105 protein-coding genes, 1 tRNA gene and 5 pseudogenes (1 of these 111 only partly in view) are annotated in these 115,343 nt (G+C 33.4%); 72 read left to right on the forward strand and 39 right to left on the reverse strand.

The genetic code is table 11. The features are described 5' to 3' along the window. Both gltX and abc-f read right to left on the reverse strand, forming a co-directional pair. Positions 1–1,150, reverse strand: the 5' portion of a protein-coding gene (gltX, locus tag N3Z16_RS08320) for a glutamate--tRNA ligase (protein WP_282486138.1). Its footprint begins 182 nt before the window's first position; only the first 1,150 of its 1,332 coding nucleotides appear in the window; it begins with the start codon at positions 1,148–1,150; the stop codon falls past the left edge of the window. Between the two features lie 186 nt (positions 1,151–1,336). Beyond that, positions 1,337–3,136: a ribosomal protection-like ABC-F family protein gene (gene abc-f / locus N3Z16_RS08325; protein WP_282486139.1), complete on the reverse strand. Its 1,800-nt coding sequence runs from the start codon at positions 3,134–3,136 to the stop codon at positions 1,337–1,339. Between the two features lie 223 nt (positions 3,137–3,359). Here abc-f and N3Z16_RS08330 point away from each other — a divergent pair, with 223 nt between their 5' ends. The 3 genes from N3Z16_RS08330 to N3Z16_RS08340 are packed head-to-tail and all read left to right on the forward strand — an operon-like array spanning position 3,360 to position 6,015. Beyond that, a complete protein-coding gene (locus tag N3Z16_RS08330; RefSeq protein WP_282486985.1) occupies positions 3,360–4,355 on the forward strand; it encodes an NAD(P)/FAD-dependent oxidoreductase in 996 nt (331 codons plus the stop codon). Next, the gene (locus N3Z16_RS08335) at positions 4,356–5,240 is read left to right on the forward strand and encodes a bifunctional 5,10-methylenetetrahydrofolate dehydrogenase/5,10-methenyltetrahydrofolate cyclohydrolase (protein WP_282486140.1); all 885 of its coding nucleotides are present in this window, start codon (positions 4,356–4,358) and stop codon (positions 5,238–5,240) included. A 7-nt stretch (positions 5,241–5,247) separates the two neighbouring features. Then, positions 5,248–6,015 carry a 3'(2'),5'-bisphosphate nucleotidase CysQ family protein gene (locus N3Z16_RS08340; RefSeq protein ID WP_282486141.1) on the forward strand — a complete coding sequence of 256 codons (768 nt, stop codon included), beginning with the start codon at positions 5,248–5,250 and terminating at the stop codon, positions 6,013–6,015. A gap of 112 nt (positions 6,016–6,127) precedes the next feature. On the opposite strand, the gene N3Z16_RS08345 is transcribed toward N3Z16_RS08340, so the two are convergent. Then, a complete protein-coding gene (locus N3Z16_RS08345) occupies positions 6,128–6,817 on the reverse strand; it encodes a hypothetical protein (RefSeq protein ID WP_282486142.1) in 690 nt (229 codons plus the stop codon). Between the two features lie 306 nt (positions 6,818–7,123). On the opposite strand from N3Z16_RS08345, the gene N3Z16_RS08350 reads away from it, so the two are divergent. The 6 genes from N3Z16_RS08350 (at position 7,124) to N3Z16_RS08375 (ending at position 12,208) form a co-directional block, all read left to right on the forward strand. Beyond that, positions 7,124–8,329, forward strand: a complete 1,206-nt coding sequence (locus N3Z16_RS08350; protein WP_282486143.1) for a CCA tRNA nucleotidyltransferase — start codon at positions 7,124–7,126, stop codon at positions 8,327–8,329. Beyond that, positions 8,326–9,165 (forward strand): metal ABC transporter substrate-binding protein, encoded by an 840-nt coding sequence (locus N3Z16_RS08355; protein ID WP_282486145.1) that lies wholly within the window; start codon positions 8,326–8,328, stop codon positions 9,163–9,165. Before N3Z16_RS08350 ends, N3Z16_RS08355 begins: the two co-directional genes overlap by 4 nt. 249 nt (positions 9,166–9,414) lie before the next feature. Beyond that, the gene (locus tag N3Z16_RS08360; RefSeq protein WP_282486147.1) at positions 9,415–10,221 is read left to right on the forward strand and encodes a hypothetical protein; all 807 of its coding nucleotides are present in this window, start codon (positions 9,415–9,417) and stop codon (positions 10,219–10,221) included. 166 nt (positions 10,222–10,387) lie between these two features. Then, positions 10,388–11,737: a signal recognition particle protein gene (ffh, locus tag N3Z16_RS08365; RefSeq protein WP_282486148.1), complete on the forward strand. Its 1,350-nt coding sequence runs from the start codon at positions 10,388–10,390 to the stop codon at positions 11,735–11,737. A gap of 71 nt (positions 11,738–11,808) precedes the next feature. After that, entirely contained in the window at positions 11,809–12,024 is a 216-nt protein-coding gene (locus N3Z16_RS08370) for a hypothetical protein (protein ID WP_282486149.1), read from the forward strand. A 16-nt stretch (positions 12,025–12,040) separates the two neighbouring features. After that, positions 12,041–12,208 carry a Trm112 family protein gene (locus tag N3Z16_RS08375; protein ID WP_282486150.1) on the forward strand — a complete coding sequence of 56 codons (168 nt, stop codon included), beginning with the start codon at positions 12,041–12,043 and terminating at the stop codon, positions 12,206–12,208. A gap of 97 nt (positions 12,209–12,305) precedes the next feature. On the opposite strand, the gene N3Z16_RS08380 is transcribed toward N3Z16_RS08375, so the two are convergent. Then, positions 12,306–13,595 carry a hypothetical protein gene (locus N3Z16_RS08380; protein WP_282486151.1) on the reverse strand — a complete coding sequence of 430 codons (1,290 nt, stop codon included), beginning with the start codon at positions 13,593–13,595 and terminating at the stop codon, positions 12,306–12,308. 200 nt (positions 13,596–13,795) lie between these two features. Between N3Z16_RS08380 and N3Z16_RS08385 the strand changes: the two genes are divergently transcribed. The 6 genes from N3Z16_RS08385 to murA all read left to right on the forward strand — a co-directional run bounded on the left by N3Z16_RS08385 (position 13,796) and on the right by murA (position 21,495). Beyond that, positions 13,796–15,058, forward strand: coding sequence for an MFS transporter (locus N3Z16_RS08385; protein ID WP_223939412.1), 1,263 nt, complete (start codon positions 13,796–13,798; stop codon positions 15,056–15,058). Beyond that, positions 15,051–15,716, forward strand: a complete 666-nt coding sequence (locus N3Z16_RS08390) for an epoxyqueuosine reductase QueH (protein WP_223939411.1) — start codon at positions 15,051–15,053, stop codon at positions 15,714–15,716. Before N3Z16_RS08385 ends, N3Z16_RS08390 begins: the two co-directional genes overlap by 8 nt. Before the next feature lie 195 nt (positions 15,717–15,911). Continuing rightward, a complete protein-coding gene (locus N3Z16_RS08395; RefSeq protein ID WP_223939410.1) occupies positions 15,912–17,423 on the forward strand; it encodes an Npt1/Npt2 family nucleotide transporter in 1,512 nt (503 codons plus the stop codon). Continuing rightward, on the forward strand, positions 17,420–19,153 hold the full coding sequence (locus tag N3Z16_RS08400) for a hypothetical protein (protein ID WP_282486152.1): 1,734 nt from the start codon (positions 17,420–17,422) through the stop codon (positions 19,151–19,153). Before N3Z16_RS08395 ends, N3Z16_RS08400 begins: the two co-directional genes overlap by 4 nt. Positions 19,154–19,257: 104 nt before the next feature. Continuing rightward, positions 19,258–20,190, forward strand: coding sequence for a polyprenyl synthetase family protein (locus N3Z16_RS08405; RefSeq protein ID WP_282486153.1), 933 nt, complete (start codon positions 19,258–19,260; stop codon positions 20,188–20,190). Between the two features lie 24 nt (positions 20,191–20,214). Further along, positions 20,215–21,495, forward strand: coding sequence for a UDP-N-acetylglucosamine 1-carboxyvinyltransferase (gene murA / locus N3Z16_RS08410; protein WP_282486154.1), 1,281 nt, complete (start codon positions 20,215–20,217; stop codon positions 21,493–21,495). Positions 21,496–21,572: 77 nt separating this feature from the next. Here murA and nth read toward each other — a convergent pair whose 3' ends face one another. Further along, positions 21,573–22,205 (reverse strand): endonuclease III, encoded by a 633-nt coding sequence (nth, locus tag N3Z16_RS08415; RefSeq protein WP_282486155.1) that lies wholly within the window; start codon positions 22,203–22,205, stop codon positions 21,573–21,575. A gap of 48 nt (positions 22,206–22,253) precedes the next feature. Here nth and grxD point away from each other — a divergent pair, with 48 nt between their 5' ends. The 12 genes from grxD (at position 22,254) to N3Z16_RS08465 (ending at position 33,871) form a co-directional block, all read left to right on the forward strand. Beyond that, positions 22,254–22,643, forward strand: coding sequence for a Grx4 family monothiol glutaredoxin (grxD, locus tag N3Z16_RS08420; RefSeq protein WP_223939405.1), 390 nt, complete (start codon positions 22,254–22,256; stop codon positions 22,641–22,643). A 25-nt stretch (positions 22,644–22,668) separates the two neighbouring features. After that, on the forward strand, positions 22,669–23,604 hold the full coding sequence (locus N3Z16_RS08425; protein WP_223939404.1) for an ABC transporter ATP-binding protein: 936 nt from the start codon (positions 22,669–22,671) through the stop codon (positions 23,602–23,604). Between the two features lie 15 nt (positions 23,605–23,619). Further along, positions 23,620–24,444, forward strand: coding sequence for a CAF17-like 4Fe-4S cluster assembly/insertion protein YgfZ (gene ygfZ, locus N3Z16_RS08430; RefSeq protein ID WP_223939403.1), 825 nt, complete (start codon positions 23,620–23,622; stop codon positions 24,442–24,444). A 292-nt stretch (positions 24,445–24,736) separates the two neighbouring features. Next, positions 24,737–25,120, forward strand: coding sequence for a hypothetical protein (locus tag N3Z16_RS08435; protein ID WP_223939402.1), 384 nt, complete (start codon positions 24,737–24,739; stop codon positions 25,118–25,120). A gap of 338 nt (positions 25,121–25,458) precedes the next feature. After that, positions 25,459–26,007, forward strand: coding sequence for a hypothetical protein (locus tag N3Z16_RS08440; RefSeq protein WP_282486156.1), 549 nt, complete (start codon positions 25,459–25,461; stop codon positions 26,005–26,007). Between the two features lie 390 nt (positions 26,008–26,397). Continuing rightward, on the forward strand, positions 26,398–27,819 hold the full coding sequence (locus N3Z16_RS08445) for a leucine-rich repeat domain-containing protein (protein ID WP_282486157.1): 1,422 nt from the start codon (positions 26,398–26,400) through the stop codon (positions 27,817–27,819). Beyond that, positions 27,800–28,171, forward strand: coding sequence for a DUF805 domain-containing protein (locus N3Z16_RS11120; RefSeq protein ID WP_410519645.1), 372 nt, complete (start codon positions 27,800–27,802; stop codon positions 28,169–28,171). The genes N3Z16_RS08445 and N3Z16_RS11120 overlap by 20 nt, the downstream gene beginning before the upstream one ends. Positions 28,172–28,199: 28 nt before the next feature. Next, positions 28,200–28,589 (forward strand): DUF805 domain-containing protein, encoded by a 390-nt coding sequence (locus N3Z16_RS11125; RefSeq protein ID WP_410519615.1) that lies wholly within the window; start codon positions 28,200–28,202, stop codon positions 28,587–28,589. A gap of 62 nt (positions 28,590–28,651) precedes the next feature. Further along, the gene (locus N3Z16_RS08450; protein ID WP_282485609.1) at positions 28,652–29,689 is read left to right on the forward strand and encodes an IS630 family transposase; all 1,038 of its coding nucleotides are present in this window, start codon (positions 28,652–28,654) and stop codon (positions 29,687–29,689) included. A gap of 216 nt (positions 29,690–29,905) precedes the next feature. Next, positions 29,906–30,868: a retroviral-like aspartic protease family protein gene (locus N3Z16_RS08455; protein ID WP_282486158.1), complete on the forward strand. Its 963-nt coding sequence runs from the start codon at positions 29,906–29,908 to the stop codon at positions 30,866–30,868. Between the two features lie 352 nt (positions 30,869–31,220). Beyond that, entirely contained in the window at positions 31,221–32,483 is a 1,263-nt protein-coding gene (locus N3Z16_RS08460) for an AmpG family muropeptide MFS transporter (protein WP_282486159.1), read from the forward strand. A gap of 5 nt (positions 32,484–32,488) precedes the next feature. Beyond that, positions 32,489–33,871, forward strand: coding sequence for a sodium:solute symporter family protein (locus tag N3Z16_RS08465; protein WP_410519616.1), 1,383 nt, complete (start codon positions 32,489–32,491; stop codon positions 33,869–33,871). Between the two features lie 69 nt (positions 33,872–33,940). Here N3Z16_RS08465 and prfA read toward each other — a convergent pair whose 3' ends face one another. From prfA to N3Z16_RS08485, 4 genes are all read right to left on the reverse strand, one after another. Next, a complete protein-coding gene (prfA, locus tag N3Z16_RS08470) occupies positions 33,941–35,014 on the reverse strand; it encodes a peptide chain release factor 1 (protein WP_223939338.1) in 1,074 nt (357 codons plus the stop codon). A gap of 254 nt (positions 35,015–35,268) precedes the next feature. Next, positions 35,269–36,318, reverse strand: coding sequence for an HlyD family secretion protein (locus tag N3Z16_RS08475; RefSeq protein WP_223939337.1), 1,050 nt, complete (start codon positions 36,316–36,318; stop codon positions 35,269–35,271). Continuing rightward, complete coding sequence (locus N3Z16_RS08480; RefSeq protein ID WP_223939336.1) at positions 36,315–37,082, reverse strand: CDP-alcohol phosphatidyltransferase family protein; 768 nt, start codon at positions 37,080–37,082, stop codon at positions 36,315–36,317. The genes N3Z16_RS08475 and N3Z16_RS08480 overlap by 4 nt, the downstream gene beginning before the upstream one ends. A 28-nt stretch (positions 37,083–37,110) precedes the next feature. Continuing rightward, positions 37,111–37,806, reverse strand: a complete 696-nt coding sequence (locus tag N3Z16_RS08485) for a phosphatidylserine decarboxylase (protein WP_282486160.1) — start codon at positions 37,804–37,806, stop codon at positions 37,111–37,113. 171 nt (positions 37,807–37,977) lie between these two features. Here N3Z16_RS08485 and ykgO point away from each other — a divergent pair, with 171 nt between their 5' ends. Then, on the forward strand, positions 37,978–38,103 hold the full coding sequence (gene ykgO / locus N3Z16_RS08490; protein WP_223939334.1) for a type B 50S ribosomal protein L36: 126 nt from the start codon (positions 37,978–37,980) through the stop codon (positions 38,101–38,103). Positions 38,104–38,616: 513 nt separating this feature from the next. Here ykgO and N3Z16_RS08495 read toward each other — a convergent pair. Both N3Z16_RS08495 and N3Z16_RS08500 read right to left on the reverse strand, forming a co-directional pair. Continuing rightward, complete coding sequence (locus N3Z16_RS08495; protein ID WP_282486161.1) at positions 38,617–40,737, reverse strand: DUF4114 domain-containing protein; 2,121 nt, start codon at positions 40,735–40,737, stop codon at positions 38,617–38,619. Between the two features lie 144 nt (positions 40,738–40,881). Further along, positions 40,882–41,760, reverse strand: coding sequence for a DUF1189 family protein (locus tag N3Z16_RS08500; RefSeq protein WP_282486162.1), 879 nt, complete (start codon positions 41,758–41,760; stop codon positions 40,882–40,884). Positions 41,761–41,823: 63 nt separating this feature from the next. Between N3Z16_RS08500 and tkt the strand changes: the two genes are divergently transcribed. Continuing rightward, positions 41,824–43,812: a transketolase gene (tkt, locus tag N3Z16_RS08505; RefSeq protein ID WP_282486163.1), complete on the forward strand. Its 1,989-nt coding sequence runs from the start codon at positions 41,824–41,826 to the stop codon at positions 43,810–43,812. A gap of 489 nt (positions 43,813–44,301) precedes the next feature. On the opposite strand, the gene N3Z16_RS08510 is transcribed toward tkt, so the two are convergent. The 4 genes from N3Z16_RS08510 to N3Z16_RS08525 form a co-directional block, all read right to left on the reverse strand. Next, positions 44,302–45,258 carry a peptidoglycan recognition protein family protein gene (locus N3Z16_RS08510; protein ID WP_282486164.1) on the reverse strand — a complete coding sequence of 319 codons (957 nt, stop codon included), beginning with the start codon at positions 45,256–45,258 and terminating at the stop codon, positions 44,302–44,304. A gap of 292 nt (positions 45,259–45,550) precedes the next feature. Continuing rightward, a complete protein-coding gene (locus tag N3Z16_RS08515; protein WP_282486165.1) occupies positions 45,551–46,396 on the reverse strand; it encodes a hypothetical protein in 846 nt (281 codons plus the stop codon). An 88-nt stretch (positions 46,397–46,484) separates the two neighbouring features. After that, complete coding sequence (locus N3Z16_RS08520) at positions 46,485–48,308, reverse strand: heme lyase CcmF/NrfE family subunit (RefSeq protein WP_282486166.1); 1,824 nt, start codon at positions 48,306–48,308, stop codon at positions 46,485–46,487. Between the two features lie 22 nt (positions 48,309–48,330). After that, positions 48,331–49,602, reverse strand: coding sequence for an HlyC/CorC family transporter (locus tag N3Z16_RS08525; RefSeq protein WP_223938430.1), 1,272 nt, complete (start codon positions 49,600–49,602; stop codon positions 48,331–48,333). Positions 49,603–49,805: 203 nt separating this feature from the next. On the opposite strand from N3Z16_RS08525, the gene thyX reads away from it, so the two are divergent. The 10 genes and pseudogenes from thyX to N3Z16_RS08575 all read left to right on the forward strand — a co-directional run bounded on the left by thyX (position 49,806) and on the right by N3Z16_RS08575 (position 59,001). After that, positions 49,806–50,690 carry an FAD-dependent thymidylate synthase gene (gene thyX / locus N3Z16_RS08530; RefSeq protein ID WP_223938437.1) on the forward strand — a complete coding sequence of 295 codons (885 nt, stop codon included), beginning with the start codon at positions 49,806–49,808 and terminating at the stop codon, positions 50,688–50,690. A gap of 162 nt (positions 50,691–50,852) precedes the next feature. After that, positions 50,853–52,283: a UDP-N-acetylmuramate--L-alanine ligase gene (murC, locus tag N3Z16_RS08535; protein ID WP_282486168.1), complete on the forward strand. Its 1,431-nt coding sequence runs from the start codon at positions 50,853–50,855 to the stop codon at positions 52,281–52,283. A 4-nt stretch (positions 52,284–52,287) separates the two neighbouring features. Continuing rightward, on the forward strand, positions 52,288–53,175 hold the full coding sequence (murB, locus tag N3Z16_RS08540) for a UDP-N-acetylmuramate dehydrogenase (RefSeq protein ID WP_282486170.1): 888 nt from the start codon (positions 52,288–52,290) through the stop codon (positions 53,173–53,175). Positions 53,176–53,295: 120 nt separating this feature from the next. Next, positions 53,296–54,465 (forward strand): ELM1/GtrOC1 family putative glycosyltransferase, encoded by a 1,170-nt coding sequence (locus N3Z16_RS08545; protein WP_282486171.1) that lies wholly within the window; start codon positions 53,296–53,298, stop codon positions 54,463–54,465. 1 nt (position 54,466) lies between these two features. After that, positions 54,467–55,525 carry a D-alanine--D-alanine ligase gene (locus N3Z16_RS08550; RefSeq protein ID WP_282486172.1) on the forward strand — a complete coding sequence of 353 codons (1,059 nt, stop codon included), beginning with the start codon at positions 54,467–54,469 and terminating at the stop codon, positions 55,523–55,525. After that, positions 55,525–56,337, forward strand: a complete 813-nt coding sequence (locus N3Z16_RS08555) for a cell division protein FtsQ/DivIB (RefSeq protein ID WP_282486173.1) — start codon at positions 55,525–55,527, stop codon at positions 56,335–56,337. The genes N3Z16_RS08550 and N3Z16_RS08555 overlap by 1 nt, the downstream gene beginning before the upstream one ends. A 121-nt stretch (positions 56,338–56,458) precedes the next feature. Further along, positions 56,459–56,713 (forward strand): hypothetical protein, encoded by a 255-nt coding sequence (locus tag N3Z16_RS08560; protein ID WP_282485543.1) that lies wholly within the window; start codon positions 56,459–56,461, stop codon positions 56,711–56,713. A gap of 73 nt (positions 56,714–56,786) precedes the next feature. Further along, a complete protein-coding gene (locus N3Z16_RS08565; RefSeq protein ID WP_282486174.1) occupies positions 56,787–56,933 on the forward strand; it encodes a transposase zinc-binding domain-containing protein in 147 nt (48 codons plus the stop codon). Further along, positions 56,927–57,915, forward strand: a pseudogene (locus N3Z16_RS11130) (IS91 family transposase). The gene N3Z16_RS08565 and the pseudogene N3Z16_RS11130 overlap by 7 nt, the downstream one beginning before the upstream one ends. A gap of 342 nt (positions 57,916–58,257) precedes the next feature. Further along, entirely contained in the window at positions 58,258–59,001 is a 744-nt protein-coding gene (locus N3Z16_RS08575) for a lysophospholipid acyltransferase family protein (RefSeq protein ID WP_223938424.1), read from the forward strand. A 295-nt stretch (positions 59,002–59,296) separates the two neighbouring features. On the opposite strand, the gene N3Z16_RS08580 is transcribed toward N3Z16_RS08575, so the two are convergent. The 3 genes from N3Z16_RS08580 to N3Z16_RS08590 form a co-directional block, all read right to left on the reverse strand. Further along, the gene (locus N3Z16_RS08580) at positions 59,297–60,175 is read right to left on the reverse strand and encodes a transposase (RefSeq protein WP_282485553.1); all 879 of its coding nucleotides are present in this window, start codon (positions 60,173–60,175) and stop codon (positions 59,297–59,299) included. After that, positions 60,157–60,609, reverse strand: a complete 453-nt coding sequence (locus tag N3Z16_RS08585; RefSeq protein WP_282485554.1) for a transposase — start codon at positions 60,607–60,609, stop codon at positions 60,157–60,159. The genes N3Z16_RS08580 and N3Z16_RS08585 overlap by 19 nt, the downstream gene beginning before the upstream one ends. 117 nt (positions 60,610–60,726) lie before the next feature. Further along, positions 60,727–61,452 (reverse strand): 3-oxoacyl-ACP reductase, encoded by a 726-nt coding sequence (locus N3Z16_RS08590; RefSeq protein ID WP_282486180.1) that lies wholly within the window; start codon positions 61,450–61,452, stop codon positions 60,727–60,729. A 168-nt stretch (positions 61,453–61,620) separates the two neighbouring features. Here N3Z16_RS08590 and N3Z16_RS08595 point away from each other — a divergent pair, with 168 nt between their 5' ends. Both N3Z16_RS08595 and N3Z16_RS08600 read left to right on the forward strand, forming a co-directional pair. Beyond that, positions 61,621–62,550, forward strand: a complete 930-nt coding sequence (locus N3Z16_RS08595) for a M48 family metallopeptidase (protein ID WP_282486181.1) — start codon at positions 61,621–61,623, stop codon at positions 62,548–62,550. A gap of 181 nt (positions 62,551–62,731) precedes the next feature. After that, positions 62,732–63,682, forward strand: a complete 951-nt coding sequence (locus tag N3Z16_RS08600) for a DsbA family protein (protein ID WP_282486182.1) — start codon at positions 62,732–62,734, stop codon at positions 63,680–63,682. 50 nt (positions 63,683–63,732) lie between these two features. Here the strand turns inward: N3Z16_RS08600 and N3Z16_RS08605 are convergent, their stop codons facing one another. Further along, on the reverse strand, positions 63,733–64,593 hold the full coding sequence (locus tag N3Z16_RS08605; protein ID WP_282486183.1) for a M23 family metallopeptidase: 861 nt from the start codon (positions 64,591–64,593) through the stop codon (positions 63,733–63,735). Between the two features lie 52 nt (positions 64,594–64,645). Continuing rightward, positions 64,646–65,323 (reverse strand): potassium-transporting ATPase subunit KdpA, encoded by a 678-nt coding sequence (locus tag N3Z16_RS08610; protein ID WP_282486184.1) that lies wholly within the window; start codon positions 65,321–65,323, stop codon positions 64,646–64,648. An 87-nt stretch (positions 65,324–65,410) separates the two neighbouring features. Here N3Z16_RS08610 and N3Z16_RS08615 point away from each other — a divergent pair, with 87 nt between their 5' ends. Further along, positions 65,411–66,448, forward strand: a complete 1,038-nt coding sequence (locus N3Z16_RS08615; protein WP_282485609.1) for an IS630 family transposase — start codon at positions 65,411–65,413, stop codon at positions 66,446–66,448. 21 nt (positions 66,449–66,469) lie between these two features. On the opposite strand, the gene N3Z16_RS08620 is transcribed toward N3Z16_RS08615, so the two are convergent. Next, entirely contained in the window at positions 66,470–67,429 is a 960-nt protein-coding gene (locus tag N3Z16_RS08620) for a potassium-transporting ATPase subunit KdpA (protein WP_282486185.1), read from the reverse strand. A 187-nt stretch (positions 67,430–67,616) separates the two neighbouring features. On the opposite strand from N3Z16_RS08620, the gene N3Z16_RS08625 reads away from it, so the two are divergent. After that, positions 67,617–68,360 (forward strand): TlpA disulfide reductase family protein, encoded by a 744-nt coding sequence (locus N3Z16_RS08625; protein WP_282486186.1) that lies wholly within the window; start codon positions 67,617–67,619, stop codon positions 68,358–68,360. Next, the gene (locus tag N3Z16_RS08630) at positions 68,338–68,604 is read left to right on the forward strand and encodes a hypothetical protein (RefSeq protein ID WP_282486187.1); all 267 of its coding nucleotides are present in this window, start codon (positions 68,338–68,340) and stop codon (positions 68,602–68,604) included. The genes N3Z16_RS08625 and N3Z16_RS08630 overlap by 23 nt, the downstream gene beginning before the upstream one ends. 141 nt (positions 68,605–68,745) lie before the next feature. On the opposite strand, the gene ltrA is transcribed toward N3Z16_RS08630, so the two are convergent. Further along, positions 68,746–70,047 (reverse strand): group II intron reverse transcriptase/maturase, encoded by a 1,302-nt coding sequence (gene ltrA / locus N3Z16_RS08635; protein ID WP_282485624.1) that lies wholly within the window; start codon positions 70,045–70,047, stop codon positions 68,746–68,748. 3 nt (positions 70,048–70,050) lie between these two features. Then, entirely contained in the window at positions 70,051–70,263 is a 213-nt protein-coding gene (locus tag N3Z16_RS08640; RefSeq protein ID WP_282485625.1) for a hypothetical protein, read from the reverse strand. A 270-nt stretch (positions 70,264–70,533) separates the two neighbouring features. On the opposite strand from N3Z16_RS08640, the gene N3Z16_RS08645 reads away from it, so the two are divergent. From N3Z16_RS08645 to N3Z16_RS08655, 3 genes are all read left to right on the forward strand, one after another. After that, the gene (locus tag N3Z16_RS08645; protein ID WP_410519617.1) at positions 70,534–71,202 is read left to right on the forward strand and encodes a S49 family peptidase; all 669 of its coding nucleotides are present in this window, start codon (positions 70,534–70,536) and stop codon (positions 71,200–71,202) included. A gap of 24 nt (positions 71,203–71,226) precedes the next feature. Next, positions 71,227–71,808 carry a DUF2155 domain-containing protein gene (locus tag N3Z16_RS08650; protein ID WP_282486188.1) on the forward strand — a complete coding sequence of 194 codons (582 nt, stop codon included), beginning with the start codon at positions 71,227–71,229 and terminating at the stop codon, positions 71,806–71,808. A gap of 129 nt (positions 71,809–71,937) precedes the next feature. Then, a complete protein-coding gene (locus tag N3Z16_RS08655; protein WP_282485577.1) occupies positions 71,938–72,990 on the forward strand; it encodes an IS110 family RNA-guided transposase in 1,053 nt (350 codons plus the stop codon). 323 nt (positions 72,991–73,313) lie between these two features. Here N3Z16_RS08655 and N3Z16_RS08660 read toward each other — a convergent pair whose 3' ends face one another. Both N3Z16_RS08660 and N3Z16_RS08665 read right to left on the reverse strand, forming a co-directional pair. Beyond that, a complete protein-coding gene (locus N3Z16_RS08660) occupies positions 73,314–73,613 on the reverse strand; it encodes a hypothetical protein (RefSeq protein WP_282486189.1) in 300 nt (99 codons plus the stop codon). A gap of 233 nt (positions 73,614–73,846) precedes the next feature. Next, a tRNA-Phe gene (locus N3Z16_RS08665) sits at positions 73,847–73,922 on the reverse strand. 272 nt (positions 73,923–74,194) lie between these two features. Here N3Z16_RS08665 and sdhC point away from each other — a divergent pair. The 3 genes from sdhC to sdhA are packed head-to-tail and all read left to right on the forward strand — an operon-like array spanning position 74,195 to position 76,797. Next, positions 74,195–74,584: a succinate dehydrogenase, cytochrome b556 subunit gene (gene sdhC / locus N3Z16_RS08670; RefSeq protein ID WP_223938414.1), complete on the forward strand. Its 390-nt coding sequence runs from the start codon at positions 74,195–74,197 to the stop codon at positions 74,582–74,584. A gap of 28 nt (positions 74,585–74,612) precedes the next feature. Continuing rightward, on the forward strand, positions 74,613–74,996 hold the full coding sequence (gene sdhD / locus N3Z16_RS08675) for a succinate dehydrogenase, hydrophobic membrane anchor protein (protein WP_282486190.1): 384 nt from the start codon (positions 74,613–74,615) through the stop codon (positions 74,994–74,996). A gap of 13 nt (positions 74,997–75,009) precedes the next feature. Next, positions 75,010–76,797 carry a succinate dehydrogenase flavoprotein subunit gene (gene sdhA / locus N3Z16_RS08680; RefSeq protein ID WP_282486191.1) on the forward strand — a complete coding sequence of 596 codons (1,788 nt, stop codon included), beginning with the start codon at positions 75,010–75,012 and terminating at the stop codon, positions 76,795–76,797. A 63-nt stretch (positions 76,798–76,860) separates the two neighbouring features. Here the strand turns inward: sdhA and N3Z16_RS08685 are convergent, their stop codons facing one another. After that, complete coding sequence (locus tag N3Z16_RS08685; RefSeq protein ID WP_282486192.1) at positions 76,861–77,157, reverse strand: hypothetical protein; 297 nt, start codon at positions 77,155–77,157, stop codon at positions 76,861–76,863. Positions 77,158–77,220: 63 nt separating this feature from the next. Here N3Z16_RS08685 and N3Z16_RS08690 point away from each other — a divergent pair. The 4 genes and pseudogenes from N3Z16_RS08690 to N3Z16_RS08705 form a co-directional block, all read left to right on the forward strand. After that, a pseudogene (locus N3Z16_RS08690) lies at positions 77,221–77,406 on the forward strand (IS982 family transposase); the annotation flags it as partial. Positions 77,407–77,545: 139 nt separating this feature from the next. Continuing rightward, positions 77,546–77,800, forward strand: coding sequence for a hypothetical protein (locus tag N3Z16_RS08695; protein WP_282485543.1), 255 nt, complete (start codon positions 77,546–77,548; stop codon positions 77,798–77,800). A gap of 73 nt (positions 77,801–77,873) precedes the next feature. Beyond that, positions 77,874–79,003, forward strand: a pseudogene (locus N3Z16_RS08700) (IS91 family transposase). A 205-nt stretch (positions 79,004–79,208) separates the two neighbouring features. Then, positions 79,209–79,925, forward strand: a pseudogene (locus tag N3Z16_RS08705) (IS982 family transposase); the annotation flags it as partial. Between the two features lie 2 nt (positions 79,926–79,927). Here the strand turns inward: N3Z16_RS08705 and N3Z16_RS08710 are convergent. Both N3Z16_RS08710 and N3Z16_RS08715 read right to left on the reverse strand, forming a co-directional pair. Further along, positions 79,928–80,656 (reverse strand): hypothetical protein, encoded by a 729-nt coding sequence (locus tag N3Z16_RS08710; RefSeq protein WP_282486194.1) that lies wholly within the window; start codon positions 80,654–80,656, stop codon positions 79,928–79,930. Between the two features lie 31 nt (positions 80,657–80,687). Continuing rightward, positions 80,688–81,779 carry a hypothetical protein gene (locus N3Z16_RS08715; protein ID WP_282486195.1) on the reverse strand — a complete coding sequence of 364 codons (1,092 nt, stop codon included), beginning with the start codon at positions 81,777–81,779 and terminating at the stop codon, positions 80,688–80,690. Positions 81,780–82,056: 277 nt separating this feature from the next. On the opposite strand from N3Z16_RS08715, the gene N3Z16_RS08720 reads away from it, so the two are divergent. Then, on the forward strand, positions 82,057–82,197 hold the full coding sequence (locus N3Z16_RS08720; RefSeq protein ID WP_223938410.1) for a hypothetical protein: 141 nt from the start codon (positions 82,057–82,059) through the stop codon (positions 82,195–82,197). On the opposite strand, the pseudogene N3Z16_RS08725 reads toward N3Z16_RS08720, so the two are convergent. Together N3Z16_RS08725 and N3Z16_RS08730 are read right to left on the reverse strand one after the other, a co-directional pair. Then, positions 82,184–82,766, reverse strand: a pseudogene (locus N3Z16_RS08725) (UbiX family flavin prenyltransferase). The gene N3Z16_RS08720 and the pseudogene N3Z16_RS08725 sit on opposite strands and share 14 nt — an antisense overlap. A gap of 292 nt (positions 82,767–83,058) precedes the next feature. After that, on the reverse strand, positions 83,059–83,454 hold the full coding sequence (locus N3Z16_RS08730; RefSeq protein ID WP_282486196.1) for a hypothetical protein: 396 nt from the start codon (positions 83,452–83,454) through the stop codon (positions 83,059–83,061). A gap of 264 nt (positions 83,455–83,718) precedes the next feature. Between N3Z16_RS08730 and N3Z16_RS08735 the strand changes: the two genes are divergently transcribed. Together N3Z16_RS08735 and N3Z16_RS08740 are read left to right on the forward strand one after the other, a co-directional pair. Further along, positions 83,719–84,018, forward strand: coding sequence for a transposase (locus N3Z16_RS08735; RefSeq protein ID WP_282485684.1), 300 nt, complete (start codon positions 83,719–83,721; stop codon positions 84,016–84,018). Between the two features lie 7 nt (positions 84,019–84,025). Then, positions 84,026–84,844 carry an IS3 family transposase gene (locus tag N3Z16_RS08740; RefSeq protein ID WP_282485683.1) on the forward strand — a complete coding sequence of 273 codons (819 nt, stop codon included), beginning with the start codon at positions 84,026–84,028 and terminating at the stop codon, positions 84,842–84,844. A 14-nt stretch (positions 84,845–84,858) separates the two neighbouring features. On the opposite strand, the gene N3Z16_RS08745 is transcribed toward N3Z16_RS08740, so the two are convergent. Beyond that, positions 84,859–86,409: a hypothetical protein gene (locus N3Z16_RS08745; RefSeq protein WP_282486197.1), complete on the reverse strand. Its 1,551-nt coding sequence runs from the start codon at positions 86,407–86,409 to the stop codon at positions 84,859–84,861. 9,002 nt (positions 86,410–95,411) lie between these two features. After that, positions 95,412–95,666, reverse strand: coding sequence for a hypothetical protein (locus N3Z16_RS08820; RefSeq protein ID WP_282485543.1), 255 nt, complete (start codon positions 95,664–95,666; stop codon positions 95,412–95,414). 149 nt (positions 95,667–95,815) lie between these two features. On the opposite strand from N3Z16_RS08820, the gene N3Z16_RS08825 reads away from it, so the two are divergent. After that, the gene (locus tag N3Z16_RS08825; RefSeq protein WP_282486202.1) at positions 95,816–96,736 is read left to right on the forward strand and encodes a sodium:solute symporter family protein; all 921 of its coding nucleotides are present in this window, start codon (positions 95,816–95,818) and stop codon (positions 96,734–96,736) included. A gap of 42 nt (positions 96,737–96,778) precedes the next feature. Here the strand turns inward: N3Z16_RS08825 and ruvB are convergent, their stop codons facing one another. Together ruvB and ruvA are read right to left on the reverse strand one after the other, a co-directional pair. After that, positions 96,779–97,813 carry a Holliday junction branch migration DNA helicase RuvB gene (ruvB, locus tag N3Z16_RS08830; protein WP_223938960.1) on the reverse strand — a complete coding sequence of 345 codons (1,035 nt, stop codon included), beginning with the start codon at positions 97,811–97,813 and terminating at the stop codon, positions 96,779–96,781. A 15-nt stretch (positions 97,814–97,828) separates the two neighbouring features. Further along, on the reverse strand, positions 97,829–98,425 hold the full coding sequence (ruvA, locus tag N3Z16_RS08835; protein WP_282486203.1) for a Holliday junction branch migration protein RuvA: 597 nt from the start codon (positions 98,423–98,425) through the stop codon (positions 97,829–97,831). A gap of 86 nt (positions 98,426–98,511) precedes the next feature. Here ruvA and N3Z16_RS08840 point away from each other — a divergent pair, with 86 nt between their 5' ends. The 9 genes from N3Z16_RS08840 (at position 98,512) to N3Z16_RS08880 (ending at position 107,015) form a co-directional block, all read left to right on the forward strand. Beyond that, entirely contained in the window at positions 98,512–99,771 is a 1,260-nt protein-coding gene (locus N3Z16_RS08840) for an MFS transporter (RefSeq protein ID WP_282486204.1), read from the forward strand. Between the two features lie 130 nt (positions 99,772–99,901). Further along, positions 99,902–100,450, forward strand: a complete 549-nt coding sequence (gene atpH / locus N3Z16_RS08845; RefSeq protein WP_223938957.1) for an ATP synthase F1 subunit delta — start codon at positions 99,902–99,904, stop codon at positions 100,448–100,450. A 54-nt stretch (positions 100,451–100,504) separates the two neighbouring features. Further along, positions 100,505–102,043 carry a F0F1 ATP synthase subunit alpha gene (gene atpA / locus N3Z16_RS08850; RefSeq protein ID WP_282486206.1) on the forward strand — a complete coding sequence of 513 codons (1,539 nt, stop codon included), beginning with the start codon at positions 100,505–100,507 and terminating at the stop codon, positions 102,041–102,043. 11 nt (positions 102,044–102,054) lie between these two features. After that, a complete protein-coding gene (atpG, locus tag N3Z16_RS08855; protein WP_282486207.1) occupies positions 102,055–102,942 on the forward strand; it encodes an ATP synthase F1 subunit gamma in 888 nt (295 codons plus the stop codon). Positions 102,943–102,998: 56 nt separating this feature from the next. After that, positions 102,999–104,435: a F0F1 ATP synthase subunit beta gene (atpD, locus tag N3Z16_RS08860; RefSeq protein WP_282486988.1), complete on the forward strand. Its 1,437-nt coding sequence runs from the start codon at positions 102,999–103,001 to the stop codon at positions 104,433–104,435. A 112-nt stretch (positions 104,436–104,547) separates the two neighbouring features. Further along, positions 104,548–104,952 (forward strand): ATP synthase F1 subunit epsilon, encoded by a 405-nt coding sequence (atpC, locus tag N3Z16_RS08865; protein WP_223938954.1) that lies wholly within the window; start codon positions 104,548–104,550, stop codon positions 104,950–104,952. Positions 104,953–104,955: 3 nt separating this feature from the next. After that, complete coding sequence (locus N3Z16_RS08870) at positions 104,956–105,375, forward strand: 6-pyruvoyl trahydropterin synthase family protein (protein WP_282486209.1); 420 nt, start codon at positions 104,956–104,958, stop codon at positions 105,373–105,375. Further along, positions 105,372–105,692: a divalent-cation tolerance protein CutA gene (cutA, locus tag N3Z16_RS08875; RefSeq protein WP_282486210.1), complete on the forward strand. Its 321-nt coding sequence runs from the start codon at positions 105,372–105,374 to the stop codon at positions 105,690–105,692. The genes N3Z16_RS08870 and cutA overlap by 4 nt, the downstream gene beginning before the upstream one ends. A 108-nt stretch (positions 105,693–105,800) precedes the next feature. Further along, positions 105,801–107,015 carry a dicarboxylate/amino acid:cation symporter gene (locus N3Z16_RS08880; RefSeq protein ID WP_282486211.1) on the forward strand — a complete coding sequence of 405 codons (1,215 nt, stop codon included), beginning with the start codon at positions 105,801–105,803 and terminating at the stop codon, positions 107,013–107,015. Positions 107,016–107,183: 168 nt separating this feature from the next. On the opposite strand, the gene tnpA is transcribed toward N3Z16_RS08880, so the two are convergent. Beyond that, positions 107,184–107,621 (reverse strand): IS200/IS605 family transposase, encoded by a 438-nt coding sequence (gene tnpA, locus N3Z16_RS08885; protein WP_282485546.1) that lies wholly within the window; start codon positions 107,619–107,621, stop codon positions 107,184–107,186. 6 nt (positions 107,622–107,627) lie between these two features. Between tnpA and N3Z16_RS08890 the strand changes: the two genes are divergently transcribed. Together N3Z16_RS08890 and N3Z16_RS08895 are read left to right on the forward strand one after the other, a co-directional pair. Beyond that, positions 107,628–108,560, forward strand: coding sequence for a TAXI family TRAP transporter solute-binding subunit (locus N3Z16_RS08890; protein ID WP_282486212.1), 933 nt, complete (start codon positions 107,628–107,630; stop codon positions 108,558–108,560). Positions 108,561–108,579: 19 nt separating this feature from the next. Next, positions 108,580–109,011: a universal stress protein gene (locus tag N3Z16_RS08895; RefSeq protein WP_223938950.1), complete on the forward strand. Its 432-nt coding sequence runs from the start codon at positions 108,580–108,582 to the stop codon at positions 109,009–109,011. 55 nt (positions 109,012–109,066) lie between these two features. On the opposite strand, the gene rpe is transcribed toward N3Z16_RS08895, so the two are convergent. Next, positions 109,067–109,702: a ribulose-phosphate 3-epimerase gene (gene rpe / locus N3Z16_RS08900; RefSeq protein ID WP_223938949.1), complete on the reverse strand. Its 636-nt coding sequence runs from the start codon at positions 109,700–109,702 to the stop codon at positions 109,067–109,069. Between the two features lie 193 nt (positions 109,703–109,895). Here rpe and ybeY point away from each other — a divergent pair, with 193 nt between their 5' ends. From ybeY to N3Z16_RS08915, 3 genes are all read left to right on the forward strand, one after another. Continuing rightward, positions 109,896–110,396 carry an rRNA maturation RNase YbeY gene (gene ybeY / locus N3Z16_RS08905; RefSeq protein WP_282486214.1) on the forward strand — a complete coding sequence of 167 codons (501 nt, stop codon included), beginning with the start codon at positions 109,896–109,898 and terminating at the stop codon, positions 110,394–110,396. Between the two features lie 25 nt (positions 110,397–110,421). Beyond that, positions 110,422–111,261, forward strand: a complete 840-nt coding sequence (locus N3Z16_RS08910) for a hemolysin family protein (RefSeq protein ID WP_282486215.1) — start codon at positions 110,422–110,424, stop codon at positions 111,259–111,261. A gap of 70 nt (positions 111,262–111,331) precedes the next feature. Further along, positions 111,332–111,859 carry a hypothetical protein gene (locus N3Z16_RS08915; RefSeq protein ID WP_282486216.1) on the forward strand — a complete coding sequence of 176 codons (528 nt, stop codon included), beginning with the start codon at positions 111,332–111,334 and terminating at the stop codon, positions 111,857–111,859. A 322-nt stretch (positions 111,860–112,181) separates the two neighbouring features. Here the strand turns inward: N3Z16_RS08915 and N3Z16_RS08920 are convergent, their stop codons facing one another. From N3Z16_RS08920 to N3Z16_RS08930, 3 genes are read right to left on the reverse strand one after another with little or no spacing between them, the layout of a single operon-like run. Next, positions 112,182–112,988, reverse strand: a complete 807-nt coding sequence (locus N3Z16_RS08920; RefSeq protein WP_282486217.1) for a glycosyltransferase family 2 protein — start codon at positions 112,986–112,988, stop codon at positions 112,182–112,184. Next, the gene (locus N3Z16_RS08925; protein ID WP_282486218.1) at positions 112,985–114,289 is read right to left on the reverse strand and encodes an O-antigen ligase family protein; all 1,305 of its coding nucleotides are present in this window, start codon (positions 114,287–114,289) and stop codon (positions 112,985–112,987) included. The genes N3Z16_RS08920 and N3Z16_RS08925 overlap by 4 nt, the downstream gene beginning before the upstream one ends. Next, positions 114,270–115,190, reverse strand: a complete 921-nt coding sequence (locus N3Z16_RS08930) for a glycosyltransferase family 2 protein (RefSeq protein WP_282486219.1) — start codon at positions 115,188–115,190, stop codon at positions 114,270–114,272. Before N3Z16_RS08930 ends, N3Z16_RS08925 begins: the two co-directional genes overlap by 20 nt. Positions 115,191–115,343: the final 153 nt, after the last annotated feature.

Consider the following 115,343-nt stretch of genomic DNA (forward strand, 5'->3'; position numbering starts at 1 on the left):
TTTCTGGTAAAGTTTCCGCAGCGATAATCAAAATATTGTGATCTGTAACTTCCACTTTTTTAGGATTTGTATAAATTTCCCACCAATCCTTAATATCGGATATTTTTTGTAAATTTGGCCTCACGGCACACCAGAATTTTTCATCTACCTGATCAAGATCTAGTTGATGAAGTCTTTCTTTAACATCTTGATATTCACAGTGAATAACTAATTTATGATTAAGAATTTCTAGCTCTTCAGGTAAATATGTTGTAGGGCTTTTTGAGTAAGTTGAAATATCAAATTTATCTAATAACTGTTGTAGGTTGTAGTTTGGTACTACATTGTTTGAAGAGCCAACTAATGCAAAAAAGCTATTTATAGCCATTGCTTCTAACCCTTTATTATCCCGAAGGTTTGCAATATCGAAACCTCCTTCCCGTTTTGAGATTTTATCATCTTTAGCTTTAACCAGGCTTAAATGCCCGAAATCCGGAGCTTTTGTTCCAAAAGCTTCGAACATTTGAATTTGAATAGCCGTATTACTGACATGATCTTCACCACGGATAATATGGGATATTTTATAATCAATATCGTCGATAGTAGAACACAACATATAAGTCATAGTACCATCGCCGCGGATGATAATAGGATCACTTAGGTTACTTCCCTGATAGTTTATGATTCCTTTTACCATATCGTGCCATTTTATCTCAGAATCCTGAACCATAAATCTATAATGTGGTTTTCTACCCATTTTTTCATAAGCGGCTATTTGATCCCGAGTCAGCTTTAAAGATGCCCTATCATATATAGGAGGTAACCCGCGAGATAACTGAAGTTTTCTTTTTATAGCTAATTCTTCGGGAGTTTCATAACATGGGTATAGCCTTCCGCTATGTAAGAGCTTTTCTTTAGCAATTAGATAATTATTTAACCTGCTATTCTGGTTAAAGCTTTCGTCCCATTCTAGGCCCAGCCATTTTAGGTCTCTAATAATTGCATTTTTATATTCTTCAGTACTTCTTGTAATATCGGTATCGTCGATTCGGAGGATAAATTTGCCATTATATTTGCGGGCATATAACCAGTTAATAAGAGCAGTACGTGCATTTCCTATATGTAAAAACCCAGTAGGGGAAGGGGCAAATCTAGTAATAACTTTTTTCATATAAAAATGGTTTTTTATTTATCCTTAATAATTTTAGCTGCTCTTAACCAGCGCCTTTTAAGTTGCTATATAGAAAAAGTGATAAAAATCTTAACTGTGCAGGCATCGTAATCTAGTTATATTACAACTGTCAATAAATAAATTTGATGCCTATTTTTATTTATCCTTTTACTAAAACCTATTACGTTATTCCATATTTTCAATTTCTAGCCACTGGCGCATTCTGTTATCAAGGAGCTTCTTGTTTTCTTCGAGTTTTTTAGAATATTCGTAAAAAATTTCAGGGTTTTTGAGATATAAATCACCGTCCATTAATTTGGTTTCAAAGTCTGCAATATTATTTTCTATTTCTTCGATTTCTTTCGGTAAAACTTCCAGTAACCTTTGGTACTTGTAACTTAATTTTGTACTTTTTTTTGAACTTTCCAAAGCAGGGATGTCGATTTTCTTTTTTTCTTTATTATCGGTTTTTAAATTAGGGTTATTAACTTTTTTATAAAATTTTAAATAATCTTCATATCCTCCATAAAGGTCTACAATTGTATCTCCTGTAAAAACTAGACTTCTCGTAACTAATCTTTCTAGAAAATCCCGATCATGGCTGACAATCATTAAAGTACCGTCATACTCGGCAAGTATTTCAAGTAACATCTCTAGACTATCTGTATCTAGATCGTTAGTTGGTTCATCTAGAATTAAAAAGTTGCCTGGAGAAATCAATGCTTTGGCAAGGAGTAATCTATTTGATTCTCCTCCGGATAAAGTAGACACTTTGTCATTGATAATTCGTGGATCAAACATGAAATTTTTTAAATAGGCGGCCACGTGCATGGTTTGATTTTTTAAAAATACTTGATCGCCGCCGTTAGGGCAAAGGGTCAGTTTAATGGAATGTTCTTTATTTAGCTCTGTTCTATATTGATCAAAATAAGTTATTTCGAGATTAGTTCCATGTTTAACTTTTCCTTCTATGGGAGTCAATTCTTTGGTAAGGATTTTTATTAATGTCGATTTCCCTGAACCGTTTGGCCCAATAACTCCAATTTTTTCTCCTTTCTTTACTTTAAAGCTAAAATTATGAAAAATGTTTTTCGATTCGTAATTAAAAGAAATATTCTCAGTTTCTATAATAAATTGAGCCTTTTTGGCTTCCTGATTAAGTTCAATCTGTAATTTTGCCTTAGCATCTCTTAGCTTTACCTGGTGGGTTCTTAAACTGTCTCGTAACCTATGTAAATTTGCTAATCTTTTTTGATTTCTTTTTCTTCTTGCGGTAACTCCCGTATTGAGCCAGTCTTTTTCCATTTCCAATTTACGGGTCATCTTCCGAAGAGAAGCTTCCTCTTCTGCTATAATTTCCTCTCGCCACTGATCATAATGCTTAAATCCCTTGTTTGATTTTCTAAGCTCCGCTCTATCTATCCACCACACTTTATTAGTTGTATTTTTCTGGAAAGCACGGTCATGGCTGATACAAACAATCGCTCCGGCATATGATTTTACATATTCTTCCAGCCATTCAATTGCAGTAATGTCTAAATGGTTAGTTGGTTCATCTAGCAAAAGAATATCAGGCTGGTCTACAAGAGTTTTTGCTAAAAATGCTCTGCGAATTTGACCGCCAGAACAATTCTTTAATTTTAAATTTCCATTAATTTGTAATTTGTTCAGAATAATATCTGCAAGATATCTGTTTTCTTCTGGCTTTTTTACTCCCTCTAAAACAAATTCGTATATACTGTAATTAGTTTCAGTAATAACATCTTGTTTTAAATAACCAATATCAGTTACTGGATTCTTAAATAATTCGCCGCTATCAAGTTCGTATTCTCCTGCAATTACCTTCATTAGGCTGGATTTTCCTGAGCCATTTCTTCCCACTAAACAAATTTTATCCCCTGGATATACATATAAGTCTAAGGAAGAAAGGACAGTTTTATCGGCAAAACTTAAATTACCGTCTTTAATATAAAAAATAGGTGTCATAGTATAAACATTTGGTATAAAATTAGCAGAGCTACTTAGCTATAATAAGGCAAGTTATATCGAAAACTACTTTTTATAATAATGAATAAATAGACTCAAAAATTTTTGCACAAAGGATTTAAAATATTTTTTTGTTAATAGCTGCTGCGCTATCTACTTGCATTCTTATTTTAATTTTATATTTTGTAAAAATAAATAAAAAATTTATCTGTAATAAATGACTATGCAGTTTGATGTTGTAATAATAGGGGCAGGACCTTCCGGTTTATTTAGTGCTTTTCAAGCTGGTATGCTTGGAATGAAATCAGCAATAATTGACTCCTTAGAAGCTGTTGGTGGGCAATGTTCTGCTCTTTATCCGGAAAAACCAATTTATGATATTCCGGCCTATCCGGAAATTATTTCACAAAATCTTGTAGATAAATTGTATCAGCAAGCAGCACCTTTTTCACCACAATATTTCCTATCACAACAGGTAGTTGAATTAGAAAGTTGCAGTGATTTTTTTAAACTTAAGACTTCCGCCCAAAACGAAATACAAGCAAAAGTTGTAGTCATTGCTGCTGGAGCAGGATCTTTTGGTCCAAACAGGCCACCGTTAGAAAATATAGAAACATATGAAGGAAAATCAGTTTTTTATTTAGTAACAAATAGGGAAAATTTTGCCGGTAAAAATATAGTTATTGCGGGAGGAGGCGATTCAGCTCTTGATTGGGCAATATCGCTATCGGAAATAGCTGATGTTTCGATTGTCCATAGAAGAAACAAGTTTAGAGCTGCCCCTGCAACTGTACAAAAAATTTATGAGCTTGAGGCTCTGGGTAAAATTAGAATGGTTACTAATTATCAACTTGATGGGTTAATAGGAAAAGATGGCATCCTAGAAGAGGTAATTGTTGCTGACTTAGACGGTAATAAAAAACCATTAAAGGCAGATATCTTATTACCGTTTTTTGGCCTAGCTCAGAATTTAGGGCCAATTTTAGATTTTGGCCTCAATATAAATAACCATCATATTAAAGTAAATTATCCTTATTTTGAAACCAATATAAAAGGTATATATGCGGTCGGTGATGTAGCTACGTACGAAGGTAAACTAAAACTAATACTAACTAGTTTTGCAGAAAGTGCTTCTGCTTTGCACCATGCTTATTCTAGAGTTTTTGACGGTAAGGCTTTACATTTTGAATATTCAACTACTAAAGGAATAAAAAGGTAAATGATAAAAGAGGCTATCTTAATAGATGGAAAATACCATGCCGATCTAATATTAGAGAAGCTAAAAAAAAATATTGAATATCAAAAAAAGGAAAATAATCTGGTAGCAAAACTGGCTATCATTCTAGTCGGCTCAGAGCCTGCGAGTGCTATTTACGTTAGAAATAAGATTAGTGCTGCAAGAAAAATAGGTATAGATACTGAATTGAAGAACTTTGAAGAGAATATTAGCGAAAAAACTTTACTCGCTGAAATTTTGCGGATGAATTTGGATAATTCAATTTCAGGTATAATAGTCCAGCTGCCTTTGCCTAAGCAGATTTCCAAGGAAAAAGTAATAAATGCTATTGATCCTGCTAAGGATGTAGATGGGTTTCACCCTTTTAATGTGGGTGTTTTAAATAGCGGTTATAGCGGTGGGTTTATACCATGTACGGCAAGAGGCTGTCTTGAGCTTATTAAACTTACCCAGATTAACCTAGAGGGTAAGAATGTAGCGATTGTTGGTCGTTCAAATATCGTTGGTAGGCCGTTAGCGGCATTATTAAACAGAGAAGATGCTACTGTTACTTTATGCCATTCCAAAACAACAAATCTAGCTAGCATTACTTCTAATGCTGATATAGTTGTTACTGCAATTGGTAAGCCGCAGTTTTTTTCCTCGGAATATTTTTCAGAGAAAGCTATAGTAATTGATGTCGGGATAAATAGAATTAGATTGGAACCTAATTATAAATTAGTGGGTGATGTTGCGTTTGAATCAGTAAAAAATAAAGTAAGCTATATCACACCTGTTCCCGGAGGAGTAGGACCGATGACTATTGCCTATTTACTTACCAACACATTTGAAGCTATGATGAGAAATAAGAACAAAAGCATTAAGTAAAGCAATAATGGATGAAAGATTTATCTCAAACCTCAAGGATATAATTATTGAAGCTGGTAAAATATCTATAAGTTTAAGAGACGAAGGGCTAATAGTTAAACGTAAAAAAGACAGTTCTCCTGTTACTAATGCTGATATAGAAATTAGTAATTTCATTTATTCAGAATTAACAAAATTAGATCAAGCAATACCTATCATATGTGAAGAACAACCATTGAAAGACGTATTAGGTGAAGAAATGATTTGGCTTGTAGATCCAATTGACGGAACTAGAAGTTATATAAAAGGTATGGATAGTTTTACAGTTAATATTGCTCTGATTATTCATCAAATTCCTATAATTGGCCTAATTTATCAACCAACTTCTAGAAAGCTATATTTTACAAATCATAAGGAAGAGTTTTGTTTGGAGAAAAATGGAAATATTGTGGAAATATTAAGAAGAGAAGATAAAAACTTTATTGCCGTAGTTAGTTCTAGAAATTTTAACTATAAAACTGAAAAATATATTCAGGATAACGGTTTTTCTGAAGTAATTAGTATACCAAGTTCTATAAAACTTTGTATGATTGCTGAGGGTTCTGCGGATGTGTACCCTAAATTTGGTACAACAATGGAATGGGATACTGCAGCAGGTCATGCTCTTATAAGGGCGGCGGGAGGTACAGTAATAGATAATAATACCGGTAAAACTTTATTATATAACACAAAAAATCACTTTAAAAATCCCGACTTTATAGCATTCAATCAGAAATATAGATATCTTGATAACTAGAAAGATTTAAGTTTAGTCCTTATCCTGTGCTAGGCATAAATAAGGACTACTATTAGATATTAAAATCAGGTATACTGTACCAACTATCTTAGGGAATGTTTAACGTGCTAATTTAAAAATTATATTTAAAACCAATAGAAATTACTGGGAAGAATTTTAGATATTTTTTAACGCGTTTAAGAGCGGCATTAGCATCACGATTCAAGTCATCAATTGTGCTTTGCTGCTGAGCTGCATAACCAGTGGCAGAAACTTTTATTTTTTCTTTGCCTTGGTACATTATTCCCGCTTCTGCGTTAAAACTCCAAGATTTATTGTTAATAAAAGAGCTATCATATCCAATAGCAAATATAGGAGCAATTTTATTGGTCATAGTTAATTTTGCTTTAACCGTACCTAGGCTAGCTGGTTGATAGGTGGTATTATATATTGTTACTGGCTTATTAGGTGTTGCGGTAGCAGTAACTTTGTTATCATTATAAGCAATACCTGCAGAAATACGGAAACCAGATTCTGGAAATGGATGATAATCAAGCAGTAATGGAACTGTTAATAGATTCAACTTTCCTTTATAGTCTAGCGAACCTTTTTTCATTGAGTGTTTGTAATAGAAGTAATTAGTTGCTATGCGCCCATATAGATTCTCAGTAAATGGTGTTCTTCCTTCAAGACTGAATCCAGTTGTGCCAACATTAGCACCAATAGCCAGTTTGCTTTTTGTCATATTATCAGCATAGCTAGTAGTACTAATGAAAGTAGAAATTGCCAGTATACTAAAGGTGTTCAATAATTTTTTTTCCATAATTTTTACTTTTTCTATATAATTTTGTTATCAATCAAATAGCGTTTGAGTTGAAAGATTGTTGAAGGTTAGCAATATAAAAAATAAGCTAAAAATAATCAACAATTTTACTACTTGCTCCTCAAACTTCTTATCTCTATTGTGATAATTTTGCTTCAAATTGTTTAAAAAAATTAATTATTTACAATCAAGGTGATTAAATTATACCAATAGTTTAATCGATGAATTAGGAGGACATAAGAATAGAATGGCTAAATACTATTATTTAACCTAAAATATAAACTAATTTTAAATAGATATTTCTAGATGGTAGAGCTAAAAAGGCAGCTAAGTATAAACTCAAATAACTATTTATCTGTTTTAGAAATTATAAATTCTAAAAACCATAAAGCTAGGTTAGTTGGTGGTGTAGTCCGAGATGCTATTCTAGGCATAGAATCCCAGGATGTTGATATTATAACTACAATGTTGCCAGAAGAGCTAATAAAAGTTTTTAGAGCGTTAGGGCATAAGGCAATTCCAACAGGTATTAAATTTGGTACTGTTTCTATATTATATGATGGAGAGCTATTTGAAGTAACGACTTTAAGAAAAGATATAAGCTCGGATGGTAGACATGCTAAAGTTGAATATGCTAAAGATTTCTACATTGATGCGCTTCGCAGGGATTTTACAATTAATGCGTTAAGTTATTGTCCGTTTGAAGAGAAGGTATATGATTATTTCAATGGTATTGAACACTTAACATTAGGGTGTGTAAAGTTTATAGGTGACCCAGAGTTACGCATTCAAGAAGATTATTTGAGAATATTACGCTTTTTTAGGTTTTTTGGCAAATTTGGCAAAAAGATGGATCAAAATAGCCTAGAGGCTTGTATAAAATATAGGTCTTTTATAAAAAAATTATCTAGAGAAAGAATAAAATCAGAACTTAATTTGATTCTCAGCTTGCCGAATTACTGTGATATAATTGGTTTAATGAATGATTGCTCTATTTTACAGGAAGTTCTTCCAATATCTCATATTTCAGGCCTTGAAAAATTTGCGCTTGGCAAAGAGATAGCAAAAAGATTAGATGTATTATTGAGTAATGAAACTAAATATGCTTTATTGTTTGCTCTAGGTAATAATGGTATTAGTTATACCCAATTAATTAACTTAAAATTTTCTAGAGCTGAAGCTCGCCATATTGATAAATTACTAGCTATAAAGGATGACAATATAGAGGAAAGTTTTTTAAGAAAAATCTGGATCGAGAATGATAATTTTGCGCAGTTTTTTATTTTTTTAGCGGCGTTATGTGAAGAAAAAGAAAAAATTGAAAATGTTTTTTTACAGTTGCAAAACCAGCCAAAACAGCTTTTTCCACTTAATGGAGGGGATATTGCAGCTCTTGGAATTAGCCCTACCGAAAGAGGGAGAGAGCTTAGATATTTAAAAGAAAAATGGATTAAAAGTAATTTCGAGTTAACAAAGCACAATTTAATTAAAATGTTGAAGCAAAAAAGATGAAAAATAAAATACAATTGGTAATAGCTCTAATAATAATTTTTTCTGGTAGGACTTTTGTATATGCTAACCCAAATATTGTAGTGACTATAACTCCGATAGCAAGTCTTGTTTCCATGTTGACAAAAGATAAAGCTGATATTGTAGTGTTGGATAAAGCAGGGGGCTGCCCACATCATCATCATGCTAAACCAAGTGATAAATTAGCAATAGATAATTCTGACATGATTATTTACATTGATGAGGATTTTGATAGCTTAATCTCTCCGTTACTTTCTAATTACCGTGGCAAAAAAGTGAGGATTAGTGAGTTTGATTCTATTGATTTTAAGAGTATCGAAGGGGGAGTTAATTGGCATTTTTGGCTCGATTTAAAAAATGCTAAAGAGCTTCAAAAACAACTCGCAGCAATTATTATCCAGGCTTTTCCTGAAATAAAACCCAACGTTCAGGAAAATTTAAAAGAAGCATTAATTAAAATTGATGAACTTGATAAATTAAAAAAGTATAAACTAGCAAACCTTGCCTCTGTAGCGTTACTAAGTGATAGTTTGGAACATTTTTTTAAATCCATAAAAAATTCGCAATTGCATATTTTTCAAACGTCCAACACTAGCTTAAAAAATATGAAAAAATTGGATGATGCGCTAAGCTCTGATAATATAAAATGTATAATATTAGAAATTGATCAGAATGCTGAATTATATAAAAAATATAACAAAATAGTTGTTCAATTTGATAGTGAAAACTGGACTTTAAACGAAAATTTGGGGGGTGTTGACGGAATATTTATTGATAAATATTCTAAAATGATTAATCAATTAAATGTATGTAAATAGATTATTATTACTAGGTAGGAATAAAGTTATTAATGATGATCAGGGAAATTTTAATTATTGTGGTGTATGATTAATAGACTGAGGTTTTTCATACATAAAGTTTTTAACAAAAAAGACATTGATAATGCTTTAAAGTTGCTTGCTTCTTATCAAGAAGGTGTAGTTTCTTTTAATGCTGATAAAACAGCCGAGTTGTGTAAGATAGCAGAGCTTATAAAAAAATATCCGGAATTGTTTATAGATAGGGGGGTGGGATATCTTATAGGGTTTGCTGATTATTATCTTGAAAATTATCAAACTATTAATGGTGCTGACTTACTATCAAGAATTGTGGCTGAATGTTTAATATTAAGAACAGATATAAATGGTATCAGTCCAAGTAAGTTATTGCAAACTTTGGCTGAAAATATAGCTATTAGTAAGGCAAGAAGCTTGTCCGTATCGAAGCCGGAAACCGCTTTTGTTATAACTAAAAGTATTAGCCTTGCAGTCAATAATGTTCCTAGTGGCATTGTAAAATTAAAAGATGGAATACAAAAATTTCTTTCGGTATCAAAAAATGCTGAAGAGGTTACAAATGTTTTTCTAGACAAATATTCTCCTTTATTTGCTGTTTTGGGAAAGGACGAATCATTAGAGGCAATTAAGCAGGATATGGCAATAATAATTGGGCATGGCAGTCAAAGGGTAGCGGGGCATAAAAATCAGGCTGGAAGGTATCTTGAGTTACAAACCTTTGAACGAGAAGTTAAAAATAAGATAATTAATTATATCCAGAGTGGTGCTTTAGATGTTCCGGAAGCACAAGAGTATTTAGTGAATAACTCTATAAAAGCAGCAGAGTATTTACGCTCAGATTATTTAACAGGTATGGATAGAGGTTTAAAATCCGCTGATATTGAAAAGAGATTAACAAAAATAGATGAAGTGATAAATCTTATAAAGAAGGGCAAGAATACTGCGGTTATTGGGTCTAAGATTATAGGGAAAATAAAGGAAATAGTTGGATCACATCCTTCTTTGTTGCGTAAAGGATCTTCAATTGATGATACATAAGCTTATAGCTTGTAATTATTCTTTAAGTGTATTTTTTAGATAAATATTTTTGGCTTTCTAGTAAATTTAATCGGCTTTTAAGAGAATAAGTCCTACATAGTTCTTGAGTTTAAACGTTAAATATAATACTCTATCGAGCATATAAGCATATAGAGTATTATTGGTTATGTTCCAAACATTAACTCAAAACCTTACTAAAATTTTTGATAAGATTAAAGGCGCTGGAGCGCTAACTGAGGCTCATATTGATTCAGCCATGCGGGATATCAGAATTGCCTTACTAGAGGCAGATGTTGCTTTGCCGGTGGTAAGAGCGTTTATTTCAGAGGTATCAGAAAAAGCTAAGGGGGTAGAGGTAGTTAAATCTGTTTCTCCTGCTCAGATGGTTATTAAGATCATTAACGATGAAATGATTCGGTTGCTCCAGCCAGATGAGAATGAATCAAAAATAAATTTACAAAGTGTTCCGCCGGTAAACTTACTTATTGTAGGTTTGCAAGGTAGCGGTAAAACAACTGCGAGTGCAAAGCTTGCTTTAAAGCTTAAGAATCAAGGAAAAAAAGTTTTACTTGTATCCTTGGATACTTACAGACCGGCAGCACAAGATCAGCTAGAAATACTAGCAAAATCAATAGAGGTAGATTCTCTACCGATTATAAAAGAGCAGTTGCCTATTGCTATTACTGAGCGAGCCATAACCGCTGCAAAATTATCGGGATATGATGTAGTAATATACGATACAGCTGGTAGGCTTCATATAGATGATGATATGATAAATGAAGCAATAAAGGTTAAAAGCTTGGTAAAGCCAACTGAAACTTTTTTGGTCATGGATGCAATGATTGGTCAAGATGCAGTTAATGTTGCTTCTAACTTTAATCATAAGCTGGATATTACTGGTGTTATTCTATCTAGGATTGATGGTGATTCAAAGGGTGGAGCAGCTTTAAGTGTACGCTATATTACTGGAAAACCGATCAAATTCTTAAGTACTGGAGAAAAACCAGATGAGTTTGAAGAATTTGATGCTAAAAGAATAGCATCACGTATATTAGATATGGGTGATGTTGTATCGTTTGTTGAAAGGGCAGCGAGCGTTATTGATCGTAGCGAAGCAGAAAAAACTGCTGCTAAATTAAAGAAAGGGCAGTTTGATTTAGATGACTATATATCTCAGATTAAAATGATTAAGAAAATGGGAGGCCTTGGGAGTATGATGAATTTTCTTCCTGGAATATCTAAATTATCTGATAAAATAGGAGATCTAAGTTCGGGAGAAAAAGCACTAGTAAGTCAGATGGCAATAGTTAATTCAATGACAAAAAAAGAACGGAAAAATCCAGATATTCTTAATGCCTCAAGAAAAAAAAGGGTAGCAACCGGTTCTGGAACTACAGTGCAGCAAGTCAATATACTCCTTAAACAATTTAAACAGATTAGTACTACAATGAAAAAGGTATCAAGGATGAATCCTAAAACCCTACTTCGTAGTGGAATTGGAAAACTTTTTTCTTGACTGTCTTTAGAAACAAACCTAGAATAACGCTGTTAAAATATGAAGTTTATGTTGGATATTAGGTAATAAAAATGAGTAAAGGAAAAGCAAAAATAGCTTCCAAAAATAACCCAGAAGGCAGGGGGCAAGCAAAAGAATATTTTCATAATGGTAAAAAAATTAAGCCGGTAAAATTAGTGTTAGGCAGAAGATCTTACTTTGCTGCTGAGTATGAGGAATCAGGAGATTTGGTAGTTGGTGTTGATGGTAATGCCTTACCGTGGGCAAGCGCAAAACATAGCTGCTAATTTTATTAGCGTAATTATGGAACTCTCTACTGGATTATTAAAAGTGCTGTCTTGTCCTGTTACAGGTAATAGTCTTGTCTATGATAGAGAGGCTAACCTACTTGTAAATAAAAAAGATGGCCTTTCTTATCCCATTGTTGATGGAATACCTATCCTCCTTGCCTCAGAAGCAAGAAAAGTTTAATTAATGTCCTGTGGATGTCCTTCAAGCATTAGCTAGATAATTGTGTCTTACTAGAATCGTTAAAACTATGAGGAGTGTGATGATAGTATAACTTATTTTATAAATATGGATCTCTTTCTTTCTGGGAACTGGACTTTCTTGTATGGCGTGTTTGCTCGGACGTTGTTTTGCTGGGATGGGAAGTATTGTGGCTCAGATTCTCTCGGATAGAGCTGACCGACATGGCTAAATTCTCCTTTTTTGAGCGCTTATCAATTGTTGCCGTAATATTTGAGTGTTTATCTATCCTAATCTTATCTGGGTAATTAAATTCAGAGAATGGGTCATGAGCTCTTCCTACATCCTTGATAAGGCTTGTAAGTTTTTTTAGCCCTCTTGCAAAAATATTGTTATAAACACCTATTGCTTTTTCTGTTTGAGAAACTTGTTCCTTATATTCTTGAAATTTAGTTTTTTTTTGCGCAGGCGACATAGTCCAGTAATCTTTATCCGTAGTCAATTTTTGGAGGGCCATTGCCTGTATTCGCTGAGTTCTGGTTGCTTGCCTTAACTCCCTTATATTATTGTAACCCGGGGTATCACTTTTATCTCGTTCTTGGTCTATTTGAGTTTTTAACTGTTTCTGTACAGTACGGATAGACATGTTGTGCCTACTTTCTGTTGCAAGAGATAAAATGAAAGAGCCTACGGCTTTTACAATATTAACCCCCTTTGTAGCAATAGCCTCTAGAACAGTTGAAACAATATTTAGTCCTTGTTTAAAAAAAGCTTTGCCTATGTCTTTGGCCACTTCCACCTTTGCTGAACTCTGAGTGGTGTATCTTTTTTCAACAGATTTTTTGCCGGTAGTTATAGGTTCGTACAATTCACCTTTCAATATTTCATTTAGGCTTGGATCTAATTTAAATATCTGATCTTGTATACTTTTTGCTGTTCTATTTTTTACTAATAATTGATTTTCTTTTTGCAGTTGCCTGGTAGCTCTTGTCCTGACAGTATCCATTACCACTCCTATGGCTACAGTCGTTAATCCAATTACACCTATAGCAGTGGCAATAGCAGGACTTGCGGGACTTGCAAGCCCTGCTATAGTTAAAGATGCTAGAACTATAGAGGTTACTCTAGATACTGCAACTCCTGTGCCAATTGTAAAAACTTTGCCTGGTTTAGTATTTTCAAATTTTTCCCATTTTTTGTTAGCTTTATCTGATAGTTTAAAGATTGTGGTAACAAATTTTGAATCCAAGATTCTTTGAAACCAGGATTTAGGGGCATCAATACTTTCTTCATTTGATTCTTTTAATTCTGGAGGAGAAGGGGGGATAAAAACTGATGCGGATCGAGGCCTTCCTTTAAGGGGTGTTTTTTTTGTATTATCTTCTGCCATCTTGATAATAATTTGGGATTACTCAACTAATTAAACCATTGTAAGAAATAAAAATAAATAATACAAGCCTTACTAGTTAAGTGCATTCAAAATTGAATATAAAAAATTTTATCTATAAGGTGTTAAATTTATTTGCATCAAAAATCTGTTACCCTATTATGCTCTTGGTAATTGTAACTTTTAAATTAAAAAGTAGTAAAATGAGAAAAGTTGTTATTTCAGGAATGGTGGGGAATGCACTTGAATGGTACGATTATGCATTATATGCACAATTTGCCTATATAATTGGCTTAAAATTTTTTCCAAAAACTGAATTTGTTGAAATCCTTACTTTTGCGTTGTTTGCAGCCGGATTTTTAGTGCGTCCTCTTGGAGGGGTGTTATTTGGTCAGATTGGGGATAGATTCGGTAGGAGAAGTGCATTGGTTATCGGCATTTTAATGATGGCAGTTCCCACTGCCGGTATCGGGTTGCTTCCGTCTTATGAGGTAATAGGCATTGCTGCGCCGATTATATTAGCAATTATTAGGTTGGTACAAGGGTTCTCTTTAGGAGGTGAATTTAGTGGTTGTATAGCCTATATAGTTGAACATTCCCCTGATAATAAGAGAGGACTAGCCGGTAGCGCGTCATTTGTTAGTATGTGTGTTGGTATGTTAATGGGTGTAGGGGTTGCTAATGGTTTTAGATATTTCTTAAATGAGAAAGACTTACTTGATTGGGGATGGAGAATACCTTTTATACTGGGACTAGTAATTGGATTAGTGGGATTATATATAAGATCCCATCTTGCTGAAAGCCCTATATATAAAGCAGCTAAAGAAGCCGGATATTTATCAAGGACACCTCTACGTGAAACTTTTACAAAACATTGGCGTCATTTACTATTAGCGATTGCTATCTATATAAACGTCACGGCCCCATTTTATACCACCACAGTTCTTATGGAACATATTGTGCAAAAAGTCGGTTATACTAAAGAACAGGGTTCTATAGTTTGTACTATTATTCTTATTACTATGACTCTAGTATTTCCAGTTTCTGCGTATATTTCTGATAAAATCGGTAGGAAGCCAGTGATTGTTACTGGTAGTATATTACTAATTCTTGGTATATATCCTATATTTGTAGCCCTTTCCTCAATGAATTATAACTATGCGATATTATCACAAATAATATTTGCAACTATAGTTGGGATTTATATGGGGCCAGTGCCGACTATATTGGTTGAATTATTTCCTACTCGGGTAAGGTTTACTGCTGTTGCTATTTCTTATAATTTAAGTGCTGCCATTTTCGGTGGTACAATTCCTATGATTGGTGCTGCTTTTTATAAAGCTACCGGCACTAACTTTGCCCTTGCTTATTATTTAACTGGATTAGCAATTTTCTGTTTATGCATCCTGTTCTTTTATAAAGAAACTTATAAGAATAATTTATCTGAGGACGTTATTCATGAGTAAATTTACTACAGAATTTGAGGTGCCTGGTGGACATAGCGCTGTCTTAATGCATTCTTGCTGTGCTCCTTGTTCTGGCCCATTAATAGAAAAAATGGCTAACTCGGGTATTGATCTCACCATCTTTTTTTATAACCCTAATATTCATCCAAAAAAGGAATATGAGATCCGAAAAAATGAAAATATACGTTTTGCAGAGAAGTTAGGTATCAATTTCATTGATGCGGATTATGATGTGCAAAACTGGTTTGCACGAGCCAAAGGTATGGAATATGAACCAGAACGTGGAATCAGATGTAGTATGTGTTTTGACATGCGTTTTATCAGAACTGCCCTTTATGCTTATGAAAATAATTTTAAAGTAATCACTTCTTCGCTTGGAATTTCAAGGTGGAAAGATATGGAGCAGATAAATAAATCTGGAATTAAAGCAGTATCTTATTATCCAGGCATCACTTATTGGACTTATAATTGGCGCAAAGATGGTGGTAGTGCAAGGATGTATGAAATTGCCAAAGAGGAAGAGTTTTATAAACAAGAATATTGCGGATGTATATACTCGTTGCGTGATACAAATAACTGGCGCAAAAAAAATAACAGAGCTGAAATTTCAATCGGTGAAGAGTTTTACGGAGCTGACGAGGATCACGCTAAAAACTAACTGACAGACAATTAAATTGTTATACCTAAAAATTCCTTATGGGGTTTATATTAGCTCTAGTTAATATCTTGCAAATTAAATTATGTTAAAAGGAGAGATTTCGGGAATGTTTGTTGACTTTTAAATAAAGAAAGATTAGAACTACTAGGTATTTATAGCTTATAAATACTGTTTTTAACAGTTTTATTTATACAAATGCCGAATCTTAAAAAAAAGCAGTTTTTATCTAGTCTTAAAGAGATTCTTTGGCCAATAGAACGTTCTGAATTAAAATTATTTATCCCAATGTCTTTTTTGATGTTGTGCATATTATTCAATTTTGGCGCATTACGTTCGATCAAAGATAGTTTGGTTGTACCAAATATTGGAGCAGAAGTTATTAGTTTTTTAAAACTATGGTTGGTGCTTCCTTCTACCATAATATTCACCTTAATTTATGTCAAACTCAGTAATATGTTTGATTATGAATATTTATTTTATTTAATAGTTTCCTTTTTCTTAGGATTCTTTTTAATCTTTACTTATGTCTTGTATCCAGATCAAGATTTTTATCACCCAAATTTGGAATATGCTCAAGGATTGGCTGAGGCCTATCCTAATTTTAAATGGTTTATTTTGATAGCGAGCAAGTGGAGTTATGCTCTGATGTACGTCTTTTGTGAATTGTGGAGTGCTGTTGTGATAAATTTGCTTTTCTGGCAGTATGCTAACAATATTTTTGATACTACTCTAGCGAAGAGATTTTATCCTATTTTAGGCATGGTAGGCAATATAGGGCTGATAATGGCAGGAAGCGTGCTCGTTACTTTTTCTAACATACCTTTTGGTGTGGATGGAGAAATTTTAGATAAGTATTCACTAAAGCAATCGAGTCTGGTACTACAACCGATTATGACAACTATAATTATTTCTGGTTGTGTAGCCATGGGGCTTTACAGATATATCAATAAATATCTAGTAAAAACTGATAAACTTGGTAACTTATTATCCCATACCCAAGATGACACAAGGACTAAATTATCGGTAATAGATAGTGTGAAGCTAATTTTAAGGTCTAAATATATCGGGTATATTGTCATTTTGCTTTTATGTTATGGGCTTGCGATTAATATTCTTGAAGGTCCTTGGAAGGCAAGAGTACGTGAACTTTATCCCAATACTGTCGACTATATTAATTTTATGGGTAGATTTAATATTTATATGGGGATATCGTGTGTGGTAGTTGCTTTAATTGGAAGTAATATTTTAAGGAAATTTAGCTGGCTTACTGCTGCTTTAATTACCCCTGGTATTATTGCCTGTACGGGAATTATATTTTTCGTTTTTGTAATTTATGCAAATGATATAGGGATGATAGGTAGCTATAGCCCGATATACCTGGCTGTAATAATTGGAGCTATTCAAAATATTTTAAGTAAATCGACAAAATATACTTTATTTGATTCAACAAAAGAAATGACGTATATACCTCTTTCTTTGGAACTTAGAACTAAAGGAAAGGCAGCTGTTGAGGTAATAGGTTTAAAGTTTGGTAAATCACTTGGGGCTTTCTCGCAGTCATTTATGTTTATTTTAATGCCAGCTTCTACTTTTGACTCAGTGACTGTCTATTTAATGGTAATTTTTGTATTAATAATAATTCTCTGGGTATTGGATGTTAGGAAGTTAAATAAAGAATATATAAAATTAAAAGGCGACAAGGAATGAGAATAGCAAAATATATATTAATTTTTTTAGTTGTTCTATTGGTCTTCTATTGTTCTTGTTGGTATTACATAATCAGTAATATAAAAAATGATATAAATGCCAGGTATGCTACGCAAAAAATTTATGTTAAAGCTTTGGTAAATACCGAAGAATATTTTATTACTTTTGATAAGGCTAGTATTACTGGATTTCCCTTTGATATGGCGTTGAATTTGCATGGGTGGAAAGAAGAAAGTAAAGGTGCGATCATTTCTTACCATTCCCCTATAAAAATTGGCTATAGTTTTACTAATCAACACGCATATATTGCATATGACGGGGAAATTGATGCTGCATATAAGCCGTTAGCCAGTAGCTTTGGTGCTATATTAAAAATAAAAAATTATTTAATTAAGTTAGATATTCCGCTTACTAGAAAATTACTGTCCGCAATTTCTAAAATGACTGATTCAGGAGAGTTGGTCAATTATATTAAGGATATTGAGGTTGCTACTGGGGAAGTTCAGATAATCGATAAACAGGAAAATGAACTGTTCTCCGATAAAGAGTATGAAAAATTAAACTTTACTTTTGTACCGGCAAAATATTACCTTACGCTGCAAGATTTACTAAATGAGATACCAAGTGAATATACGGTTAACTATAGTGTTAAAACCAAACCGGTTAAATTTTCATTTAGGCCTATACCTGTCAGTTTACTTTATGGGTTTTTTAATTTACCTTCGGATTTTTCTGCTTCCGGTAAAGTTAAAATTAAAACTGAGGCTAAGAAAGCTGAAGAATTATTTTCAAATTTTAATGCTGAAGTGGAAGTTGCTTTTTCTGCCCCTAAAATTGATTTAAATTCTTTCAAACTGCTTTTTAAAACTGGTTTATCTCCTGAAAAACGTAAAGGTACTGCATTATCAATAGATAGTAAAATAAGATTAAAGGATAGTTTTTTTGAAGAATTATTTAAAAAATACGAAGCTATTAAACCTAGGGTTATTTCTACTCATGCCGGTCGCCTAGTAGATCAAGAAGTATCCTACATAATCAGCAATAAGGATATATTCAGGTTTAAAGGTTTAGAAAATAGCGATTATTTTCTAAATCTAGATTTAGAAACTACAAATAACAGCAAGGGCCCGTTAGTGAAGTTAAATGATTTTAGTATCTATTCAGGGGAGTCTGGGTTTAAGTTAACATATCGATCACAATTTAATTACATGAATGGAACAAACTGGAAAGCAGATGGGGTGCTGTTAATTAAGAATTATCCGGTGGTAGTTGATTTTAATTCTAATTATATTCTTAGGTTTGGAGATTTTAGATTTTTAAGTGATCCAGCAAGAAACCTTTATATTGATGTTAATAAAGCATTTTTAAAACAGATATCAGATTATCCGACTTCCACTTCTAATGATCTTAGTTTTGATTATAGTATCAGTACAGATAATTGGTCAGAAGGAAAAATTGGTAGTTCAAAGATTGTCCAACTTCCGGAGCTATATAAAATTCTGCTATATAAGAAACTATTTAATGTAATTGATTTACACGGTGATATACTTATCCAAATAAAAAAATTACTACCGAATTTGGATGAAAACGAACCGGTATTTAAAAAGATATTAGCTCAAATTACTGAAAAAGATATTAAAAGGATTTTACCGCAACAAGGTGAAAAAAATATTAATGAAGGTGTTTTACAAAAAAATGACAAGAAAGCTACAAAAAATTTAGCTAAGTGAATATTGCACTATGTGCTACATGTATAAATCTTTAAATATTGTGAGATAATAAATTGGACTTAATAAAAGAAATTCATCAATTTTTACAATCAGAACTAAGCGAGATGAATAACTTAATCTTGGGTTGTCTCTCTGTCGAAGAAGAATTAATACAACTGATCGGTAATCATATCTCAAATTCAGGTGGTAAAAGAATAAGACCTGTACTTACGCTATTGTCTACCAAACTTTTTGATTGCGGGAGTGATAATGCAGTTAAGCTTGGTGCAGCTGTTGAATTTATTCATATGGCTACCTTATTGCATGATGATGTAGTAGATGGCAGTAAGATGCGTCGTTTTTTACCCACAGCTAATGTTATATGGGGTAATAAAGCAAGTATATTGGTAGGTGATTTCCTATTTAGTCAATCATTTAAATTAATAGTTGCCACCAGGTTACTCCCGGCTATGGACGTTTTATCGAAAGCGTGCGCAGTCGTCATAGAAGGTGAAGTATCGCAGCTTGCTAAACTCGAAGAGCGTAGGTTAATAACTGAAGAAGAGTATTTGAGAGTAATTAATGCAAAAACAGCGGTTCTTTTTGGAGCAGCATGTGAGGTTGGTGCTATTATAGCAAATCAATCTCCTAATTATTGTAATGCCATGAGAAATTTTGGCATGAAACTGGGAGAAATATTTCAAATAACAGACGATTTGCTAGATTATTTTACCCAAGGTGAAGTTAGAGGCAAGAATATAGGAGATGATTTTGCGGAAGGAAAGGTTACTTTACCGCTGATTTTCCTAGCTAGAAAACTTCCCAAGAATAAAAAAGAAAGATTAATGGAGTTAATAACTGCACATGAGCGTACATCTAAAGATTTCCACTGGGTTACTGATTTGTTAATCAGTTTTGATATAAAAAATGAAATTCTGGAATATTTGGAAGGGTTTAAAATATCTGCCTATAAGTGTCTTGAGGAGATCAATATTCAAAATGAAACTAGAGGATATTTGAAATCGTTGGTAAATTTTGCTGTAGAGCGCAGTTACTAATTAAGGTTGGTTAAAAAAATATATATGGATAGTATACTTATTAATGGAGGTAATGCTCTAAAAGGAAATATTACCATCAGTGGCTCTAAAAATGCTTCCTTGCCGATTATGGCAGCTGCGTTGCTAACGGATCACGAGCTGGAACTAGCTAATTTACCTATTCTATCTGATATTAACACCATGGAAGAACTGCTTGTAAACCATGGGGCTAAAGTTGCAAGAAAAATAGAAAGTAATGATAGCTTAAGCTTAAAAATTTCATGTTCTAATATCAATAATTACACAGCACCTTATGAAATAGTAAGGAAAATGCGAGCCTCTATTTGGGTTTTAGGTCCTCTTGTAGCTAAATATGGTGAGGCATTGGTTTCCCTCCCTGGAGGTTGCGCAATCGGCGCCAGGCAAGTTGATTTACATATTGCAGTCTTAGAAGCTATGGGAGTAGAGATAGAAATTTTGCAAGGATATATCCATGCTCATACCAGGAAACGTTTAAAAGCCTGCAATTTTGTATTTCCTAAAGTATCGGTTGGGGCTACTATTAATGCTATACTAGCTGCTTGTTTGGCAAGTGGTACTACCCATTTATCAAACTGCGCTAAAGAACCGGAAATCAGAGATTTATGCAATTGTTTGATAAAAATGGGAGCGATCATCGACGGTATTGGAACAGATGATTTAAAAATTACGGGACAGCAGGAATTATACGGGGCAAAGCATGATATTTTACCAGATAGGATCGAGGCTGGAACTTATATGATTGCTGGTGCTATTACTAAAGGAGATATAACTATTTCTGGGGTGGATTATGATATTGTTGAAAATGTAGCTCTTAAACTCGCACAATCAGGTATAGAAGTTACTAATTTAAACAATGTTATCAGAGTAAAATATAATGGACTTCTTAAATCAGTTGATATGGCTACCGGTGTTTATCCGGGTTTTGCTACTGATTTACAGGCTCAATTTATGAGTTTAATGGCCCTAGCGGATTCATCCTCAATAATTACAGAAAATATATTTGAAAACAGGTTTATGCATGTACCAGAATTATGCAGAATGGGAGCGAATATTAATGTAGATGGTAATCATGCGGTTGTAAGAGGGGTTAAAGCCTTAAGCGGTGCTGAAGTGATGGCTAGTGACCTGCGTGCATCAGTTTCGTTAATTCTTGCGGGACTAGCTGCGGAAGGCAGTACTAAAGTTAGAAGGGTGTATCATTTAGATCGAGGATATCAATCTCTTGAGAAAAAATTATCTGCTTGTGGAGCAGATATTGTTAGAGTGAAAGGTGATTCAGTTTAAGTTATAGGGAAGGAAAAAGTGTTTTTTATTTGATTTTATGTTAAGGACAGTTCTAAGTGAGCGGTACTTACGGCGATTTATAAATTTTTACTTTTATATTCACATAGATGACAAATAGGGCATTTAAAACATTCAGGTTTTCTGGCTTTACAAATATATCTTCCGTGTAATATCAGCCAGTGATGGGCATGCGTTAACCACATAGTAGGAATTTGCCTTAATAAGTCCTTTTCTATTTTTTTAGGTATAGTTTCCTGCGTTAAACCAATTCTATGTGAAACTCGAGCGACATGGGTATCAACGGCTATTGTTGGCTGGCCGAATGCACAATTTAATATAACATTTGCGGTTTTTTGCCCTATACCTGGTAATTTTATAAGTTCTTCAAAACTATTCGGAAGATTTGAGTCGTATTGCTCAACTAACATCTTACAGAACGCAATAATATTTTTTGCTTTAGTATTATATAAACCAATAGTTTTTATATATTTTTTTAGATTATCCTCGCCGAGTTTTAAAAAATCTTCCGGAGTTTTATAAATTTTAAATAGCGTGGAGGTTGCCTTATTAACAGAAACATCAGTTGCTTGGGCAGATAAAATAACCGCTACCGCTAGGGTGAAGTTATTAACATATTCAAGTTCTGTTTTCGGTTCTTTACTTAAAGAGCTAAAAATGGTAAAAATTTGGTTTATTATATTTAAATTCATAAAATAATAATTTAAAATTAATCATAATTAGCTTTACAGGAATTTATTATGGCAGAAAACAAGATTTTTGACTTTATAAGAAATGAAATAAATGAACATGAAGTGGTTTTATTCATGAAAGGTACGGCTGACTTTCCACAATGCGGTTTCTCAGCTATGGTAGTTAGTATTTTACAATCAGTTAGTGTTAAATTTAAGGATCATAACGTTTTAGCTAATGAAGAACTGCGCCAAGGAATAAAAGAATTTTCCGATTGGCCGACTATACCGCAGCTATATATTAAAGGAGAGTTCATAGGCGGTTGTGATATAGTACGTGAGATGTATGAAAGTGGTTCTTTAAGCGAGCTGGTAAGAGACCTTCAAAGTCACGGCGTTACTTGTAATAATGAAAAACGTTTGGAAACTACTCAAGCAAGTGTTCAATTAACTGAATGAAAAAGCATATCTACCGAGAAATTTGATGAGTGATGCTATTTACGTAAATAATCTTATAAAAGAATATAATACCGGTAGAGTTGCCAATGAAAAAAAATTAGCCTTAAATGGCTTAGACATAAATATTGAAGTTGGATCAATATTCGGTTTACTCGGGCCAAATGGAGCGGGAAAATCAACGTTAATCAATATCTTAGCCGGTACAGTTATAAAAACTTCCGGAGAAGTTAGAGTGATGGGAGTAGATATTGATTACCAACCTAAGAGAGCTAGATCGTTAATTGGCGTTGTTCCGCAAGAAATTGTTACGGATACTTTTTTTCCTTTGTGGCAAGCTCTTGAATTTACAGCTGGTTACTTTGGGATTAGGCCAGAAAATCGAATTACTGACCAGCTGCTTAAAACTTTGAGTTTATATGATAAAAGAAATAGCCTGCCACAAAGGTTATCAGGTGGAATGAAAAGGCGTTTCTTAATCGCTAAGGCTATGGTCCATTCTCCTAGAATACTGGTTCTCGATGAGCCGACTGCCGGTGTAGATATTGAACTTAGAAATCAACTTTGGGAATATGTCAAAAAGTTAAATCAAGAGCAAGGGGTAACTATTATTATTACTACTCACTATTTGGCTGAAGCTCAGGAATTATGCGATAATATTGCCTTTATTAACGATGGTAAAATTATAAAACAGGATTCAAAAAAGAAATTACTTGCAGAACTTGGTTCACGATATCTTGATGTTGAGTTTGAAAATGCCATTGATCCTGTGAAAGTTTCTAGTTTAAAAAATACAAAACTTAAGCTTTTAAATGAAAATAAAATTAGGTTTGACCTTCATACCGAAAATAACGACTTTACTCGAATTTTAGAAATAATTCATTCCATGGATTTGAGAATCAAGAATTTAAACTTAAGTGAGCCTGATCTTGAGGATATTTTTCATAAAATAGTTAAAAAATAGCTTTTCTGTATTTTTATGGCTGAATTACTTGAAAACCGTTCTATTTTAAGCCTGTCTGGAAAGGATGCTTTAGTTTTTTTACAAAATATTGTCACCAATGATTTAAATAATTATTCATATTCATATAATTATCTGCTTTCTCCGCAAGGAAGATATTTATATGATTTCTTTGTATTAAAATTATCACCTGACCAATTATTTATCGATATAGATTCCATTTCGGCTCAATCGTTTTTACAAAAACTTACTATATACAAGTTAAGACGGGACGTAGAGATAAAAAACCTTGCTTCTGAATATTCTGTTTTATATTCCAGGGAAAAAATGGAAACTAATGAGGAGGTTATTGCTTCTAATTGTGATCCTCGATTTTCTAAATTGGGTTTTAGATCTATAGTAGAATCCTCGTGTGCTAATAAATTGGAGTTAGTTGGTAATAATTTATATATGCAAGACAAATATGAATTTACTATTCCAGATGGCCGAGATGATTTAATTACGGGGAATTCAGTAGTTTTTCAGTTCGGAGCAGAAGAGTTGTCAGCTGTTAGTTTTTCTAAAGGATGCTATATAGGGCAGGAAGTAATTTCTAGAGCAAAATACCAAGGTGTCACAAGGAAGAAGCTTTTTAAATTAGTTTCTGATAAAAAAATTGCTTTTAATGATATTGGTACGGAAATCACCGATTTGAGAGGAGAAAAAATTGGTATTTTTTGCTCAAGCTATAATAAACTTGGCATAGGGTTATTAAATGAAGAAAAATATCTAGGACTCGATACAAAAATTGCTCTTATAAATGGTATTCAGGAAGTGCTAATTTTAAAACCTGAATGGAGGTAACTACCCCAAGATTAATAAAATGTAGTTGTTTTTTGTAATTACTTCTGCGTGTGTAAATTATTACTTTTGTTCTTTTCAAAAGTTCTCTGATCTCGAATTCTATTCCTTTCTTTGTTATTACAAATCGTAGGGTTAAAGTTAGGTAGTTGAGAATAATTAATTTTTATTAATTAATTATTGACAGCATTTATATTATACTATATATTAGCTTGATTAATTAAATTTAATTAAATATATACTAATACTACCGAGTATTAGCTATTTTTGGTAACAACTAATCTATAAAACGCATATGGCAAAATTCGAAACAATATGGAAACAACCTAGTGCTTTTGTATCAGGGGCTATAAAATCTTTCCCTAAAAATTTTATTTGGCACGGAACAAAATTTATCAGTCATACTATAGTAGGGGGGATAACTCATACTGGAAAAGTTGCTTTGAAGCTTGCTGAAGAAGCAGTTAGTTTTGTTTGGGAAACACTAAAAGATTTAGGTAACGAAATTGCTGAAGGATTTAACGATATACTAGAAGCTGGTATAACAGAAGCCGAACAAGCAGAAAATACAAAAATTGCTTTAGAAAAAATTGTGACAACCGATGTTGAGGATAGTATTGTGGTGGGTCTTAATTCAGAAGACTTAGCAGCGACTCTGGAAGCGGCTGCTGCAGCTTAGGGAACAGCTTATATCCAAGATAGCTTATTTTTAAGCTATCTTGATATAAATTATAAAGCGGGCACTGTTTCGTCCGCTTTTTTTTTATTTGCTAATACTTAGGTAATTTACTATAAGTTGCTTATTTCTAAAACTCTAAAACATATATACTTAAAAAATTTTTAGTATATTAATACCACGGTTCTTCAACATATATATTTAAAATAGTTAATAAACTTTAAGGATAAGTTTTTGATTAAACTGTTTTTGTTATTGACTCATATATTAATCAATGCTAATTAGTTTAGTTGATAGTTTTTGTAGCTAATTCTGATGTAATATTTTAGGGTATTTATGAGATGATGAATAATTTTAATGACAAAAAAATTAATAAACCTGTAGGTGTTGGGTCGGAAGTTCTTATTGGAGAAAAAATAGATAATCAACATCCTAATGTTGTCGTAGATGAGACCCCAGAACTTATTGCTTTGCCTAAATCATCTGCGGAACTTGCCGAAGAATTAATTGATTATTTGGTCACTCACAATCATCAAAAAGTTGCAAAAATTATTATTGAAGAAGCAAGAATATATTTAAGCAAGCTATCAAATAATAATATTTTCAATATGGATCAACAGTTGAAACAGATTGAAGATGAATTGGGTGATTTAATTAAATATTTTGGCCAAGAAGATAAAGGAAAAATAGCATCTAAATTGAAAAGCTTAAAAATTATTATCCAAGGTTTGGAATCAGAATATATTCGGAATTTTTTACAAAATATACTCGAAATTATAGAAAATTATAATAAGAACAGAAGTAAAAAAAGTTTTGATAAAAAGGAAGGGTTTAAAAACTTTAAGGCGAGTATTAAATCAGGCTTTTCTGGCCTTCGAAAGCTGCTTTAGCCTTTAATAGCACTTTGCTATAGGAGATAGTTTTAGTAACTTACCGGTTACTTTTCTATAAACTTTACTGTTATATTTTTTATACCTATTTAAAAATATTAGCTCTATTCTCTAAATTAGTTGCTGCAATATTGCAACTTACCCATCATTAATCTTCAACTTATAGTAGAGTAATTATATAAATTATACCGCTATAGTTGTATCATCAATTATGAAATTCTTAAAGGAAAGCAGTAATGAGCTTGAATAGTCATCATATACAAAATAATGATGATTCGAAAATTAATTTAATTTGATTTCTTCTTGATAATCGTTTAAATGGATGCTTTTGACTGTTGAACCTTTAATTGAATTTTAAAATCATTTTTCAGCTTTTTTTAGGAGAATTTTATGGGTGGTGGCGGTAGTAAAGCTTCAGGCGGTGGAGGCAGTGGTAGTAGCAGTAGCAGAAGTGAATATGGAGGTAGGTGTATTACAAGAATAATTGAACCTTCTAGAAAAGATAGCAGTAAAACCGTGGTAAAAGACAGTCATAGCTATCCTTCAGCGCATAGTAATAGCAGAAGTGGGGAAGGTAGTAAAAGTACTGGCAGCAAAAAAGAAGAAAGCAAGGCTAGTGGACTATCTTACGGCGGTACTATTGAATATTCTGGCGGTTATTCCAGTGTTGTTCTCAGCTCCATACCTCCAAGAGAAAGTTATATTTCTAATCCTTATGCACCGCAGTATATTAAATCCTTTGAATCTTATTTATTGCAAAAATATGGAGGTCTTACTGCTTTAACAAAAGGAGTAATACTAGGCTCTAATAGTGTTTATGGAAGATTCCAATTAGATACTTTAGTAAAACTTCCCAGTGAAAGCTTGGCTATGAAAGATATGGTGCATACATTAACATGTATGAGTCTTTCAGTTCAAGGAAGAGAAGAAACAATACCTAGTGTTGTTAAAGTTATAACTCTCTGCGACAATAATATCTGTGACTATGATCTTCTGAAGTTACAAACATCTTGCTTTGCTTATAGAAGTAAGCTTAATCTGGACGGGTTATATTTACATCATAATCAAATAACTGACGTGGGTGTAAAGTATTTGCTAAATGCTTATGTCCCTGATTCCGGTTTAAAGATTCCTCCACTTATTTTAGACAGGATTGTAAAGGAAAATATAAAAGGTTTTATTAATGCTCCGGGCTATCGAAGTGTTATAGAACTGAATCTTAGCTGTAATCAAATAGGAGATGACGGAGCTAAGTTGCTTGCCGATTCCCTCGTAAAAGGAGAAATGCCTAAGTTAAAGGTCTTGCGCTTAGAAGATAATAAGATTACTGATAAGGGGATAAGTTATTTTGCTAAAGCTTTACAGCGTGAAGTACAAGACATTATTGTGCTTTTAAATCGACTTGACAAGCACTCAAAAATGTTTTTAGGTGATCGACAAGAAAAGCTAGCTGAAATGAATAGAATTCTTAAAATTGCTGAAGAAAATGGAGTAAATACCAAGACCATTGTAATGGAAAAAAGTTTAAAAAGCCAGATTATAAATAATGTCACGATTAGTATAACTGGCGGTTGGGGTTTTACGAAATGTTATTTTATTCCAAGTAATATAACTGATTATGTAGGTGATTATATGAAAGGAAAGTTGGTAACAAAAATCTCTAAAAGGTTGGAAAAATATATTACTATGGAAAGTATTGTAAACTGCTATTTGGAAGCATCAGACGAGGCTTGGTCCTCCCCATCAGGAATTGAAATTATAAATAAAGAACGAGAAGCTATGGGAGTTAGTGATGAGGGTTTTATTGAGTAAAGCAAGGATTTTTTTATGTACAAAAATTCTATCGGATTTTCAAGGAAGAATTAACAGAAAAAAATATACACTTTTATTAGTAATGTATATTTTTTTGGTGCTAATAGTAAAGCTAATATTTAGCAGTTTGGTTTATACTGACAATAATAGCATTCACAATTATAGTATTTACAATATTTTTCTAGTGTATATTTTTTATCAATACTCCTCTATAATCTGTAAAAGACTACATGATTTAGATGTAAGCGGTTGGTGGTGCATATGGTATTTTTTACTTCCTCCAATTCAAATAACACTCTGTTTTTTTAAAGGTACTCCTGGTCCTAATCGTTACGGCCAACCGCCTACGTAGTAGCGGTGTAAATGGAATTTTCGGGTTTTTGATACGCTATAATAGTTGGTTACGCACTTTACAAAAATTATTTATCAAAAATTTCTTTTCTTTTTCTGGTAGGGCTAACAGGAAAGAATTTATTATTTTTCAAATTATTTATATTTGTTTAAACATTTGTTTAATTTTACCACTATATTTAGGTTTTTCTTCTTTTAAGACATTTATCGGTCTAATATTATTTATTTCAAACTTAGCGATAACTATTAGAAGACTCCATGACTTTAATGTGAGTGGCTGGGCTTATTTTTTCTTAAACTGCTTTTTCTGTATTATAACAATTTATCTTATGATAAAAGATGGGTCTATAAAAAAAGAAGTACCAATGTCAATACTAACATCTATTTTCTCTTATTCCACAGTAATACTTATATATTAACCCACCAATTAAATACCCGACATAACTATTGCCAAGAAGGAAGGAATTTGTATAATGCAATAATGTCAAAAAGTGAAGATTTTAGGAAATTATCAATAAGCGCACAAGCGTCGATGAGAAAGATTGCTCTAAAACTAGTAAAAAGAGGAGAGAGTCAATCGTCGGTAGGTGAATTAATAGGAGTGAGTCGCCAGACAGTAAATGAATGGGTAAGGAGGGAAAAGAGAGGCGACAAGTACGCAATTAGTGGGAAGTTAAGAGGTAGAAAGATAGGAGAGAAAAGGCTTATAACCGAAGATCAAAGTAAAATAATACAAGGGTACGTAAATATCTCTAGACCAGAAGATCACAATATCAAATCAGCATTATGGTCAAGAAAATCAGTTAATGCACTCATCAAAAAACATTGTGGATTTTTTCTTCCCCTAAGTACAATAGGCGAATATTTAAGAAGATGGGGGTATACTGCACAAAAGCCAAAGAAGTTAGCATATGAGCAGCAACCCAAAAGGGTTCAATTTTGGTTAGATGAAGAATATCCGTCAATAGCCAAGCAAGCAGAATATGAAAAGGCAGAAATACATTGGTGCGACGAAGTAGGGATAAAACAAGAGTGTCAGGTATTACAAAGCTATTCTTTAAAAGGAAAAACCCCTGTTGTGATTCATAAATCGAAGAGATTTAGTATAAACATGATATCCACTGTTACAAATAACGGTAAGCTAAGGTTTATGCTGTACGAAGAGACACTAAAAACAAATGTATTTATAGAATTTTTACGGAGGTTGGTAAAATACTCCAAGAAAAAAATCTTCTTAATCCTAGATAATCTCAAGGTTCATCATAGCAAAAAAGTACAAATATGGACTCGGAAACATAAAAAGAAAATTTCTTTATTTTTTCTGCCTCCGTATACTCCGCAACATAATCCGGATGAATATTTAAACAACGATTTAAAAAGAAATGTAAATAGGAAACATATACCTCTTACAAAATCTGAACTCCAAGGGAATTTAAAATCTTACCTAAGGACTCTGCAAAATAACCCAGAACATATCAAAAGATTATTTCAGGCGAAAGAAGTAAAATATGCCGCCTAAGTCGGGTATTTAGTTGGTGGGTTAATATTTAATATTATCACTGGTAAAAGGAAGTCGTGGTACTAATCGTTACGGCGAACCGCCTAAGTATTGATATGCCGTAATTCATCAACTAAGAATAAATCAATAATTTAAGGAGTTTTAGTTTTGCGGTTATCAACAGAAGGGTTAGAGAGACCTAAGCAAGTAAAGAAAGAAATTAATCTGCCTTTGATCTTGATAATATGTTTTATATCACTACTGTCTTTAGCGGGCTATTTACATAACAAAGGTAAGTTATATAAATTATACCTAAGTACTAAGGAAACACTTATTGGCCTTAATTTAGAGGAAAAGAAAGATTACCTCGGTATTTTATATAGACAGGGGTATCGTACAGATGCTGCTAATATTCTACAGCAGGTTATATCTTTTCCCCAAGAAGATACCGAACAGAATAAAGCTTTTTTAGCATTTTTATATTTTAACCAAGAAGATTATGAGAAGGCTTTGTTGAGATACAAAAAGCTTATGAAAGAATCTGATTCTCCTGAACAGTATATTTTTTATTACGCTTCATGTTTATTTCATCAAGGTGAAATAGATGAGGCACTAAAACAGCACTATCGGTTATTTTCTATAGATGACCGTTACGTAGATAATGTTGAGGGTATTTTAAAAATTCTGTTAAAGCAGAAAAAGAAGCATGAAGGATTAAGTTTTTTAGAAGGTTATTTAAGCAAGTATCCTTCTGCACAATCTTATTTAGGGGTGTATGACCATAGATTTAACCAGATTGTAGAAGCTGAAGAAGAAACTGATCCTGCTACAATAAGGATTCCTGAGGTTAATAAAGCTTTTCATGCTAAAGTTAAAATAGGAACTAACAAGTATCCGTACACTTATATCATTGATACGGGAGCAGTTATAACAACTATCAGTCCCAAAATGTACAGGGCTAACGAAGGCGTAATAAGAAAAACCGGTAAAAGCTACACATTTGTAAATGCTGACGGGAGTACACATGAAGTAGAGGAGGTTTTTATTGATTGGATCAAGATCGGAGGTGTTGAATTACAAAACGTCAGGGCTGTTTTAAAACAGAAAGGTGATAACCTTTTAGGTCAGAATGTACTGGGAAAATTAAAAATAAGTATTCAAAAAGAAAATAACATTAATATCATGACATTAAAAAAATGATAGGGGATAATCATTACTTTGCACTAAAAGTTAATGATTACGGCCAGATTCCTGCATATTAAAGCTATAAATGGAATTATCGGGTTTGATATATTGCAATTGACTTAGTAATGCCCCTCCGGCTTTACATCTTTACATAACTATATATAATAAACCACAGAGTTTTAATATAAAAGGCATTTTAATTAATAAACGTATAATCATCTTTGTAATGAGCTTAAACCAAATGTAAGTTAAAGTTAAGGTCAAGCAGTATTTGGTGTTTATATACAAGTGATGACTTCTGGAAGAGGGCTTAACTCAATAAAACTTAAGTAACCCTCTTAATTACACTTAAATTACTCAAATTCCTATGGTAGCTAAAAAAAAATTATTGATTATTTGGCTAATTGGCGTAATGAGTGGTTTTACTATAATGATTACCGGCAATACGCTAAATTTCTGGTTAGCCAAAGAGTCCGTTGATATTAGAACCATTGGAATTTTTGCCTTAATTTCCTTGCCTTATGCCGTAAATTTTATTTGGGCTCCAATTTTTGATATAAAAAATATTCCTATACTAACGAAAAACATCGGTCATCGTACTTCTTGGATTGTAGTCCTGCAATTATTCTTAAGCTTTACTGTTTTTACATTGAGCTACATTAGGCCTGCCGATAATTTATTATTATTTGGATTAATAGCGATTATTATTTCTTTTTTTTCTTCTGCTCAGGACACTGTTCTTGGAGCCTTTAGAGCCGAGCTAGTTGATAGTACAAAACAAGGGCAGGTTTCTGGTCTTTATGTTTTTGGCTACCGAATAGGGATGTTATTATCTAGTTCTGGGGCTATATATATTGCTGCTCATGTTGATTGGAGTGTAGTCTACAAATTATTTAGCTTTGTTATCATTTTATTTCCAGTGACAATTTTATTACTTGTTACTGAACCTCAAACTTCAACTAAATTATCTCTGCATACAAAAGAGCGCCAAGATTTCAAGCGTGGTAGCTTATATTTCCAAACCAAGCATTTAATATCTGTTATTCTTGGATCTTTAGGTACTAAAAACTATATTATTCTGATTTTATTATTCTTGATATTATATCGTTTACCGGACAATTTTATAAATACGATGATAAACCCTTTTTTGCTTCATATTGGTTATGATGAGTTTGAAATAGCAACGGCGGGAAAGTTTTTTGGAATTACGGCAACTATTATTGGCGGATTGATTGCAAGCTATATAATGAAATATTTTAATATTTTCAAAAGTCTGATTTTCTTCGGTGTTTTACACGGCGCTGGTCATATGTTATTTATTGTTCAGGAGATTTACGGTGAAAATATATATTTGCTTTTTTTTATAACTGGATTTGAAAGTATAACAGGGGGGATGACAATGACTGCTTATATAGCTTATATTGCTTCCTTATGTCATGGTAGGTTTAAGGCTACACAATACTCATTTTTAACTTCAATGATGGGGTTCTCACGGTCGGTATTACCAGCAATTTCGGGTTATATTGTCTCGACTATCGGCTGGAAAACATTTTACTTGTTTGCTTCAATAGCTACTATTCCTTCAATAATTTTAGTATTATATTTACAGAAATTTTCAGTTAATAAATAGAGATAGTGATAGATTTAATTATTGTAGCTTTGTATTTAATTTCCTTACTAATAGTTGGGATATATACCCGTTCACGCAAGGCAGGGTTTAAAGGCTTTACATTAGTAAAAAACAAAGATTATAAACATGGAAAGCTTATTCTAGTTGCTACAATTTTTGCTTCTTCAATCGGCGGGGGGACAACTTTTGGAATTTCAGAAAAAGCTTTTGCTGGAAATATTGCGCATAGTTATGGATTATTTTTGGCTATACCAATAGATATATTAATTGCAATATATATTATTCCCAGGTTGATAAAACATTATGGAGCGGAAACCATAGGCGATATAATGTTTACTTATTATGGAAAAGCCGGTAGGGCAGTAGGGGGGCTGGCAGCATTACTTGTATCTATCGGTTTTGTTGCAGCTCAGATTAGCGTTAGTGCAAGAATATTTGAATATATATTGCAGATAGATTATGTCCAAGGGGTAATTATAAGTTATGGTATCGTCATTGTATATACGACTGTTGGAGGTTTTAGGTCTGTTTTATTTACCAACCAAATGCAGTTTTTTGCCATGTTACTTGCTATACCTATTATTTCAATTTTTGGCTTATATCAGCTTGGTATTTCCGAATTTCTACAAAAAATTCCCCCTGAAAAAGTAATTATTACAGGTAATGATGATCTTATCAAAACTACTATTTCTGCTTTTTTAGGGTTTATTGTTATGAATCTGTTTCCAACTTTTATCCAAAGAGCCTTGATTGATAAAGATCCCAACCAAACAGCTAAAGCAATTTACTTAAAGTCGGTAATATATGCCATTTTTCTGGTATTCATAACCATAAATGGGTTAATTGCTTTTGTTACTTATCCGGAAATAAAACCTAGTCTTGCTTTGCCGTATCTTATAGATCATATAATTCCGGTTGGTATACAAGGGGTAGTAATAGCGGGTTTACTTGCAGCGGTTATGTCCACGGCGGATTCAGATTTAAATGTAACTTCGATTACTTTGGTTAAGGATTTTTTTAAACCTATATTTAACCTGTCTGATCAGAATAAAATGCTGTTAGTAGCAAGAATTACAAATATTGTCGTAGGTAGTCTGGCAATATTTATTGCGCTCTGTTTTACTAGCGTGGTGGATTTGGTAATCTTTATTGCCGGATTTTGGGCTCCTATAATATTAGTCCCCCTAGTTTTTGGACTTTATAATATTGTCATACCTAAATTTGCTATGGTATTTACTAGTTTTGCCGGGGGGGGTAGCTTCTTTCTGTGGGAATATTTTATGGCCACGCCTAATAATTTAAAAAGTGTGTTTGTAGGTACTGTGGTGAACTTGATGTTGTTTATGATGTTTGTGTTTATTAAAAACTTATCTTATCGCAGTCCCTAATCCCTCTATAGCACATACATGAAATATTAGCTAATTATGCTAATTGATTAGTATTAGGCTTTATAGAAGTTATTGAATTTCTTCAGCAAGACGTTTTGCTTCGTCATCAGCAATTAGAGCTTCGGTAAATTCATCAAGGTTTCCTTCTTTTAGAACTTCATCAATTCTATATAAGGTCAGATTTATGCGGTGATCGGTAATACGTCCTTGAGGAAAATTATAAGTTCTGATTCTTTCTGATCTATCACCTGATCCCACTTGATTTTTACGGGAATTGGAGCGCTCTATTTCCCTTTTTTGGCGTTCTTCTTCATAGATTCTTGAACGTAGGATCTTAAGAGCTTTTGCTTTATTTTTATGCTGAGATTTTTCATCTTGTTGGCAAACTACTACCCCTGTTGGAATATGGGTAATTCTAACAGCTGAATCTGTAGTGTTAACGTGCTGGCCTCCAGCACCTGATGCCCTATAGGTATCTATTCTTAGGTCTTTTTCTTCTATTTTAATATCTACTTCTTCTGCTTCCGGTAAAACGGCCACTGTCGCTGCCGATGTATGGATTCTACCACTTGATTCGGTTTGGGGAACTCTTTGAACTCTATGTACTCCTGATTCAAACTTGAGTTTAGAAAATACATTAGGACCTTTGATTGAAGCTGAAGCTTCTTTATATCCTCCCACACCAATGTCGGAAATTGATAATATTTCAAATTTCCAGCCTTTAAGATGAGCATAACGCTGATACATTTCAAATAAACTAGCAGCAAAAAGAGCCGCTTCTTCACCGCCCGTACCAGCTCTTACTTCTATTATTGCACTTTTACTATCGGCTTCATCTTTTGGTAATAAAGCAACTTTTACCCCTTTTTCCAGGTTAGGAATTTTTTCATTTAATTCATATATTTCCTGTTCAACCATTTCTTTTGTATCAAAATCTAAAGATTTATCCTTAAGAAGTTCTTTTGTGCTTTCTAGATCCTTGAGAGCTTTATTATAATCGTTAATCTGATGAACTACTTCTTCAAGGTCTGAATATTCTTTTGAACATTTGATAAATTCTTCTCCTTTTATACCGCTTGCAAGCTTGTTTGATAACTCTTGATGTTTAGAGAGAATTTTATTTAAATTTTCCTGAAAGCTCATTATTTTTGTTTACTATTATAAATTAATTTCCGCAGTCTATAATTTTTATTCTAGTTTTTCAATATTTCCGTTCATTTATTAATTAATATGGACGGAAGTTGTTTATAGAAAATGCAAAATTTACTTACACATTTTTTTATAAACGAATATTAGAGATTCCTTCGCTAGCTATGTTTAAGGGTAAAGAAAAAGCAAAGGTGACGCCTTTATCTAGATTCTGCGTGATCCAATTCATATTTACTTCCTATAAAATTCTAATGTACAGGTTCTTTATCTGTCCTTATCTTTACTATGGTAGACATACCAGGACTTAATTTACCTATTAGTTCTTGAGGGATGTCAAAATCAATTGATACTGGTATACGCTGGACAATTTTAGTAAAATTGCCTGTTGCATTAGACGGAGGAAGTAAACTGAATTTTGCTCCGGTTGCAGGAGAAAGATTTCTGATATAACCAATAACTTCATAATCAGATTCCGAGTCAAAGGTCATTACTGCTTCCATTCCGGTTTTAAAATTAGTCACCTGGGTTTCTTTAAAGTTCGCTTTTACATATAATTTTTCTGGAATGACTGCAAATAAAACAACGCCTGCGGTTATATAATTTCCAAGTTTTAAAGAGCTATTACCCACTGTTCCGTCGATAGGGGAACGTATTAGTGTGTTATCCAGGTTTCTTTTAGCGAGGATTACCTCTTGCGCAGTAGTAGTGTGTTTTGCTATGGAAGATAAGCGCTGTAATTCTAAAAGAGCTAATTTTTCTTGGCTTGATTGCATATTAAGTTTTGCCTGAGAAAATTCATTTTTTGCTTTTTCCAAGGCTATTTCAGTGCTATCGAGTTTTTGTTTACTGGCGTAATTATCTTTGCTAAGTGCCTGAATCCTATTATAATCTACTTGGGTAAACTTTAAATTAGTTTCAGCAAATTCAAGAGATTCTTTCGCTTTTGTCTGCTCAATTTGGGCAAGCTTTATGTTTTGGTCTATTATTTCTATATCTCTTTTTGCTCCTTCTAGAGTTGCTAATGTTTTCTCGTAATTAGCTCGATAATCGTCATCCTTAATTTTAGCTATAATTTGCCCATGTGTAACTTTATTGTTTTCTTCTACTAATATTTCGCTAATTATACCGCTTACTTCCGAACTAACACTAGAGATCTCAGCTTCAAGGTAAGCGTTATCGGTATATTGGGTTTTTGTCCATATATATACTCTATAAATCAAGAAACAGGTTATAACAGCAACAGTAATTAAAATATGAACAAAATATCGATGCGATAAATACTTAGAGAGTAGGTTCATAACCTTCGTGCTATATTAATGCAAATAATTATTGATAATAGATATACTATAGCTGCTATCGGTAACATATACCAAGGGTATATTGCAGTAACAATAATTATTATAGCAAACATCGCCATGAAGAGTGATAAATATTCAGGTTTTATGTTGAATTGCTTGATAGATATTGTAGGTAATCTGCTAGCTAGAAGAATTGCTACGAAAAAAATATATAAATTTATTAGCAGGGTGTGGTTTCTCATGCTAAAATCTTCAAAGTAGGTAGTAATTTCAAAATCCAGTATGATTGGGAGTAAAGCAAGCATTGCTCCGCTTGGTGCTGGCACTCCTGTTGAAAACATTGTTGCTTTTTTAGATTCAACAGGTTTAATGATTGTAGCGTTAAAACGCGCTAACCTTATACCCATACAGACAATAAAAAAGGTTATGGCAGCCCAAGATGTGACCTTGTATTCATACTGCTGGAAAGACCATAAATATATAATAAAAGCTGGGCACAACCCAAAATTGGCAAAATCACATAAAGAGTCCAATTCCGCACCAAAATGACTTGTAGCATTAAGCATTCTTGCTATTCTTCCGTCAAGCCCGTCTATAATTGTTGCTATTAATATACAGTAAACAGATATCTCCCATTTACTGTCTAAAGCAAAACGTATAGAGCTAACCCCTATAACAAGACCGATTAAAGTCAGTATATTGGGAATCAATTTTACAACAGGTACAGGCTTTAGTATCCTCGGTGATTTTTTCAATTTTGACAAAACCTTTTTCCTTGTCTTTAAATAATAATTATCTTACTTCAAACTTTGGTTGAGAAGATTTGCTTAAATCCATGTCAGCTAGTACAGTTTCTCCACCGACACAAGTTTGCCCCTCTGATACTAGGATAGCTGTTTTTAAAGGCAAATAAATATCAGTTCTACTGCCGAATCTTATTAACCCATATCGTTGACCAGCTTTTACAGTTTGAGACTCTTCTAAATCGCATACTATTCTTCTTGCAATTAAGCCGGCAATTTGAACAAAAGCTATTTTTACTCCGTTAACAGTTTCCATTAAAACAGATTGACGTTCATTATGAATACTTGCTTTCTCTAAAGAAGCGTTAAAGAATTTTCCTGGATGATAATGCAACTGCAAAATCCTACCGGTTGCCGGAACTCTATTGATATGGACATTAAAAACATTCAAAAATATGCTTATCCGGATCATTTCATCATCACCAAGGCCAAGTTCTGACGGTGGGGTTACTTCTTTAATAGCCTGAACTATTCCATCGGCAGGGCTGATAATAAAATTATCGTTTACCGGTGTAACTCTTTCTGGATTTCTGAAAAAATAAGCACACCATAGCGTACTAATAGTGCCGATCCACCCAAATGTTGTACTAAAAGAACCTAGTACAAAAGTTATTACGGCAAAAATAATAATGAATATGTAACCTTCACGGTGAATGATTTTTGCAAGATCGCTATACGGTTTCATTTTTTTCTCCAAATAAATTTCCTTGGATGATAATTTTCTTAAATATTAAGGTCAAGTATAAAAACATTTAGTTAATTAAAATGATTATTCATGGTTGACCTTAGGCCTAAAAATATTTATAATACCATTCTTGAAATTGATGAATACACATAAATCAAAAAAATAAATATTATGAAAGTTTTAAAGTCTCTCAAATCTGCCAAAACAAGGGATAAAAATTGCCGGATAGTAAAAAGAAAGGGCAGAACCCTAGTTATTAACAAAGTCAATAAAAGATTTAAAGCGAAACAAGCCTAAGTTAGCCTTAAATTTATTCTAAATATTGTGTTTTGTTGTTTGGACATCCTTAACCGACGGTCTTTAATTTTTTATAAGTCCTCTAATTCCAATTGTACAAATTTTGGCTAGGTAAATCATGTATAAAAATCTTGGAGTAATTTTAATTTTTTGTTAAGAAGCTAACGAATCAATTTAATATTAGCTTTATCTAATTCCACGTGCTCTATATTTTATCAGCAGTATATATTCAGAATCTGAAATTTTATTCCCAAGCCCATACAATCGCAATAGTCAAAAAAGGCCGTAAGCTTATACAAGAGAAGGTATCTTTTTGCTACTTCTAAGACGGCCTCTCCACCAAAAGGGACAATAGTAGTAACAATATCTGCAATTAGAGCAGTTCCTCCCCTGGAGGAGCTCGTTATAGTACGTTTAAAGTTTCTGTGTTACCCTTGTTAAAAACTACGATATTTGCAATTGACTTTATATTTTCTAGGAGTTTTAAAAGTTCCTCTACCAAAGCTAGTTGAATTAATAATTATGGTTAGAGGAACTTTTATCATCATTATTAATGGTATCATCGGTGGTTTCATGGTGAGAATCCTCGCTATTATTGTTTTGGTGATCTTTATCATTGTTATTTACTATATCTGCCTCATGGTTACTATCAACCTGTTCTACCCAATTTGAAGTAATAGGTTGACTACTAATATCAGAATCCTTCGATACTATATCTGTCCAACTATTGCTATCCATCGCTGATATATTTGTGTCTGCCTGGCCAGAGTGGTCATTTACAGTATGGCTGTTATTGTCATCTTTACCAGAGCCATTTTCAATCTGATTATCGTGGCTGTTAAAATCTTTGTTATTATTTTCTTTATCATTGTTTATATCCTTTATGTTTTCATTATTACCTAGATTGCTCTTATCATTATTCTGTCCGTTTTCTTCATTAGCACGGCTATTGCTACCGCTGTTATTTCCACCACCGCTGTCCGGGTTACTATCGTCATTGTGGTTATCATCGTTACTATGGCCATTGTCGTCGTTATGGTCTCCGCCACTGCCGCCCGTTCCAGTACCCCTGCCGTTTCCTGGGTTGTTATCGTCGTTGTGGTCCTCATCGTTACCATGGCCGTTATCGTGGTCGTCGCCATTGACTCCGCCACCGTGATTTCCTCCATTATCTAGTCCTGAGCCTGTATAAGGAGTAAGTTGGACATTTACTATTACATCGTTATAATCGCCGTCGCTACTACCACCAAATAAATCTTCGAAGCTAATTTGTCCAGCATTGTTATTAGAATGGCTGACCCCACCATCAGGATTTAAATTAGGGTCAGAAAAATAGACTGGTGCTCCTTCACCATTAATAGGAGTGCCATTATAATTAGTTGCCCATTGCCCCTGATCGTTTAATGAGAAAGTAACGTTTGCTCCTTCCGGCAAGAGGGGATTTAATGCATCTCCATTTGGGATAATAAAGAATCCCACTGTTACCGCTCCAGGAGGAATATCGCCTGGAGCATAATTGATAATTACTGAATCGCCGATACCAAGGCTTTCTTTAACATTTGTAAAATCAATACTTCCAGAAATAGGATTACCATTATTATCGGCAAAATAATGACCAAAGCTACTATTGTAACCAGCATCTGAGTCAATTGAATCAATAGTTAATGAAAACCCCTGGCCTGGAGTAAGACTATAATTACCATTAGGTAATAGTACTGGGGGGGTAGGAGGGTTATCATGACCGCTGCCGTTGTTTCCGCCGCCGTTTCCTGGGTTGCTATAGTCGTTTCCGTCATCGTCGTTACCATGGCCGTTGTCGTGGTCGTCGCCATTGTTTCCACCGCCACCAGTACCTCCGCCATCGCCGCCAGTTCCTCCACCGCCGTTTCCTGGGTTGCTATCGTCGTTTCCGTCATCGTCGTTACCATGGCCGTTGTCGTGGTCGTCGCCATTGTTTCCACCACCGCCGCCAGTTCCTCCACCACCGCCGCCAGTTCCTCCACCACCGCCGCCAGTTCCTCCACCATCGCCGCCAGTTCTATCACCGGGTTGCTGACTTACCAGTGGCTTAGGATCACTATCATCATTTTGTTTGTCTTGAGAACCTTCTGTATCCTTCTCAGGTGAAGGATCTTTTTGAATATCGGTGTTATTAGTTTTTAATGGTTGAAGGGGATTAATATCTTGTTCTCTATCGGCGATACTAGAAATTCTTGCCTCTCCGGTTATAGTATTTGAGTTCTGTTCAATGGATTGAGTGCCAGTTGTTTTTTTAAAGTCATTATCTGTAAGGAGATTACCGGATTTTGATAACATATTTTTATTAAGAGAAGCCCCTGTTTTCGTAAAATTTTCAATCGATGCAAGGTCTACGTCTTCTATTTTACGATTATCATCTAGTTGCAAATCGGTATTTGTAAACTTAACGATACCTGATTCTTCTTTAATATTAGTATAATGAGTACGATCTTTTGTTGCGAGTAATTCTTCGCTGTCAGAATCTTTATCAGTGGCTTTTAATTTGTCAACATTAAGGTCTTTCTGGTCTACCTTTTGAAGTCTATCGAAACTGTCGAATTGTTCTCTTTCCCCAAGTGCTGTATCTTTAGGATTACCATCTGATTTTTCTGCCATATATAGTAATATTATTTTGTAATTTATGCTTATTGCTACTAGGCTAATATATAATTAGTTAATTATATATTAACAAAACTTACAAGTGCCATAAAATTACTTTTTTTAGGTAAAGAGTGTGGAATATTATGTTATTGGTAAGGGCTAGTTATTTTTAAAAAAATTGTGATTGGTAAATTTTAAGATACCAAGAATCATTAGTAAATTTGCCCAAATTTGGATTATCCATATAAAATTACCGTAAGTAGGGGCTACAAGCAGAGTAATAGGTTGTAAGAGAACAAATGCTCCACTAGCAAACATTACAAGTCTGGCGCAAATTTTCATAGAAAACTTTATGGACATAAAATGTGCAAGTAAATATATTATTACTATAATAAAGCTTTTTTCAAAGAAAGTGTTGAGAAAAATAAGCAATCCAATAAGTGGAAATACTCCATAAATAACAACTTTTGGAGCTGCGCTGAAAAATTTTTCTAGTAAAGCTCTAGTTGTTGCTTGAGTAATAACTTGTTCTTCATTGCCAAATATTTGCTTATAATCAACCTGAAAATTATTTACATTATTTTTTTGTGTATCACCAAAGGAGAACAAGATTTTTCTACTTGTTAGTAAAATAGGTATTTTAGCTTTATTTGAGGCTGGTATTTTGTTATCTGGATCTATGGCGACTATGGGCCGGTTATATATATTATTTATGTATATTGGCTCAGACTGTTCAAGAGAGATTTTTGTTCCGTCATATTTTAGCTCAGGAAATTGAGATAATATATGATCTAAGTTAACAACGGCTTGGGATATGATACCGTAGGAAAAATACTGTCTTATATTATCTATGTAATGTAGCATATATATACTACACAATAACGAAGAAGCAAAAGAAAGAGTTAGGATATATTTTACCCCGTAACCGTTATAAGATGAAATAACCCTTTGATAAAAGCTGACGGAAGAGATAGATAACCATAATTGAAGAAATATCGTGTTAAACCAGTGAGGAACTTTCGAGAATATGGTTGTCATATTAAATATTTTATTTTAGAATTGCACCCGATTTAGCTTATTCGAGGTTACGTAATTAATATAATGAAGTTAGAGAAAAATCAAAAGTTACTTTTACAAGAACTTAGTAACTGTATAAGAATTCTAACAGCTGATGCTATAGAGACCGCAAAATCAGGTCATCCGGGTATGCCTCTTGGTATGGCAGATGTTATGACTGTACTTGCTTTTAAATTTTTAAAATTTAATCCAGGTCAGCCAAAGTGGTTTAATCGTGATAGGCTAGTGCTATCTGCCGGACATGGCTCAATGCTTCTATATGCTTTTTATTATCTTGCCGGATTTAAAGATTTCTCATTAAATGAAATAAAAACCCTTCGGTCTTTTGGCTCAAAAGCTGCCGGCCATCCTGAAAGCCACTTATATGAAGCTATTGAAACTACCACCGGGCCTCTTGGTCAGGGATTTGCAACTTCTGTTGGCATGGCAATAGCGCAGAAGAAATATCAAGCCCACCTTGGACAAAATATTTGCAACTATAAGGTATATTCTATAGTCGGAGATGGTTGCCTAATGGAAGGCGTATCCTATGAAGCGGCATCTTTAGCAGGGCATTTAAAGTTGGATAATTTGATAGTGATTTTTGATGATAACGGCATCTCTATTGACGGCAGTACAAGTCTTACGGTATCTGAAGACCATTTAACTAAGTTTAAGGCTTTTGGATTTGAAGCTGAGTCAATAAACGGTCATGATTTTGATCAAATAACTGAAGCTCTCAACAGGGCAAATGCATCTAACAAGCCATATTTTATTGCCTGTAAAACTATTATAGCTAAAGGAACTAATTTAAAAGCTGGAAGCGAAAAATCTCACGGTTCTCCTCTTGGCAGTAGCGAAATTGAATATTTAAAAAATAGTATTTCTTTTAATAATACACCATTCGAAATTGAAGATCGCTTGTTTAATGTTTGGCAAGAAGCAGGTAAAAGAAATGAAGAACTTTTTGATAAGTGGCAGCAAGCATTTGCCAAGTTAAGTCCTAAAGAGAAAGAATATCTGGGGGAGGGAGGTACGGTTAATTATCAATCACTTAATTTAGAAAGTTTTGGGATTAACAACCAGATGGAAGCAACTAGAGTGTCATCTGGTAAAATTCTACAGGAACTAGTTAAGCATAATGATAAAATTATTTGTGGCTCAGCCGATCTGTCGCTTTCTAACAACGTTTTTGGAGTAAATAATAAAGCTATAAATGCCCAGGATTTTTCTGGTAACTTTATCCATTACGGCGTTCGTGAACACGCTATGGCAGCGATTATGAATGGCCTAGCACTTTCAGGGTTGTTACCGATAGTTGGTACTTTTTTCGTTTTTTCGGATTATATGAGGCCTGCAATTAGACTGGCGTCGATTATGAGAACTAAAGTCATATATATAATGACTCATGATTCAATAGGTGTCGGGGAAGATGGCCCGACGCATCAACCGATAGAACATCTTGCATCTTTTAGAGCTATGCCAAATATAAAAGTCTTTCGGCCTGCGGATTTTGTGGAGACTTTTGAATGTTATATCGAAGCTTTGCATTATGATGGCCCTTCAATACTAGCGCTTTCACGGCAAAATCTAAAACAGCTGAGCTTAAGTTCCAAGCGACAAAATAACTTATGCGCACTTGGTGCATATGTTATTTCAGAAGCTAAAGACAATAAAAATATCAGTATAGTTATTTTTGCTTCTGGTTCAGAAGTATCAATTGGCCTTGAGGCTAAGGAAATATTAGAAAAATCTTATGGTAAATCAGTAAGAGTTGTATCTGTTCCTTGTTTTGAAAATTTAAACCAAAGAGGGCAAGGATATTTAAAGGAACTTGTTTCTGATGCAAAGCTAAAAGTGGCTATTGAAGCTGGATCGAGCTTAGGATGGCATAAAATTATTGGTTTAGATGGAATGTTCTTTGGTATGGATCAGTTTGGCCTTTCGGCTTCTGCAGAAGTCTTATACAATCATTTTGGTTTAGCCCCAGAAAAAATAGTAAAGAGCATTATCACCCACCCATATTTTAAATGATTATTGGGAGGGGAAAGCCCTAAATTTAGGTTGTTTCCGTTTGGCAACTCTTCCTTAAAACTCCTGAACCTCTATAATTTCTCCGCTAAAGCTTACTTCTATAAGTAATTTCACTAAAAACTAATTGTTTATTGAAACCCTTTATTTGCGTAACCGTATAGAATAATTATACACAGTTTATGGAACATCAGTCTAAGGTTTATAAAGTAGTACCTGCTATACTAATACTGCTATTGAGTACTCTTTTTTATCCTCTATCCTTGGAAACTTACCTAATATGGTATTCCTTGATAGAGTTAAAATTTAAATATTTTTTAATAAGTAATATCTTTACCTATAACGCTGATATTATTAGTATAATTTTAGAGCGTTATTAGAAAATTATCGCTACTAATGCACTCTATGTAAAAGTCACTTTTTATTTCCTAATATTATTAGCTTTCCAGCTATATTGGGGAAATCGCTAAAAAAGACAGAGGTAAGCTATCTTTACGATAACAGATCCGCTACTTCTCCCATAGTATCTAGTGTATTATTAGTAATCTCAATCATAAAAGGATGGTGATCATCATATGATTCATATAATCTTATATCTTCCAATGTCGCTACCACAGATTTATTCATATAATGGTTTTTAAATGCTTTTACACAATTTTTTGTCTGTAAGTCATATATACCTTCATTTGATCTATCCTTAGCGAAAACATTGTAACCAAGTTCCGCAAGAATTTCCTGTACATGTTTGACTTCAATAGGGTCAATTGAATCACTCTTTAAACCAGATATTATTTTCTGAGAATCAGGTTGATATTGTATAGTAGGGTACACGCCAAAATTATGTTCTATTTCCTCAAATTTTTCTCCAGCATGCGCTGCTATTTCCCAGTCAAAGTAAGGGTTAGGATCGCATTTTCTACTTGAATCCCAGTCTGCGTGTCCTAGTAGAAATTTAGTATTTATACTAGGGAATGTTGTTACCAGCTCTTCCATTAGTAAAAAGTTAGAATACATTTGCTCTTTTGGAAAAATGCTGTAACCATCATTGACATTTTCAATACCAATTGACCAACTATTTATATCATTTATGGGTACAGATCCGCTTGGGTTAAATTTACTTCCGGTAGTAAAATATCCTACTCCCCCGTGGTAAGCTCTATAAGCTGGATTTACCATACACTCTATATTTCCTATTTGATCAATTACATAATGCGCAGACCCCCAATTCCACATATCGTCCCCTTTATTTGCAGTAAATAAGTTAACTGTCCTCTCAAAATCTGCGACCGTATGATGCTGAATTATATAAACAGGGTAACCGCCGTTTTTCCTAGCGTTAAATTTATTACATACCTTGCTTTCAACTGGATCATCTTCATAACCAGATATATGAAAATCAGAATCAACGTCTACCCTCTCTGTTCTCATGAATTGATAAGATATTTTCATAAAACCTCCTTCTAGATATATTATATTAGTAATTCCAAATATGACTTACATCTCAGTAAATTCAAGGAATAAAAAAATTGTTTTTCTCAGGAATTAGTAGCACAACGGGCTAGGTGCAGTCAATTATAATTAACGTGAACATTATAATATTCACGTTAATTATAATTGTTCCTATTTTTAAAAGCTATTAAAAAACCTTGAATGTTTATCTGAGAGTTAACTGGCAAAAGTTAGATAATTTAATAGTACCAGTAAAGTCAAATCTTACCCTTTTAAAGTTTTAAGCCCTTTCTTACAATTCGTGAGATTCAATAGTTTCCCCACTAAAACTTACTTCTTTAGTAATTTTACTAGAAATTAATTCACTGAAAATTGTCGGTGTGCTGATTACACTGCTACTGGCGCAAGAAATGACGCTTTCACAAGAAGTGGAGCTTAAGCTGCATGTAGATGATTTAATTATACTAGTCCCTTCTTCTGCTGTTTCTTCTTCTTGCTCAGTGGATGATAATTCTCTAAATCGTTCTTTTGATTCTTCTTTTTCTTTTAAGGGGTTTTTGTCTATATCGATAACTTTAATAGAAGGCAAAGTTAAAACTTGTTTATATAATCCTCCAATTATTTTTGCGGCTTCCTCTTCGCTACCAAACTTTTTTGCTCCAGGGTTACTTAATAATTCAAATAGTGTTTTATCATGTACTGGTAGGATTACTTCATATTTATCACTTAGTTTACCTTGAAAAATCCAAGAAATAACATGGAAAGCGCAAACTATTGCTATACAAGGTAATTTTTCTTTCTCTACATAATTGAACACAGATTCATCATGTTCTTTGGGGATGATTTTTGTAAAATCGCTTAAACTTGTAGGAATTAAACTTTCTGCAGTGTTATTGGAACTCTTTATTGTAGTGATCCTATCGTCGATACCAAATATTTTTACTCCTTCTTTTTCTAATTCGAGAGTAGTTTTGGATAATTCGTCGTACAAATCATATTCACTGGCTGACCCATCGCTTACTGCTCCTTCTGATAACACTCGTATTTTGTTATTTTCTTTATATTGTTTTAGAATATAATCTTTTATATATTCATTTTGTAGACGGTCACTAGGTATATTGCATATTAATGTTTTCATAACCATACCTTAAAAAATTACTTATATATTAATAAGTTTACTATTAATTAAGTTTTTAGCGAAGTATTTTTATTTTAAGGATAGGTAGTTATTTTACCTTAGTTATATAAATAACAAAACTACCAGCTATTAGGAATAGTGATAACCAGATAAACCAAATCATAGGTTTATAATATATAATAGCGTGGATGGTATTACCGTTCACCTTGCTTAAACTAGCAAGCATATCGTGTGTCAGGTATGAGTAAATATCAGATTCTTGTGAAAGAGTATTTTCAATTTTGTATAATCTATTTTCTGGTTTTAAGATGACCACGTTACCGTTGTTATCTTGAACTGAGAATTCAGCTGTCTGTCTATAATAGACTTCTGTATTGCTAAATCTTATATTATCCAATTTTACTAAAAAGAATTCATCAGAAACAGACTCACCAGTTTTACCGATAAATTCAATTTCTTTTGAAAAAAGAACGTTAATGCTTATAGAAAAAGCTAATAAGCCTAGGCTCAAATGGCCAATTATTAGTGACAATTTTCTCGGCGTTAAAGATTTCTGGAAGTAGTTACTTTCAATTAGAAATAAATTTGTCATTTGAATCATTAACAAGGTAGAAGCAAATATTATGGCTGTGCTAATGATACCAGGTTTAGGTATATAATGGAAAATTACTAAGGTAATGAGAAAAGGAATTAGTAAATGAATTAGTTTTCGAGAAAAACTTTGATGGTTATTAAGGTAAGGAATTATGGCAGCAATTAGCATTAAAGGTATAAAAATCGGAATAAATATCTGATGAAAATATTCTGGGTCAATGGCTACGTTATTTTCATAAAAAAATGATTGATAGATAGGATATATAACGGCAATAAATAAAGATAAAAGGGCGGTTATCCATAAAATATTTCCCACCATTATAGCCTTATCACGTATCGTTAATACAGAAGCCACATTATCTTTACTACCTGTATGATTTTCTTTCTTTCTTACTATAAAAGCAGCAAAGGCTAGGAAAGTTAAAATGCTACAGATCACAAAGAGGTAGAAACCACGCTCCCGGGAGAATGCAAAGCTGTGAACAGAAGTAATTATTCCGCTTCTTACAAAAAAAAGACCGTATAAAGTAAGCAAGAACGCTACAAAGGAAGTTATTACGCTCCAGTAAAAAAATTTTCTTGATTTATTAGTAACTAGCAAGAAGTGATGTAAGCTAATCCCTGCAATCCAAGGCATTAGGGATATATTTTCTACAGGATCAAAAAACCAATAGCCTCCCCAGCCAAGTTCCCTATATGCCCACCATGCTCCAAGACCTATACCAGCTGTAAGCATAATAAGTGCAAACCCTGAAAGACGTAAACTATCTTTTATCAAGGTTGTTCTCTCTTTTGGTATTAAAAGTAGTAATATTGCGTTTACATAAAGAGTTACGTAAGATACGTAACCCATATATAGTAACGGGGGATGGATGGAAAGAGCTTTATCCTGTAATACAGGGTTTAACCCAAGTCCTTGTTCTGGGGCAAATTTAAAATTATCAAAAGGATTTGAAGTATAGTATATAAAAAATAAGAATAATATTTGAATAAAAGCTAAAATTGTTATTTGGGCATTTCGAGTGTTGCCTTGGTAATTGACTACTTTTATGTACAGGGAGCTAATAAAACTGAGCATGCTTACATAAAGTAACATCGATCCTTCATGACTTGCCCAGCTACCAGCTATTTTATATATTAATGGTTTAATGGTACTTGAATTCAGAAAAACATTTTTAACTGAAAAATCAGAAGTTATAAAAGCCAGGATTAGCAAAAGAAAAGCAGTAATTACAGCTAAGCTACTTATCCAAAAAATATAAGCTTTAATAGAACGCTTAGTAAAAATGGCTAAGATTGAGGTTGCTATAGAAAACACCAACAAACAATCGCCAGTAAGACTAATCACTATTTTCGTCCTTGTCTGGGTGAACTAAAATACTTAAAGATTTTATGCGATTTTGTGTTTTCTTTTTAACGACTATTTTTAGATTGTCGATGGTAATGAATTCTCCTTGATTCGGTATTCTTTTCATTTCATTGATTACAAAACCTGCAATTGTTGTAGCTTCCGTTTCCGGTAAATCCCACCCTAGCTCTCGGTTAACATCTCGAATCGATACTGACCCGTCAATAATATATTCATTTTCAGAGCTTTTTATAATCTTGTTATGGGTATAATCATGTTCATCATATATCTGACCAAAAACTTCTTCTATTACATCTTCCATAGTAATAATTCCCTGCAAGTCTCCATATTCGTCAACTACGCAGGCCAAATGGCTTTGTCCTTCTTTGAAAAGCTGTAGCTGCTGGACTACTAGAGCATTATCCGGTACGAATATTGGGGTTTTAAGCAATGATCGTACGTTAATGTCTTTTATATTAATTTTTGCGCCGTGTATTTTACGGACAAGATCTTTTATATGCAATATACCTATAATATTATCTGGCGTTTTTTCCCAGATGGGAATCCTTGTGTGGTTTGAGGCAAGGGCTGCTTTAAGCAACTTTTCATTAGGTGTATCGATATTAATAGCAAAAACTTTACTTCTGTGAATCATAATATCAGCGGTAACCATATTCCTTATATCAAGGATACCCCCAAGCATGTCTCTATCATCTTTAACTACATTTCCCTCGTGCATGTGATGTTCGATAACACCACGTACTTCATCTTCAACGGAGACTTCCTGCTGTAAATTGATCCGGAATATAAAGCAAAATATTTTTACTACATATGCAAGTAAGACATTTAGTGGTTTAAATAATTTTAGAAGTATAACGGTTGCCGGAGCTGTAAAAAGTGCTATTTTTTCGGGCTTGGCAACAGCTATGGCTTTTGGTACTACTTCTGAAAAAACAATAATTACAAATGACATTACTATCGATGCAACAATTGTGCCTATATCATCTCCAAGTAGATCGATGAACAAACTGGTTGCTATTGTTGTGCATAAAGTATTAGACAGACTGTTACCAATTAGTAGTGTGCTAATTACTCTATCTTTTATTTTTATGATTTTCAGAACTGTAACAGCCCTTTTGTTGCCATCTGATTTTAGTTTATGTAGTTTTCCTGGAGCAGCAGCCGTTATAGAAGTCTCGCCTGCTGCCATCATAGCACCAAAAGCAAGCAACCCTATTATTAGGGATATAATAAGAAAAACCATTTATGTTTATTTATTAAAAAAATCATTTACTAGAATCTAATTTAATTGATAATATCTCACTTTGACAAGGAATTTCTATAAAATGAGCCATTAAATTATCTGGTTACAAGTGGAACAAGCTGTTAGTAAACCAATTAACGTAGCGTAAACATTATAAGGTATAAAATATGTCTGATCAAGCTGAACTAAACGAAGTGTTACAAATCAAGAATACTACAAAAAGAGCAACTGTACCGGCTCTAGAGGAAATACTGTATAAACCGATAAAAGTACTTGATCATGGATTCGTAAGAGTAATTGATTATATGGGCGATGATAGTGCGGTAGTTCAGGCAGCAAGGGTTTCTTATGGTAGAGGCACAAAAAAAAGCTTACAAGATAAGGGGTTAATAAATTATCTAATGAGACACCGTCATACTACTCCGTTTGAGATGTGCGATATAAAATTTCATATTAAATTACCCATTTTTATTGCAAGACAGTGGATTCGTCATCGAACTGCCAGTGTTAATGAATATTCTGCTAGATATTCAATACTTAGTAATGAATTTTATTTACCCGATAGAGAGAATCTTACGCCTCAATCTTCTACGAATAAGCAAGGTAGGAGCAGTGAGGCTTTACCAGAAGATATAGCTTTAAGGGTTCTTTCTACAATTAAAGAAGATTCCCTTAGATGTTACAAGAATTATGTCGCTATGATGAATCAAGATGAGGAGGGGAATATAATTGATGAAGATAACGTCGGTATTACAAGGGAGTTAGCACGAATAAATTTAACCCTCAATCATTATACAGAGTGGTATTGGAAAATTAATTTACATAATTTACTTCATTTTCTGGCTTTACGTGCCGATAGCCACGCTCAATATGAAATTAGAGTTTATGCAGAAGTAATGCTTGATATAGTAAAAGCTTGGGTTCCTTTCGTTTATGAAGCGTTCATTGAGCATCGAAAAAATGGAGCAAATATATCGAAAACGGGGTTAGAAATAGTTCGTAAAATGGTTAAGGGTGAGAAAGTGGATCAAGAGTCTAGTGGAGTTAGCAAAAGGGAGTGGGATGAGTTAATGACAATATTGAGTTAGCTATAATTTTTTTAAGCATAATATAAGTATTTTTTATAATACTTAAAACTGTATAGCCATACTTAAGGTGCAGACTCAAGGGGCAATTATCTGCCTAATGGTTCTTGCTTTTGAGTAGCTACCTAAGTAGAATGACGGCAATTTATAATTTATTGAAATAAAATGTTATTGTTAGAGACAAAAAAAAATAATGGAACTCTTGAAATTATCCATTTTATTGGGATTGGAGGAATAGGAATGAGCGGTATTGCCGAGATTATGTATAATCTTGGTTATAAAGTTCAGGGGTCTGATTTATCTGCCAGTAATAATACTAAAAGACTTACAGATATGGGAGTTCAAGTTTTTATCGGGCATGATGCAAGTAATATAACAAATGTGTCTTATGTAGTAGTTTCCTCGGCTATCAATAATAATAACCCTGAAATAAAAGAAGCTATAGAGAAAAAGATTCCGGTAATTAAAAGGGCAGAAATGCTAGCTGAGCTTATGAGGCTTAAATGTTCCATTGCTGTTTCTGGTTCGCACGGGAAAACCACTACCACTTCGCTGATCGCCTGTATGTTTGAGTCATCAGGCCTTGCCCCTACAGTTATAAACGGTGGTATTATTAATCGGAGAAAGACTAATGCTTATATTGGCAAAAGTGACTATCTAATTGCCGAAGCTGATGAATCAGATGCAACTTTTATCAAAATTCCCTCTACTATTGCGGTAATAACCAATATCGATCCTGAGCATATGGATTTCTATAAGGATTTTACAAATTTGGTTTCTGCGTTTAAGAGTTTTATTACTAACCTACCATTTTATGGTTTTGCCGTTTTGTGCATCGACCATCCTGTTGTAAGGGAAATATCTAATCATGTTACAGAAAGGCGGATAATTACTTACGGTATTGAGTCACAAAATGCTAATATTAGAGCCTATAATATTAAATCAGATATTTCTTCATCTAGTTTTGATGTAGAGATAAACTTACCAAATGTAGCAGGAACTACAACCATAGAGCAGGTTTCAATACCTACTCCTGGTAAACATAATGTGCTTAATTCTCTTGCGGCCATTGCTATTGGTGTAGAACTTGATTTTGGTATTAAGGCTATTAAAAATGGATTTAAGCATTTTTCAGGCGTTAAGAGGCGTTTTACCAAAGTTTGTGAATATAATGGAGCAGAAATTATAGATGATTATGCTCATCATCCGGTAGAGATAAAAGCTACCCTTGCTACTGCCAAATCTATCGCAGAAAAAAGAAAAAGCAGGGTTATTGCTATTTTCCAGCCTCATAGGTATTCGAGAGTTAAAGATTTATTTCATGATTTTACAACATGCTTTTCAGATAGTGATAAATTATACATATTAGATATTTATGGTGCAGGAGAGATGCCGATTGATGGTATAACTTCAAGGGATTTGATAAACGAAATGGTAAAATTAGGTGCAAGACCAGAATTTATAACCAGTCACGAGGATATTTCAGAAATCATTAGGTCTGAGGCTCATAGTGGCGATCTGATAGTTATGATGGGTGCTGGTAGTATTTCTTCGTGGGCCTGGCAATTACCTGATAAATTTGCTAATAATAGTTAGTTTTATGAATTTTCAGGGTATCCGAGGGGTATTTAAGCAGAATTATAATCTGAAACACCTAACCTGGCTTAAAGTAGGGGGGAGTGCCGATATATTTTTTAAGCCGGAAGATATAGAGGATCTAAAAACTTTTTTAAAAGAGAATAATAACAGGTTTCCCATTACCGTTATTGGTGCTGGGTCAAATTTAATTATCAGAGATAAAGGAATAGAGGGAGTTGTGATAAAACTGGGAAGAAATTTTACAGATATACAATTTGTTGATAATAATTTTATTGCTGCAGGTGCTGGATGTTTGAATTCCAGTTTAGCTAAATTTTGTTTAGTTAATGCCATTACCGGGTTCGAGTTTCTTATTGGTATTCCGGGGACAGTAGGAGGAGGCGTGGCGATGAACGCCGGTTCTTATGGCTGTGAATTTAAAGATATAGTTGCTTCTGTGGAAGTATTAGATAAAGAAGGTAATTTAGTAATACTAGATATAGATCAGATCGGTTTTTCCTACAGAGCTAATTCCTTACCAAAAGATTTGATTTTTACTAGGGTTTTTTTTAAGGCAAAAAACAAGGAAGATATAAACAAAATAAAACAGAAAATGGATGAGATAAGTGCTATTAGGAGTTCTTCGCAACCAGTTAGTGAAAAAACAGGCGGCAGTACTTTTGCTAATCCAGAGGGTTTTAGGGCATGGGAACTGATAGATAAAGCTGGATTACGTAAGACAAGAGTAGGGGGTGCATGTATGTCAGAAATGCACTGTAACTTCATGATTAATGATAATAACGCTACTGCTACTGATATGGAAAATTTAGGCGAATTAATAAGGCAAAAGGTTAAGGAAAACAGCGGTATAGAATTGCAATGGGAAATTAAAAGGATAGGGAAGCTATAAAAAACCTCAATGCCCAAGTATGGTTTGGCTGGATTTTTTTCTTGTCCCTTAAATTATTATTAGTATAGTAAGGGAGGTAAAGAAATAAATACTAAACTATTCAAATTGGACATTCCTAAAATGGCTAAATATATAAGATCCAAAACCTATACTATATTAATGATACTTATAATTAGTATCAATTTTATTGAGATATCGCATGCCGGAGAAATAATTTCTATTATTAATCCGGATAATATGGGGGATGCCAATCAAATACGCGGGGTGATGGGACAAATAAAGGCAATTAGCTCTTCTGAATGGGTTACCAAAGAGGTAAACTATCAAGAACTTGATAAGATTTCTCAAAGCTTTAAATGTTCAGATAAAGATAAAATTATTGCTATCTCATCAGGGGTTTATGGAATTGATGCTCTTAGAAGTATAGAGAAATTTAACGGGTGTAAACTTTTAAAAGTTCATGTTTCTCATCAAATTTTAAATGATTATGAGAAGCTTTTACTTACTAAAACCAACCCAGAAGGGGTCGATATAATTGCTTTACCTAAACATGCAGTAACAGAAAATTTACGGAAAAAAGTTCAGCATTCTGGAACAAAATTGGTGGAAACAGTAGGCGTATGTCATAATTTAACTAAGGAAGAAGTAATTGATGAGTTTAAAAAACACTCTTTTTCATTTCCTGTAGTTAAAAAATATCTTGTCGTGATTTTAGGAGGAGATGTACAGATGCCTGATGGAAAGGAATGGAAACAGTATCAAGTAAACGAAGCAGAAAAATTAAGTGAGTTGGTTTTAGCAAGGACTCAGGAGAAAAATTTATATATTATTGTACTTAATGGCCCGCGTACCGGAAAGCATAATGTGGATGGAACGATTAATGAGAAAGCTCATAAAGGTGAGATAGACCATGTAACCCAGACGTTCATTACATCTGTTAGAGCTAAAACAGAAAATGTTAAGTTGTTCGATTTTCAAATTGGTATCCCAAGTTTATATAAAGCTGCTTTAGGTGGGGCGGTATTAAAAGAGGGAAGTGAAATTTGGATTCCAGGAGAGAGTACTTCCATGGTATCAGAGGCCGTGGATATAATAGATAATGTTGTAGTTTATGATCATAGTGCAATGAATCAAACTCATAGGCTTCATATTGATAGCGAATTTTCTGCAGGACGCGTTAAAAGATTGCAACCAAATGGTTTAATAATTTCTCCAGCTTTAGGAAATAAAACAAATACTGGAAATAGTGCGGCTGCTTGTGTAGCACGAGAAACTATAAAAGCTTTATAATATGTCTAACGGAAATTTTAAAACTGTATATAAGGAAAAATCACTTATTGTTGAACTTGATTCGCTGCGTGAATTAACGGATATGAAATTAATTGATTTTGTTAATTTTCAAGGTAAACCTATAGAAGGCTTCGTATCGGGAAGGAATAAAATAAAAAAGCACGTAGTAGTAATTGGCGGCGGGATGTCCGCTGAACGGGAAGTTTCATATATGTCCTCCAATGGTATTGTCAGGTCAATTATTGAACTTGGTCATCATGTAACCTTTGTAGATATGGGAGCAGATATTGCCGTAGTATTGTTAAACTTGAAACCTGATGTTGTTTATAATGCTCTGCACGGTACTTACGGAGAAGACGGTTGCCTGCCAGGGCTTCTTAATATAATGCATATTCCTTATACCGGCCCGGGAGTTCTGGCTTCAGCGATTGCTTTAAATAAAAGGAAGTCGTGCGAAATTTTTCGATCTACCGGAATTAACATACCGAAAAGTAAACTTATCAAGAAATCAGATGGTTATACCAAAGACCCTATAAAACGTCCTTATGTTATAAAACCTCTTTCCCAAGGGTCAAGTGTTGGAGTTCAAGTTATATTTCCTGAAGATATTTTTTCCTTTGGTGATTATGATTTTCCATATGGCGATGAAATCCTAGTAGAAGAATATATAAAAGGTAGGGAAATGCAAGTGGCAGTGCTAAACGGTAGGGCAATAGGCATCCTTGAAATAAAACTATTGAAGAATAAACGTTTCTACGATTATGAAACAAAATATACTGAAGGTTTTTCTGAACATCTTCTTCCTGCTCCGGTATCGTCGGAAATATATAATAACATGAAAGCCATGGCTGAAAAGGCTTGTATTGCCCTTGATTGTGTTACCGGCATGATAAGGGTTGAGATGATATACTCCTCAGAAAAAAATGCATTATATATGTTAGAGGTTAACACTCACCCTGGTATGACACCATTATCTATTTGTCCAGAAATTGCTACTTTAGAAAATATGTCTTATAAGGATCTTGTTAAGGAAATACTCGAGGAAGCAAGATTTGAATAATGGCCAAAAAAAGTAAAAATACCAAGGCAACAATAAGCATTAAAAGGCGGTTAAGTCTATATTATTTGCGTTTTATCACTCTAATAAAAATTGGAATATTATTGACCTTCGCGCTTCTTTTCTTTACCGATTTGTTAAATAAGCCGAAACAAAAGTTACTTAGGCTTTTTGTTGATAAAACCGCTGAAGTGGGATTAGTTTTTAAGCATTTGGTTATTGTAGGGCCAGTCAATATAACTGAAGAAGAGATTATAGAAGCAATAGGTGGGGACTATGGCATACCGATATATTCATTAAATATAGATGATATTCGAAAAAGAATTGAGGATAACCCTTGGATAAAAATAGCCTTAGTGGAGAGAAAGTTACCGGACACGTTGTCTGTAACGATTACTGAGCGAACGCCAATTGCTATTTGGCAATTTAAGCAAAAATTATATTTAATTGATGAAGAAGGTAATCGAATAAGCTCAAAAAATGTAGAAAAATTTGGGGATTTAATACACGTTGTGGGTCAGGATGCAAATGTCTATGCTCGTAGTCTTTGTGAAGATTTAGAGAAGCATCCTTCTTTAGCAAAAAAAGTTGTTTCTGCTGTACGTTATGGTCAAAGAAGATGGGATCTAAATCTAGAACAGAAAATAAACGTTAAAATGCCGGAAAAGGGTTTCCAAGAGGCTTATGATTATCTAAATTCATTAAACAAAGAAGGCAAGCTGTTTGATCAAAATTATAAGGTAATTAACTTAAAAGATCCAAGTAAGTATTATATGGAAAAACACAAGATAAGCCACCTATCGGTGGCAGCTTAAAAGAAGATACTCTTGACCGATAAATATTTATGGAGGATTATAATACTGGTATTTGATTTGTTTTAACTTGAGTTATAAAGACTGAATGTTAGACATACATAAGATAATATATAATTGAGTTATGAGTAACTTGCACTCTGAGCAGCATTTGGTCAATGAATTAGCGGTAAAAACTCTTAAGGCCATTTCTAAAGAGCAAGCAATTCCTTACAGCAGGATCAAAAAGATTTTTTCCGAAGGAGATAAGGAAATAGCCAAGGCTTTCTGGATAATGTTGCGAAAAATATCTCCCAATCATAAGTATAATTCTGTTTACTATTGCCCTGATTGTAAAGAATTTGATTTAGAACGCAAAGGAAGAAAGATTCCTTGGTAAGAAAACATTAACTATAAGTAATTTATGGAAATAGTCGGTAAAGGAATATCTATAAAACATATTTTTCTAGACCGTGGTAATTGGTCTCGATTTCGCTAAAAAATACGGCAAGCTAAGATACGGCATTATTTTCAACGTCACTAAAGTTATATCGTGTGGAACGAAATATTTAGGATTTAAACGTTATAGCTGCCGTGATTGTAACCGCAATAAATCGTAGCATTCAGCTGTAAAGGTAGGTTTTGTTCTCGTTGTGGTAAGAAACAAACGGATCAATGGGTGAGTAAGGCTAGCAATGTTCTACCAAAAACACGATGGCAGCACATTACATTTACAATGCCGGACTCTTTATGGCCGATATTTTGGCTCAATCGTGATCTGTTTGGATTGATTTCCGGTATTGCAGCAGGAATTATTAAGGAGATAGCTACAAAGAAAAATCTTGTGGTTGGTATATTTACTGCCTTACACACTTTCGGTAGAGATTTAAAACGCAATGTTCATATCCATTTATCGGTTACTTGCGGCGGTATAAATAGCAAAGGCAAGTGGCAAAAATTATTTTTTCCTGCCGAACCTATTAAAAAAATGTGGAGACATAGAGTCCTTGAGTTATTTCGCTTTCAATATATCTCAAGTAATTTGAAGTTGCCGTCCGCATATCAAAATGCTGAGAATTTTAATAACTGGATGAGTAGTTTATACGAAATCAGTTGGTATGTTTATTTACAAAAACCATCGGATGATCATAAACGCAACATAGAATATTTAGGGCGGTATATAAAACGCCCCCTATTTCCGAGACAAGAATAGAAAATTACGACGGAAAGCAGGTAACGTTTAAATTTCTTGATCACTATAATAATACAATTGATCGCATAACTATGCCCGTGATGCAGTTCATAGCTAGTCTGATTATGCATATACCAGATCGTTATTTTCGAATGATTAGGTATTACGGTTTTTTATCTAATAGAACTAGGGGCGTACAATTACCTATCGTATATAAGGCAATTAATCAAATCGTTCATAAGAAAACTAAGCTCATTAGTTGGAGATTAATGATTTGGTTGAATTTTAAAATAGATCCTCTGTTTTGCTATAATTGCAATAAATGTATGAATCTGCGGCAAGTTTATTACGGTTTATCTCCGCCATTGTTATTAATAAGAATCAATGAATTATTATCAACGCCTAGATAACATCATTATGGCGAACACTTCTTTCACGTCTTAGCCACATAATTTGTAAAACTGAACCTATTTTTAGATAGATTCTGGCAGAGATTTTTATAAAAGTGTTGATAATTTCTAATATTGTGGCTTGTAACTACATTTTATTAAACGAATTTTCAAAGTTTTGATTAACAATTTTTCTGGTTACAAATTTTGAAATTCCTATACTATGAAATATAATTTTGCGCTCTTTCTTGAATCTAATTTTCTAACGGGTGTCTCTTTGTTTTTGTTGTTAACCATCACTATTGAATTGCAATTTTTACAAAAAATCTATAGTCTCCAGGCTAATAATTTTAACATTATATCATGTTTTGGCGACTAAGAGTTCTTGCTTTTTATTTTACACTAAGCTTGTTTGCAGTAATAATGGGTCTTCTCTTTTGCCTTCCTGTGTATTTCTTGAATTTAGGTTATAATGTCCGGTATAAAATTGCCGAAATTTTTTCACGTATTTTTATATTTCTGGCGAAGCTTTTATGTGGTATAAAATATCAAGTCACTGGCATAGATAAATTGCCTCAAGATGGAAAACCTTATATAGTTCTTGCTAATCATCAGTCATTTTGGGAAAATCTCTTTATGCAATTGATTATTCCCAAGCATTCGTGGGTTCTCAAGAAGGAATTATTTGATATGCCTGTATTTGGCTGGGGTTTAAGAATGCTTAATCCTGTAGCTATAGATAGAAGTAATAGCCGCTCAGTACTTCAGATATTAACTGAAGGGCAAAAAAAAATAGAACAGGGCTTGCCTCTCATAATGTTCCCAGAAGGTGGCACAGTTAAAATAGATAGAAATGTTAAATTTAAACCTAGCGCTGCTAAACTAGCAATTAATGCAAATGTTCCGATAGTGTTAATAGCTCATAATTCCGGTGTTTTTTGGCCAAAAGGGTTTTGGTTTAGAAAACCAGGCTTGATTTCTCTAAGAGTCCTAGAAGTTATTAGTACCAAGAAGTACGAAGATCACGATGTAAGGACACTTACTGATTACATTGAGGAAAGAATTAATAAAGAAAAAGAAATATTGGTCAGGCTGGCAAGTGGTTAATCAATAAAGTAGTTTCCACTCAGTTATTATACTTTGATTAAAATTGGAATCTATATTATCCTTTTTAAAGTTAATGCTTTAATAAAATATTAACTCGTCTTTCCGTCAAAATTCTAAATTTTTGATGTAGTTTTAATAATTTTAAAAGTCAATCATCGCATTTTTATTTTTTTGGGGTATTTTTTTACCAAAAATATAAAATTTAGGTGCTATGATGGCAAAAATTCACAATTTACTCATGATTCTCTCTTGAGCAATGCTAATTGCTTAAATTATTAAGATTTTCGGAAAATTATTATGCGGTGGATTCTTTGAGAATATTAGTGATTCTACGCAAATTCAAGCCAACGGCAGAGATAAGCGGATTAACGATATCTCCAATTATTCCCTTAAGGTAGTTTCTACCCATACGACCAAAATTCTTTAGATGACCTATTATCGGTTCAATTGCACTTCTCCGCTTTTGCATCTTTTTGTCATCGGTTGATAAAGCTTTCTTGGTCTTGGCGGTAAAAACCTTGCCTTTTTCTTTGAAGTTATGGCCGGTGTAACCAAGATCTACAAAAATTTTGCTAGTCTCCGGACTTAGCTTGCGCAGCTCCGATACCGTTTGATCTAAAGTATGTCCGTCGTAGGGGTTACCGTGAAAAGATTTAACCCCAAGAATAAAGTTGCCTCGGCCGCTTACTGCAATCCCGACTTTGTTACCAAATTCGTAAGGTTTATTCATTTTACCCTTGCCGATACACTCTACCTCCGGAGCATGAAAGCTATAGACTATCTTATGCTCTTTTTTATAAATATCCTTGTCCTTTTTCTTAAGCACAGACTGGGCATGAATATTTTTAACTCTCGTAAAAATGGCGCTATCCTCAGCAGATAGTTCTAATTTTGATTTTTCTATACCTCTCCAGCATATACGGATCAACCTACCTAAGCGGACTTTTAAGCTTATCATTATTTTTCTACGTTGCCTTGCTTTACTATCTTCCTTGTACTTCCAAAGCTTGATCGTCTTATATTTAAAACTCTTGGCGTATGTCTCGTTAAGCGAAATACCAAGTCGTTTACAGAGATCTACTACTTTTGCTCTTGCGGTCTCCATTAAATGTACGTCATGTGGATGTTTGATATTCTTAATCTGTACAGTCGTATCTATAATCGCCGATTCCAAGTCTTTTTTTTGAGTGCTCCGACCTTCAGTCCTATACGCAAAAGCTCTTTTAGAATCTCTTTATATCCTTCCTCTCCCAGAGCATTGCGGAATCTACGTATAGTCGCCTCCGATACGTCAATATCTTGTTGCATATACTCATAGCCGCAAAAATATTGCCAATATATATTTTCCTTTAATTCTTCCTCCGTAAACGAATCAGAACCGTTATACATAGCTTGCAGCATTGATAGTCCTAGCATTACTCTATGATCCTTCTTATTTCTACCGAATTGCTTGATTTCAACCTTAGCTAATGCCAGCGCTTCAAGTTCAGACCAATTTACCAAATCTCTCAGTTTATATAATTTGTTTTTGCGATTTAGTTGTATAGATAATTTTTCACCAAATAATCTTTCTTGTTTTTGAGAAAAACTAATATTTTCTATAGGCATATACTTTAAAATCCATAAGCTTTATGCGCTAATTATAACATTTTCTTATGGATTTCGTAAGCCATTTATAACATGAAACCCCTTCTAATTCAGGGGTAGAGAGTTTTGACGGAGAGACTAACTCATATGATAGCCGCCATTGATAGATAAGGTCTCACCAGTAATAAATCCTGATTTCTCGTCAATAAGAAACAGAACGGCTCTTGCTACTTCTTCAGGGTGGCCAAGTCTTTTAACTGGGGTAGCATTAATAATTGTCTCTAATATTGCACTTGGTACGTTTTTTGTCATATCGGTTTCAATATAACCGGGGGCTACACAATTTACAGTTATACCTTTAGGTGCTGATTCTCTTGCTAAAGCTTTGGTAAAGCCTATAATACCGGCTTTGGCGGCACTATAGTTAGTCTGTCCTATTTGTCCGGCTTGGGCGTTAATAGAACTGATACTGATTATTCTACCAAAATTGTTGTTTCTCATATTGTCGATTACTGCTTTGGACATATTAAAACATGAAGACAGGTTAATATCTATTAACTGACGCCAGTGTAGTATATCCATTTTGTGCATCATAGAATCACGTATAATACCGGCATTGTTAATTAGTACAGATACATGCTTTCCTGCATCTTTTTCAATTGCGGCAATATTCTTTTTACATTCTTCAAAATCTGCTACGTTCCAAGGTCTAACTTTGATGTCATACTTTTTAGAGAATTCTTCTGCAAGTTGATGATTTTGCTCGTAATTTGCTATAACCTCGTAACCATTCTCTTTTAAAGCAACTGAAATTGCTGCGCCAATACCCCTTATTCCACCTGTAATAACAGCTAATTTAGACATATTTTTCCTCGACATATAAAACTACTGATTGTAATTTGCCCTAAGTTAACAAATTATTCAAGTCGTTTTATAATAATTTATTAAGGTGTTTATTTATAATTTTATAAAAGCTTGTTATTATTACGAGCGGTTTTGTTATACTTAGGAAATATTTACCAGGTACGTTTCATGATAAAAAAATTAATTAGTGTAGTAGTTTTTGTTCTATTCTTACTAAAAAACGCTTATGCGAATATCATAAGAGACTCAGAAATTGAGGAAAACATCAACTTGGTGATAGCACCACTGAAGGAAGTTTCCGGGATAAAAGATTTAAAAATCTTTTTAATAAATGATGAAACTCCAAATGCTTTTACTGTAGGTGGCTCAATAGTTTTTATTCATAGTGGTTTAATAACAAAATTTCCTGATCCAGATGTGCTGCGGGGAGTAGTAGCTCATGAGATCGGCCATATATTAGGGCAGCATATCAGTAGAAGACAGGAAGTAATAGACAATTATAGATTACTTGCTATGGGTAGCGCAGTGCTAGGTCTTGCTACGGCTATAGGGAGTGGATCTCCGGGTATTGCTGTTATGATGGCAGGGAGTCATGTTGCTGAAAGGTCCGTACAGGCATACTCAAGAACTTTTGAGTCTAGTGCTGACCAGATGGCTTTAAAATTGCTTGAAAAAAGCCATCACAGTAGTGTAGGTATGATCAAGTTTTTTGAGAAAACAAGAATTGATTCAAGGAGCGATTTAGTTAATCCTTATGAACAAACACATCCGCTAAGCCAGGACAGATTAGTTGTGTTAAAAAACTATAATAAGAAGTCGAAATTTAATACAAGCCAAAATAATAAAGAGCTAATAGACAAGTTTCGTAGAGCCTCAGTAAAATTAGCAGCTTATACTAGAGAGCTAAATACACTGCCGCAATATGACTATAAGGAAGGGATAGACGAACTTAACCTCTATACCAAGGCTATAAAATGTTTTAGAACTGGTAATTTTAATAACGCTTTAAAAAATACCGATGTGTTATTAAAGCAACTATTATCGCTTATAAATCAGGAAACGAGGAGGAAGCAAAAAAACTTGCAACTGAAGCATTGAAAGGTTTAGAGGCAAATTCTCCTGATTGGTATAAAGCCAATGATATTATTGCAGTAGATAAATAGCGATAGAGATATTATTTATTGCTTCTTTATAAGTTTATTTATTTTGCAAAAACAGTAATTATCTAGTAATTATAAAAGCACTTAATTTTATTATAAAAATATAAATAATTTTAATTATGCAGAAAATTTTTACCAATATATTGCTTGGGATCTTACTTATTTTAGTAGCTCTTTTTGCTTATAAAATCCTTAGAAATCCTGAAATCGTTAAAACCTCTATTAATAATGCGCAGACAGATGAAGAAAAAGCAGCTCAACAAGTTTTAAATGAGCCTAAATTATCGGAAGAAGAGTTAAATATTAAAATTCACGATTATATCTTAAATCACCCTGAAGTTCTTGTGGAATCTCTTGAAGCTATGCAAAGAAAAAAAATCGAGGAATCCAATAAACAAACGGCAGATTATTTATTAGAGAACAAAACTAATATTGAAAATGATGGGCTGCCCCCGGTTTTTGGTAATAAAAATGGCGATATAACAGCAGTTGTGTTTTATGATTATAATTGCTCTTTCTGTAAACAGGCGAATTTAATTACTAATGAAATACTAGAGAGCGATACGGGGGTAAAAATTGTCCTTCGTCCTTTACCGATATTAGGCGGAACTTCAATGTATGCCACTAAAGTAGCATTAGCTGTGCATAAAATATCGGAGGAGAAATTTCCTCTTATTCATAACGAAATGATGAAAATGAAACCGATAACAGAAGAAGGAGTGAAAGCTTTATTAGTTGCTAATCAGATTGATTATCAACTTGTTGAGAATGAACTTAGTAGTTTTGCTATAAAAGAATTAATAGCAAAGAATTTTGACCTAGCAAAAAGCCTTGGAATAAAAGGAGCTCCATCTTACGTAGTTAACGGTATCTTTATACCGGGGTTAGTTGATAAGGAGAAATTTACAACCATTATAGGAGAGTTAAGGCAAATTGCTGAACAGGCTCAGAGCTCCGAACCTCGGGAAATTAATAAAAATAATTTAGATGTAGAAAACAAAAATGATAAAGTAGGTAATAAAGAAAAAGTAGAAATTCCTAGTCAAGAAAATTCTAATAAATCTAATTAAAACATAACTGTTAGAAAGATAAAATCCTGTGATTGTGCTTCATCAGGTTTTTATCTTTTAAAACATTCATAGTTATGGCCAATAAAATCATAAGGGTTTACGTGTTTTCCAGCTATATGTATTTCAAAATGTAGATGATCACCATGAGCGTTTCCTGATCTACCCTGCAAAGCAATTACCTGGCTTCGTATGACTTTTTGTCCCTTTTTGACAAAAGTATTTTTCAAGTGAGTATATTTGGTTTTAATATTATTTTCATGGCTGATTTCAACGGTAGTACCGTAACCATTTTGGTGACCAACAAAAGATACTTTCCCGTTTGCACTTGCATATATAGGTGCGTGGTAGCCTGCAACTAGGTCAATACCACAATGCATTTTTTGTTTCTTATTGCTAGGGTGTTTTCTAATTCCATAGTTACTTGAAATATAAGAATTATAAGAGGGAAGCATCAAAGGCAGATGAGATGTTATTTGATCTAGTTTTGCTAGTTCCGCTTTGGAATTAACTTTGGTGAAATCGGCTTTAGCAATCTTTTTTACATTTTGATAATGGTTTTTAGCAAGTATCTTATATTTATTTTGCAGTCTGGTTAACAACGTAGTTATCTTTTGTACTTTAAGCTTGGCTTCTTTGGCAAAAGGAGTATTGGAGCGATATTTTTCCTGAAATTTTTGTAGATACTTTTGGGCATAAATTTTGTCATTAGCAAATAAACCGAGCTCTTTTGAAAAAATACAGCTGGTGCTATCTATTCTCGCTAAGTCATAGCTTAAAACTAAATCTGCTCTTTTTATTTTGTAGTTTTTTTGTAAATCACTGGTGAGTTTTTTATAAGAATCTATAGAGTATTTAGTAGTACTACAAGCCTGCAGTAAAAAGGGAAGAAGTAAAATAAATATAAAACGCATAAACATTATTTACAGAAAAAATATTTTATTATTTTGTAGAAGGGGTTGCTGATTACATATTAATAAATTCAAGTATAGGGCCTAAAATCATTAGCGGCATAAACATTATTGCTCCAACAATTAATACAGTTATTAATAAGAAAAAACTTAGATCAAAACTCGATTGATTTTGATTTTTAGTACAATTTTCCATTTTCCTTTTGCTGGCAAAAGAACCACTAATTGCAAGGGAGTAATATATAACTGGATATCTTCCGATGAACATTGCCAGAGCAGTCATATAATTAAAATAATTATTTGCAGTATTAAGTCCGGCGAAATTAGATCCATTATTAGTAAAATTGGAAACAAAGTTATAAGCAATATCCGTTACTGCTTGGGAACCTTGATAAGTTATTAGCTGCTTCGTTTCTGGAAGAGCAAAAGTAATTCCAGTAAACAATAAAACCCCTACTGGCATTATTAGGAATACTATTACTACATAATTAATTTCATTAATAGTAATTTTTTTGGCAAAAAAATTACTATTATCACCGGTAATTAGGCCTCTTAAAAAAACTGAGACAATTAAATAGGCAAGCATTGCAAAAAAACCAGATCCCACACCTTCCATAATAAACTTACTTATTACTAAGTTAGAAAATAAGAAAATGGTACTAAGAGGTGAGTAATTTTCAAGACATGCGTTTGTTGTTCCATTTGAACTCATGGTAATAGAAAGCACCCACATAAAAGAAGGAAACTTATCATATTAACCCACCAATTAAATACCCGACATAACTATTGCCAAGAAGGAAGGAATTTGTATAATGCAATAATGTCAAAAAGTGAAGATTTTAGGAAATTATCAATAAGCGCACAAGCGTCGATGAGAAAGATTGCTCTAAAACTAGTAAAAAGAGGAGAGAGTCAATCGTCGGTAGGTGAATTAATAGGAGTGAGTCGCCAGACAGTAAATGAATGGGTAAGGAGGGAAAAGAGAGGCGACAAGTACGCAATTAGTGGGAAGTTAAGAGGTAGAAAGATAGGAGAGAAAAGGCTTATAACCGAAGATCAAAGTAAAATAATACAAGGGTACGTAAATATCTCTAGACCAGAAGATCACAATATCAAATCAGCATTATGGTCAAGAAAATCAGTTAATGCACTCATCAAAAAACATTGTGGATTTTTTCTTCCCCTAAGTACAATAGGCGAATATTTAAGAAGATGGGGGTATACTGCACAAAAGCCAAAGAAGTTAGCATATGAGCAGCAACCCAAAAGGGTTCAATTTTGGTTAGATGAAGAATATCCGTCAATAGCCAAGCAAGCAGAATATGAAAAGGCAGAAATACATTGGTGCGACGAAGTAGGGATAAAACAAGAGTGTCAGGTATTACAAAGCTATTCTTTAAAAGGAAAAACCCCTGTTGTGATTCATAAATCGAAGAGATTTAGTATAAACATGATATCCACTGTTACAAATAACGGTAAGCTAAGGTTTATGCTGTACGAAGAGACACTAAAAACAAATGTATTTATAGAATTTTTACGGAGGTTGGTAAAATACTCCAAGAAAAAAATCTTCTTAATCCTAGATAATCTCAAGGTTCATCATAGCAAAAAAGTACAAATATGGACTCGGAAACATAAAAAGAAAATTTCTTTATTTTTTCTGCCTCCGTATACTCCGCAACATAATCCGGATGAATATTTAAACAACGATTTAAAAAGAAATGTAAATAGGAAACATATACCTCTTACAAAATCTGAACTCCAAGGGAATTTAAAATCTTACCTAAGGACTCTGCAAAATAACCCAGAACATATCAAAAGATTATTTCAGGCGAAAGAAGTAAAATATGCCGCCTAAGTCGGGTATTTAGTTGGTGGGTTAATATATCAATTCCTTACCAGTATAGTTAAAATTGTCGCCTATAATTCTATCTGCGAGTATTAATGGTACTCCATAGTCAGTTTCTCCAAGGTATAAAACGTGCAAAGAAAGGCTCATGACTAATACAACAATCCAGTACAAAGACCAGCTAAAATTTGTGGCTTTAACAGCAAAACCGTAAGTGAATATCAAAGAAATCGGAGCGATTACGATTAAGAATAAATTTAATATTACAACCATCCTTGAGGGAGCTTCAAAAGGGTGTGCAGACGCGGCAGAAAAAATAGAGCCTCCATTGGTAGCTATGTGTTTGATTGCTATTTGACCTGCAGCAGGTCCTATAAATAATTGTTCTTTTTTTTCTTCTAGATTTAAGTAGTCTATATTGCCAGTAAAATCGTGTGGGACACCTCCGGCTATCAAAAATAGCGATATGATAAATGCTGCCGGTAGGAGCAGGAAACATAAAATGCGTAAGAAATCATTATAAAAATTACCTATATAGGGATTGGCATTATTTATTATTCCCCTAACAAAAGCTATAAATACAGCAATACTAGTAGTTCCTGATAAAAAATTTTGCATCGTCAACGCAAAAATTTGACTTAGGATGCTTAATTGGTTTTCTGGGTTATGACTTTGCCAAAATGTGCTAGTAGAAAAAGAAATTGCTGCATTTAAACTCGCTGCAAAATCTAGTTCTCCTGTTAAATCCTCACCGGTGGGTAAGTGTTTTTGAAAGAAGATTATCAAGAAAGTACAAATTATACAAATAAGGTTGAAGATCATTAAGCTTGTAAAATACTTTTTCCAAGTTTGTTGTTTAATTGCTCCTTTTGGAGAGTAAGTAATTAAATTATTTCGAGGTTCGTCAAAAAAAAGCCAAGCTATATATTTTCCAATTATTGGAGCGGTAATGGTGACGATAGAAAAAAAGACTAATGCTGATAATATCATCCTATCTCATTTCTACCTTAATTTCTTTTGGCTCTTCTGGTAGAGTTAATGGCCTTTTTAAACCACAATTTGAGAGAAGTAAGCAACAAATGGCAAAAGAAATAATTTGTTTCATATTAATATTTGAGATATAAGTTTTGTAATGTAAAAATAATATTAACTTTGGCGGATTAGGACAATATATTCTATGGCAAAAATTTTTACAAAAATATTTTTATGGTTTTTCAGCCTTATTTTTGCTCTGAGCATATATAGTGGTTCTGTTTTGGCTGAAAATTCTACGATTATTAGGCCAGAATCTTCTTTTGTACCAGATGTAAATTTTTTTGATGAAGACGGAAATAAAGTTTTTCTAGATCAGTTCGAGGGTAAAACAATATTGGTAAGCTTTTGGGCAAGTTGGTGTGGTTCATGTGTTGAGGAATTACCCAGCTTGGATATTTTACAAAAAGATTTTAGAAAGTTGCCATTTGAGGTGCTAGCTATTTCGGAAGACTTTAAAGGGGTAAAAGCAGCTGAGGACCATTTTAATAAATATGGAATTAGACACTTGAAATTATATCATGATTATAAAAATAGTTTGTTTAAAGCTATGTCAGTAATCGGGTTACCTACTGCTTTTTTAATTGACCCTGAGGAGAAAATCAAAGTTATATTTAAAGGGAATACAAAATGGCATGATGAATCAGTTCGGGATATTCTGCTTTCTGAAATTCCCGGTAATCCGGAAACTCCAAAGAATAGCTACATAACGACATCTTTAAATAAAAAAATTGCTCCAGTAATTGGCGAACCAGAAGAAAAGAACACTAAAAAACCTCCACAAGATTTAAAGGCCAATGCCGAGCCTGATAACCCGGATCAGAAACTACAAAATAATACACAAACAGATAAATTAGAGAAAAAAGATGAAAGCAACAAGCCAAAGTAAAAATTCTATTTCTAGTGTAAAAGTACCTGTTGGTTCTAAGCGCCTCGGTAAAATAGATCAATTAATGTCGCTATTGCCTCTTGGTTTCTATAATACTAAGCCTGTTGTAGCCGTTATGAGGTTAGAAGGGGTGATAGGTAAAGCAGGAGCTATGAAACCAGGTCTTACTATTTCTTCTTTAAATAAATTAATTGAAAAAATGTTTAAACTACCACGGTTAGATGCTGTATGTTTAATTAGGTAGACGCCGTGATAATTTCTCTTCCTCTAATTTCCTCTTAATTTGTTAATTAAACGATCATTACCACGACATCCCCCGCAGAACCGTGCTTGCAGTTTTCCCGCACACGGCTCTTCAATGGAACATTTGCTATAAAAGCTAGAATTAATACATTGGATAGCATATCCTCGGTGTCGGTAATGGATTCCATTGTAGATATTTTAGATATTGGTCTAAATTCATACTTTTCTTCTGACTTCTACGATTTATCCATTTAAATACAATCAAAAAGATCTTATTATAAAACTGCTGAAGACAGCGATAATTACCGCTAATTCCAAAGTAATTATAATGTCCCGTTAATTTAGATTTGAGTACTGGCCACCATTCTTTAAGACGCAATTTATTTCGTATTTGCTTTAACCACTCCTTAGTTTCTTTAAGTTTCCGACAGAGATTTTCTTTACTGGTCTTATGACCCATAATGAAATATCCTTGCCTACTCTTACCGCAATAATGCGTAAAACCAAGAAAGTTAAAAGTTTCTACTTTTTCTTTGCCTCTTCGAGCTTGTTTCCATACTTGTCGTCCAAATTTAAGCACTTTTGTCTTTTCTTCTGATACCTCTAGACCAAACTTTTCTAACCTTACGTGAAGTAATTTCAGAAAATTCTTTGCATCTTTTTCACTTTCACAACATACTACAAAGTCATCACAGTAGCGTATTAGCTCCATGTGTCCTTTTGCTTGTGATTTAATTTCTTTCTTAAACCATAAGTCTAGTACATAATGAAGATAGATATTTGCAAGCAATGGACTAATTACTCCTCCTTGAGGAGTTCCTACCTCAGTTGCTAACTGCTTTCCATCCTCAACTACTCCAGCTTTTAAGAATCTCCTTACTAACCATAATAAATTACGATCAATTATTTTCTCCTCTAAACATCGTTGTAGCCAATAATGATTAACATTATCAAAGAACCCTTTGATATCTACTTCTACAATATAGTTAATTGGTTTAGTCATAACCGCTTTGTCTAATGCTTTTACCGCATCATGACAGCTTAATTTATGTCTGAATCCATAAGATACATCCAAAAACTCTGCTTCATAAATCTGTTCTAAGATCTTCTTTAGCATAATTTGAACTAACTTATCTTCAACTGATGGTATACCAAGTCCACGCTTCTCATTCTTACCAGCTTTTGGGATATAAACCCTCTTCACTGGTTTAGGACAATACTGCTTTGACTTCATGGATGCCACTAATTGACCAAGCCTTTCTCTTAAATTCTTGCCATAAGCTTCCACTGTCTCACCATCAATTCCACAAGCTTTATTAGCCTTTAGTTCTTGATAGCATTCTGCAAGATTAGCCTCATTTACATGATGTATTAACGATGTAAATTTTAGTTGTTTATCTTGCCTCGCTCTCCTAGCTATCTGATTAAGTTTAACCTGCATCATTTATTATAACCTCAGTGTATTATTATGACTGGTACTTAACCAGGCTTCCCATTGCTGACCGCTTCCCCATGTACATAGCTTTCCTATGCTCCAAGTACTATCAGTCAGTCTGACTTCTTCTGTATCATTTGCCAGTTCTCGCCTGTTTTGACTTGTCCCGACATACTCTTCCGAGAACACAGAAGATCTCCCAAGTTTACGTAAACTCCATCTCATACCATGCCACGGACTTTGACCCCGATAGAGTGAATGATAACTTACCTTAACGCCACCATTCATACTGCCTTCCGCATAATGCAAAAACGTCGGCCTCTATGATCTTGAATATTTCGGAGCTCAATACCTTCACTTTCGTTGCGGCCTGATATGTCCTTACCATTGGCTTCATTGTGTTTGTCACCTCCCACAATGCAATGGTTAGTTCTATGCTGGTGGTTAGCCTTTGCATAGGTCGGATTCTCACCAACTGATTCTTACGCACTTCCCTTGGCGCACTGCATAAATTCTCCTGGAGGATCACCTGTTCAGTCTGAGCTAATATGTAAAAGGATAATTTCTTTAGCAAAGGAATTAGATGTAATGGTTTATAGTTTTGTTGAAGATGTTGCAGCTTCTGGCGGATACTGGCTTGCTTGCAGTGGTAATAAAATATTTGCTACTAACAGCTCAATTATTGGGAGCATAGGAGTTATTTCAAGTGGATTCGGTTTCCATGGTGCTATAGAAAAATTAGGAATTGAGAGAAGGGTAATAACCGAAGGTAAAAACAAATCTGTTCTTGATCCTTTTCAACCTGTAAAAGCTTCTGATGTAAAGCTGGTAAAAGACCTACAGAAAAAAATATACGATCATTTTACGGATAGTATTAAGGAATTAAGAAAAGGCAGACTTACCCAAACTGATGATATTATATTCAATGGTGAGTTCTGGACAGGGCAGAAAGCTTTGGATTATGGTCTAATTGATGGAATAGACGATTTATATTCATTTATTTATAAAAGATATGGCAATGAAGTAAAAATAGAATATATAGAGCATCAGCAGTCATGGTTTAAAAGAAAATTCGGAATGGCACATAGTGCTCAAGAAATTACAGATACTGTTCTTGATAGGGTAGAGGAAAGGTTTTTAACAAGTAAAATCGACTTATATTAAATGAACTTTAAGGACTTATAAAGTATGGAAATTTTTAGAAACCTCCAATTTCAGTTAATCAAATATTGGATTTTGTATCTTACTGTAGGGATACTGTTTGTATTTTGTAGTACATCTGGGATTTGCGCAGCAGAAGATGAAGAGTTAGAAATATCGGTACTTGATGAAATAGAACAAGGGTTAATTAATCAATCTCCTGGTGGAAAACCTCAAAAAACAGAACGTAAGGATTTAATAAAATTAGAAGATAAAAAAAAGGAAAGCATATCATCTAAAATTACCCTTCCCCAAGAATCTACAGATTTTTCTTATAAGAAAACTGCTAGTATTGTTGTCTTAAATAAGATTACTGCTAAATCCGAGTTAGTTAAATTTGAATTAAATAAAGAAAAATCTTTTGGGCATCTTTCTGTGGAAGTTCATAAATGCGCTAAAAATATTAATCCTTTAAAACCGACTAATCTTATGTTAATTAAGGTTTTCGATCACAAAACTGATGGTAATAAATCGTTGGTGTTTGATGGGTGGATGGATTCATCAAATCTTTCAATTTCTGCCCTAGAACATCCTGTTTATGAAATAATTCCTAGAGATTGTCTCGATTAGAGAAAGTACTTATCTTAAAGCCGAATTTATATTATAATGGTATGGACCTACCCTAGTATACAGAATCTATAACAAATGTTATTGTTCTAGAATAGGAAATGAATCCTAAACAACAATAGAGAGGTCCACATGACAAATATTACTACAATAGGTATTGATATAGCAAAAAGAATTTTTCAGTTTCATGGTGTAGATAAAAATGGCAAGACTGTGTTGAAGAAAAAACTAATGAGGGATCAGGTATTAACTTTTATAGCTAATTTACCTAAATGTTTAGTAGGTATGGAAGCTTGTGGAGGTGCTAATTATTGGGCTAGAGAAATTAGCAAACTAGGGCACGAGGTAAAATTAATGGCGCCACAATTTGTAAAGCCATATGTAAAAACTAATAAAAACGACCAAGCTGATGCAGAAGCAATATGTGAAGCCGTATCAAGACCAAATATGAGATTTGTTCCGATTAAAAGTATAGAACAACAGGATATCTTATCAATTCATAGAGTAAGGGCTAGATTAGTAAAAAATCGTACTGCTCTTGCTAACGAGATCCGAGGGCTATTACATGAGTTTGGAATCATTATTCCTCAGGGTATAAATAAAATTACATCAAAGTTAACAGAGGTTCTAGACAGCGGGAAATTAAGTCCAATAAGTCAGCAAACTTTCAGTGATTTAAAAGAGGAATTTATCGAGAATGATAAGAAAATAAAATGCTTAGAAAGTAGACTAAAAATAATGGCTAGTGAATTAGATAAGTATCAACAAATAATTGCTATACCTGGTATAGGTTTAATTACAGCTACTGCCTTGATAGCATCTATAGGGAATGGTAGTTGTTTTGAGAATGGTAGGCAATTATCCGCATGGCTTGGATTAGTGCCAAGACAAGCTTCTAGTGGTGGTAAAGAGAAGCTGCTTGGAATCAGTAAAAGAGGTGATATATACTTACGTACATTATTAATTCAAGGAGCAAGAGCTGTACTTAATACAAAACTAAGATTTACTACTGAATCACAGAAAGCTAAAAAAGATTATAGCAAATTTGCACAATGGATGTTTAATTTATATGACAGGAGTGGGCATAACAAAACAGTTGTGGCTGTAGCTAATAAATTAGCCAGAATTGTATTTGCAGTGCTAAGCTCAGGTAACGATTATGTAGAGAATAAAGTGTGTAGTTAGGGGTAAGTGACATGGTGTTATTTACTCAAGTAGCTACTATAATTTCAGGAATATGCGAGAGGTGATAAACATTGATGGCAAAATAAGACAAATCTTATACTTACAAAAAAACTGTTTTACTCATGGGCTCAAACACGAAGCCGATATTATGATTATGTTAAGTTTGTAAGTGGCGAATTTCCATCAGGGCTGTAGAGTAAATGATTTAATAGAACTATTTACTTAACTATAAGTCGGATACATGACTGCATTTTGATTTTTTTGCTATTAATATTATTTATTTCTTGCATTATCGGGGAGGTCCATACATGAGTAATTGGGATTTAGTTCTTAGTAAGGTTCAAATTCTCCAAATCTGTTGTTAGAAGCAGGGCAAGCTTCTCCATCTCGCCCAGTAAATTTGTTGCATAATACTCTAGGATTTCATCTCCTTTTGCTGCATAATTATCAACCAATTCTTTTAGTTGTAAGATAAGTTGGTCGTTGTAGTAGGGGGCTGTATATAACACCTCTAATGAAAGGAAAAAATCTCCAGTGATATTACCCAAATTTTTAAACTGTTTATGGACTAATTTTCTTATTTCCGACAAAAATATTTCTGCCTCGTGTCCTTGTATATTCATAAAGGTAATTTTAAAAACTTTTAAAGCTTATTAATTTTCTTAATTGTAATTCGGCCACATAATAGGGGATAAAAAATTATAATCAAGATAATTTTTTACATAAGTTTAACAAGGTGTTTCTTAGGAATCTAAAAGATTTTAACTACAAATAGCATAATAGGTAGGAAGTTTCTTTTTCTGATAATTGGTTTATTAAAAAACATTAAAATTATTTAATAATTTGGAATAAATAGTGGTGGCCAGAGCCGGGATCGAACCGGCGACACAAGGATTTTCAGTCCTTTGCTCTACCAACTGAGCTATCTGGCCAAATAGTTCCCTATTTGGAAGTTTTTTATGAATGGTATTGAAGTAGATATCTTAGACGAACTTATAGTCAATAAAATTTATTATGTCTATAAGAAATTTCGTAACCTAGGTTAAATTAGTAATAGAGTTGGCAAATGTGCAGAGTTATGTTTTATTTTAACCGTTATGAGGGAATTTCTAACAAAAGATACCGAAGAAACTTGAAAAGGTATAGACTAGTTTATATACTTTAGTTTGAAATAAGTAGAGTTAATCAAAGCGAGTATTATTTCATGCAAAAATCTCGAGAAGAAATACACAAAGCACGACCAATTTCTCCACATCTTAGTATTTACAAACCTCAGATCAGTTCAGTATTATCGATAGGTCACCGTCTCAGCGGTGTTGGGTTATTTTTTATGATTTCTGCTTTAGGTTGGTGGTTTATTTTATGGGTGTTCAGTAAATTTGACCCGATATATTTAAAAATTTTCGATAGTTCTTTTGTCAGGTTTTTACTAATTGTTACGAGTTACGGATTTTTTTACCATTTATGTACAGGCATCAGGCATTTAATATGGGATACTGGCTGGGGATTTTCTATTAGAGCCATAAATTATTCCGGCTGGTTAGCTGTTATTGCTTCTATATTATTAACACTAATTTTTTGGATGTTTGTCTAAGTGAGGGTAAATTACATATGGTTTTACAATGAAAAGCGAATATAGATCAGATTTATCAAAAGCTAAAAATTTAGGGGCAGCAGGCTCTGGTTCTCATCATTGGTGGCATCAAAGGCTTACTGCTATAATAATTTCTCTCATGATATTGTGGGTAATTTCCTTTTTTGGAGATATCTCTAAAAGCAATATCACTACAGTTGTTTCTCATTTGCAGAAACCTTTTAATATAGTAATGCTTTTGATTTTGTTTTTTACGGTAATGTATCATGCTGTTCTTGGCATGCAAGTCGTTATTGAAGATTATATAAGTTGTAGAGCTTCCCGCTTTGTTCTTGTTGTTGGAATCCAGATATTTGCAATTATTACGGCTATTTTCTTTGCCTTTGCAGCTTTTTATGTAATGATTTTGTGATGGAAGAATATTTATGACTAATAGCTATAACATAAAAACTCATGAATTTGACGTAGTTGTTGTGGGAGCGGGCGGGGCTGGCCTTCGTGCTGCTTTTGGCATGGCACAAAGTGGCCTGAGTACGGCTTGTGTTACTAAAGTTTTTCCAACTCGTAGCCATACTGTTGCTGCCCAAGGGGGGATAAGTGCCGCACTTGGCAATATGGGAGAAGATGATTGGCGATGGCATATGTATGATACGATCAAGGGATCAGATTGGCTTGGGGATCAGGACGCTATAGAATATATGTGCAAGAATGCGGCGGCAAGTGTTATAGAATTAGAACATTACGGTGTTCCTTTCTCCAGAAATAAAGAAGGTAAAATATATCAAAGGCCTTTTGGTGGAATGACAACTAATTTCGGTAAGGGTAAAGCAGCACAGAGAACATGTGCTGCTGCTGATAGAACAGGTCATGCAATTTTACATACTTTATATCAGCAAGCGCTAAAGCACCAAGCGCAATTTTTTATAGAATATTTTGTAATCGATTTAATTATGGATGATGGCAAGTGTAAGGGGATACTTGCATGGAATTTAGATGATGGAAGTTTACATGTTTTTAGAGCACATATTGTAGTATTAGCTACTGGAGGCTATGGCAGGGCATATTTCTCTGCGACTTCAGCTCATACATGTACCGGTGATGGCGGTGGAATGTGTATAAGGGCCGGATTACCTATGCAAGATATGGAATTTGTTCAGTTTCATCCAACTGGAATTTATGGGGCTGGATGCTTAATTACTGAAGGAGCAAGAGGAGAGGGGGGCTATTTGGTCAATTCAGAAGGGGAACGTTTTATGGAGCGTTATGCACCCTCAGCTAAGGATTTAGCCTCAAGGGACGTAGTTTCCCGTGCCATGACGATGGAAATAAGAGCAGGACGAGGAGTAGGCCCTAAGAAAGATCACATATTTTTGCATTTAAATCATTTACCGCCTGAAGTTTTACATGAAAGGTTACCGGGAATCTCTGAAACAGCAAAAATTTTTGCAGGAGTGGATGTAACAAAGCAACCAATTCCAATATTACCTACTGTTCATTATAATATGGGTGGGATACCGACCAATTATCATACAGCAGTTCTTACCCTTAAAGACGGTAAGCAAACTATTGTCCCGGGACTTATGGCGATTGGTGAAGCAGGGTGTGTTTCTGTACATGGTGCAAATCGTCTTGGTTCAAATTCCTTACTTGACCTTGTAGTTTTTGGCAGGGCAGCAGCATATAGGGCGGCAGAAATTGTAAAAGCTGGCATGCCTCATAAAAAACTAAAACCAGAGATACTTGATCCTATTATTTCTAGACTAGATAAAATTAGAAATGCAAAAGGAGATATATCGGTGGCTGATTTACGTCTTAAAATGCAAAGAACTATGCAAGATCATGCTGCAGTTTTTAGAACTGAAGAAGTTTTAGAAGAAGGTCAAAAGATGATGGATGGTATCAGGAAGGAATATGGTAATATATCGGTAACCGATCGCTCAATGATTTGGAATAGTGATTTAGTTGAAGCCATGGAGCTTGCCAATTTAATTGATCAAGCAGTTCTTACTGTTCACGGGGCATTAAATAGGAAAGAAAGTAGGGGGGCGCATGCGAGAGAAGACTTTCCAGAGAGAGATGATAAGAACTGGATGAAACACACACTTCTTTGGCTTGAAGAAAACGGCAGAGTTAAAATAGATTATAAACCGGTAGTTTTAACTACCTTAACTGATGAGGTTGAACCTGTTCCACCGGTAAAAAGAGTTTATTGAATAGTGGTTTGAAGAACCAAGCAAGTTCTTTCTGCTTGGTTCTGTGGTAGAAAAAATAAAGTATTAATCTATTACGTCAGCCTCTTGCCAATCAGCACCAAGGTAATCAGTTATGGTATGGGTAGTTCGAGGATCTAATTTTAATGTTATAAACTCCATCGCTTCAAGTAAGCTAACGTTGTAATCTCCGTCTAGATAGTCAAGAACCGTACCGGTAACTTTTGCTTTTCCTGAAAAAATACTGTTAAGTTTTTCAAAAATAATATTATTACTCGAAGCTATAATTTGGTCAAGTTTCGACGTATAAAGGTATTTACCCCAGTTCGGGATAAGGATTGCATAAATATATAGTAGATACAAGGGTTGCAAGATGGTGATGCCTGTGATAAAGCTCTTTTTTAACAAAAAATGGCAACCACAGGCATGAAAAAAGATATCACGGAATTGTACAGCTTTATAGATGATTTTTGCCAAATTTACTCTGGTTACGAAAAAAAGCAATTATTACCTGGCAATAAACAGCGAAATCGCTTATGTAGTATGAGCTTGAGCGAGATTATGACGATCATGGTAATGTATCATACGTCTCATGCAAACAAGATAAGCCACCTATCGGTGGCAGCTTAAAAGAAGATACCCTTGACCGATAAATATTTATGGAGGATTATAATACTGGTATTTGATTTGTTTTAACTTGAGTTATAAAGACTGAATGTTAGACATACATAAGATAATATATAATTGAGTTATGAGTAACTTGCACTCTGAGCAGCATTTGGTCAATGAATTAGCGGTAAAAACTCTTAAGGCCATTTCTAAAGAGCAAGCAATTCCTTACAGCAGGATCAAAAAGATTTTTTCCGAAGGAGATAAGGAAATAGCCAAGGCTTTCTGGATAATGTTGCGAAAAATATCTCCCAATCATAAGTATAATTCTGTTTACTATTGCCCTGATTGTAAAGAATTTGATTTAGAACGCAAAGGAAGAAAGATTCCTTGGTAAGAAAACATTAACTATAAGTAATTTATGGAAATAGTCGGTAAAGGAATATCTATAAAACATATTTTTCTAGACCGTGGTAATTGGTCTCGATTTCGCTAAAAAATACGGCAAGCTAAGATACGGCATTATTTTCAACGTCACTAAAGTTATATCGTGTGGAACGAAATATTTAGGATTTAAACGTTATAGCTGCCGTGATTGTAACCGCAATAAATCGGTAGCATTCAGCTGTAAAGGTAGGTTTTGTTCTCGTTGTGGTAAGAAACAAACGGATCAATGGGTGAGTAAGGCTAGCAATGTTCTACCAAAAACACGATGGCAGCACATTACATTTACAATGCCGGACTCTTTATGGCCGATATTTTGGCTCAATCGTGATCTGTTTGGATTGATTTCCGGTATTGCAGCAGGAATTATTAAGGAGATAGCTACAAAGAAAAATCTTGTGGTTGGTATATTTACTGCCTTACACACTTTCGGTAGAGATTTAAAACGCAATGTTCATATCCATTTATCGGTTACTTGCGGCGGTATAAATAGCAAAGGCAAGTGGCAAAAATTATTTTTTCCTGCCGAACCTATTAAAAAAATGTGGAGACATAGAGTCCTTGAGTTATTTCGCTTTCAATATATCTCAAGTAATTTGAAGTTGCCGTCCGCATATCAAAATGCTGAGAATTTTAATAACTGGATGAGTAGTTTATACGAAATCAGTTGGTATGTTTATTTACAAAAACCATCGGATGATCATAAACGCAACATAGAATATTTAGGGCGGTATATAAAACGCCCCCTATTTCCGAGACAAGAATAGAAAATTACGACGGAAAGCAGGTAACGTTTAAATTTCTTGATCACTATAATAATACAATTGATCGCATAACTATGCCCGTGATGCAGTTCATAGCTAGTCTGATTATGCATATACCAGATCGTTATTTTCGAATGATTAGGTATTACGGTTTTTTATCTAATAGAACTAGGGGCGTACAATTACCTATCGTATATAAGGCAATTAATCAAATCGTTCATAAGAAAACTAAGCTCATTAGTTGGAGATTAATGATTTGGTTGAATTTTAAAATAGATCCTCTGTTTTGCTATAATTGCAATAAATGTATGAATCTGCGGCAAGTTTATTACGGTTTATCTCCGCCATTGTTATTAATAAGAACCAATGAATTATTATCAACGCCTAGATAACATCATTATGGCGAACACTTCTTTCACGTCTTGGCCACATAATTTGTAAAACTGAACCTATTTTTAGATAGATTCTGGCAGAGATTTTTGTAAAAGTGTTGATAATTTCTAATATTGTGGCTGGTAACTACATATTTATTAAACGAATTTTTAAAAAGCTGATTGATGATTTTTCTGGTTGCAAATTTTGAATTTCCTATACTAGAACTTTAAATATTTTTACAAAACTTGTATAGAGTATATCCACAAAAACGATTTTCCGAATGCCTTAAGTTATAACCGTTTTGTAGAACTAATGTCTAGATTATTTTTACCGTTTAATATACTTTTGCATATGTTATTTGGCGAAGAAACTGGCACATATTTTATGGATACTACCGCAATCAAAATCTGCCACAATAAAAGACGCTATAGGAATAAAACATTTGCTGGGCTTGCCAAGCAAGGCAAATCATCTATGGGCTTTTTTTATGGGTTTAAATTACATTTAGTGATCAACGAAAAAGGTGAATTTATCGCGCTAAAAATGACTAAGGGAAACGTAGATGATAGAGTTCCTGTGCTTGATCTAACAACGGATTTAACTGGTTTTATATACGCCGACAAAGGTTATATTAAGCAAAATCTATTCATTAATTTATATGAAAGAGGATTGAAAATGGTGCATGGAATTAAAAAGAATATGCCAAATAAATTAATGGATTTAAACGAAAAAATCTTACTACGCAAACGAAATATAATTGAAACTGTATTTGATTATTTAAAAAATAAAATGAACCTTGAACACACGAGACATAGATCACCAATCAATGCCTTTGTGCATATACTATCCACGTTTATATCATATTGCTTTAAAAAAAATAAACCTTCAATAAATTATAGTTTTGATTTATCTCTAAACTACGCGCTTATCCCGAACTGAGGTTATTTACTATTTTTTTGAAAAAAATGAGCTATAGACTCAAGCATGTGCTTGGATTCAGCGTAGAGGTTATAACATTGATATAAAGCATCGTTTTCTGTTTTTAATCTATCTATTGTTGTTTCAAAAAATTTTTGAGCTTCTGGGTTATCTTTTTTAAAAGGCACGCCTGTTTGATTAACATTTTGAAACATATGTTTATGGGTTAATTCATGGATGATTGTGCCAGCTGTATTTATTATAGGTATTGTATCACAACTTTGGCCAATTATTACATCTTTAGGAGTTGGTTTATAAGATCCTTTCACTCTGCTATCATTTGGATCAGCTGGGCTGTTGAAAATTCCTATAAAACCTTCTAATTGAGCAGTTTTAAGAATGGTTTTTGCTATAGGATAAACCTCTATAATTTCTTGTAAACAACCAGCTATTTTGGTTAAAATACTGTCTGTATATGCTCTTGAACCAACGGCATATTCTATAAGTGTTGATTCCAAAGCTGCAGGATAGCTAATGCTCTTGTCAAACAAATCATAAATTACCGGATCTATAGTAGCTATTGTTTTTGCTTTGTCGAAGGACTTTAAGTCTAAACTCGCATCGAGCAGTTCACTAAGCTCTTTAGCTTTACCTGCTGTAGTTAATGTTTCTTTTAAAATTTTGAGGAAATTTTTGTATTGATATTTATTAATATCACCGGTTTTATATAATTTTCCTATATTAAATTGCATTTCTACCGGAATTATTTCACCTTTAAATAAATCAAAAAAAGAAGAATTTTTTTTGTAAAAAGGAATTTATTTTACCATTCCATAATACTGATTCTAAAAATCCTAGTTTTTTAGGACTTTTTTGAATGAAAGAAAAAATTTCCTCCCATTTTCCTTGTTCTATTTCCTTGTTTTTGTCTATATTTAAGCTCTTTAAGAATTCTAAATCTTTATCAAGGTTTAATATTGAATTTAACTTATGAAAATCTAGGAAATCTTTTAGTTTCAGCTTTTCGAATGCTTTTGTTGGAGGTAAATCCTGAATAAATTTAGTATATAGCGTGAAAATGTCATTTTTATAGAATTCGCTTAATAAATCGAAATTTTCTTCTTTTGTGAATTCTATTAATAAAAATTTAATAAAATTATCATTTTCACTTTGGTCAGATAACTCTTGGAATGAAGTCATAAAACCGTCTAAGTCCTCTCCCTGCAATACCTCCCTATCTAATTTCTTTTTAAGATGCTCTTTTATATTTCTATCAATTTCTTCTGCAAGTTTAGCATTACCAATAGTCGGTAAAACACTCATAATTTGTGCACAACGTTCAAGCTCTAACTTAGTAATGTTTTCAGGCTGAGATAGTAGTTTAAAAAAATAATCTTTTGCATTTGGTGATTTTATTGATATTACCGGTAAGGATTCAATAATTTTGGTTAAAGAATGATTTAAAAAATAATTACCTAGGCTAAATATAGAGTCATAAAATTCCTTAATTATCATTCCTGTATTTTGTAATTTTGCTGCAAGGTTTGCGAATCTGTTAATTAGTTCGACGTTTACAGAATTATTTTTAATAACATTGATACTTTCCTTTAAATCATCCCAATAGTCTCCGTTTATAACACTGGTTGATTCTAGTTTCTCAAGATATTTATTTAAGCTTGATTCTAATGCTGCTTGTTTTATTGATTCTTCAATTTTCTGTTTTGCCCAAGCTTCTTGTTGTGCTATTTCGCATTCTTGTTCCAATTTTTCTATTGCTTTTTGAGCAAGTAATGTAGAGAAATCGAAAGTTTGTGGTTTTTGTTGGGAAGATACAGGAGATGGTTCTGGTGTAAAGGAGAATGGTGATTTACTCATAAAAAACTCTATTTTTAATAAAAAAATAATCTTTTGTTGCGAAGATTATTAACATAAATTAAAGTTTTATACAAGGAAATATTAATATATATTAAGATATTTATTAAATAACGAGTGGTATAATAAAGAGATGGTATTGTAGAAGAAAAGGGAAGGTAAATGAAATAAAGTGTATAAATACGATGCCAAGCTATTAGGTTTCCATTTCCACGATTGGCTTATGTACAAGAGTAGATTAGTATATATAGTATATTAATAATAAAAAGGAATAGCATCAATGACATCATATATAGGCGCTGCGGTAAAAATTACAGAACTTATTACCTATAAAGGTAAAGAGCAGAGAATATGGGCAAATCCACAAGGAAATGTAGACTTAGTGTCAAAAACTTGGGGTTATAATGTTAATTTTTATTAAATATTCCTTGCCATCTTTTAATAAGATTTGTTTCTATATCAAACAAATCCAGAACTCTCACTATTGAATGGTTAACTATATCATCTAGGGTAGTGGGATTGTTGTAAAATGCTGGAACAGGGGGGCATATCGCTACTCCTATTCTGGCAAGTTTAAGCATATTTTCTAAATGAATAGCACTAAGGGGGGGGCTCTAACTATTAGGGCTAGCTTTTTTTGTTCCTTAATAACAACACTTGCTGATCGCATAATAAGATTATTTTCAAGACCTGAAGCTATTGCTGATAATGTTTTCATACTGCAGGGTGCTATAATTACCCATTTACTTTAAATGATCCGCTGGAAATTTTAGCCCCTATATCATTCGGATGATAAACATAGTCAGCAAGTTTTTTAATATCATTTATTGAAAATGAGGTTTCAGTTGCAATAGTTAAATTTGCTGATTTTGAAATAATTAAGTGTGTTTCTACGCCGCATCTTCTTAATATTTCAAGTAGCCTTATGCCATAAATTGCGCCTGAAGTGCCAGTAATAGAAACAATAATTTTTTTAGTTTCTGTTGCCACGTTAAAATTAAGATTTATTTAGTTATATAGCTCCTTATTCTAATATATTAATAACAACCTGGCAACATTTAGAACTTAAGCTATACCCCGTAAAATAAGTAAAGAAATAAAAAAATAAGAGAAAAAAATCATTTAGGTGGTTGCGGAGAAGATACAGGAGATAATTATGGTGCAGAAAAAACTTGTGGCTTATTCGAATTACTATAGTTAACTAGCTAAATTGACACTTCTTCTTACATCCTTAATTAAGGATGTAAGAAGTGCTGATAACCCATAACTTCCATGGAAATCTTTACATCGATACACTACTGCTTTTCCTCTGGGATAACAAAGGAGGAGGTTGACGAGGCGTTGGAGGATGAGAGAGTGCTTCTTTTTCTTTTTCCCTAACTGTTGCTCCGATGGTTTTAGCTAAATCGATTGGAGTTCTTTCCTTTCCTACTCCAAGTACCACTTTGTCGAATCTTGCAGGATTTTCTTTTCTCATTGCAAGTAAATTTTCTCCAGTGATGGCACTGGCTTTAAACTTAGTTGCTTTGGCTTTTTCAACTGCTAGATCAGTTAACCTCCCTTCAAATTGAGTATTACTTGGCTGTAAAGTAGTAAGAGCAGACCGAATTGTACTCACTTCAAATTCATTCGATCTTTGTTGGTTTTTAGCGGTAATACCACCAGATATAGAAGACAAGCTTTCGGTTGAAACTGAAAAAGCCATGCCAAATCTATATCCGGTAGATTTATTGTCATATAGTTCCTTTTGGAGATCTCTAGATATTGCCTGACTCTCTTTTTTTAAATATTCTGGATCTAATTTTGATAAAGCGGGAGAAAGTTCTTGGGTAAATTTGTCTTTAAGGTATTTTTCCCTTTCTGGTTTATAATGGTACCCAAAAACTGGACTGCTAAAAATGAAGAATGAGATATAATTTCACAACAAGGAAATGGAAATTATATGTCTAAAAAAGCGAAGCAATATAGTGCGACGGAAAAAACAAAAATTGTTATAGAAGCAATAAAAGCTGAAATGACAATAGCACAAATAAGCAGTAAGTACGGGGTTCATGCAACTCAAATACAAGCATGGAAAAAAAGAGGTATAGAAAATTTAGTTAGTGGTTTTCAAGTTAAGCCGGCAACAAAAGATCCAGACAATCAAGATTTGATAAAACAATTATATGAACAAATAGGACAGTTAAGCGTTGAGCGTGACTGGCTGAAAAAAAAATCTACATTGTTTGGACTTGGAAACTAGGAAAAGTATGATTGATAATAATTGTATAAATCTAAGCATTGTTAGGCAATGCGATCTACTTTTAATTAATAAATCTACTTATTATTACAAGGCAAAAGGAATAACTACAAGAGACTTAGAAATAATGAAAGTAATTGATGAAATCTATACAGAGCATCCGTATTTCGGGGCCAGAAGAATGTCCAAGCATCTTGTACCGTTTGGAATTGTTATTGGTCGCAAAGCGGTAAGTCGTTATTACGGAATAATGTCAATAGAAGCCATTTATCCTAAAATGAATTTAAGCAAGCGCAACCAAGCTCATAAGGTATATCCTTATCTTTTAAAAGGCGTTGAAATTACTAAGACAAATCAGGTATGGAGCACCGATATAACTTATATTAGAATGGCACAAGGATTTGTATATCTAGTAGCCATTATTGATTGGTTTAGCCGTTATATTCTGAGCTGGAAGGTTTCTATTAGCTTAGAAAGTGATTTTTGCATCGACGCACTAGAAGAAGCCCTAGAAAAGCACGGTCAACCTGAGGTTTTTAATACCGATCAAGGTTCTCAATTTACGTCAAAAAATTTCATCTACGAACTTGTTAAACGTGAAATCAAGATTAGCATGGACGGTAAAGGTAGGGCTTTAGATAATGTATTTATTGAAAGATTTTGGCGTTCATTAAAACAAGAAAAAATATATTTGATAATTTTAAATACTGTCAAGGAGGTAAAAAATGCTATAACAGATTACATAACTTTTTATAATAGTAAAAGGATGCACCAATCCTTGGAATATTTAACTCCAGAACAGGTGTATTTAACAAAAATTATTGGCTAATATTATAACGCAAATTATATCTCATAATTTCTGATTTTTAGTCTAGACAAATTGGGCCACCTTAGTTTCAAGCTAACTCCATTTTCTTTTTTCAAGTTGTCAATGGCTTCACTTATTATCTTATCAATAATAGCCTCTTTTGGCTCTTTAACGGGGTTATCTCTACCAAGAACCGTTTTATCAAATTGTACCGGGTTTTCCTTCCTCATTTGAGCTAGATCCTTATCTGATAATTTATTTACATCATACCTTACGGACTTAGCCTTTTCTACTTCTAATTCTGTTAGTTTCTCTGCTAGTTGAGAATCTTTTAAGGCATGAGCAGATAAATTTGTTTCTATCTTATCAATTTGCATTTTATCGGATCTATCTAAGTGTGCGTCTGAGAGGTTATTTGCTATTTTATCTAAATTTCCCTCTCTTATATATATACCCCCCAGTACACTTGCAGTAACCATACTTTTGGCTACTACTTCTTTCTGAATTTGTCCAGAGATGATCTCGGAATACTGTTTTAGATATTCAGGATCAAGCTCTGCTAAAGCAGGAGATAATTTATTGACTAACCTTTGAGCTTGATTTTCGCTTATGATATAACCATTCTCTTTTTCTAGATCTTTTATAGCTCCTAGAACAATGAACCTCGGAGATTTTGATAATTCAGCTGCAAAATTTTCTGCTAACCCCTTAACGGCATCACTGTTAACATCACGAGGATTTAATGATTCAATTTTTCTTTTTGTAAATTCCTCTAATTCCTTTTTAGTAGTAGGGTCAATTGAATACCCTTGGGACTTTAAATTGTTTTCTACGGCTTGGATTAAAAACTTTTGTGCATTCTTCTCTAATATTATATTTGGCTCTGCAGATAACATTTTGTCTTTATGGCTACTAAAAATCTTGTTGAATTCTGCTAATGTTTCCTGCGCTGCTTCTTTAATCTGTTCTTTTTCTAGTTCTGGCAATGCTTGTCCCTGTTTTTTTATAGTTCCTTTAATAGCATACTCTTCTAAGACTGCAATTCTTTCTGGAGTTAAGTCAGGATTCCTCCTTATTATTTTAGCGTATTCTTCTTGAACTTTTTGCCCATATTCAGCAGAAGGAATATTTTTATTTGCTACTGTAAGCAGTGCTTCTTTTGCTGCAGCAAAAGCCATTTCTCTTTCTTCATCAGTAAATGGCCTGCTTAATGTTATTTCATCATAAGGCCCTCCCTTAGAAACCGGCAGAGCATAACCCTTCAGCGCGGCTTCAGTTTTTGCCGCACTTAACCTTCCTTTTCCCGCATCAATAGAATTGCCTATAAAGGTTCTGTGGGTCTCTTCTGCTGCATGGATTTTATTTACCAAGGTTTGAATTTCTTCTGGAGGTGCAAAAGACATTAGTGCGCGTGCTCCTAAACCTTCAATGGTACTCATAGATGAGTTGTATCTTCCTGCAATCATTTCGTAGCTAGTAAGAGACGCTTCTCCTATAACTTGTGCTTTAGTGGTATTAGTTACAACGCAATTTTTTATATCTCCAACAAGGCCTTTTGCTAGTGGTGATAGCTGTGTTTTACTCATGTTTTTTACCTATTTTATTATTTTGTTAGTATAATAAATCAAAGAACCGAGATTTTTTATGAAATCCTAGATGCTTCGCTCTCCTCTATTTTTAGTAAAGCATTGTACAAATTTTTAATCAATTTATAATTGGTTTTCTTCATACTTAATAAAAATTCAGTTGTTGTAAAAATCCATTAGGTAATGGTAATAAACCTTTCAATAAACGTATTATCAGCTTTGGAAAACTATAAAGAAGAGAGGGATCAAAATTTCTTGCTATTTGGGGTAATTTAATATATTAACCCACCAATTAAATACCCGACTTAGGCGGCATATTTTACTTCTTTTAAGGTGGCCCAATTTGTCTAGACTAAAAATCAGAAATTATGAGATATAATTTGCGTTATAATATTAGCCAATAATTTTTGTTAAATACACCTGTTCTGGAGTTAAATATTCCAAGGATTGGTGCATCCTTTTACTATTATAAAAAGTTATGTAATCTGTTATAGCATTTTTTACCTCCTTGACAGTATTTAAAATTATCAAATATATTTTTTCTTGTTTTAATGAACGCCAAAATCTTTCAATAAATACATTATCTAAAGCCCTACCTTTACCGTCCATGCTAATCTTGATTTCACGTTTAACAAGTTCGTAGATGAAATTTTTTGACGTAAATTGAGAACCTTGATCGGTATTAAAAACCTCAGGTTGACCGTGCTTTTCTAGGGCTTCTTCTAGTGCGTCGATGCAAAAATCACTTTCTAAGCTAATAGAAACCTTCCAGCTCAGAATATAACGGCTAAACCAATCAATAATGGCTACTATTAACCCACCAATTAAATACCCGACATAACTATTGCCAAGAAGGAAGGAATTTGTATAATGCAATAATGTCAAAAAGTGAAGATTTTAGGAAATTATCAATAAGCGCACAAGCGTCGATGAGAAAGATTGCTCTAAAACTAGTAAAAAGAGGAGAGAGTCAATCGTCGGTAGGTGAATTAATAGGAGTGAGTCGCCAGACAGTAAATGAATGGGTAAGGAGGGAAAAGAGAGGCGACAAGTACGCAATTAGTGGGAAGTTAAGAGGTAGAAAGATAGGAGAGAAAAGGCTTATAACCGAAGATCAAAGTAAAATAATACAAGGGTACGTAAATATCTCTAGACCAGAAGATCACAATATCAAATCAGCATTATGGTCAAGAAAATCAGTTAATGCACTCATCAAAAAACATTGTGGATTTTTTCTTCCCCTAAGTACAATAGGCGAATATTTAAGAAGATGGGGGTATACTGCACAAAAGCCAAAGAAGTTAGCATATGAGCAGCAACCCAAAAGGGTTCAATTTTGGTTAGATGAAGAATATCCGTCAATAGCCAAGCAAGCAGAATATGAAAAGGCAGAAATACATTGGTGCGACGAAGTAGGGATAAAACAAGAGTGTCAGGTATTACAAAGCTATTCTTTAAAAGGAAAAACCCCTGTTGTGATTCATAAATCGAAGAGATTTAGTATAAACATGATATCCACTGTTACAAATAACGGTAAGCTAAGGTTTATGCTGTACGAAGAGACACTAAAAACAAATGTATTTATAGAATTTTTACGGAGGTTGGTAAAATACTCCAAGAAAAAAATCTTCTTAATCCTAGATAATCTCAAGGTTCATCATAGCAAAAAAGTACAAATATGGACTCGGAAACATAAAAAGAAAATTTCTTTATTTTTTCTGCCTCCGTATACTCCGCAACATAATCCGGATGAATATTTAAACAACGATTTAAAAAGAAATGTAAATAGGAAACATATACCTCTTACAAAATCTGAACTCCAAGGGAATTTAAAATCTTACCTAAGGACTCTGCAAAATAACCCAGAACATATCAAAAGATTATTTCAGGCGAAAGAAGTAAAATATGCCGCCTAAGTCGGGTATTTAGTTGGTGGGTTAATATCTGTTCATGTCGTCACTATTACCCCGCTTCTTGTAAGGCTTTTCTGTTCTGATACTTTCATTAAGAGTAATGGTTATTTTATAAACATTTCCTAATTAAAACAGCTATTTGTTCTACTTTTCAACTGTTTATTAAATAATTGTTGAGATTACCTGTTATTTTAATTTGTATTGTTTAATACAGGTGATAATTTCTTTTTTGTTTATGGATTTTAAGCCCTTAATTAGTGATTATGGCATATAGTATTTTGGGTACGGTTAGCGACAATTGTATACTTTCTTACAATATATTTCTGTGGTCAATAATAGGGATCTCTTAACTCCTTTAATGTCCTTGCCTCTTTCTTTCTAGCCAGTTTTTCTTGAAAACTCTCTACAGGATCTTCCATTTCTCGAAAGACAGAATTATCAACCGATACCTTTCGTGGTTTCTTGTTTTCTATACTGTTTTTATCTAATGGTCTTTGTCCCTTTTTGTTTATACCAGAAAGTTTATAATGCTTTATATAATTATTTAAAACATACTCAGATACTTTCAATTCTTGGTACACTTCTCTTTTAATTTTTCTGCTATTTAAAAGCTTCTGTATTTCACTGGGTTTATAGTTTTGCTTAAGGTATTCAAGATTACGTAAGATTGTTCTATTCATATCTTTTAAGCCTTACTTTTTAGCTTTGCTATTTCCTCTAAACTAAGTCCTGTTACGGAAGAAATTAACTTATCGCCCAGCTGTTGTTTTAACATGTTAAGAGCTGTTTTTTCCAAAATAAAATCTGTATTTGTTTTAATATTATTACTCATGATCATTTTAACTTTTCTATTCCTTCAACAGTTAAACCTGTTGTAATTTTAGATATTTTTTCAATGGCATATCCGTCTAGTAGCATAGCTTTGGCGATTTCTATGGCTTTTTTGTTTTCTTCTTTCTCAATACCCTGTAAGATACCCTTGTTAAACCCTTCTTCGATATATGAATCTGCAATGGTTCTCATGATATTACTTGCCTCTTCCTTTGGTAAATTATCTATAATCAGCTGTTCCAGTAGCTGCTTTTTTAAAATCCACATTTTGATGACTTTTGATCAAGGAAACTACAGCTTTATTTAAAATCATCAATTCTTGTTTAGTTAATGTTATCCATAAGAGCTTAAATACTTAATCTTCCACTACTATAGTAACTTAATATTAGTAGCCGATAACTTGCCTTTTTGTGTTACAGTCTCAAAACTGAGTTTCTGTCCTGAGTCAATATTCTTGATACCAGCTTGTTCTAAAGCTGAGATATGGAGGAATATGCCTCTTGATCTGTCGCTAGGTTCTATAAAACCATACCCTTTAGTAAAATTGAACCATTTGAGAGTACCGATTTGCATAATAGTATAACTTATTAAATCTTACTTATATCAATATCCTTTTCAGCTTCTCTTTTTGTGCATCCCTGTTGATTTGCGATATGGTCTATAAATTCTGCTTTGTTCATAATAAGTCTTTAATTAATTAATTTAAATTTTTAAGTTTATCTATAAAATTTTTAAAAAGATGTTTTTAAAAAATCTAATTCTTCTTGTGTGGAAAAACGACCTAAAATAGGATTACGATGTGGATATCTTCCAAATTTATCAATGATTACTTTATGCTTTAATTCATATTTAAGGTGTTGCTCTAAACCAACTTGATTGTATAACTCTAAGGCATTTTTATGAATTATTTGTGATTCACTATGCATAAACGGTAAATAACAAAAAGCTTTCATATTTGGAATTAATTGTTTGTCTTGTTGTTTTTCTATCATATTTTGGGCTAATACCAAAGCCATACCATCATTATCAAATGATTTTGCGTGACCTCTATGTATGTTTCTGGAAAATTGATCTAAAATTATAATTTCTGCTAAACCCCCTTGGGGAGAAAATCTCCAGTCATATAATTCTCCTTGTACAGCTTGCTTATGTAAGCTACCAAAACGCTCAATAATAATTTGATCAATATGAATACTATCAATAAACCAATCGCTTGGCGTTAATTCATTAAACCAAAAATGTATAACTTCATTGTACAATTTTAACTTTTATCTTTTTAATTATTAAATTCATTAAATCACTTAACCAATTTTTCTGTGATTTCTGCAATATGTCTCCCATAAAGCTCTGCGGTTTTAATATCTCCCGAAGCTGTTGTTGTTTCTGGGGCTCCTTGATTTGATTGTGCCATAACACCAAGATAGCTACCTAAACGATTAATATTTTCAGGAGCATATGGTGATTCCGGTAATATACCTGGACTAACCCAAATCATTCCATGTTGACCAGCTAAAACTACCAATTCCAGTATTGATGATAGTTTGTCACCGCTTAAGCCTCCACTATTAGTAAAACCTCCAGCAACCTTATTTTTCCATTTTTGTTCAAAAAATATTTTTGAAGTTGTATCAATAAACATTTTAAATGGTCCTGATAGAGAACCCATATAAGTTGGAGCCCCAAAAATAATAGCATCAGATTTTTCAAGAATATGCCAAGCTTCTTCTGGTATCTTACCCTCAGGGTTAACTTTAATTAACTTTGATTCAGTTCCTTTTATCTCAAGCGTACCTTTGTAAACAGCTTTAGCAATTACTTCGGTATGACCATAACCGCTATGATATACAACCGCAATCCTAGCAGCCAAAGCTGATGAAGAGATTGTACAAAATAAAATAAATATAAACGTTTTCATAAGAGTAGCCCCAAGTTATTGTTTTTATTTGTTAAAATTATAATAGTTAGAATTTTAATCAGTATCTTTCATTACTTTCACTTATGTACACTCCTTATAGAGTGGATTATTACTGTTTTGCACTACCTTATCCTGAGCATCTGTATCAACTAGCTTTATTTGCCGTTTGTATTCTGCTCAAGCCATTTTCCTAATTTATCCAATGATACGTGCATATCGGTAGAATACAACCAGTTTAAAATAATGTTTTTAGGTAATGTCGAACTTTCCTTGTTCATACTTATAGATTTTAATTATTTTACGGTAGATTTATTATTAAATCTAATCTTTAAGATTAGATAGTAAGTCTTGTTATTAATAAAGATTTTTTATTATCATTTCCATAAATATTTCATTATCAGAATAGCAATAGATAAAACAAGAGTGATTATTTCTGCAATGATTAATGGAATTGAATTAATCATGATGCCGTAAATTAACCATAGCACCACTCCAAGGGTATAAATTAAATACATAGTAGCAGATATAGCCTTTGCTGAGCGTTCTTTCCATAATTTTACTATTTGAGGAATAAGCGATACAGTGCCGCAAAATGCAGCAGCATAGCCTATTAATTCGGCAACGCATAGTTCATTTGTCCAAGCCCACTCCATTATTGGGTTATACAATTTTTTCTCCATATTTAATTTATTGGAATGTTCACAAATATTTTGACAGTTAATACAGACAATATTTTCTGCTTAGTCTGATTTTTGTTATTTTGCCGAGTCAATATAGTATAGTTTTAACTGATTTTTACAAGCAATAAATTTGTATCCTCCTCTTTTACTATCAAAAGCACCACACACGCAGATAAGAGTAATAACACCAAATATGTTATTTTGTTGGTAAAGATGATAGTATCGTTTCAGCTCTTTAAATTTAAGTAAAATCATCAATCATGTAATCTGTTGCCATAATCAGATTTAATCATTACTTCTTCTGATCCCAAAGAAATGAAGCAGTATAATAAAGAGATAGCAAAATCCAGTGCAGCAGAGCGAAGAAAGAAATTAATCAGACTAGCAATAACCAGACCTATCAATCCCATATAAGCAAATGAGGCCAAACTGCTTAAATCCTTTCTGGTAGTATGACCGTATATGCGCTCATTGTGCCAAAAGTAGAGGCGGTAATAAAAAATGTTTTAGCTATACTTGCCATTTCTAGCTACTTGGATTGGTGCCGGTGTATTTTCGATGAATATAATTGAAAGCTATTATAATAAACCAACGTTTATTAAGACACTAAAATATTGCTTATGATTTGTAGCTGTAGAGATTTTATGCTATAATAGACTTCAGTAATTCATAATTAACAATATACCGAATTAAAACCCATGAGCGATTTAGTTTCCTTTGATTATGCCATCAAAGACAAAGGAGATTACGATATCGTAGAGGCCTTTATCTCTGCATTAATAAGTTCATGCGGTTATAAGCCTATAAAGATTAAAGCATTACTTGAATCTGCCAGTAACAAAGAATCTTAAAGAGTTAAAGTCAAGTATAGCCGATCTTGTAGTAGAAGACGATACGGGTAATAAATATATCGTAGAAATAGATCGTTCTTACACGAGCCTGTTTCTACATAAGGCTTGTTTTAACAGTTCTAGATTAATAGTAGACTATATCTCCAGTAACGATGATTATTCTACAATTAAAAAGATAATACATATTAACCTACTGTATTTTCCGTTCGGTAATATAAAAGCTCCTCTACATTACGGTAAAACCGTTTTCCATGAAATAGATAAATCTCATCCCCAAAACCTACATATTGCGGATCTTGGCATGAGGTTTTTTGATGCTCATAATATCTTGCCCGAATATTTTGTAATATTGGTTCCGCTATTTAATGATGTCATTAAAAATGAATTAGACGAATAGCTCTACATGATGAAACATTCTGAAGTAAAAGAAGATTTTAAATCTCCTTATATGAAAAAGGTAGCAGATAGATTGAACATCTTTAAAATGACTCCTTCCGAAAGAAAAGAATACACCGCTTACCGTAATGAATCACTAAAAGAAAGAGATTATATAGTTTCAGCTGAAGAAAAAGGTATAGAAATCGGTAAAGCTGAAGGTAAAGCTGAAGAAAAAATTGCAATGGCCGCTAAAATGCTAAGTAAAGGTAAGGATATTGAAGAAATCATGGATTTTACGGGTCTATCTAGAAAAGAAATTAAAAACTTAGAATCTAAAATTAAAGCTTAATGATTATGAAAGATTTTCTTATTCCAAAAACCAAAATCCAAACCTATTCTTTTGCTTTTTCAATTGATACCAGTTTTGGAATGGTTTTTTTAAGAATATACTCAAAATAGAACGATATTTGATAAAAAAAGTAAGGTCTATACAACATTATACTCCTTAATATAATATGCTGAAACCCATTATGGGTATTGTACTTTACCGCGCTCTAGTCTTAAAGAATTTAATAAGGGCTTAAGAGGTGTATGTGAGTTTATTGATTCAATTTCTTCTAGAATAGTGGTAAGTTCTTCTTCTGCTCCTAAAGTAAATAAAGCATCTACCTTAACTAAATATGCCTCTTCCTTTTTAGGATAAATGGTAACTGCTAAGTCTGCACTTTTAAGTGCTTCTTCATAACGATGCAATTTATTTAATGCTTTTGCTTTCTTAACGTATATTAGGTATCTATTATCAGGGGAGGTATCAGCCTTTATTGCTTGATCGCATATTTCTATAACGTGTTCGTATTTTTCATTATGTAAAGCTATATGGGCTTGATGATGTAAGTGCTGACAGTTATCGGCGATATTTTCTGAAAAGAATCTTGTATATTCAACTAAACTTATTAGTGCACCGAGCATGAACCACAATAAATATTTGGTGTATCTGCATTTCATATATGTTACCTTTAAATATTTTATAGTATAGGAATTTCAAAATTTGTAACCAGAAAAATTGTTAATCAAAACTTTGAAAATTCGTTTAATAAAATGTAGTTACAAGCCACAATATTAGAAATTATCAACACTTTTATAAAAATCTCTGCCAGAATCTATCTAAAAATAGGTTCAGTTTTACAAATTATGTGGCTAAGACGTGAAAGAAGTGTTCGCCATAATGATGTTATCTAGGCGTTGATAATAATTCATTGATTCTTATTAATAACAATGGCGGAGATAAACCGTAATAAACTTGCCGCAGATTCATACATTTATTGCAATTATAGCAAAACAGAGGATCTATTTTAAAATTCAACCAAATCATTAATCTCCAACTAATGAGCTTAGTTTTCTTATGAACGATTTGATTAATTGCCTTATATACGATAGGTAATTGTACGCCCCTAGTTCTATTAGATAAAAAACCGTAATACCTAATCATTCGAAAATAACGATCTGGTATATGCATAATCAGACTAGCTATGAACTGCATCACGGGCATAGTTATGCGATCAATTGTATTATTATAGTGATCAAGAAATTTAAACGTTACCTGCTTTCCGTCGTAATTTTCTATTCTTGTCTCGGAAATAGGGGGCGTTTTATATACCGCCCTAAATATTCTATGTTGCGTTTATGATCATCCGATGGTTTTTGTAAATAAACATACCAACTGATTTCGTATAAACTACTCATCCAGTTATTAAAATTCTCAGCATTTTGATATGCGGACGGCAACTTCAAATTACTTGAGATATATTGAAAGCGAAATAACTCAAGGACTCTATGTCTCCACATTTTTTTAATAGGTTCGGCAGGAAAAAATAATTTTTGCCACTTGCCTTTGCTATTTATACCGCCGCAAGTAACCGATAAATGGATATGAACATTGCGTTTTAAATCTCTACCGAAAGTGTGTAAGGCAGTAAATATACCAACCACAAGATTTTTCTTTGTAGCTATCTCCTTAATAATTCCTGCTGCAATACCGGAAATCAATCCAAACAGATCACGATTGAGCCAAAATATCGGCCATAAAGAGTCCGGCATTGTAAATGTAATGTGCTGCCATCGTGTTTTTGGTAGAACATTGCTAGCCTTACTCACCCATTGATCCGTTTGTTTCTTACCACAACGAGAACAAAACCTACCTTTACAGCTGAATGCTACCGATTTATTGCGGTTACAATCACGGCAGCTATAACGTTTAAATCCTAAATATTTCGTTCCACACGATATAACTTTAGTGACGTTGAAAATAATGCCGTATCTTAGCTTGCCGTATTTTTTAGCGAAATCGAGACCAATTACCACGGTCTAGAAAAATATGTTTTATAGATATTCCTTTACCGACTATTTCCATAAATTACTTATAGTTAATGTTTTCTTACCAAGGAATCTTTCTTCCTTTGCGTTCTAAATCAAATTCTTTACAATCAGGGCAATAGTAAACAGAATTATACTTATGATTGGGAGATATTTTTCGCAACATTATCCAGAAAGCCTTGGCTATTTCCTTATCTCCTTCGGAAAAAATCTTTTTGATCCTGCTGTAAGGAATTGCTTGCTCTTTAGAAATGGCCTTAAGAGTTTTTACCGCTAATTCATTGACCAAATGCTGCTCAGAGTGCAAGTTACTCATAACTCAATTATATATTATCTTATGTATGTCTAACATTCAGTCTTTATAACTCAAGTTAAAACAAATCAAATACCAGTATTATAATCCTCCATAAATATTTATCGGTCAAGAGTATCTTCTTTTAAGCTGCCACCGATAGGTGGCTTATCTTGTCCGGCTTGATTATTACATTATATTCAACTTTAGGTGGGATAAAATCAGTCACCTTTACAGATGTAATCCAATTTTTTACTTTTGCAACTATTTTGCCAGTTATTGTTTATTATTTCTTTTTTGGCGTAGATGGTATTACAATTGTTTTCTCCCTGGCCCAACATCCTAATTTTAACTTCTCTGATATTTTTACTTTCAGTAACGATAAAATATGGAAGCTTATTTCCCTTAGTATATATATGGTCATACCTGCTTTTAATCCTGCTATTTTTCAAAGAATAGCTATGAGTAAAAACCTCAAGCAGGCTCAAGATTCTTTTTATATATTATCATTTATAGTTTTTGTCCTAATCCTTGTAGTAGGGTGGTTAAGTGTACTTTTAATGTTTCGAGAAAATTTTACTGGGGACACTAATATAATACATTCGTTATTTGATATAACACCGCCGATTTACAAAGGGTTATTACTTATAGGTATTGTAGCAATGGTAATGTCTACAATAGATAGTTATATAAATTCATCATCAGTTTTAATAACTCATGATTTTATAAATGTATTTACTAAATTAAAGAATGAATTATTAACTGCCCGTATAGTCTCTTTTTTATTAGGTATATCAGGTATTTTATTATCTCTAAAAGATATAGGAATATTTAGACTAGCAGTATTAACAGCTTCTTTTTATATGTGCATCGTTACTGTACCTTTTATTATGGCTGTATTAGGGTATAGAACTCCTTACGAAAAAGCTGTGCTAGCGGGGATGGCTGGCGGTTTTCTAGTAAATAGTTTATGGATGTTGTTAGACATAACCATAATTGATGGTGTAATACCAGCAATGTTAGTTAACTGGCTTGTACTAGTTATTATGCACAAATATTACTATTCCAAAGAAAAAATCAATATAGTTAACTAGAGTAAGTCTAAACAAAAAGTTTATATATCTTGGTGGCTTGTATTAAATTTCTTCTTCAAATAGGGTGTCCTGATTATATATCTGATTTTTTGGTTTCGGTAAGCCTAGATGTTCAAAAGCATTAGCAGTTACCATTCTACCTCTTGATGTCCTTTGCAGATGTCCTATTTGGATTAAATAAGGTTCTATTGCTTCTTCTATGCTATCTCGCTGTTCCGAAAGAGCCGCAGCTATTGTTTCAACACCTACCGGTCCGCCGTTATAATTGTCGATAATAAACCTCAAATAACGATAATCGTTACTGTCTAATCCTGCTTTATCTACCTCTAGCTTATTTAAAGCGACATCCGCTATTTTCTGATTAATTTCCAGGTGATTATCCACTGATGCAAAGTCACGTACTCTTTTAAGAAGTCTTAGGGCAATCCTTGGCGTCCCACGAGAGCGGAGGGCTATTTCTTTTGCTCCGTCATCCGTAATTTTAGTATTCAGTAATTTTGCAGCTCGGACTAAAACACTTTGCAATTCTTCAGAATTATAAAAATTAAGGCGCAAGGGAATACCAAATCTATCACGGAGTGGGTTACTAAGCAGGCCAAGTCTAGTAGTTGCGCCTATTAAAGTAAATTTTGGCAGGTCTATTCTAAGTGACCGTGCTGCTGGTCCTTCCCCTATTATTATATCAAGGGAGAAATCTTCCATAGCCGGATATAATATCTCTTCAATACTAGTATTTAGCCGGTGAATTTCATCGATGAATAACACATCGTTTTCCTGTAAGTTAGTCAAGATGCCGGCAAGATCTGCTGCTTTTGACAGAGTAGGGCCACTAGTTGCTTTAAAATTAACACCCATCTCTTTTGAAACTATTTGTGCTAGCGAGGTTTTCCCAAGCCCAGGTGGGCCATAAAAAAGCGTGTGATCTAATGATTCACTACGGTTTCTTGCTGCTTGAATAAAAATACCGAGATTTGCTTTAATCTGTTCCTGGCCGATAAAATCTTCAAGTAAGTTTGGTCTGAGGTTAATTTCATTATCTGTTTCTAATTTCTCTCTTTGCAGTATTTGTTTGTTCATAAATTAACCTGATATTCAGTTTTTTAGCGCTAATTTGATCAACTCGTTTAAGGAAATATTTTTATCCTGGGCAAGGAGGGTATTTATCCTGTTTTGAGCTTCTGCTTTATTTACTCCGAGAGCTACTAAAGCTGATATAGAATCAATAGCAATGTTATTAATTCTGGGGTCCTTGCCGGCAGAACTAGTAATAGGAATTTCAGAAATATAATTTGAGGAATATTTATCTTTTAATTCAGTAATTATCCTTTCTGCCAGCTTTTTGCCAACTCCTGAAACCCGGCTAAAAGCGGTCGTATCTTTTATTGCTAGCGCATAACTGATTTCATCAGGGCTTAAGGTTGATAAGATGGCAAGAGACATCCTAGTACCGACTCCTTTCACCGATTGGAGTAATGTGAAAGTGCTTTTTTCTTCGCTGCTATAAAAACCGTATAGGTGTATATGATCCTCTCTTACATGAGTTTCGATTAATAACATAACGGAGTCGCCTGGGGTTAGATTTGCCAGGGTTCTGCTTGAGCAAAAAACCAGGTAACCGACACCGCCAACATCAATTATAACATGATCATGATAACATGAATCAACTATACCTTTAAGTTTGCCTATCATACAAGAAAAACAGTTTTATTATTCATATTTAATCGCTATAATAGCAGCTGAAAAATTTTAAGCAATAAATCATCCCTAACAATATTTTGCGTGTTTCAGAAAAAACCTCATATTTAATAGCATTTTTTGCAACTGCTATTCGCTATTATGATTATGCTTTGTTTGGGTTATCGGCTTCAGTAATTTCTAGTCACTTTATGCCGGATGGCTCAAATAGTGATAAATTACTGAATTTTTTTATGATATTTAGTATTTCGGTAGCTGCAAGGCCTATCGGGTCAGTTATTTTCGGTCGTATCAGTGATACAATAGGTAGGGTTGTATCAGTTAAAATTACTACAATAATATCGGCTCTCTCTGCTTTAGTTATTTCCCTATTACCAGGTTATGAGACGATAGGTTTATGGGCAACTGTTGTTTTAACTGTATGTAGAATGCTGTTTATCATGAGCTTAGCAGGAGAAACTGATGCAATAAAAATTTATATAGCTGAAAAAATCGGCAAAAAATCTCGTCATTTAGCAAGTGGTTTAGTTTCTTTTTCAGCACAATTGGGTGCTTTAATAGCCGCCTGTATGTACCATTTTACCTTAAGTGTTTCTGAAATTACTTGGCTCTGGCGTATTAATTTTGCCGTTGGCGGAATACTTGGTATAAGTGTATTTTTATTAAGAAAATTTTTGCATGAGAGCAGCCACTATATAAGAAATAAAACAGAAGATAAGGGAAAGGAAGGTACTAATATAGCAAAAATAATATCCCAAAACAGGTTAAAGTTTTTTTTAACCATGATACTTAATGGAGGTATTGGAGCAAGCTATAATTTTTTAGTGATTTTTTTAAGTACTTTCGTTGCTAAAGTTATTGGGGGTACTTCTATCCATGAAGCTGCAGAAAATAATATAATTCTAATTATTGTGTATGCTATTTCATGTTTAATTTCTGGTGTTTTAGCTGATAGGATTTCTATATATAAACAGATATTTATATCGCTGCTACTAACCTTAAGTCTGCTTTTTGTAATGCAAATTTTAAGTATTGATAAGCTATACTTCTTTTCGCTTCATATGCTTGTGGTATTTTTTGTTCCAATTTACATGATACCGATACAAATTAAATTGCAATCAATATTTCCAGTAAATATAAGGGTTAGAATGTGTAGCCTCGGACATTCATTAGGGAGTTTGATTTTATCTTCAACTATACCATTTTTCTGTATGCTGTTATGGAAATATACTGAAAATTTTTCCATGATTTATATATATTTCATGGTAATAGTTTTACTAATTATCGGCGTGGTTTTTGTGCTAATGAAAGAGTCATATAAAAATATGTTTGAAATATAATATTTTTGACCAAGTTGCTAACTTATTGCTTTTTTATTTTAGAAAATTAGATGACTAAATATTTTTTTGCTGTTATCTTAAAAACCTATTAGAAGCTCTTAACTCTTGGAACTTAAATTTTTATGTACAGATGATTGATTTAAAAATTGCCAGAAACTACGCTTCTTGCTTGTTTGATAATGTTAAATCAGATGCAGAACGTCAGAAAGTTCTTGAGCAAATATCTTTGTTCAATGAGGTTTTGTTAAACTCAGATAAGTTAAGCTTTGCTTTATATTCGCCGGTGGTTTCTAAAAGTGATAAGCTAGAATTAATAGAGAACCTTGTAAAAAAATTTAAATTGGCAGAAATAGTAAACCGGTTTTTTAGGGTTGTTGTTAAAAATTCTCGTTTTGAAATATTAGAATCTGTGGTAAATGAATATAGCAAGCTTTTAAATGAAAGTAGAGGGGTAAAGCTTGTGACCCTAGAATTTGCTGCTAACCCTAATAAGAAGCTAGTAAATATGATTAGGGAATATTTAGAAAATAAATTAAATAAAACAATTGAGTTTAATCTCATCAATAACGAATCATTAATTGGCGGAGTAATTATAAAACATGACAGCTTACTTTATGATTATTCTATTGCCGGAGCAGTAGATAGAGCTGCGAGGTTAGCAAAACTTGCAAAACTATGAATAATAGTTTTAGGGAGTAAATTTATTATAAATGTATTTAGGGAGTTTTAAGAAATGAAGCTAAATCCGTCTGAGGTTTCTGAAATTTTAAAAAGAGAGATAGGGGACATGGACCAACTTTCTACACTAAATGAAGTTGGCTATGTAGTAGCAGTAGGTGACGGTATTGCCAAAATTTACGGGATAGATAATGTTCAAGCAGGTGAAATGGTAGAATTTTCTTCTGGCGTAAAGGGTATGGTTCTTAATCTTGAGACTGATACAGTAGGTGTCGTAATCATGGGTGATGATAGAGCGGTGATGCAAGGCGACATGGTAAAAAGAACAGGTGATATTTTAAGTACTCCTGTTGGTCCTGCTATGCTTGGTAGAGTTGTTGATGCGCTTGGCAATCCAATTGACGGGAAAGGGCCTATTAATGCTACAGAATATAAAAGGGTAGAAACTAAAGCTCCTGGTATTGTTGTAAGAAAAAGTGTACATGAACCAGTCCAGACAGGAATTAAAGCAATTGACGCTCTAATTCCTATCGGTAGAGGTCAGAGAGAATTGATTATCGGCGATCGTCAGACAGGTAAGACAGCAATTGCAATAGATACTATAATAAACCAAAAAAATGCTCATTTAGAAGATAATACTAAGGATAAAATTTTCTGTATTTATGTGGCAATTGGTCAAAAAAGGTCAACTGTTGCCCAAATAGTAAGGAGACTAGAGGAAGCTGGGGCTATGTCTTACACGGTGGTAGTAGCTGCAACAGCTTCTGATCCTGCGCCCCTACAGTTTTTAGCTCCGTATACTGGTTGTACGATTGGTGAATATTTTAGGGATAATGGGATGCACGCGCTTGTGGTATATGATGATTTGACCAAGCACGCTATCGCTTACCGCCAGATTTCATTACTTCTTAGAAGGCCTCCTGGGAGGGAAGCGTATCCTGGTGATGTATTTTATTTACATTCAAGGTTATTAGAAAGAGCAGCAAAACTCTCTGATAAAAACGGTGGAGGTTCTTTAACTGCTTTACCTATAATTGAAACCCAAGCCGGTGATGTATCAGCCTATATTCCGACGAATGTGATTTCTATTACCGACGGGCAGATATTCTTGGAAAGCGAGCTGTTTCACAAAGGTATTAGACCGGCTGTAAATGTGGGTATTTCAGTAAGTAGGGTAGGTTCGGCTGCCCAAACTAAAGCTATGAAAAAAGTTGCGGGTTCTCTGAAATTAGAGCTTGCCCAGTTCCGTGAAATGGAGTCTTTTGCCCAATTCGGTTCTGATCTGGATGCTGCAACCCAGAAATTGATACAGCATGGCTTGAAGCTTACAGAAATTCTTAAACAATTGCAATATTCGCCTTTTGTGATGGAAGAACAGGTAATAAGCCTCTATGCTGGGGTACGAGGATATCTTGAAAAGGTAACGCCTTCTGATGTAAAAAAATTCGAACAGGAATTGATAGCCGATATCCATTTAAAAGAAGAGGGAATATTAAGGGTAATTAGGCAAGAAAAAGACTTAAGTAAAGAAACTGAAGAGAAGCTTAAACTTTATCTCGAGAATTTTTTAAGAGAATTTTTAGAGAGTAATTAATATTATTTATTATGTCTGGTTTAAAACATCTTAGAAATAGAGTTAAGAGTATAAAATCCACTCAGAAAATCACCAAGGCAATGCAGCTTGTATCGGCTGCTAAGCTGCGAAGAATTAAAGATCGGGCTGAAGCTTTAGATGATTATTCGTCTATTCTTACCAATATCATGAATGACGTTAAATTAAATATTAACTTTATGAATTTAAGCCCGTTTGAACAAAAGTTTTTTAATGAAGATATAAAAGGCAAACCGCACTTGTGTGTGGTTATGACGTCTGAAAGGGGATTATGCGGTAGTTTTAATTCCCAGATAATAAGAGCGGTAAAACGGGATATTACTAAATACCAAGAGCAAAATGTCCAAGTAAAATTAATTGTTGCCGGTAAAAAAGGATATGATGCTTTAAAAGGCGAATATTCTAACCTTATAGAGGAATATTATCATATAACAAAAGAGAAATACCTTCCTGTTGCACTGGGAATTAAAAATAAAATCCTTAGCTTGACCGAGCAGGATAAAATTGGTAGTTGCTCTTTATATTATAATGAATTTAAAAATGCTCTTATGCAGGTAATGACTAAACTCAGTATTTTTCCTGTTGAACCACTAGGTATAAACAGGCCGGTAGAAAGCACTAAATTGCCTGATTCTCCTTTTGAATATGAAGGCTCTAACCTTGTAAGCGGTTTAGTAGATTTATATGTAGTTGGTATGATAAAGCACGGATTTCTTCAAAATAAAGCAAGTGAAGAAGCTGCCAGGATGACCGCAATGGATAGTGCAACTAGAAATGCCGGGGAACTTATAGATAAACTTACTTTGCAGTTAAATAGGTCAAGGCAGGCAATTATTACCACAGAGCTTACAGAAATTATTTCCGGTGCCGAGGCTCTATAGGATTATGAGTAATAGTGTCAAAAGTAAAAATCGACTTAGAAAATAAGGAGTTAAAAATGAAAGAAGTAACTGAGAAACAAGGAAGGATAACACAGATTATTTCAGCCGTAGTGGATGTTAGATTCGATGATGGAACAAGACTGCCAAATATTTTAAATGCACTTGAGTGCGAAAATAACGGGTCAAGGCTAGTTCTAGAGGTAGCTCAGCATATTGGCGATAGTTCAGTTCGATGTATTGCAATGGATTCAACTGACGGGTTAGTTAGGGGGACACTTGTTAGAGACACCGGTAAACCGATACAAGTTCCAGTAGGTAAGGGCACATTAGGAAGGATCATGAATGTCATCGGTGAACCGGTGGACGAAATGGGGAAGATTAAAAGCGAAGAATTTTCTTCTATATATAAAGATGCCCCAAGATTTGAAGATCAATCAACCGAAAGAAGCATCTTGGTAACCGGTATAAAAGTAGTGGATCTCCTAGCTCCCTATGCAAAGGGAGGCAAAATAGGGCTTTTTGGCGGAGCAGGTGTTGGGAAAACAGTTATTATAATGGAATTAATTAACAACGTGGCCAAAGCTCATGGTGGTTACACAGCTTTTGCTGGCGTTGGCGAGCGAACTCGTGAGGGAAATGACCTCTATCATGAAATGATAGATTCTGGTGTTATTAATAAGGATGATTTGGAAAAATCAAAAGTTGCTCTTGTGTACGGACAAATGAATGAACCTCCTGGAGCACGAGCCCGTGTTGCTTTAACAGGCTTAACTATTGCCGAATATTTTCGAGACCTCGACGGCGGGCAGGATGTGTTGTTCTTTATAGATAATATATTTCGTTTTACTCAAGCTGGTTCTGAAGTATCAGCTACCCTCGGTCGTATACCTTCTGCTGTTGGTTATCAACCCACTTTGGCAACAGACATGGGGGCTTTACAGGAAAGGATTACTTCAACTAAACGTGGATCGATTACTTCCGTACAAGCAATTTATGTTCCGGCAGATGATTTAACTGATCCGGCTCCTGCTACGTCTTTTACGCACTTAGATGCAACTACAGTACTTAGCCGCCAGATAGCAGAGCTTGGAATATATCCAGCTGTTGACCCGCTTGATAGTAATTCACAAATTCTAGATCCAGATATTGTTGGAGAAGAACATTATAGTATAGCAAGAGAAGTGCAGAAGATTTTACAGACTTATAAATCTCTTCAGGATATTATAGCTATTCTTGGTATGGATGAACTCTCGGAAGAGGATAAGTTAATTGTTACTAGGGCTAGAAAAATTCAACGATTTTTATCGCAACCTTTTCATGTAGCAGAAGTTTTTACCGGTATAAAAGGCAAATTTGTTAATCTTAGTGATACAATTGCTGGTTTTAAGGGGCTTGTAGAAGGAAAGTACGATCATTTGCCGGAAGCTGCTTTTTATATGGTAGGTACTATTGAAGAGGCAATAGAAAAGGCTGAAAAGATGAAAGAGGCCTAGATTTATTAGTGGCAAGTAAGTACAGTAATTTTATTTGGTAATGTTCTTGTAAATCTGAGGATTCTTGGGAACTATTAGCATTAATTTAATATTTTTTGATTTAAAATGCTCTATGAATAATACTATATTAGTAAAAATTACTATGCCGTCAGAAACTATATTTGAAGCACAAGCAAAAATGATTAATGTTCCTGGTACGGATGGTGTTTTTGGTGTGCTTCCCGGGCATGTCAAATTAATATCTAAAATCGCAATAGGTTGCGTAAGTGTATTTTTAGGGGAGCAAGAAAAAAAGTTTTTTATCTATGAGGGAATAGCCCAAATTACACCTATAGAAGTAAATATAGTTTCTGAATTTGTAGTGGACCTCGCTGGTCAAAACAAAAGTGATATTTTAAATAGAATTGCAAACTTCCAGACAGAACTAGAACAGTCTGAGAAAAATAGCCTGGAAACTAAGTTGTTAGATGATGCAATAATTAAATATAATTCCTTACTTGCTTTCATGGGAAATTGATTTGTGATAGAGTGTAGCAGAAAAATAGATTTTGATGCTGGCCATAGAGTTATTGGTCATAAGAATAAATGCCAATATCTACATGGACATCGGTATAGTTTAGAAATCACGGCAACAGCTTTAGAACTTGATGAACTCGGTATGGTCGCTGATTTTGTCGTTTTAAAAAAAATTATGAAAACCTGGATTAATACTAATTTTGATCATAACATAATTTTACATAAAAACGACCATAAACTAGGTGAGCACATATCAAAATGTACTGGACAATCTGTATATTATATTAATTCAAATCCTACTGCCGAAAATATTGCTTTACATCTATGGCAAGATGTTATACCTCTATTATTTGCAAAAAGTTCATTTCGGATATTGAGAATTAAACTTTATGAAACTCCAAATTGTTATGTAGAAGTAAAATGAATAGCACGGAATTTTGCGTTATTATCACTACTACCGATAACTTAGAAAATGCTAATGAGATTACGTCTTACTTAATTGAGAACAAGCTTGCTGCCTGTGTGCAATTGGAGGAGGTTTTAAGTTCTTTTTACTGGGAAGAAAAGCTATGCCAGTCAAAAGAATTTCGCTTAATGATAAAGACTTTATCTACTAATTATAGCGATATAGAAAAAGCTATAATAAAGCACCATAATTATAGTTTACCGGAAATAATTAAGCTGGATATTACATCTGGCTTGCCCCAGTATTTGAATTGGGTAAGACAAGCACTTACATAAAACTAAATTATAATTATAATTTAGTTAATCGAACTTGTCCCCTAGATATCCGGTGATTGGGCTGCAAAAATTGTAATTTTAAAATAATACATAGATGAGGCTGTAAGTATGAAACTTTGGCATAAAGTTACATTGGGATTAATTTTAGGAATAGTTTTCGGAGTATACTTACCTCAATATTCGGAAACTGTTAAACCTATAGGTACAGTATTTTTACGCTTAATTCAGATGATAATTTTACCATTAATTTTTTTCAGTCTAGTTTCGGGTATTACTAGCATGAATGACCCAAGCTCACTTGGTAGGGTAGGAATGAAATCAGTTCTAGCTTTTCTTGGCACTACATTTTTTGCTGTTATATTTGGCCTTATGGTAGCTTTTGTTTTAAAACCAGGGGTCGGAGTAGTGATAGATTTTGGATTCCCTCAAGAAAGAAATTTTAAACAAGGCGGATTTGATTTAACCGAATTTTTAATAAATATTGTCCCTAACAATATAGTTGGATCATTTGCAGAAGGTAAAACCCTTCAAGTTGTGTTCTTTGCAATTTTTACCGGAATTATTCTAAATAGCATGGGGTCTTCAGCAGATCCTTTAAAAAGTTTTATTAATTCTGTAGCCAAAATGGTTTTAAAAATGATTTCCAAGGTGGTTGAGTTATCTCCTTACGGTGCTTTTGCTTTAACAGCATGGGTAGTGGGAACTCAAGGACTTGCTATTATGCTTAGCTTATCTAAGTTAGTTCTTGCAATAACTATTGCTATGGCATTGCAATATTTAATTTTTGGTTTGTTTATAATGATATTTTGTAAAATGTCACCAATACCTTTTTATAAAAAAAGTTTTGAATACCAATCAATTGCTATCTCTACCGGTAGCAGTAAAGCAAGTCTAGCTACTACTATGCAAGTTTGCCGCCAAAAGTTAGGGGTATCGGAATCTAGCACCTCTTTTGTCCTGCCGCTTGGAGCATCAATTAATATGGACGGTATGGCAATTAACTTAGCCTTAACTACTGTTTTTTTTGCTCAGATGATGGGCATAGATCTTACTACTAGTGATTATATGGTAATAATATTAACAGCTACCCTTGGTTCTATGGGAGGGGCTGGAATACCAGGAGGATCTCTTGTAATGTTGCCTATGATTTTAGCTGCAGTAAATATGCCGATTGAAGGAGTAGCAATAATAGCCGGTATAGATAGGGTGCTTGATTTATTACGCACCGCTATAAACATTACTGGGGATGCAACAATTACCTTGATAATAGACAATAGTGAAGGTAACTTAAATAGAGAGTTATATAATTCTGATTGTAAGTAATTATCATGCCAAAATTTAAACTTCTTGGGTACTGGTTTGTTTGTTCTGTTTTTACTGTTATATTTCCTGTTAATGCTACGTTTGCAGAAGGTATTGAAAATCAACCACTTTCATCTGAGAGATGAAAGTTTGATCTTTGCGACTAGAAGTCGCTTATCAAGCTAAAGCTCATTCTAGCCTAATATTTGAAGTAAAGTCGGTCTCATGAGCGTCAGTGTGTTTGTTGATATATTCGTTAATCATATCATCTGTAACATTACCGCTAGTTGAACTGAAGTATCCTCTGCCCCATAAATGTCTACCCCAGTATTTCTTTTTTAGTATCGGAAATTCTTCCTGTATTCTTTTAGATGATCTTCCCTTAGCTTTCTGAACAAATTCACTAATTTTAATATGCGGAGGAATATTTGCAAATATATGGACATGGTCGCTTGATACAACGCCATTTTCTATCTTTATACTCATTTCCTCAGCTACCTGTAACACTAGTTCCCGAACACGTTTTTTTATGTCGTAAGTAAGTACCTTATAGCGATATTTCGTTATCCATACTATATGATAACGATGATAAAAAACTGAATGTGATCTTTTGTTATAGTAAGTCATAGACTTATGATGCTACCGCATCATGGCGCATTAGACAAGCTAAAGCTTTTCCATCTGGAAGATGGAGGTTTTCACCACCAAAGGGACTATAAAAAAACAGTTAAGATCGCTGCTGGTAGTGTCCTGGAGGGGTATTATTTTATCGGTCTGAGGTTATGCAGATATATAACTGAATCTAATAATGGTATACGTTGTGAAGTAGTACCAACGACCGGTAGTTTAGAGAATATAGACCTTTTGCGAAAAGGAGAAGTGGATTTTGCTTTTACGCAAGCAGAACTTGCGGTAGATGCTTATGAAGGGAAGGGGTATTTTAATAATGCAGCACCATTTTCCAATATGATTCAGCTGCTTAGGCTTCATGATGAAGCATTTACTATAATCGCTAAGGATAAAGATAAAATTTTTGTTTTTGGAGATTTAGATGGAAAGAAAATATCAAATGGGCCTAAAAATTCAGATAGCACTATAGCGTATAATATTCTTGCTTCTCATTATAAATTTAAAAAGCAACCAGAAGATATAGAGATACCTCATGAAGAGTATGCAAACCAATTTTGCAGCGGAAAGGTGGATGCAATAATTTTAATGACCGGTCATCCTAATTCTTTAGTAAATCATATTACTCACTCGTGTGAATCTGATTTTGTTAGTATAGAAAAGGATAAAATTGATATGTTAGTTGAACAAAACCAAGCTTTTAAAAAGTATATAATTGACGAAAAAGGATATCCAGGCATAAACAAAAGCGAGAATACATTTGCTGTATCTGCTATTTTCATCACAACTAATTCAGTACCAAAAAAACTTATTTCTAATTTAACGCAGTATTTAAAAAAGAGAATGGATCAGTTCAAATTATCCTACCCTTTGTTGTATGATTTAGAAAATGATCATTTTACATCCGGATTTGTTTTGCCCGGATTTGAGCATAAATAATTTATAGAATATCACAAATATGTACAAAAATATAATTGTTCCAATAGATTTATCAGATAAACAGTCCATAAAGGCCATTTTTCCTGCTGCTATTAATCTTGCTAAGGCCTTCGGTTCTGAATTACACCTTGTACACATAATCCCTGATTTTGGAACGAAATTGGTAGAAGATTATTTGCCAAAAAATTGGATAAATGATCAAAAAGCAAAATATAATAAACAACTACAGGATTTAGTAAGCCTCTATATTCCTGAAGAAATTATGGTAAAATGCTATATTGGCCGTGGAGCTATATATGATGAAGTAATAAATTACTCAAATAAAGTCAACGCTGATTTAATTATCTTATCCGCTGTTCGTCCGCAGTTGCGTGATTATATGCTTGGTCCAAATGCCTCCAAAATTGTTAGACATTCATCTGTTTCTGTATTAGTAGTACGTGAGGATTAGTAAGTTGATTTCGTTTTTCATAACGAAGGCGGTTGTTACATGAAGTTTTAAGGCTTCATCCCCTTAGGTTATCAATATTTTCTTTATAATCACCGTTGAAAATATAGCTGCCGGATATTAACAAATTAGCACCTTGCTGGCGGCATAAGCTTGCTGTATCCTGATTAATACCTCCGTCTACTGCGATCATAATATTTCTGTTTCCTACTAAATTATGGACTTTTTGGATTTTAGGGAGTTGATTTGCTATAAATTTCTGCCCCCCAAAACCAGGATTAACAGTCATTATTAGAACCAAATCAATTTTTTCTAAAACATATTCTAAAATATCAGGATTTGTTGTTGGCAGTAAGGCTATTCCTACTTTAATTCCGGTGTTTTTGATTAAATCAACTGTTCTATCTAAATGGATAGTAGATTCAGGGTGAATAGTAATATAATTAGCTCCGGCCTCTATATATTGGAAGATAGAATTTTCTGGAGAGTTTATCATAAGATGTACATCAAACGGAAGTTTTGTATAATTCCTGATTTGGGAGATGACAGGTGGGCCAAAAGTTAGATTGGGAACAAACAAGCCGTCCATCACGTCAATATGAATTAAATCTGCCCCAGCTTTCTCAAGTTTCTCAATATCCTGCCCTAAATTAGCAAAATCAGCAGATAATATTGAGGGTGCTATTTTAACCATTCTATTTTTCTCCCTTATGGAATTTGTTTAATTTCCAATTTATGTCTACCGAAATTTTTTATTAATCTATTGCTTTTTAAAAATATTTTTTCACTTTCTCTGGAATAATTTTAGTGCTTAAATTATATTTATTTTTTATAGAATTACATTTATTATGTATAGCTCTTATAAAAACATAATTTAGCATTATTTTATGAAATTTACTATAGAAATTGCCCAGGATAATGATGAGTGGGATTCATATAAAGAAATAAACCCCAAATTATTTGAAGAAATTTTAGAGGAAGTCCTAAAAAATTATCCTAACTTTAGTAAAGTCCAGAATATAGAATTATCAATACTGCTTACTAACGACAAACGAATTAAAAAATTGAACCAGGAATTTAGAAATGAAAATAGCGCTACCAACGTTCTATCTTTTCCAGATTTAGATATAGATTTTAGCCAAATACTTGAATTTAAACCAGACCTAGATTATATATATCTAGGTGACATAGCGTTTGCTTTTGAAACAATTTCTGAGGAAGTAAAGAAAAAAAACATTCCGTTTTTGAATCATTTTAAGCATTTGTTAGTACATTCAACCATACACTTACTTGGTTATGATCATATGAACGATACAGAAGCTGAAATAATGCAAGATATAGAAGTTAAAATTTTAAAAAAACTCTCAATTCCTTCACCTTACTTATAAATAAACCAAATATTAACTATAAATTATGCCAGAAAAATCAGACATAGAAGAGCCTCCCGAAACAATTTACTCCCTAAAACATCAAATCAACAATTTTTTTAATAAACTCTTTAATAGGCCAAAGGCTTTACCTGTTGAGGCTAACTTAATCCAACCGAACATTATTATCCAAAACTTTGAGAGTTTTGCTGAAAAAATTGTTGAAGACATAATGATACCAAGATCGGATATAATTGCAGTAAGTTGTGAGGCCTCACTTGAGGATATAAGTAAAACAATTATTAAATACGGCCATACCAGAACATTGGTATATAAAGAGAACCTAGATAACGTTATTGGGTTTTTACATATTAAAGACTTATTTGAGGTTATTGCTAAATCAAAGAAATATAATCTAAAAAAATTAATGAGGAAACATATAGTATCACCTCATTCGATGACTCTAATTGACCTTTTAAAACAGATGCAGATACACCGCACGCATATTGCAGTGGTAGTTGATGAGTATGGAGGAACGGACGGTATTGTAACAATTGAAGACGTTATCGAAGCAATAATAGGTAGAATTAATGATGAACATGATGAAGGCCTAGAGGCCGAAAATATAGAAATCATTAAACCCGGGCTGATGATTGTTAATGCTAGAATGGAAATAGAAGAATTAGAAAAAATACTTGATGTTACTTTAAGGAAAGAAGAAGGTGAATTCGATACGATCGGAGGCCTCGTGCTTGCTACAATTGGAACTGTTCCAGAGAAGGGTGAAGTAATAGCTCTTACTGAAGAAGTAACAGTAGAAATACTAGATTCTACTCCAAGAGCTATTAAACAACTAAAAGTTATGTGTAATAAAAAATATGACTAGTAGGTGTTGCTAGGGTAGGGGTATTATGTTACGCTAATCATTAACAATTAAATTTAGCATAGAGTAAATTATGAAGAAAATTGTAAAAAAATGGGAAGGTGGCGCTAAAAAACATGGCGGAATTGGAAAAGCAATGGGTGTTCAAATAGATAAATGGATACAAAGGGATGAAGAACAAGCTAAAGAGGCCAGGGAGGCGGAGGAGTTAAGGCAACGGTTGGAACACGAGAGATTAGCCAAGGAAGCGGAGGAAAGAGATAGGTTAGAGCAAGAGCAAATCAGGAGAGCTTTAGAACTTTCTAAAAAGGCGGAAGAAGAACTAGCAGCGCAAAAGTTAGGTAAGGAAGAATTAGAACAGCTTAAACTGGCCGAAAAGCTATCAAAAGAATCATTTGAAAAATTACAAAGAGATAAGATAATTGATTTTTTAAGGAGGTCAGATGATATTAGTGATGATGCAGCATTTCCTGCTCTAGATATCGTACAAAGGTGGGAATCAACTAATGAAGAGCTGATTGAAAAATTACATAGTTTTGGGGATGAAGCTCTCGATAAATTCCTGAGTGGCGTAGAAATCGTAGGTGATAGCAGTTTCTAAAAAAAGCTTATACTAAAACTGTGAAGCCAATAGTTTCTTTATTACATACTCTAATTTTAGGTAAATAGTAGGCGTTAAAGAGGTTATTGGCTTTTTTATTATGTAAAAATCTTTTATCCCTCTTAATTCCTTTGTTCATTTTCCCTAAATAAACATCATATAAATATCTTTCTTAACTTTTGAAACCTTTATTAACAGAGCGCATAAAAACATTCATGTCTTAGAATCCTGGGAGTTAATACGCACGATTTGCAGGCTATTCTTCCTGATATCTTAAAAATCTACCACACGCATTTTACAGCTTGTTCCTAATTTTGAATAATTATTTCTGATTTTCGCTTTGTCCTTTTTTATACAATTCTCTAGTTTTGGCAAGCCTTACGAAACGAGTAAAGGCAAAAATTATTGAATCCACAAAACCGTTAAATCCAAAAACAATATAACGTCTTATTATAAAGACTTTTAGAAAAAATAACGGTAGCTCAAAAGCTATGCGAATCCGAGATGGGAATCGTCCCTGAATTACTAGATCTTTAGCTTGTTCAGTAGAATAAAAATTTCCCTTATTTATTAGCTGTTCTATTGAAACGGCAGACCTATGATAACCATGATTTTTAAACTTATACACTAAGTTTTTATTAGCTTTGGTGGGGATATTAAAAGTTACGGTATCATGGGTAGTGGCATTTTTAGTATTAGAAAAGCTACAAAAATTCCGATCATAAAGCCGGATAAAGCCGTTAGAAGGGGCCAAAATCCGCGCTTTTTGATCATATCGATGTATGGTAATGAAATTTATCTCATAAGCTTTATATTCATTGTATTTAGCTGAATTAAATATTTGCTTAATTTCTGCTTGTAACTCTTGAGTTAATTCTTCATCAGCATCAATATTCAAAACCCAGTTATTTTTACATAAGCTTTCAGCAAAGGATTTTTGCTTAACATATCCAGGCCACTCATTAAATATTACTTTAGCACCAAGACTTTCTGCGATTGATACGGTATCATCTACACTCCCACTGTCTACTACTATAATTTCTTCGGCTATATCTTTGACACTATTAATAGCTCTAGTTACTCTACTTGCCTCATTTTTCGTAATTATAAAAGCTGAGATATTTATCATGAAGATATTTTACTATTTTTAGAGTTCAACAATAATGCAGAAAAACATAACGATATCCCAGTCCAATTTAATGTTCCAGACCAGTTAGTTATAAAGCTCATAGTAACACTAATGGGAAAAAGTATAGTAATTAGTCCTGCAAAAGCAAAAATACAACTTACGAATTTCCCAAAATTATTGCGATTCATAATAGCAGATACTATAACTTGGCGTAAGCATAATAATGCAAATATTACAAATAGGCTCAAGCCTATAGCGCCACTTTCAGATAATATTTCAAGGTAAATATTATGAGAATGGATATCGCAATAAGTTACTAACCCTTCTGTTTTAAAAGTAAGGCAGGAATTTCTAAATTGCCTGATTCCTACTCCGGTAAAAATACCATACTTATACCAAGAAAGGATAGAAGCTTTAAATAACTGACCATATAAACTGTTAGGGAAATTGCTTACGTCATTCATAAAATCCATTAACCTTTGGTAAATGAATGGTACTTTATATATTATCCAGGTAAGTAGGCCAATAACACTAACAATTGTAGTTAGAGTGTATGCTCTTAAATTCTTATTATATATAGCAATGATTAATAACGATGAAGTTAGAGCAAATAAAGAAAGGACGGTTGCTGTTCTCTCACCGGTTAAAAAAATAACAGTAATTGTTAACAATAGGAAAAGGTAACTTAAAAATAAATTTTTCTTATTTTCAAAATTGATAGCTAAACTTATCCATAAAGAAGCTATTGGGAAAATTAGCTTTGCCAGGTAAATTCCAATATCTGGCCTCCGAAGTAACCCTGTTAAACGTGCTCCCCATTGTGGCTTTCCGCTAATTGAAAAACCGCTAATAAACTGAAATAATGCATCACTAGCGGCTATAATCAAAGTTATAGTAATTATTATGCTTGCGAATTGGAACGCTTTTATATCAGTAAATAACCAATAAGCACAAGCTATAAAAAATAATATAAATCGGATATAAACAAAGCTCATAAAAAATGCTTGGGTATTATTAGAAAAAGCAAATAACGAGGTTATCATAAACCATAGCCAAAGAAGTATTAAAGTTATTACAATCGGTTGCTTAATATAGCTATAATACTGAGCTCTAATACAATAAGTGACAAATAAAATTCCTGTTGTAGTTAATGCTATATCAGCAATTGCTCGAGAAAAAAGTAAAAGCAAAGGGATGAATGACGTCAAAACAAGAGCGGCTTTACGTAAAGCGACTTCTTTGTCTTCTAATAGGTATATGGAATTTAGTTTTATACAAAAATTAAAGTGGCTTTCTAACATGTTTTAAATTATCAATAAAATATTTATATTTACTTAGCTCTTTTATATTTGGATTGATTGGGATTAATTTTGTTTTTAAATAGATAATAAAGAATAAACGATGAATTAATTCTTTTCTCAATCTTTTCGCTTTCCAAACAGAAGAGATGGCTCTTTTATATATTTCCTTCTTTTGAGAAATAGTTAATTGAGTAAATTCTAATAAAGCAAAATAATAGGCGTAAAAACGATCATGAATTTGCTGTAATTTATTTTTGGATAATGAATTATCATTTTTGCCGGCATATACAGCAGAGCAACTTAGGGTAAGCATCTTCTTTGCGTTATAGGCAAGCCTAAGCGGTAATGATTCATCTTGAATAAAAATCTTATCATTAGCTCCACCTGATTTCAAATATAACTCTTTAGTTGTTAAATAGCTCATCCTAACGTATCGCCCATCAAGCACGGTATCTAGAGGAGTAGAGCTTACTTGATAATCTGTATTATCTGTTAATTGTATGTTCAAGAGATCTTTTTGTTCCTGATTAGTTATTTTATAACCACCGAATACAAAATCGGCATGTTCCTTTTTTATTGCATCTAGCATAATTTTAAGAGAATTTTTTACTAAAATATCATCTGCATCTACTAAAAAAAAGTATTTTCCAGAAGCTACTGCACATCCTTGATTCAGGCAACAAGCTGGTCCTTTATTTTGTTTATTAGCTAAAATAGTAAGTTTTTGGTAACTGTTAAAGCTTTGTTTTATAACTTTAATCGAATCATCATATGAAGCATCATCAACAAATATATACTCACAGCTTAAATTTTCTGTTTGTCGTAAGATCGAATGAATGGTAATAGGCAAATATTTCGCTTTATTGAAAACCGTAATAATAAAACTTACTTCTATTATCATTCCTAACCTTTTAAATCTTTAGAATGTCCCTTATTAAAGTAGTTATAGAAATATTAGAATATTCTGGAACATCTGATCATATTTTCAAATTAGAGAAAAGCTTTTTATTGTCAAGGCATTTTTATGTAATTTACTTCACTATTGGTAACATCT

This window comes from Candidatus Megaera polyxenophila (assembly GCF_029982035.1).
In the GTDB taxonomy this organism is placed as follows: domain Bacteria; phylum Pseudomonadota; class Alphaproteobacteria; order Rickettsiales; family Rickettsiaceae; genus Megaera; species Megaera polyxenophila.

Excerpts from the sequence above, each read along its gene's own strand:
- abc-f (WP_282486139.1), bottom strand. The coding sequence starts at position 3,136 with ATGACACCTATTTTTTATATTAAAGACGGTAATTTAAGTTTTGCCGAT.
- N3Z16_RS08330 (WP_282486985.1), top strand. The coding sequence starts at position 3,360 with ATGCAGTTTGATGTTGTAATAATAGGGGCAGGACCTTCCGGTTTATTT.
- N3Z16_RS08335 (WP_282486140.1), top strand. The coding sequence starts at position 4,356 with ATGATAAAAGAGGCTATCTTAATAGATGGAAAATACCATGCCGATCTA.
- N3Z16_RS08340 (WP_282486141.1), top strand. The coding sequence starts at position 5,248 with ATGGATGAAAGATTTATCTCAAACCTCAAGGATATAATTATTGAAGCT.
- N3Z16_RS08345 (WP_282486142.1), bottom strand. The coding sequence starts at position 6,817 with ATGGAAAAAAAATTATTGAACACCTTTAGTATACTGGCAATTTCTACT.
- N3Z16_RS08350 (WP_282486143.1), top strand. The coding sequence starts at position 7,124 with ATGGTAGAGCTAAAAAGGCAGCTAAGTATAAACTCAAATAACTATTTA.
- N3Z16_RS08355 (WP_282486145.1), top strand. The coding sequence starts at position 8,326 with ATGAAAAATAAAATACAATTGGTAATAGCTCTAATAATAATTTTTTCT.
- ffh (WP_282486148.1), top strand. The coding sequence starts at position 10,388 with ATGTTCCAAACATTAACTCAAAACCTTACTAAAATTTTTGATAAGATT.
- N3Z16_RS08370 (WP_282486149.1), top strand. The coding sequence starts at position 11,809 with ATGAGTAAAGGAAAAGCAAAAATAGCTTCCAAAAATAACCCAGAAGGC.
- N3Z16_RS08375 (WP_282486150.1), top strand. The coding sequence starts at position 12,041 with ATGGAACTCTCTACTGGATTATTAAAAGTGCTGTCTTGTCCTGTTACA.
- N3Z16_RS08380 (WP_282486151.1), bottom strand. The coding sequence starts at position 13,595 with ATGGCAGAAGATAATACAAAAAAAACACCCCTTAAAGGAAGGCCTCGA.
- N3Z16_RS08385 (WP_223939412.1), top strand. The coding sequence starts at position 13,796 with ATGAGAAAAGTTGTTATTTCAGGAATGGTGGGGAATGCACTTGAATGG.
- N3Z16_RS08390 (WP_223939411.1), top strand. The coding sequence starts at position 15,051 with ATGAGTAAATTTACTACAGAATTTGAGGTGCCTGGTGGACATAGCGCT.
- N3Z16_RS08395 (WP_223939410.1), top strand. The coding sequence starts at position 15,912 with ATGCCGAATCTTAAAAAAAAGCAGTTTTTATCTAGTCTTAAAGAGATT.
- N3Z16_RS08400 (WP_282486152.1), top strand. The coding sequence starts at position 17,420 with ATGAGAATAGCAAAATATATATTAATTTTTTTAGTTGTTCTATTGGTC.
- N3Z16_RS08405 (WP_282486153.1), top strand. The coding sequence starts at position 19,258 with ATGAATAACTTAATCTTGGGTTGTCTCTCTGTCGAAGAAGAATTAATA.
- murA (WP_282486154.1), top strand. The coding sequence starts at position 20,215 with ATGGATAGTATACTTATTAATGGAGGTAATGCTCTAAAAGGAAATATT.
- nth (WP_282486155.1), bottom strand. The coding sequence starts at position 22,205 with ATGAATTTAAATATAATAAACCAAATTTTTACCATTTTTAGCTCTTTA.
- grxD (WP_223939405.1), top strand. The coding sequence starts at position 22,254 with ATGGCAGAAAACAAGATTTTTGACTTTATAAGAAATGAAATAAATGAA.
- N3Z16_RS08425 (WP_223939404.1), top strand. The coding sequence starts at position 22,669 with ATGAGTGATGCTATTTACGTAAATAATCTTATAAAAGAATATAATACC.
- ygfZ (WP_223939403.1), top strand. The coding sequence starts at position 23,620 with ATGGCTGAATTACTTGAAAACCGTTCTATTTTAAGCCTGTCTGGAAAG.
- N3Z16_RS08435 (WP_223939402.1), top strand. The coding sequence starts at position 24,737 with ATGGCAAAATTCGAAACAATATGGAAACAACCTAGTGCTTTTGTATCA.
- N3Z16_RS08440 (WP_282486156.1), top strand. The coding sequence starts at position 25,459 with ATGATGAATAATTTTAATGACAAAAAAATTAATAAACCTGTAGGTGTT.
- N3Z16_RS08445 (WP_282486157.1), top strand. The coding sequence starts at position 26,398 with ATGGGTGGTGGCGGTAGTAAAGCTTCAGGCGGTGGAGGCAGTGGTAGT.
- N3Z16_RS11120 (WP_410519645.1), top strand. The coding sequence starts at position 27,800 with ATGAGGGTTTTATTGAGTAAAGCAAGGATTTTTTTATGTACAAAAATT.
- N3Z16_RS08450 (WP_282485609.1), top strand. The coding sequence starts at position 28,652 with ATGTCAAAAAGTGAAGATTTTAGGAAATTATCAATAAGCGCACAAGCG.
- N3Z16_RS08460 (WP_282486159.1), top strand. The coding sequence starts at position 31,221 with ATGGTAGCTAAAAAAAAATTATTGATTATTTGGCTAATTGGCGTAATG.
- prfA (WP_223939338.1), bottom strand. The coding sequence starts at position 35,014 with ATGAGCTTTCAGGAAAATTTAAATAAAATTCTCTCTAAACATCAAGAG.
- N3Z16_RS08475 (WP_223939337.1), bottom strand. The coding sequence starts at position 36,318 with ATGAACCTACTCTCTAAGTATTTATCGCATCGATATTTTGTTCATATT.
- N3Z16_RS08485 (WP_282486160.1), bottom strand. The coding sequence starts at position 37,806 with ATGAAACCGTATAGCGATCTTGCAAAAATCATTCACCGTGAAGGTTAC.
- ykgO (WP_223939334.1), top strand. The coding sequence starts at position 37,978 with ATGAAAGTTTTAAAGTCTCTCAAATCTGCCAAAACAAGGGATAAAAAT.
- N3Z16_RS08495 (WP_282486161.1), bottom strand. The coding sequence starts at position 40,737 with ATGGCAGAAAAATCAGATGGTAATCCTAAAGATACAGCACTTGGGGAA.
- N3Z16_RS08500 (WP_282486162.1), bottom strand. The coding sequence starts at position 41,760 with ATGACAACCATATTCTCGAAAGTTCCTCACTGGTTTAACACGATATTT.
- tkt (WP_282486163.1), top strand. The coding sequence starts at position 41,824 with ATGAAGTTAGAGAAAAATCAAAAGTTACTTTTACAAGAACTTAGTAAC.
- N3Z16_RS08510 (WP_282486164.1), bottom strand. The coding sequence starts at position 45,258 with ATGAAAATATCTTATCAATTCATGAGAACAGAGAGGGTAGACGTTGAT.
- N3Z16_RS08515 (WP_282486165.1), bottom strand. The coding sequence starts at position 46,396 with ATGAAAACATTAATATGCAATATACCTAGTGACCGTCTACAAAATGAA.
- N3Z16_RS08525 (WP_223938430.1), bottom strand. The coding sequence starts at position 49,602 with ATGGTTTTTCTTATTATATCCCTAATAATAGGGTTGCTTGCTTTTGGT.
- murC (WP_282486168.1), top strand. The coding sequence starts at position 50,853 with ATGTTATTGTTAGAGACAAAAAAAAATAATGGAACTCTTGAAATTATC.
- murB (WP_282486170.1), top strand. The coding sequence starts at position 52,288 with ATGAATTTTCAGGGTATCCGAGGGGTATTTAAGCAGAATTATAATCTG.
- N3Z16_RS08545 (WP_282486171.1), top strand. The coding sequence starts at position 53,296 with ATGGCTAAATATATAAGATCCAAAACCTATACTATATTAATGATACTT.
- N3Z16_RS08550 (WP_282486172.1), top strand. The coding sequence starts at position 54,467 with ATGTCTAACGGAAATTTTAAAACTGTATATAAGGAAAAATCACTTATT.
- N3Z16_RS08555 (WP_282486173.1), top strand. The coding sequence starts at position 55,525 with ATGGCCAAAAAAAGTAAAAATACCAAGGCAACAATAAGCATTAAAAGG.
- N3Z16_RS08560 (WP_282485543.1), top strand. The coding sequence starts at position 56,459 with ATGAGTAACTTGCACTCTGAGCAGCATTTGGTCAATGAATTAGCGGTA.
- N3Z16_RS08575 (WP_223938424.1), top strand. The coding sequence starts at position 58,258 with ATGTTTTGGCGACTAAGAGTTCTTGCTTTTTATTTTACACTAAGCTTG.
- N3Z16_RS08585 (WP_282485554.1), bottom strand. The coding sequence starts at position 60,609 with ATGCCTATAGAAAATATTAGTTTTTCTCAAAAACAAGAAAGATTATTT.
- N3Z16_RS08590 (WP_282486180.1), bottom strand. The coding sequence starts at position 61,452 with ATGTCTAAATTAGCTGTTATTACAGGTGGAATAAGGGGTATTGGCGCA.
- N3Z16_RS08595 (WP_282486181.1), top strand. The coding sequence starts at position 61,621 with ATGATAAAAAAATTAATTAGTGTAGTAGTTTTTGTTCTATTCTTACTA.
- N3Z16_RS08600 (WP_282486182.1), top strand. The coding sequence starts at position 62,732 with ATGCAGAAAATTTTTACCAATATATTGCTTGGGATCTTACTTATTTTA.
- N3Z16_RS08605 (WP_282486183.1), bottom strand. The coding sequence starts at position 64,593 with ATGCGTTTTATATTTATTTTACTTCTTCCCTTTTTACTGCAGGCTTGT.
- N3Z16_RS08610 (WP_282486184.1), bottom strand. The coding sequence starts at position 65,323 with ATGTGGGTGCTTTCTATTACCATGAGTTCAAATGGAACAACAAACGCA.
- N3Z16_RS08615 (WP_282485609.1), top strand. The coding sequence starts at position 65,411 with ATGTCAAAAAGTGAAGATTTTAGGAAATTATCAATAAGCGCACAAGCG.
- N3Z16_RS08620 (WP_282486185.1), bottom strand. The coding sequence starts at position 67,429 with ATGATATTATCAGCATTAGTCTTTTTTTCTATCGTCACCATTACCGCT.
- N3Z16_RS08625 (WP_282486186.1), top strand. The coding sequence starts at position 67,617 with ATGGCAAAAATTTTTACAAAAATATTTTTATGGTTTTTCAGCCTTATT.
- N3Z16_RS08630 (WP_282486187.1), top strand. The coding sequence starts at position 68,338 with ATGAAAGCAACAAGCCAAAGTAAAAATTCTATTTCTAGTGTAAAAGTA.
- ltrA (WP_282485624.1), bottom strand. The coding sequence starts at position 70,047 with ATGATGCAGGTTAAACTTAATCAGATAGCTAGGAGAGCGAGGCAAGAT.
- N3Z16_RS08640 (WP_282485625.1), bottom strand. The coding sequence starts at position 70,263 with ATGAGATGGAGTTTACGTAAACTTGGGAGATCTTCTGTGTTCTCGGAA.
- N3Z16_RS08650 (WP_282486188.1), top strand. The coding sequence starts at position 71,227 with ATGGAAATTTTTAGAAACCTCCAATTTCAGTTAATCAAATATTGGATT.
- N3Z16_RS08655 (WP_282485577.1), top strand. The coding sequence starts at position 71,938 with ATGACAAATATTACTACAATAGGTATTGATATAGCAAAAAGAATTTTT.
- N3Z16_RS08660 (WP_282486189.1), bottom strand. The coding sequence starts at position 73,613 with ATGAATATACAAGGACACGAGGCAGAAATATTTTTGTCGGAAATAAGA.
- sdhC (WP_223938414.1), top strand. The coding sequence starts at position 74,195 with ATGCAAAAATCTCGAGAAGAAATACACAAAGCACGACCAATTTCTCCA.
- sdhD (WP_282486190.1), top strand. The coding sequence starts at position 74,613 with ATGAAAAGCGAATATAGATCAGATTTATCAAAAGCTAAAAATTTAGGG.
- sdhA (WP_282486191.1), top strand. The coding sequence starts at position 75,010 with ATGACTAATAGCTATAACATAAAAACTCATGAATTTGACGTAGTTGTT.
- N3Z16_RS08695 (WP_282485543.1), top strand. The coding sequence starts at position 77,546 with ATGAGTAACTTGCACTCTGAGCAGCATTTGGTCAATGAATTAGCGGTA.
- N3Z16_RS08710 (WP_282486194.1), bottom strand. The coding sequence starts at position 80,656 with ATGCAATTTAATATAGGAAAATTATATAAAACCGGTGATATTAATAAA.
- N3Z16_RS08715 (WP_282486195.1), bottom strand. The coding sequence starts at position 81,779 with ATGAGTAAATCACCATTCTCCTTTACACCAGAACCATCTCCTGTATCT.
- N3Z16_RS08720 (WP_223938410.1), top strand. The coding sequence starts at position 82,057 with ATGACATCATATATAGGCGCTGCGGTAAAAATTACAGAACTTATTACC.
- N3Z16_RS08735 (WP_282485684.1), top strand. The coding sequence starts at position 83,719 with ATGTCTAAAAAAGCGAAGCAATATAGTGCGACGGAAAAAACAAAAATT.
- N3Z16_RS08740 (WP_282485683.1), top strand. The coding sequence starts at position 84,026 with ATGATTGATAATAATTGTATAAATCTAAGCATTGTTAGGCAATGCGAT.
- N3Z16_RS08745 (WP_282486197.1), bottom strand. The coding sequence starts at position 86,409 with ATGAGTAAAACACAGCTATCACCACTAGCAAAAGGCCTTGTTGGAGAT.
- N3Z16_RS08820 (WP_282485543.1), bottom strand. The coding sequence starts at position 95,666 with ATGAGTAACTTGCACTCTGAGCAGCATTTGGTCAATGAATTAGCGGTA.
- ruvB (WP_223938960.1), bottom strand. The coding sequence starts at position 97,813 with ATGAACAAACAAATACTGCAAAGAGAGAAATTAGAAACAGATAATGAA.
- ruvA (WP_282486203.1), bottom strand. The coding sequence starts at position 98,425 with ATGATAGGCAAACTTAAAGGTATAGTTGATTCATGTTATCATGATCAT.
- atpH (WP_223938957.1), top strand. The coding sequence starts at position 99,902 with ATGATTGATTTAAAAATTGCCAGAAACTACGCTTCTTGCTTGTTTGAT.
- atpA (WP_282486206.1), top strand. The coding sequence starts at position 100,505 with ATGAAGCTAAATCCGTCTGAGGTTTCTGAAATTTTAAAAAGAGAGATA.
- atpG (WP_282486207.1), top strand. The coding sequence starts at position 102,055 with ATGTCTGGTTTAAAACATCTTAGAAATAGAGTTAAGAGTATAAAATCC.
- atpD (WP_282486988.1), top strand. The coding sequence starts at position 102,999 with ATGAAAGAAGTAACTGAGAAACAAGGAAGGATAACACAGATTATTTCA.
- atpC (WP_223938954.1), top strand. The coding sequence starts at position 104,548 with ATGAATAATACTATATTAGTAAAAATTACTATGCCGTCAGAAACTATA.
- cutA (WP_282486210.1), top strand. The coding sequence starts at position 105,372 with ATGAATAGCACGGAATTTTGCGTTATTATCACTACTACCGATAACTTA.
- N3Z16_RS08880 (WP_282486211.1), top strand. The coding sequence starts at position 105,801 with ATGAAACTTTGGCATAAAGTTACATTGGGATTAATTTTAGGAATAGTT.
- tnpA (WP_282485546.1), bottom strand. The coding sequence starts at position 107,621 with ATGACTTACTATAACAAAAGATCACATTCAGTTTTTTATCATCGTTAT.
- N3Z16_RS08890 (WP_282486212.1), top strand. The coding sequence starts at position 107,628 with ATGATGCTACCGCATCATGGCGCATTAGACAAGCTAAAGCTTTTCCAT.
- N3Z16_RS08895 (WP_223938950.1), top strand. The coding sequence starts at position 108,580 with ATGTACAAAAATATAATTGTTCCAATAGATTTATCAGATAAACAGTCC.
- rpe (WP_223938949.1), bottom strand. The coding sequence starts at position 109,702 with ATGGTTAAAATAGCACCCTCAATATTATCTGCTGATTTTGCTAATTTA.
- ybeY (WP_282486214.1), top strand. The coding sequence starts at position 109,896 with ATGAAATTTACTATAGAAATTGCCCAGGATAATGATGAGTGGGATTCA.
- N3Z16_RS08910 (WP_282486215.1), top strand. The coding sequence starts at position 110,422 with ATGCCAGAAAAATCAGACATAGAAGAGCCTCCCGAAACAATTTACTCC.
- N3Z16_RS08915 (WP_282486216.1), top strand. The coding sequence starts at position 111,332 with ATGAAGAAAATTGTAAAAAAATGGGAAGGTGGCGCTAAAAAACATGGC.
- N3Z16_RS08920 (WP_282486217.1), bottom strand. The coding sequence starts at position 112,988 with ATGATAAATATCTCAGCTTTTATAATTACGAAAAATGAGGCAAGTAGA.
- N3Z16_RS08925 (WP_282486218.1), bottom strand. The coding sequence starts at position 114,289 with ATGTTAGAAAGCCACTTTAATTTTTGTATAAAACTAAATTCCATATAC.
- N3Z16_RS08930 (WP_282486219.1), bottom strand. The coding sequence starts at position 115,190 with ATGATAATAGAAGTAAGTTTTATTATTACGGTTTTCAATAAAGCGAAA.